This window comes from Pantoea ananatis LMG 2665 (assembly GCF_000710035.2).
Taxonomy (GTDB): domain Bacteria; phylum Pseudomonadota; class Gammaproteobacteria; order Enterobacterales; family Enterobacteriaceae; genus Pantoea; species Pantoea ananatis.
Genome location: NZ_JMJJ01000005.1, coordinates 344673 through 460015, shown reverse-complemented (window position 1 = coordinate 460015; position 115343 = coordinate 344673). Strand labels below are relative to the sequence as shown.

Genomic DNA, 115343 nt, shown 5'->3' with positions numbered 1-115343 from the left:
ACATGATGTTTCCTTCATTCAATAGGGATAAGAACGTTGTTTACAGGCGTGATTGCGTTAACAGAGCGTGCATTCTGGAAAGAATGCGATGCCGCTTGCTCATCCCGCTTCTGAGCATAAGAACCTGCTCTGTGCCGTTTAATGCCATTCCTCTGCTGCGCAATACAGCCTGATTAAAGTATGCCTGAGCTGGGCAGAAATACGTTGTCTGAATCTCGCTTCTGTGCCGTAATTATGGCAATAATTTGCCTGTAAAATAGGTTAAACAGAAAGGATACGACTGATATGCCGCTTGATAAGACAGAGGTGAAAATTTTAAGCATCTTGCAGGATAATGCCCGGATGACCAATCAGGAGCTTGCCGATAAGATCGGTATGTCTGCCTCGCCCTGCTGGCGCAAAGTCCGCAAACTGGAAGAGCAGGGCGTGATCAAGGGCTATCGGGCAGTGCTGGACCGTAAGAAAACCGGCTCGGGCGTTATGGTTTTTATTCGGGTGGTCATTGACTGCCACAGCGAAGCTGAAGCGGAAAAGTTTGAGCAGCAGGTGACCGCGCTAGAGGATGTTGTGGCCTGCTACAGCATTGGGGGCGACGCCGACTTTCTCTTACAGGTGGTAGCGAGCGATCTTGACTCGTACGCGGAGTTCGCCATGTCGGTGGTACGCAGGCTGCCGCGCATTAAAGAGATGCAAAGTATGTTTGTTTTGAAAGAGATTAAACCGCTGACATCTTTCCCCGTTAAAAATCTGGGTTGAAACGCCTGACTCATCTCTGGCCGAGGATAATATATTGGGTCACGATGGTCGTGTCGTTGACGTTCTTTTTCATCCGGCTCGCAGGCGGGACGAGCAAACCGATGCCGCAATTTCACGTAATTTTACCTGCATATTTCGCTTTTGTATTTGTAAACGGCTGGTTAACTATGGCTGCCAGTAATAAGTAATGCTACTAGGTATGGGAGAGGAGTGTGCTTACTCATCCCTGTCTGTTTGCTGCCTGAAACCACAGGAAAAGGCAGGTAAAAGTGAATTATGGCAGTGCGTTAAGTTTATCATCTCTTCGCTTTTTGTGTCTTACGGGTCTGCTTTTTTGCCAGTTACCCGCACAGGCAGACGATCCTCTATTAATCAATCCGGCTAACCTCACGCTGCAGCCTCCGGTAATCAATATGTTTAACGGTATGCCCGTGCAGTCCGGTCAGGCTGGCGACGTGCTTAACCGGAAGCAGCCGAACGAGGGATTCAACCCACGCTGACAGGGTGGCTGTGTATCGCTGGCGCTCAGGCAGCCAGTCGATTTTTTCGGTCATAATGCCGCATGATGAGCAGCGCAGACGGCGGACGGGAACATCAAGCCAGACCTTCCGGTCAGGCAGTTCACGCTATCTGACGCGTCGCAGGGAAGTGTCGTGAATATGGGGAGTACTGCGGTTACACCCGCGGCAACATGGCGCCCGGGAAGCCGCGGACTGAAGACGGATGAGCAATGTGTCGTGGGAAATTTCAGTGTATGAAGAGACACTGAATCCTTCATAACAACGGCGGCTTTGAAGGTTCAGGGTGTGTTTTGGCAAATACAAACCTAAACGTTCTGGCTGCCATTTTCTATTGGTTCACGCTAACCTGCGATGAACCGAAAAAAAGCCCGGTACAACATACCGGGCTGCGCAATGTGCTAACGAGAGCAAACAAAAAGCCCGCTCAGGTTTCCCTGAGCGGGCTTCTTTTAATCTGGCTCCTCTGACTGGACTCGAACCAGTGACATACGGATTAACAGTCCGCCGTTCTACCGACTGAACTACAGAGGAATCGTGCTACAGGGCGCATAGTAATGGAGTCGGCATGCTGAGTCAAAGCGGTTTTACCCGCTTTCGGATCGTTTGCTGAATGATTCAGCAGCCTGGTTGTTTCATCCACAGTTTACCGCATGGCAGGGCCGTTCAAATTGTCAGGAAAGGCCAGTTTAAGACGCCGAAACAGTCTTATAGAGATCATGTTTTCTGCAGGTTAGCCACTGTGTCGCAGCGCCGCAATGTGCCGCCTGTTCCGTGATAAACGGCTATGGTTAAAGAGAGCAAACCCAACCATGGAGATGCGAATGAACGAGCAACTGAAAGCGCAGATAGCCTCAAGGCTGGAGATTACGGCCGGGCAAAGGCAGCAGACGCGCACTGCGCTCAGCCAGGGCCAGCAGGCGGAAACGGACTCACGACGAGCGCAGCGCTATGCGTTTCAACAGCGGGCCCGCCAGAGCGTCATTATGGGCGCTAACGACTTGCTGCCGGTGTCATTTTTACAGCAGGGGTTACGCGCAGCCCGCGCCGTCGCGCTGGTCAGAGAAGATGGCATACCTAAGGGAAGTGGATTTCTGACCTATGGCAACCTCTTCGTCACGAATCATCACGTGCTGCCTGAAGCCGCCATTTCGGGGCGCATCACGCTGCAGTTCGGTTATCGCCAGGGCGAATCCGGCGAAATTCTTCCAGGACGTCTCTATGCGGTGGATGCTGAGAGCTTCTGGCTTTCCAGCCCAACGGAGGCGTTCGACTGTACGTTAATAGCGCTTGGCGAGGCGCTTACCGACAGCGGTGAGCAACCGCTGCCGCTGGCACTTAACGATCGTAATGATAAACATGCGCTGGGCATCAGCCTCAATCTCATCCATCATCCGGGTGGTGCGCCACAGCAAATCACGCTGCGCAACAATGCCCTGTTAGCACGTCACGAACAGTTTCTGCACTATGAGGCCGACAGTGAAGGCGGCTCGTCAGGTGCACCGGTCTTCAACGACGGCTGGCAGCTGGTGGCCCTTCATCATGGCGCCACAGAAGACAGCGGAAAATGGGTTAACGAAGGCATTCGCATGAGTGCGCTCACCGACTGGCTGAAGGGCGAGTTGCCAGCGCTGTCCCCGCATGGGCAGGCAATCCTGATGCAGGCGCTCACGGCCGATAATGCACCGCTACTGCCTGAGTCCAGTGCCGCCGCGCCAGATGAAAACTACGCTAATCGCGACGGTTTTCAGACAGACTTTCTGGCGGACAATCCTGTCGATCTGGCACAGATTATCGCGCCGCGTGCAGGGGAAGTCGCCCCTCTGCGTGACGGGCGCAACGGCGCTGATGCCAGGCTGAATTACGAGCACTTTTCTCTGCTGATGAATGCCGAACGACGGCTGGCTTTTTTTACCGCCACCAATATCGATGGGGCACGCTATATCAACATTGACCGCGGCAGTGGGCAACCTTCGCTGTTGCCCGAAGGTGACCGCTGGTATGAAGACAGCCGCATCGACAGCCGCTATGTTACTGGTCAGTCGTTTTATAGCGCGTTCAGTCGCTGGTTCGATCGCGGTCATCTCACCCGCCGCAGCGATCCCACCTGGGGCACGGCGGCCGAGGCGGTGCGCGCCAATAAAGACACGTTCCACTTCACTAATTGTTCCCCGCAGCATTTTCGCTTTAACCAGAGCGTGCAGTATTGGCAAGGGGTTGAGCGCTATATCCTGGAATACGGCGTGTTAAAAACCAAACAGCAAATTAGTGTACTGACCGGCCCGGTACTGAACGATCAACATCGGCAGTACGGGGATTTGCAGGTCCCGCTGCTGTTCTGGAAGGTCGTTCTGCGCATCGGTCCACAGGGCACGCCGCAGGCCACCGCACTGCTGGTCAGTCAGGATAAGCTGCTGGATGAGCCTCGCCGCGTATTGCCGCTTTTACAACCGGAAGCGGTGCCGCAGGTGGATGAATATCGCGTGGCGGTTCGTTCACTGGAAACCCTGACCGGGCTTGATTTCAGCGCATTTCGCGACTGGGACAGCTGGCAGCCCGATCCCAGCCTGCTGGCCGAGCCTGTGCAGGCAAAGCTGATTATGACGTGGCCGGAGCTATTGTAAACGCGAAGAAAACGTCACTGGCTGACGCCTCAAGCTGGGGCTGCATATTCCCAAGGCGTGCGGTATGGGGATCTGCGGCACCTGCAAGGTGAAATGCCTGGAAGGGGAAGTGGAGATGAACCACAACGGCGGCATCACCGATGAGGACGTGGAAGAGGGCTATATTTTGTCGTGCTGTAGCATTCCCAAAGGCAATATTGTCGTCGAGTTTTAAACCCATGCAGACGAAGGCTTGCGGGGAGCATCCTCTTTTTTCCGACGTTGAGGCGTCAGTGAACAGCGAACCTCATCGAGATTCGCTGTGTAATGCCATTGTAAAAAACAGGCGGGAGCGCGTGAAAGGGGGGCTACTCCGGGTGTGGCGATTGTTGTCATACGTGCGCAACAACGGCAGCAATGCCAGCCTAAACCCTGTGATTTTCTGTGCTGTGGATCAGGGCTTTATTCCTGTGCCGTCACCCGTTGAACCGGGATGCGCTACGAAAACAGAAAATATGCTTCACCATGAACCCACAACCCGTTTTCAGACATGAAACGCCGCTACCATACCGCGCAGCGCCTGCGCCTGTTCAGACAGCGAACGCGAGGCTGAAGACGACTCCTCGACCAGCGCCGCATTGTTCTGCGTCACGCCGTCCATCTGACTCACCGCCACGTTGACCTGTGAAATCCCCTGCATCTGCTCGGAGGACGCCAGAGAGAGGGAGTCCATGGCCTCCGCCAGCTCGCCGACCATCCCGACAATTTTGATGATGCTCTGCCCGGTCGAGGAGGCCACGGCAACGCCACTTTCCACTTGCTCAACGGCCTGTTCAATCAGGACTTTGATATCGCGGGCCGCCGTGGCGCTACGCTGCGCCAGCGTCCGCACCTCACCGGCCACCACGGCAAAACCGCGGCCTTCCTCGCCGGCGCGCGCCGCCTCCACCGCGGCGTTCAGGGCCAGGATGTTGGTCTGAAACGCGATGCTTTCAATGACCGAGGTAATGTCCCGGACTTTAGCGGCACTGACGGAAATATCCTGCATTGTGCCAGACATCCGCTGCACGTCGGCCTCACCCGAACGGGCCAGGCGGGCCGTATCGCGGGCCGATTCAGCGGTTTGCTGCGCGCCAGCGGTGTTGCTCTTCACCGTGGCGGTCAGCTGCTCCATGCTGGCAGCGGTTTCCTGCAGGGCGGCCGCCTGCTGCTCGGTTCGTGACGACAGCTCGGTGTTGCCCTGGGCGATTTCGTCGGCCGCCAGCGCCACGGAAGTGGAAGCATCCTTTATCTGCGATACCAGGCCGCGCAGCCTGGCCTGCATGCTGTCCAGTGAGGCGAGCAGGCTGCTGGTGTCGTTGCGACGCAGCAGCACGGTGGAGGTGAGGTCCCCGGAAGCGATGGTCGCGGCCAGCGCCTGAGCCTGTGCAGGTTCACCGCCCAGTTGGCGCATCAGCTTCCTGCTGATGACGAGACAAATCAGGGCGCCGGAAATGACGGTTGCAATGATGAGAACAATAAAGGTTTTGATAACGCGGCTGGCGGATGCGTTACTTTCCACGGCGGTGTTTTCAGCAAAGGCACGCTGCATGTCCGTGAGTTCGTTGAGACTGGAGATAAGGATTTGCTGAGGGGGACGAACAACGTTGGTCAGATAATCTGCGAGGCCATTCAGTTGTCTCTGCCTGCCCATGTTTGCCGCCGTCGCGAGTGTCGTGAGCGCGGCCTGTTCATTCTGCTGTACTTTCCTGAGTAGACCAATTTCCTGCTGGTTGTGGTCGCGTTCGATCATGGATGCAAGCTCAGTGCGTTTCTGGGTATAAACCCCTTTCTGAGTTTCAAAGCGCCCCCACTCATTCTCAATTGCTTTTTGATCAGAGAAGAGCGCCATGTTTCTCACCTCAACAAGCATGTTTCTCAGCGCCGTACCTGCATCATTAGACAAAGTCACTTTTTTAAGGTTGGTGTTGACGATCTCATCAATATTCTGACGCGTCTCAAGCAGATTGCTGATTGCAACCGCTGAACTGATGACGAAAAGCAGTATCAAAAAAGCAAAGCCAGCAGACAGTCGTGTCGATACCTTCATCATTCTCTCCGGTTATGGTGTTGTCGTACCCATGTTGTTTTCGGCAAAGAACGAGTGAACCTAAGTGTCCTTTTCAGAAACCGCAGAACGACGCTTTTTTAAGACGGAGGGGATATCGGTAGGGGCTGACGCCATAAAAGCCATTATTTTTATATCAACACATGACTCAAGACTTCTGTTGCCTGTAAACATACCTGACCACGCCAGCGCTATGGGCAGCGCTTCCTTGCCCAATGCTGTCGCGGACAGCGCCACGCTTCACAAACAGAAAGCCTTGGCCGTGTAGACGTTAGCCAAACCGGGCGCAGAACAGCGCGGAAGAACCTAGCTTTCAACAGGATACCTCCTGTTACTGCGCCAGCCTGCAGGTCGGAATCTGAACCGACTTTTCCAGTTCTGTGCGGTTATGCGGGATTGACCTTCTTTTTCAGCCATTTACGCATAGCGTCGCGCGGATGGCAGACGGAGTCAGTGACGGGCACCTGATGCAATGCGGGATTCTTTTTGGTCGAGGCGCTATCGGAGAGGACAGCGGCGTGAACCGTTCGGATGGACAAGCAGAGAAAGACGCTGTGAATCAGTCAGTATAAAAGGCAATTACAAGGGGGGATGCTGGGGCTTTTCACGTACGGCTGGGGAACAGATTTATGACGCTATTATCGAGCGGGAATGATGCCAATCAGACTTGCTGTTTTGCCGAATGCGCAGGTTAGCCCCACTACGCATCGGAAAAACTTCTCACGCAGACGTAATAAAACCGGATTGAAAGGCTTTAAAGCATGCCTGAAAACAAGAATTTGGCTCCTCTGACTGGACTCGAACCAGTGACATACGGATTAACAGTCCGCCGTTCTACCGACTGAACTACAGAGGAATTGTCAGAACGGGGCGAATAGTAGCGGCGCCGGTTAGGGATGTCAAAGCCCTCTTTCATGGTTTGCGTTTAAGTGCTCGTAAAAGCAGCGCATTGGTGAATATCAGACACATTCGCTTGCTTTTCAAACTGCTAACAGGATCTCACTTTAACGCCATTTCTCAGTAGATGTTAGACGCATGTCAAAGTTTTGTTATTTGACGATATCAAAACGCTTGTTTCAGTGCTTTTATGATAAAAATTTCAAAAAAGAAATATATGGAATAAACAAACTGCTTGGCGCCTGAAAGTGGGATGGACGTACCAGCGTCAGGACAATACCGTCAGCATGTTAAGTAAAATCATGCGGATAAGAAAAGCAGTGGTGATTTTAGCAAAAGCATCAACGTAGTCGTCTTACCTCAAATTTTCCATAAAAACGCCGGCGAGGCAGTGTGAATGTAAAAGATATTTTTCATTCGAAACGTAAATCGCTAGCAAGTTAACAAATAAGAAGGGTCCCTATGAACATCAAAAAAACGATTGTTGCCTCACTGTTAGCCTGCATGTTGCCCGCCGCTGCGATGGCGAAAGATATTTCCGTGGGTGTTTCTATGGCGGTGTTTGATGACAACTTTCTGACGATTGTGCGTAACGCTGTACAAAATGAGATGAAAAAAGATGGCGTCAAAGGCCAGATCGAAGATGCCAAAGGCGATGTGGCCCAGCAGCTCCAGCAGGTACAGAACTTTATTGGACAGGGCGTTGACGCCATCATTGTTAACCCCGTCGACACTGACGCCGTAAAACCCATTATCGATCAGGCGTCCAAGGCCGGTGTGGCGTTGGTATTTGTTAACCGTAAACCCCAGGCCCAGCTAGGCGACAAAATGGCGTTTGTGGGCTCTGACTCTGAACTGGCGGGCCGTCTGCAGATGGAAGCTCTGGCGAAGGCGATGAACGGCAAGGGCAACGTTGCCATTTTATTAGGTGATCTGGCTAACGAATCGACCCGCGAACGCACCAAAGGCGTGGAAGCCGTAGTGGCGAAATACCCGAATATTAAAGTGGTGCAAAAGCAGACGGCGAAATTCAGCCGCAACGATGCGGTAGATGTCGTGAGCAACTGGATGACCGCTGGCGATGATATCAATGCCATCGCGTCAAACAATGATGAAATGGCGATTGGTGCCATTCAGGCATTAGGCAAGAACGATAAACACATTCTGGTGGCAGGCGTGGATGGCACACCGGATGCGTTGCAGATGATCAAGAACGGCAAGATGGTGGCCAGCGTATTCCAGGATGCAAAAGGGCAGGGTGAAGGCGCTGTTCAGACCGCAATCAAACTGGCAAACGGTGAAAAAGTGCAGAAGATTGTTGATATCCCATTCCAGCTGATCACCAAAGACAACTACACCAAATATACCAGCATGAACCAAAAATAAACGTCTGAACCCGCAGTACGGAGGTGATGTATGACCGCTTTTGCGCTTGAAGCCGAAGGCATCAGCAAGTTCTTTCCGGGTGTGAAGGCACTGGACAATGTGTCGCTGCGCGTCCGCTCTGGAACGGTACATGCTTTGATGGGTGAAAATGGCGCGGGCAAATCCACTTTAATGAAGTGCCTGATCGGGATTTACCGTCCCGATCAGGGCACCATCAAGATTAAAGGGGAGCCAGTGCAGTTCAGGGACACCATGGATGCGTTACGTTCGGGTGTGTCAATGATCCACCAGGAGCTGAATCTGGTGCCGCACATGACCGTGGCCGAGAATATCTGGCTGGGGCGGGAGCCGATGAAATTTGGTTTTGTCGATCATGCCCGGCTAAATAAAGACACGCAGGCGCTGCTTAACCGGCTCAATATCAAACTGAAAGCCGACCGCATGGTAGGCGAACTGAGCATCGCCTCACAGCAGATGGTGGAAATCGCCAAAGCGGTGTCCTGGGATGCCGACATTGTTATTATGGATGAGCCCACCTCCGCGTTGACGGAAACCGAAGTCGCACATTTGTTTACCATCATTCGCGATCTGCGCGAACAGGGTAAAGCCATCGTTTATATCAGTCACAAAATGGATGAGATCTTTTCCATCACGGATGAGATCAGCGTGTTTCGTGACGGCAGTTGGGTGGGCAGCGACAGCACCAGTGCGTTCACGCGCCAGTCTCTGATCACTAAAATGGTCGGGCGTGAGCTGACACAGCTTTTCCCTAAATTCAACAATGCCATCGGGGAAGAGGTGCTGACCGTTCGTCATCTGAGCTGCAAAGACCGCTTCACCGACGTCAGTTTCGGTGTGCGCCGGGGAGAAATTCTCGGTGTGGCAGGCCTGGTCGGAGCCGGGCGCAGTGAAGTGATGGAAAGCCTGTTTGGCATGACGCATTTTGACAGCGGCGAAATTCTGATTGACGGCATCCCGGCGAATATTGACTCACCGTCGGTCGCCATCGAAAAGGGCATGGCATTTTTGACTGAAGATCGTAAAAAGTCAGGATTGTTTTTGGTGTTGTCGGTGCTGGAGAACATGAGCATTGTCAACATGCCGGAATACAGCGGCAAAAGCGGCTTTGTCAGCCATGTCAAAATGGCTCAGGACTGCATGGATCAAATTCGCCGTCTGAATATTAAAACCCCTACCATGGATCAAATCATCAATAACCTGAGCGGCGGCAATCAGCAGAAAGTGCTTATCGCCCGCTGGCTATTGGCTCAACCGAAAATCCTGATCCTGGATGAGCCGACGCGCGGCATTGATGTTGGGGCAAAAGCAGAAATTTATCGTTTGATTAGTGAGCTTGCCAACCGTGGCGTTGCCATCATTATGGTGTCCTCAGAGCTGCCTGAAATTCTGGGCATGAGTGACCGCATCATGGTGATGCATGGTGGGCGCATTACCGGCATCCTCGATAAAGAAGAGGCCGATCAGGAAACTATTTTGTCGTTAGCATCCGAATGAGGCGCGAAACCACGATGAGTAATATGAAAGCCACGGCCGCTCAGGCTTCTCAGCAACAACCCTCTTTCCTGGCAAGCCTGCGTCACCGGGTTCCAAAGGATACCGGCATCTTTGTGGTAATGGTGGGGATTGCCTTAATTTTTGAAATTTTTGGCTGGTATGTTCGCGATCAGTCGTTCCTGATGAACACGAACCGCCTGATTTTAATCGTATTGCAGGTCGCTATCATCGGTATCATCGCCGTCGGTGTAACCCAGGTGATCATTACGACCGGTATCGATCTCTCTTCCGGTTCGGTGATTGCGTTGACTGCGGTGGTGGCTGCCAGCCTGGCGCAAACCTCAGATACGCTGACGCCGATGTTTCCATCCCTGGTGAATATGCCTGCGGCCGTGCCGATTGCTGCCGGTATTGGCGTCGGTTTACTGTGCGGGTTGATCAATGGCGTATTGATTACCCGCACCGGCATCCCACCTTTTATTGCCACACTGGGCATGATGGTTTCTGCGCGCGGTCTGGCGCAGTATTACACCCAGGGTAACCCCATCAGTTTTCTGTCCGATGGATTCACCTCTATTGGTCAGGGTGCCATGCCGGTGGTGATTTTTCTGGTTGTGGCGCTGGTGTTTCACGTTGCGCTGAAACATACCCGTTATGGCAAATATGTTTATGCCATCGGCGGCAATATGACGTCGGCCAAAGTGTCCGGCATTAACGTCAACAAATACCTGATCATCGTTTACACCATTGCGGGTGCGCTGTCAGGCCTGGCAGGCGTAGTGCTGGCGGCACGCGTCAGCAGCGGCCAGTCAAGCATGGGCGTGGGCTACGAACTGGATGCGATTGCCGCAGCGGTGATCGGCGGCAGCAGCCTGATGGGTGGAGTGGGCCGTATTACCGGCACGCTGATTGGTGCGGTAATTCTTGGTCTGATTAAAAGCGGATTCACCTTTGTTGGGGTGGATGCCTATATCCAGGACATCATCAAAGGCATCATCATCGTCGCCGCAGTTACCATCGATATGCGACGTAATCGCGCTAAACGCTAAAATACGCTGCCGCCTTTGCGCCGTAGCGGCGTTGGCGCCAGGCGCTTATCCCAGTCACATAGTTTACTATGCTCCTGGGCCTAAGCGCCTGGCGCCGCCTTGCTACAACATAAATGCGTTTGCGTATTCGCACTTCGCTGGCTGGGGTGAACAAAAGACAGCAAAACCAAAAAGCGTTTAAACGGAATCCCGTGGGGGTTTTCTCTGGTGCCAGAGAATCGCCGCCTTGCATCAACACAAATGTGTTTGCGTGTTCGCCTTTCTGACGTTTTAAAAAAACATGAGCGTATTGAGCGTTACAGGTGGGAAGACGTTTCGAATCGATCAACCGCTCAGGCAATAAACCTGTTTCTCCTCAGCCAACAGTCTTAGACTTTTACGCAGCCACGCAGCCACGCAGCCACGCAGCCACGCAGCCACGCAGCCACGCAGCCACGCATCTCACTCTCTTTCTGCTTTTTCTCCTGCATAACCGGGCCGGACGCTGGCACGTCGATAACCTTTGCTGGCACAGGGCCGACGCTGCACGCTGGTTTGACATGTTTCGCACTATTGAGGTGCAGCTCACCCTGTGTCGCCGCCTGAATGCGGCGGTCCTCCCCGACTTACCTCTTTGGAGGTACAGAGAAATGCTGTTTATTCTGATGCTTAGCAATTATTTCCCGACATGTTTCGCGATCTGAATAAACCTGGTCTGCATATTGCAATTCATCTGTATACAGGCTGGTTGATACGGATCAGCCAGAAACCTTGACGTAGCAACGGAGGCAAGATGAATTTAAGACGGCTGAAATACTTTGTGAAAATCGTCGATATCGGTAGCCTGACGCGGGCAGCAGAAGTGCTGCATATTGCCCAGCCTGCGTTAAGCCAGCAGGTTGCTACGCTTGAAGGTGAGCTGGAGCAGCAGCTTCTGAATCGCACCAAACGCGGCGTAACACCTACGGAAGCCGGAAAATTACTCTACAGCCATGCGCGCGTTATTCTGCGACAGTGTGAGCTGGCACAGTCAGCGGTGATGAATGCCGGTGAAGTGGTGAAAGGGCAGGTTTCCATTGGACTGGCTCCCGGAACGGCCGCCTCCTCGCTGACGATGCCATTGCTGCAAACGGTACGGGAACAGTATCCGGATATCATTGTTTACCTGCATGAAAACAGCAGCAGCGCCCTGAATGAAAACATTATTAGCGGGCAGCTGGATATGGCCGTGCTGTATGACCGTGCGCCGACGGCAGGGATCAACAGTCTACCGCTGCTCAAAGAAGATCTGTATCTGGTCGGCACCACTGCCTGTCCGGGTACCAATGTGGATCTGGCTGAAGTGGCACAGATGAGCCTGTTTTTGCCACGCGATTACAGTGCCGTGCGTCAGCGCGTTGACGAGGCATTTTCACTGCGCCGCCTGAGTGCGCGTATTATTGGTGAAATAGAGTCGCTTTCCACGCTGACCGCCGCGATATCCAGCGGGATGGGCGTCACTGTATTGCCGGAATCCGCCGCCCGGGCGCTGGTGGGTTCCACCCAGGCATGGATGGCGCGTATTACCAGCCCGACGATCAGCCTGCCGTTATCGCTTAACCTTTCACATCGGTTACCTTTATCGCCCCCGGCGCAGGCCGTTAAAAATATCCTGCTGTCGCTGCTGAACAAACCGCTGACGGAAAAACGGGAACTCACCCTGGTCAGCTAGAACGCCTGTCCTGACCCACTTTCTCTGAAGCAGGGCGCGTAGATATCGCGCCGCTGCCCTTTCTGTGATTGTCCATCAGAATGCAGCTCAACGTCTCCCGCCCTGTTCTATATGCTTCAAATGCATAAATAAAACTTTTTTAGTATTTCCAGTTATCGAAAATCCTTTTTACCCTCTGTTTATCAGATTGTGTAAAGAGAGGTAAATAGTGTGAATTTCCAGCAACTTAAAATTATCCGCGAAGCGGCACGACGGGAGTTCAACCTTACAGAGGTCGCAAGCACGCTATTTACTTCGCAATCGGGCGTCAGTCGCCATATTCGCGATCTTGAAGATGAGCTTGGGGTTGAAATCTTTATCCGACGCGGCAAGCGGCTGCTTGGCATGACAGAGCCCGGGAAAGCGCTATTAACCATTGCGGAGCGCATTTTGGACGAAGCCGGTAAAGTCCGCCGTCTGGCTGACGTGTTTACCAATGAATCCAGCGGTATCCTTTCCATCGCCACCACGCATACGCAGGCGCGTTACAGTCTGCCGCCCGTCATCAAGGCGTTTCGCCAGCTTTATCCCAACGTCAGGCTTGAACTGAACCAGGGCTCACCGCAGGAAATTGTGAACATGCTGCTGGCAGGCGAGGTGGATGTCGGAATTGCCAGTGAGATGCTGGTGAATAACAGCAGCCTGGCGGCGTTTCCGTGGTTTAGCTGGCATCATGCCCTGCTGGTGCCGCACGATCACGAGCTGGTGCAGCAACAGCCGGTATCGCTCAATGCGCTCAGTCACCATCCGCTCATTACTTATCGCCAGGGGATTACCGGGCGTTCACGTGTGGACCGGGCCTTCCAGGGGGCAGGCTTAAAGCCGGACATCGTGCTCAGCGCACAGGATTCCGATGTGGTGAAAACCTATGTCAAACTTGGCCTTGGTGTCGGTATTCTGGCCGATCAGGCCTGTGAAACCGAACCGGGCGGTGAGCTGGTCAGGCTGGATGCCACGCATCTGTTTGAGGCTAATACCGTGTGGCTGGGGCTGAAGCGGGGCCAACTGCAGCGCAACTATGTCTGGCAATTTCTGGAGCTGTGCAACGCCAACTTATCGCTTGAAGAGATTAAAGAGCAGGCACTGTCCTCCTCGGGTGACGATGAGCCGGTTATCGATTTTCAGATTTAGCGACCCTGAACATCCAGCGCCCTGGCACAACGGCATAAAATTTTTTTTCTGCCGTAAATCCTCACAGCGAACGCTTTCTGGCCGGCAATAACAACATCCTGCGCTTCTCCCCTCCCGATAAAGTGGAAAGATCTGAACAAAGGGGGATGCGATGTCACGTATACAACTAAAAGATCACACGCTGTTGCGTCAGCAGGCGCTGTTTGCGGGTCAATGGCAGAACGGTTATCAGGGCGAAACGCTGCCGGTTATCGATCCGGCAACCGGTGAGACGCTGGCGACGGTTCCGGCGCTGGGGCTGAAGGAAACCGAGGCGGCGATCGATCATGCGGAGTCGGTACGCCATGACTGGGCTAAAACACCCAACGCCACACGCGCCGCACTGCTGGAAAAGTGGTATCAGTTGATTGTCGATAACGCCGACGATCTTGCCATCATCATGACGGCCGAGCAGGGCAAACCGCTGGCGGAAGCCAGAGGCGAAGTCCTTTACGGAGCCAGTTTCGTTAAGTGGTTTGCCGAAGAGGCGCGTCGCATTTACGGCGATACCATTCCCGCGCCCACGTCCGACCGCAGAATCATCGTGTTAAAACAGCCGGTCGGCGTAGCGGCAGCCATTACGCCGTGGAATTTTCCCATTGCCATGATTACCCGCAAGGTGGCGCCTGCGCTGGCGGCGGGTTGTCCGATTATCGTTAAACCTTCTGACCTGACGCCGCTGTCTGCCCTGGCGCTGGCGGTTCTGGCAGAGCGCGCCGGCTTTCCGTCCGGTGTTTTGCAGGTGGTCACCGGTATGCCGACGGAAATTGGCGCCGCACTGACCGAAAGCCGCCTGGTGCGTAAAATTTCATTCACCGGCTCAACCCGTGTGGGTCAGTTACTGATGAAACAATGTGCCGACAGCGTAAAACGGTTGAGTCTGGAACTGGGCGGCAACGCGCCGTTAATCGTTTTCGATGACGCCGATATTGAGATCGCGGTGGCTGGCGTCATGACCAGCAAATTCCGTAACGCCGGGCAAACCTGTGTCTGCGCCAACCGGATTCTGGTACAGCGCAACATCTATGAACGCTTTTCCGCCCGCTTACTGGAAGCCGTGGCCACCCTCAAGGTGGGCGACGGATTTGCGGCCGGTAGCACCCTCGGGCCCCTGATCAATACCGCCGCGGTTGAAAAGGTCAATGCACATATCGACGATGCCTTACAGAAAGGGGCGACGCTGTTAACGGGCGGCATCAGCAGCGGAGCGGGAACCTGGGTTCAGCCTACCGTTCTGGGGCAGGTGACGAGTGAGATGCGCATTGCGCAGGAAGAGACCTTTGGCCCGGTGGCACCACTGTTTGTGTTTGACGATGAGGCGCAGGCATTGGCGATGGCGAACGACACGCCTTATGGCCTGGGCGCGTATTTCTTCACGGAGAATATTCGACGCGCCTGGCGGGTAGCGGAAGCGCTGGAATTTGGCATGGTAGGATTTAATACGGGCGTAATCTCTTTAGAAGTGGCGCCCTTTGGCGGCGTTAAATTATCGGGAATCGGTCGTGAAGGTTCACGTTACGGAATTGATGAATATCTGGAACAAAAAACATTCCATCTCGGCAGTTTGTAATTTAAGACGTAATAACTGAATTCAGGCGCCAGCATAATCGTTATGCTGGCGCTTTTTTTTGTGCGTCAGATCTGGTTTTTGCGCCTTTTCTCCTTTTTAGTGCAAGTTTCATGCGCAATGCACCAAAGCAAGGCGGGTTTTTTGTGAGGTAAATCATCTGTTTAACGCTTCGGCAATTCCGCAATAAATCCGTCATTAATACGGCAGAAAAATTTTTTTGCGTCGTTTTAAACGCATTTTTATTTTTTTAACGGCTGGCATACTTTCTGCATTACCTAATTACTTATTCAGAAAAGCATTGCCGAAATTTAACCAATCCAGAGTGTGATGGGTGTAACAAATAAGGATTCTTCCATGTTGAGTTTCGACCCGGAAAGCGTGCCACTCCCGTTAGGCCATTATATCGGCGGGAAACATGTGCAAACACAAGGCGAATCTTTTGCCGTTAAACGCCCCTCAGATGGTCGTGTTTTTGCCACCCTGCATGAAGCGCAGGCGGAAGATGTTGATCGTGCCGTGATGACGGCGCATCAGGCACTAAAAACCAGCGGCTGGTCAGGTTGTTCCCCCCGTGAACGCGGTCGGGTTTTGCGCCGCTGGGCGGACTTAATCGAACAGGATCTGCTGCTGGCCCAGCTTGAAGCACTTGGCTCAACGCGTCCGATCGCCGACGTGGTACAGCATGAAATTCCCTTCACCGCCGAAGCCATTCGTTTCTATGCCGAATGTGCTGACAAATACAGCGGTGACCTGTTTCCCACGCGGGATAGCAGCCTGGGAATGCTGATTGCCGAACCCTATGGCGTGATCGGGGCGATTACGCCCTGGAATTTCCCCCTGTCGATGGCCTCGTGGAAATGCGGGCCGGCCCTGGCAGCAGGAAATGCGGTGGTGCTGAAACCCTCTGAACTCACCCCGCTTTCTACCGTGCGCATGGCAGAGCTGGCGGTTCAGGCTGGTTTACCCGCTGGCATCCTGAATATCGTGCAGGGCAGCGGGGCGGTAACGGGCAGCGCGCTCGTCAGACATCCGCGAGTGCGCAAAGTGTCTTTCACCGGTTCCACCCTGACCGGAGCGCGCATCATGAGCGATGCCGCACAGTTTGGCATGAAGCCCGTTACGCTGGAACTGGGCGGTAAAAGCCCCCAACTGGTTTTCGATGATGCAGGGGATATTGAGGTGCTGGCGCAGCGTATTCTGCGCGGCTTCACCGCAAATGGCGGCCAGGCCTGCGTTGCGGGTACGCGCTTAATCGTGCAGCGCGGCATTGCCGATGCGCTGACGGAACGGCTGGCGGCGTTATGTCGTGAGGCCAGGCCAGGCGTTACATGGCAGGACACCTCGCGTTATGCACCGCTGATTGATGCGCGCCAGGGCAATAAAGTGCGTTCGGTCATTGAAGATGCCAAAGCGCAGGGCGCTGAGGTGCTGGTAGGCGGCGAACGCTTCGCGGACACCGATGAGGGCTGGTTCTGGCAACCCACGCTGTTAAGCCAGGTGAAGCAGGATAATCCGGCGGTACAGCAGGAAATTTTTGGTCCGGTACTGACCATTCAGACCTTCGACGATGAAGAGCAGGGGCTGGCGCTGGCAGCACATGATACGTACGGCCTGTGTGCCGGTGTGCATACGCTGAGCCTGCCACGGGCCATGCGGGCGATACGGGCGATTGACGCCGGTACCGTGTGGGTCAATCGCTATGGACGCTCCGGCGATTTCATCATTCCAACCGGCGGTTTTCTGGGCTCGGGTATTGGTAAAGATTTGGGACGCCAGGCGTTCCAGGCCTGCCAGCGCCAGAAAAGCGTACTTATCGATTTTTAAGCACCACACCTGACAATAACGAGGTTAATTCCATGGCACTGTTTAAACCCAAATTCATCACTTTTGATTGTTACGGCACGCTGATCTTTTTTGATATGGCAGGTGCAGCAAAGCGCTGTTTTGCGGAGCGGGTGGACGCGAATGCCATGGATGCCTTTGTCGCTGACTTTTCGGGCTATCGTCTGGATGAGGTGCTGGGTGCCTGGAAGCCTTATTACGACGTGGTGAGCAATGCGATTCAGCGCACCTGTAAAAAATGGGGCGTGAAATGGGAGCAGGCAGACAGTGATTTTATCTACACCGACTGCGCCACCTGGGGACCGCATCCGGATGTGCCCGCCGGATTAGCCAAAGTGGCGAAAGAATTTCCGCTGGTGCTGCTGACCAACTCAATGAACGACCTGATTCCGCATCACATTCCTCGTCTTGGCGCGCCTGTGCATATGGCGATTACGGCGGAAGAGGCCGGTGCCTATAAACCTCAGATGAAAGGCTTTGAATACATGCTGGAAAAACTGGACTGCCGTCCGGACGAAATTCTGCATGTGTCATCCAGTTTCCGTTATGACCTGATGACCGCGCACGACCTGGGCATTAAGCATAAGGTCTGGGTCAATCGCGGGCATGAACCGGCCAATCCCTATTATCAATACACCGAAATTAAAGATATTGGCGGCCTGCCTGGCGTCGTCGGTCTTTGAGGACACCGTCATGAAACTGGAATCGTACTGGCAAGCCACCGCCCCGTCGTTCAGCGCCGCCGCTAAAGCCCCCTTACCGGCACAGGCCGATGTGGTCGTGATTGGGGCGGGTTTTACCGGTGTGTCCGCAGCGCTGACGCTGGCGCGTAGCGGAATTAATGTGGTGGTGCTGGACAGCGAAGAGGTGATGAGTCAGGCCTCGTCACGCAACGGCGGCCATTGCAACACCGGCGTGGCGCAAAACTTTGCCTCGCTGGTTGGCAGCCACGGACTTGACCAGGCCAGTCGCTTCTACAAGGCATTTGACGATGCGGTGACCTATGTTGAGCAGTTAATTAAGCAAGAGCAGATCGACTGCGATTTTCGTCTGTGCGGCAAGCTCAAACTGGCCAGCAAGGCATCCCACTTCTCCGGCCTGCAGGACGCCTGGACACTGATGCGCCGCACCGTGGATCCCGATATCCAGTTACTGAGCAAAGATGAGGTTCAGCGTGAAATTGGCGGTGGCGACTTCCATGGTGGACTCTTGCAACAGCATGGCGGCCAGATGCACATGGGCAAGTTTGGTGTGGGCCTGGCCGAAGCTGCGGTGCGCAGTGGCGCAAAAATCTATACCCATCATCACGTCACTCAGCTGGTACGGCTCGACGGCTATCGTCACCGGGTGGTCACCAGCCAGGGCGAAATCCTGGCCGACAAAGTGCTGATGGCAACCGGCTGCTCCAGCGAAGGCCCGTTCCCGTGGTTTCAGCGTCGTATTGTGCCGGTGGGCAGTTTTATTGTCGTCACTGAGCCACTGGATAACACGCTGCTTCATGCGCTGCTGCCCGAAAACCGCAACTACGTGACCTCGATGAACATCGGTAACTACTTCCGTACCACGGCGGATAGCCGTCTGGTGTTTGGTGGCAGGGCGCGCTTCGCCATCAGCAATCCAACGTCGGATTCACGCAGCGGCGACATCCTGCATGCGGCAATGGCGAAAATGTTCCCCCAACTGGCTAACACGAAGATCGACTACTGCTGGGGCGGCATGGTGGATATGAGTGCCGATCGTCTGCCACATGCCGGTGAACAGGACGGGGTGTTTTATTCGCTGGGTTACAGCGGGCATGGCACGCAGATGTCGGTATGGATGGGCCGGGTGATGGCCGATCTGATAAGTGAGAAATCTCGCGATAACCCCTGGCAGCGCGAGGCATGGCCTGCACTACCGGGCTATCACGGAAAACCGTGGTTTTTGCCGCTCGCCGGGCTCTACTACAAAGCAAAGGATCGCCTTTCATAAATTCACACTGTTTTTCAGGCCGCTCTGGGCGCGCAGTGAATGACGACTCGCCAGCCCGGCAGCGGAACGGCCAGCCAGCATGCGCCGTCTGAATGACGCAGGGGATGTTTCCATGTTCTCTCGAACACGTAATGAGGGTGTACAGATGAGTAAAATTGATAATAAAGAATCTGACGTAACCAATCCTGCTCTGACGCGGATGATCACGGAGGGCACGCTGTCCCGTCGCAGTTTAATGAAGCTGCTTTCCGCCGGTGCAGTGATGAGCACCGGACTGATCGGCTTTCCCGGCGTGGCGCTGGCAGAAAGCAAACCGGTTCAGGGCGGAAAAATACGTGTTGGCATGTCTAACGCGTCTGCGACTGATACGCTTGATCCGGCAAAAGGCAGCAACAGCGCCGACTACACGCGCCAGTTTATGTTTTACAGCTGTCTGACAGAGGTCGACAAGTCAATGTCGGTTAAGCCCGGTCTGGCTGAGTCGGTGGATTCGGACGACGGTATCACCTGGAGCATCAAACTGCGCAAAGGCGTCACGTTCCACGACGGTAAGCCCTTTACCGCGAAAGACGTGATTTTCTCGCTTAACCGCCATAAAGATCCCGCCGTGGCCTCAAGTGCATTCAAGCTTGCCGAACAGTTCAAGACCCTTACAGCTGTGAACGACAATGAAGTTCAGCTTGTTCTCGTGGCACCCAACTTTGACCTTCCTTACATGCTGACGACATCTCCCTTCCTGATCGTTCAGGATGGCACCAAAGATTTCAGCAAAGGGATCGGCACCGGCCCCTTCGTGTGCAAAAGCTTCACGCCCGGGGTCAATACCGTGGGCACCAAAAACCCCAACTACTTTAAACCGGGGCTACCGCATCTGGATGAAGTGGAACTGTTGGGTGTGACCGATCAGGCCGCCCGCGTCAACGCGCTGCTGTCGGGCGATATCCAGGTGGCCTCGGGCCTGAAAGCGCCGGACAGTATGCGCATCAGCCGTACGCCGGACCATGCGGTGCTTGAAACCAAAGGTGGCATGTACACCAACCTGATTATCCGCACCGATATCAAACCCGGCAGCAACCCGGATTTCGTGCTGGCGATGAAATATCTGCAGCCCAGAGAAATCATCGTGAAAACCGTGCTGCAGGGCTTTGGCGACGTGAGTAATGACACGCCGGTTCCACCCTGGCATCCGCTGTTTAACGCCGACCTTAAACCGCGTCCGCTCGATCCCGAAAAAGCCAAATTTTATATCAACAAAGCGGGCATGACCGGGCAGACCATTGAGATTGTGACCTCTCCGCCGCTGGAAGGCGCAACGGAAGGGGCACAGCTGATTCAGCAGGTAGGACGCAATGCAGGCCTGAACGTCAACGTGCGTCGCGTGCCTTATGAAGGCTACTGGGGCACCCACTGGATGAAAGATCCGGTGGGCTACGGCTCGATCAACCCGCGCCCGACGCTCGATATGCTGTTCTCACAGTTCTACCTGTCAAGCTCATCCACCAACGAGAGCGGCTGGAAAAACCCTCAGTTCGATCAGTTGGTGATTGCGGCACGTGGCGAACGTGATAAAGCCAAACGCAAGCAGATGTACGGCGATATGCAAACCCTGATCTATGACCACTGCGGAACGCTCATCCCGGCATTTATCAGTTCCATGGACGGTTACAGCAAGAAGGTTAACGGACTTGAAGCCTGGCCATCGGGCATGCTGATGGGCTATCGCTTCCATGAGTTCGCCTGGCTTTCAGCCTGATAATCGTCTGAAGAAGGAGTTCGCCGATGAACCGATACATGATGTTCCTGATTGCCCGGCGCATTGGCGCTGGCATCCTGACCTTGCTTATCGTCTCGGCGGTGGTGTTTTTTATCACCAGCCTGCTGCCGGGCGATGCGGCGCAAATGATCCTGGGGCAAAACGCCACGCCGGAAACCGTGGCGGCCCTGCGCCAGCAGTTGGGCTTAGATCAGCCCCTGCTGGTGCGCTATTTCACCTGGCTTGGCGGTATGCTGACAGGGAATTTTGGCACCTCATTTGCCAGTCATCTGCCGGTAGCACAGCTGGTGGCGCAGCGCTTGCCTGCCACCTTTGAACTGGCTGCCACCACCACGGCGATTTGTGTCCCGCTGGCGCTGATTATTGGCATCGCGGCGGCCATGAATCGTGGCTCAAAACTCGATCGTGCCCTGGTGATTGGCACCATGGCAACGGTTGCGGTACCGGAGTTTCTGGTTGCAACCGTCGCGGTCCTGATTTTTGCAGTGAAGCTGCACTGGGTTTCGGCCATGTCGCTGGGCAGCCCCAATATGGACTTCGCCAGCTACCTTAAAGCCTATGCGCTGCCGGTGATGACGTTATGCTGCGGCCTGGTGGCACAAATGGCGCGCATGACCCGCGCGGCCATTATTAACCAGCTCGACAGCCCTTATCTGGAAATGGCCTTGCTGAAAGGCGTTTCCCCGATGCGGGCGGTGCTCCGTCATGCCTTACCGAATGCCGTTGGCCCTATCGCTAACGCCATTTCCCTCAGTCTTTCTTACCTGTTTGGTGGGGTCATCATTATCGAAACCATCTTCAGCTATCCCGGCCTGGCCAGTCAGATGGTCGATGCGGTCAGCAACCGCGATCTGCCGGTAGTTCAACTCTGTGTGATGCTGTTTGCCAGCTGCTATCTGCTTCTGCTGCTGGCGGCCGATATCCTGACTATCGCCTTTAACCCGAAATGGAGGAGCTGATGAAAATATTGCTTCCCTGGCGCATTTTTCAGTCACTGTCTTTATCGGGCCAGTTAGGCCTGGTGGTGACCTTGTTCTGGCTAATTATCGCGCTCTTCGGCACCTGGTGGGCGCCCCACAATCTCGACGACATTGGTGCGGGCCCGTTAATGGGGGGATTTACGCATGAAAACCTGCTGGGTACGGATTACCTGGGGCGGGATATGCTCAGCCGCATTATGTACGGGGCGAAATTTTCCCTTGGCCTGGCGCTGGGCGCTGCGGTGCTGGCCAGCCTGATTGGCACCCTGCTGGCGCTGTTAGCGGCGGTGACCGGACGCTGGCTGGAAGAGCTGCTGGGCCGTATCAACGACGCCATGCTGGTGTTACCGGGGAAAATCCTGGCGCTGATGATCGTGGCAGTGTTCGGATCTTCATTGCCGATGCTGCTGATTACTGCGGTATTCACCTACTGGCCCGGCGCATTTCGTATCGCCTTTGCCCTGGCCAGCAACTTGCGCAATATGGATTATGTCCGCGCCTCCCGACTGCGGGGAGAAAGCCGCTGGTACATCGCCATCCACGATATTCTGCCCAATATGGTGCACCCGGTCCTGGCCGATTTTGGCCTGCGTTTTGTGTATATCGTTTTACTGCTGAGCGGGCTGAGCTTCCTTGGCCTGGGCGTTCAGCCACCTTATGCCGACTGGGGAACATTAGTGCGTGAAAATATTCAGGGGCTGTTTGATGGTTCACCGGCCGTGTTGATGCCCGCGGTGGCCATTGCCAGCCTGACCATCGCCGTTAACCTGTTTATTGACAGCTTGCAAAGCATGCGTCCGTTGACGCTGGCAAAGGAGGGGGCATGAACGTGACGCAACATACGGCAATGCCTGTGATATCTGTCGATAACCTGCGCGTAACGGCGCATAACGACAACGGGGATGAGCTGGATATCGTGTCCGATATTCGCTTCACGGTGCAAAAGGGCGAAGTGCTGGCGCTGATTGGCGAATCCGGCTCGGGTAAAACCACTATTGCGATGGCGCTCATGGGCTATGCACGCCACGGCTGTAAAATAGCCGAGGGCAATATTCATGTTGCGGGGACCAACATCATGAATCTTACCCCCGCACAGTTGCGCGTTTTTCGCGGCAACAAAGTCGCCTACATTGCCCAGAGTGCGGCTGCCTCTTTTAACCCCGGCATGAAAATTATCGATCAGGTCATTGAACCGGTCGTGATTCACGGCACCATGACGCGCAAGGCGGCGAAGGCCAAAGCGCTGGCGTTGTTTCGTGAGCTGGCGTTACCCAACCCGGATACGATTGGCGATCGCTTCCCCCATCAGGTCTCGGGCGGGCAGTTACAGCGTTTGATGACGGCGATGGCGCTGATCAGCGATCCGGACGTGGTGATTCTGGATGAACCCACGACGGCGCTGGATGTCACCACCCAGGTTGAAGTGTTGAAAGCCTTTCGTCGGGTGGTCAAACAGCGCGGCGTAACGGCAATTTATGTCAGTCATGACCTGGCCGTGGTGGCACAAATGGCCGATCGCATCCTTGTTCTGCTGCAAGGTAAAATCGCTGAGTATGGCACCACTGCGCACCTGATTGGCGCACCGCAAGCGGACTATACGCGCCTGTTGATGGATGCGGCTCAGCAGAAAGAGCGGCCCAGCCACTGGTGCCCGGCGAAAGCCGGTGAACTGCCGCTACTGGAAGTGCGCGATCTGTCTGCCGGTTACGGCCCGAAAGGCAGCGATGGTTTACCCAAAGTGCGCATTCTGGAAAACATCAATCTGACGCTCTGGAAAGGTCAGGCCATCGGCATTATTGGTGAATCCGGATCGGGCAAAACCACCCTGGCTCACGCTATCGCTGGCCTCAATCCGGCCTGCCAGGGGCAAATCTTGTTTAATGGCTACACGGTGGCCGATCAGATGCAAAAGCGCACGGATAACGAGCTGCGCCGTATTCAGTATGTTTTCCAGATGGCGGATACGGCGCTCAATCCGGCGCACAGCGTGGAGCGGATTCTGTCACGTCCCCTGACGCTGTTTCATGGTCTGAGCGGCATCGCCCGGCAGAACCGGCTGTATCAACTTCTGGATCTGGTGAAGTTGCCGCGCACGGTACTCTCGCGCCGTCCCTGGTCGTTGTCCGGTGGGCAAAAGCAGCGTGTGAATCTGGCACGTGCCCTGGCGGCAGAACCGGATGTCATTCTCTGTGATGAGGTGACCTCGGCGCTCGATACCGTAGTGGCCTCGGCGGTGCTGGATCTGATCAGTGAACTGCGCCGTGAGCTGGGATTGTCGGTAATGTTTATCAGCCACGATATGCACGCCGTGCGTGCCGTGTGTGACGAGATCGTTGTGATGCGCAATGGTGCTATCGTGACCCAGCTGGCACGCGGTAACTACGATCAACCGACCAGTGAGCTCTATTTCGAACGCCTGAAACGTGCGGTTCCTGAGCTACGTCAGGGCTGGCTGGACGAGCATGAAGAGATTCTGAAAGCCGAATAACCGGCACCGCCATTTTGGCAAGCAAAACTCATTTTGGGGCAGCTGAACCAGGGTCATTCTGCCCCAATACACGACGAGGTTGTGACGTCATGCCTGCACCGATTCGTTATGTACAGGACAGCCCGGACTTCCCGGATGCCGCTGATGTGGTGGTGATTGGTGCTGGTATCGCCGGTGCCGCTGCCACCTGGTATCTGGCAAAGCAGGGCCTGAAGGTGGTGCTGATTGAGAAGGGCCTGGTCGGGGCTGAACAATCCAGTCGCAACTGGGGCTGGTGCCGTCAGCAGAATCGCGATGAACGTGAACTGCCGCTGGTGATTGAAGCCTTACGAGGCTGGGAAGAACTCAGTGTGGAAACCGGTGAAGAGCTGGGTTTTCGCCGCAGCGGACTGGTTTACGCCACCCGCAGTGAAGCGGACATCGCCGCCTGGGATATATGGGGCCAGATGGCCAAACAGTACGGCGTACGCAGCGACATATTAAATGCGCAGCAGGCGAAAGCCCTGACGCCGGGCAGCACTACAAACTGGCTGGCGGCGTTTCGGCCCCCACCGACGGTGCAGCAGAGCCCAGACTGGCCGCGCCGGGTATAGTGATTGGCGCACAGAAAAAAGGGGCGCTGGTGTTTCAGCAATGTGCGGTGCGCGGGCTGGATATTTCAGCAGGACGCGTCAGCGGCGTAATAACCGAACGGGGAGTCGTCAAAGCCCCCCGCGTGATCTGCGCCGCGGGTGCATGGACCTCGATGTTTTGCCGTCGGCACGGCATCGATCTGCCGCTGGGGAATGTGATTGGCACCGCCTTTCGGACTCAGCCCATCGAGCAGGCCATTGCCGTTCCTTTTTATACCGAAAGCTTTGCCTGTCGGCCGCAGCTGGATGGCAGCTATACCGTTTCCGTATCGGGCCGTGGACGGCTGGAGCCCGGTGCTCAGGGCTTGCGATATCTGCGTCAGTTTTATCCCACGTTCAAAAGTCGTCGTAAAAATCTTACCCTGAATCTGGGGGTGAAGCCGTTCTTTCACGGCCCTGAGGCGATGGGGCGCTGGGATCTGGATGCCGTTTCGCCTTTCGAGCGGATGCGTATTCTGGATCCGGCTGCCGATGCCTGGGTCGTGGAAAGCGGACTGGCCGCCATGCGCCGCGAATTTCCTGCCCTGGCGAATCTCAAAGTCGCCCAGGCCTGGGGGGGAATGATTGACAGTACGCCGGATGCCATTCCGGTTATTTCAACGGTGGCAAAACTGCCTGGCCTGGTGCTGTCGGCGGGGTTCAGCGCACACGGTTTTGGTATTGGCCCCGGCGCGGGCCGCCTCGCCGCTGAACTGGCGACGGACGCGACGCCGGTGGTGGATCCCACCCCTTATCGTTACAGCCGTTTTATTGACGGCAGCGAACTTGATGCACCTGGCATGATGTAAGGAAAGCAAAATGACATTTGATATTCGTAGCATGACGACCGAAGACATTCCGCAGGTTTATGCGATGAGCCAGGCGCTAAACTGGCCGCACCGCCATGAAGACTGGGCGATCGGCATTGAGCTTGGCGAAGGCGTGGTGATTGAAGATCAGGGTGAAGTGATTGGCAGCGCGATTCTCTGGCGCTGGGGCGACAAAGCCGCCACCATCGGTCTGGTCATTGTCGCAAACTCACATCAGGGGCGCGGGCTGGGCAAGCAGCTGATGCTGGCCTTGTTAGAGAAAGTTCCCGGCTACAATGTGCGTCTGCACGCCACCGAGATGGGGAAAGGCCTGTATGAAAAGCTCGGCTTCGTTGCCTGCGGTAAGATCCTTCAGTACCAGACGCCATCCCTGACGACGCTGCCCAGGGTCGCGATCCCGGCTGGGTTGACGTTGCGCAGCGCCACCCTTGACGACCGGGATGCGCTGGTAAACATGGACCAGGCCGCCCACGGGCTTTTCCGCCCGGCGCTGGTGGCGCATCTGATTACCGACAATCAGACCGTGATATTGCAGGATGATGAGCAACGCCTTAAGGGCTTTGCCAGCCTGCGCCGTTTTGGCCGTGGCTGGGTCATTGGTCCCGTTATTGCAGAAGATTTTCCGGTTGCGCAGGCGCTGACGGCTGCGCTGATGCAGGGCATGAAGGGCGAGTATTTGCGCATGGATACGGATGCGGCTTTACCGCTGGCTCCCTGGCTGGAGAGCCTGGGCCTCACGAATGTTGATGCGCCCGTCACGATGGTGCGCGGTGAGGTCTGGGTAGCGCAAGGGATGCAGGCGTTTGGTCTGACCACGCAGGCCATGGCCTGATGCACGTTGTCTATAAATCTGAACCCCAGCGCGGCCTCTACTGGCAGCGTTGGCTGGCTGAACACGCGCCCGATATCCACTTACATCTCTGGCCGGAAACCGGTGATGCGGCTCAGGTTGATGCCCTGGTCGCCTGGTTGCCGCCGGATGACCTTATGGCCTGTTTTCCCAATCTGAAAGTCCTGTTTTCTGTGGGCGCAGGGGCTGAGCAGTTTGATCTGTCCACGCTGCCTGGCTACATCCCGCTGGTCAGAACGATTGAACCTGGCCTGACGCAGGGCATGGTGGAATACGTCACCTTTGCGGTGCTGGGGCTGCATCGCGACATGCCACGCTATTTCCAGCAGCAACGCCACCAGCAGTGGCAGGCGCATCTGGCGATGCCCGCCAGTCAGCGTCGCATCGGCATTATGGGCCTGGGCGAACTGGGCCGCGCGGCGCTGGCGCAGCTTCAGTCGATGGGATTTGACTGCGGCGGCTGGAGCCGTACGCCGCACCATATTGCGGGCGTGCCGTGCTGGCATGGTGACGATCAGCTGTCCGACTTTCTGGCGCGCAGCGATATTCTGGTGTGCCTGCTGCCGCTAACGTCCAGCACCCAGGGACGCCTGAATGCCGGGCTGTTCGGCCAGTTGCCTGCGGGAGCCGCACTGGTTCAGGTGGGACGCGGCCCTCAGCTAAATCATCAGGACCTGTTGGATGCGCTCGACAGCGGCCAGTTACGGGCTGCGGTGATCGATGTCACCGATCCCGAACCTTTGCCTGCCGGTCACGCATTTTGGACGCACCCGGCTGTGTGGTTGACGCCGCACATCGCCAGCCAGACGCAGAATGACAGCGCGATTAAGGCGCTTCTGGCTAACCTGCGTCGCTTTCAGCGCGGCGAGCCGCTGGTCGGCGTCGTTGATCGTTCACGAGGATATTGAAATGGACCCTTTAGTGGCATTGCGCCGTGATCTGCACCGTCATCCGGAGCTGGGCTTTCATGAAGCGCGGACCAGCGATATTGTCGCGCGGTTTTTAGAGGATTTCGGCATTGAGGTGCATCGCGGCATCGGTAAAACGGGCGTGGTGGGCGTACTGAAAAAAGGCAGCGGTTCACGCATGATTGGACTGCGGGCTGATATGGATGCGCTGCCCATGCAGGACAACGGCGAGGTGCCCTGGACCAGCCAGACGCCGAACTGCAGCCACGCCTGCGGTCACGATGGCCACACCATTATGCTGCTTGGCGCGGCAGCAAAGCTGACGCGCGAGGTCGAGTTTACCGGCACGGTCTGCTTTATTTTTCAGCCAGCAGAAGAGGGCCTGGCGGGCGCGAAGGCCATGATTGACGACGGTCTGTTCCAGCGCTTCCCCTGCGATGCGGTGTTTGCCCTGCATAACTGGCCTGAATTACCCTTGGGTGAAATTCAGACTCGCCCCGGTGCCATCATGGCCGCGGCAGACCGATTTGATATCACCCTTAAAGGGCCTGGCGGCCATGCCGCACAGCCTCATCTCACGCACGATACGCTGCTTGCCCTCAGTGAACTGGTGGTGCAGTTAAACACTCTGGTGCCCCGGGCGCTTGATCCCTGCGAACCGGCGTTGCTGACCGTGACGCGCATGCAGGGCGGATTTTCTCACAATATGATCCCTGCGGAAGCCAATATCACCGGCACGGTACGCACGTTCAACCCAGCGGCACAGGACATCATCGAATCACGTCTGCGGCACATGGCCGGGCACATCGCGGCGGCGCATGGATTGGACGCCGAGGTGAATTATTCGCGTTATTACCCGGCCACCATCAACAGCGAGTCTGAGGCAAGTCAGGCCCTCGCGGCCTTGCAGGCGGCAGGCATGACAGCCCGGCTGGCCCCTCAGCCTGCGCTGACCTCAGAAGATTTTGCTTTTATGTTACAGGCAAAGCCTGGTGCTTATTTGTGGATAGGATCGGCACCCAGCAAGCCGCTCCATCACGCCGCCTATGATTTTAACGATGCGCTCATACCCTACGGAATCCAGGCCTTTGTCACGCTGGCCTGTTATGCAACAGGGGCAACATTTCCCGGCTGAAATCCGTGGGATTTTGACACGAAATGCCGCGGCTGACGGAATTACGGCAGCGTCATTGACCAACAGATTGCGATACTTAAGCCAACCGAACACGACGTGGATGAGGTATAAAAATGCAGAATGTCCTGGCAGAGCAGCAAACCTATGCGGACAACAGCCAGTTGCTGGATGTCCGAGATCACAATGTGCCGCGTGGCATTATTACCGCTCATCCGCTGGTGATTGAGCGAGCCAAAGGCAGCGAAGTATGGGATGTGGAAGGCAACCGCTATCTGGATTTTGTGGGCGGTATTGGCGTCCTTAACGTAGGCCACAACCATCCGGCCGTGGTTAACGCCGTCACCCGCCAACTGGGCATGGTGTCCCATGCCTGTTTTCAGGTGGCGGCCTATCCGGGATACATTGAGCTGGCCCAGCGTCTGAATAAGCTGGTGGGCGGTGACGAGCACTATAAAAGCGTGTTTTTCACCAGCGGTGCAGAAGCGGTAGAGAACGCGGTGAAAATCGCCCGTTCTTATACGCAACGGCCGGGCATCATTGCGTTTGACGGGGCTTTCCACGGACGTACCCTGCTTGGCGTGACGCTGACGGGCATGTCTGCGCCATACAAACAGAATTTTGGTCCGTTCCCGGGGGATGTTTATCGCCTGCCGTTCCCGAATCCGTTGCACGGTGTGACTGAGGCAGACTGTCTGAAGGCACTTGATCAGCTGTTTTCTGTGCAGATTTTGCCGGAGCGCGTCGCCGCGATTATCATTGAACCCGTTCAGGGCGATGGCGGCTTCTTACCTGCAGGCCCGGCATTTATGCAGGCGCTGCGTCGTATTACTACCCAGCACGGCATTATGCTGATCTGTGATGAAATTCAGAGCGGCTTTGGCCGTACCGGTACCATGTTTGCCTTCCAGCAACTCGGCATCAAACCCGACATGATCACCACGGCGAAGAGCCTGGCCGGTGGCTTGCCGATTTCCGGCGTGGTGGGCAAAGCCGAGATCATGGACAGTCCGGCCCCGGGCGGGTTGGGCGGCACCTATGGTGGTAATGCGCTGGCCTGTGCGGCGGCACTGGCTGTACTGGATATCTTCGAGCAGGAAAACCTGCTGGCGCGCTCCTGCCAGTTGGGCGAGCAGTTAAACCAGCGTCTGCGCCAGCTTGCGGATAAATATGCCTGCATCGGCGATGTACGCGGCGTGGGCTTTATGCAGGCAGTAGAAATTCTGGATGTGGATACCCATAAACCCGACAGCGCGCTGACACAAAAGATCCTCGACAGCGCCTGTCAGGAAGGCCTGCTGCTGATCAAATGTGGTTTGCATCGCAACACCATCCGCTTCCTTGCACCGTTAGTGACCACCGATTCGCAACTCGAAGAAGCGCTGCATATCTTTGATATTGCGCTGGCGCGTGCGACCGGACGCTTAGGATAGCCGCTCTCTCTCATTGGAAAGGCATCATCCCGGCAGTGCCGCCAGCGTGCGCGCAGCCGGGGTCAACGCTGGCGCATTTTTTGCAAAGCGTGACAGGCCGGGAATTTTTTGTGTTACAAAAAAGTGGCGTACTTGTTATTTTAAAGTGGCGTATTTTAAGTATTGCTAAAAGTGCGCTTTACGCTCGTGTACGCAGATTATCGCCGGGTAGGAGCGAACATCCAGTACAGCTGTAAACAATGAGGGGTGCTATGAACGGCTTAATGAAACTCGACCGCATCGATATCAATATTCTGGTGCAACTCCAAAAAGATGGCCGTATCAGCAACGTCAATCTCGCCGATGCAGTGGGGCTGTCCCCGAGTCCCTGCCTGCAGCGGGTAAAACGGCTGGAGCAGGCCGGCTTTATTACCGGCTACGAAGCGCACGTTAATCTCACCAAAATTACCGATTCTGTCACCGTGTTTACCGAAGTCACCCTGAACGGACATCGTCGCGAAGACTTTATGAAGTTCGAAGCTGCGATGCGTGAAGTTGATGAACTGATGGAGTGCCACTTGATTACCGGCGGCTACGATTACCTGTTGCGCTTTATTACCCGCAGCATTGAGCATTATCAGGATGTGATTGAGAAGATGCTGGATGCGCAAATTGGTATCGATAAGTACTTCAGCTATATCGTGATTAAATCACCCGTCATGAAAAGCAGCGTGCCGCTGCGCTCACTGATTAGCAAGCATAACCCGATGGAGTTCGGCGTCTGACTTTTGGTTAAGCGCGCAGGAATCTGACAACCTCATTCCCTGCGCGCGCCTTGCCAGGGCTTATCAGGTTCAGAGCAGCTTAATACTGAGTCGTGTCGCGCTGCTGACAGGTCGAGCCTGATAGCCTTCGACAACGATGCGACCAAAGTGCGCCGCAAGTGAGCCTGCCTGCATCAACGGGATCAGATCGCCCGCTTCGGGACGATAGCCTTTGACAAACTTCACCAGCAGCGTCCCCCCCGCCACTAAAGGCCCGTTCACGATGAGACGGCCACCGCCCTGACCATCAATATCCAGTTCAAGACTGGCTTCGGGCAGCGCCGTGTAGCTTTTCACCTGTACCGGCGACAGGGCAGCAATGCGCACGCGGCCCTGATTGCCCACATAGAGATCACCCACGCCAAAGGCGCGGGCTGAACCGGCTTCCAGCACGCCACCCTGAACCTCCGTACCGCCGCTGTAGCGGTTCGCGCCAGTCAGCCTCAGGGTGCCTGAACCCTGTAAGGTCAGCTTTCCCTGACCGCCGATCGCATTCCGCCAGCTGTCGGACTGATTAAAACCGCCTTTAGCGGCGTCCATTGCTACTTTAACGTTGCCGGTAAACTGACCATATCCGTCGGCGGCGGCCACAATGTTCAGGCGTCCCCAGCCCTCAGCATCGTCCATGATCGGGTAGCCTGAGGCCAATGCGGTAGTTTTTAATACCACGCGCCGTTGCAGGGCGCTCAGATAGGGAAACCGGGTTTCCAGCAAAATCTCGGCCCCTTTGGGCACCACGGGGGGACGGTGGCGAGGGCCGATGGGGGCGAAACCAAAGGTCATGCGCCGCAGCGCCTGAAGGCGGTTAAGGGTGGGATCGGCGAAGCGATCGGCGATCGGCGGCGCGGCATGGGCATAGGCAAAGAAGGTGGCCGGTTGCGTCGCGGTGCGTTGCCATAATGCCTGATGCGCCTGGGTGAAGGCACGCCTGGCATCCTCATGATAAGCCGTCAGATTTGCGGTGGTCACCGCCAGTGCCAGCATGCGCCCGCCGATGACGTCCAGAGGCGAGTGCATTCCGGCCACGATCCGGTTTTCGCCCAGCTCCATACCGCGGCTGACCATCTCCTGATAGCGCTCCGGCACCAGCCACGCCATGGTAAGGGCATCTCTGACAGCTTCCGCCGTGTGGCCGCTGATAAATCCGCCGTCGGTGGCGGGCTGTGGATTCTCCGCAGGCACAAGGGCAGGAACAACCTCCACCGCCGAACGCCAGCGATACGGACGCGCATATTTATAGAAGCGCTTCACCGGTTCGGTCGAGGCGTTGTTGCCCATTTCATTGAGAAAATCCACCACCAGACCGAAGTCGCGATTGCCTTCCTGACTGCCCACGCCGGTATTGTTGCCCTTATCCACGTACAGCACGGTGGTGGCATCAGCCGGAATGCGTGTCAGGGTTGTGACCTGCTGGGCCGCACTGCGCCATGCGCCCGTCAGTGGCCCCATGCCATCTGTGACGCTGTAGCCTTTGCCACGACGGTCATCGTAATAGGCCGCCTCAGCCTGGGCTGCCGTGCGGCGTCGTGTCGTTGTCACCACATACTGAACATTCGCGGCAAGGACGTGAGAATTAAGGATTGTGCCGCATACGGGGGCTTTGTCAGGCAGTCCCGTACAGTCAGAAGGCGTAATGGCTGCAAAACCCTCACGGGCCGGCGCGGTAACTCCCGCATCGACCTTCAGCGTGCGTGGGCGCCACAGGGCAAGAAAGCCGGATACCACGCGCACGCCGGCATTGGTGTCGAGCGTCGCAAACCGGGCATCACCACGTTGGTTCGTGGCGATATTGTCGATAAAAGCGGGCACGTCTGCCGCAGGCGCGCTGTCGGTGAAGCCCGGATCCCTCGGCGGGACAGGCCGTGCGGTAGCGGACCGATCATGACCCAAAACAGGCGTCGAAACCATGCCAGAAAACAGCGCCAGATAAATGCCAAAACGAACAGCAGCAGACATGATGAAAACCTTCAGGGCGAATGATGGCCCGGTATTGTGGCCGCAAAGCGTTAATGACACATGACAATCCCGTGACGATCTGACGTGAAAATTGCTTTCCAGATGGAGTTATAAAGTTTCCCATTTGTTGTGCAGTCTGCCCCACAAGCGTGCCCTGAACCACCGTGACGCTGCCGGGGGTTCAGCGCGTCTTATCATAAGAATTCGATCTTGTATCCAAGGCCGTATCCCGACAGGCATTCACGCCCCATGACGTCGCGGTGGCGATTCCTGGCATGCTTCATGCAGTTTCTGTCCGGTAAGCCCTATCCAGTAGAACACAGGCGTGGAAAACGGATTAACACCTCGGCAAGGCGGCACATCAACGCCACGCAATGCACACATGTCGGCGGCGATACGGCACGTTTTTCGTCATAACGATGGCGAGTACAGGATGAAAAACAGTGCCCCAACGCGGCTACCCGTGGACTGACATTGACCAGGAACTGACAAATGAAAAAACAGGCTTCCCCAACGTTAGAACAGGAGTTTGAGCACGAACCCGTGCCGCTCTCACATCGCCATCCGACCCGGTCGGTTTCGGCCGTCTGGTTTGGTTTTCCTATGATCCTCACGAATGCGCTGTTTGGCGGCATCATCACCTGGCACCTTGGCTTCTGGCCTGCGCTGCTGGCGATTGTGATGGGCAATCTGGTGCTGTTTGCCTACGTCGGTGCGCTGAGCTGGTTTGCCGGTAATACCGGTATGAACTTTGCCCTGCAGGCGAAAAGAACCTTTGGCAGCAAAGGTTACATCCTCGTGTCGGGCTTCCTCTCGACCGTGGTGATTGGCTGGTACGCCTTTCAGACCGGACTGACCGGCACGGTGATTCATGAGACCTTCGGCTGGAATGCCCTGTCGGTGACGGCATTTGCCATGGTGCTGTTTACGGCCGTGACCTTCCTGGGCGTGCGCGCCTTGTCGGTGTTGGGCATGATTGCTGCGCCGATGTTTGTGATTCTGGGGTTTGTCGCGCTGTACTTCGTGGGGCAGACGCATGAATTTTCCAGCATGTTTCACTGGAAAGGCAGCCCGGCGGTGGCGGGGGCCATGAGCATGGGCACGGCGGTCACCATGGTGGTGGCGGGTTTTGCCGATTCCGGCACCATGACCGCCGATTTCACCCGCTGGTCGAAGAGTGGACGTGCTGCGGTCATTGCCGCCTTTTCGGCCTTTCCGGTCGCGAATTTGATCGCCTATCTGTTTGGCGTGATTATCGTCTCGGTTGGCGCGGCGGTCGATCCGCTGACCAACGGCGGCAACTTTCTGCCCATGCTGATGGGCCATGGTGATGTCCTGACCCTGGTGGCTTTCCTGTTTGTGTTTATCAACCTTGGCTCGGTATGTACGCACTGTCTTTATAACGGTGCAGTCGGGTTTAGCCATCTCTTTAACAGCAAGATGCGCCGCTGGACCCTGATTCTTGGCGCCATCGGCGGTCTGCTGGCACTGGCAGGCGTCTGGTCATATTTTCTCGAGTGGCTGAGTCTGCTGGGCGTGGTGGTGCCGCCGTTTGGTGCGGTCATGATTGTTGATCTGATTTTTATGGCAAAGCTGAGTGAACAGCGCCCGGCGCAACGCTTCCATGGCGCGGCTTTCGCGGCCTGGGCGCTGGGAAGCCTGTGCGCGGTCGTCGCGCATCTGGCGTTCCCCCAGTTTGGCGAAGCGGTCATCGGTCTGGTGACGGCCGCACTCAGCTACACCCTGATTATTAAATTACGTTCCCCCACGCCGCGACTGGAGAAGAACAATGCCTGAGTACAGTGTGAATTCCACCCCTTATGCCTGGCCGTTTGATGGCCATTTTAGTCCGGCCGACACGGCTCTCCTCGTCATTGATATGCAAACCGATTTTTGCGGCCCGGGGGGGTACGTTGACAGGATGGGCTACGACATTGGCCTGACGCGTGCGCCTGTCGAACCCCTTAAAGTGTTACTGGCACGTATGCGGGCGCTTCAGTTTCCCATCATTCACACCCGGGAAGGGCATCGCGCGGACCTGAGTGACTTACCGGCAAACAAGCGCTGGCGTTCGGCCAGGATGCAGGCGGAGATCGGCAGTGCAGGGCCGTGCGGCCGTATCCTGGTGCGCGGTGAGCCGGGCTGGGAGATTATCCCCGAGCTCGCCCCCTTAGCAGGAGAAGTGATCATTGATAAGCCCGGTAAAGGATCCTTTTATGCCACAGACCTTGAGCTGGTCTTACGCAGTCGCGGCATTCGGAATTTAATTATTACCGGTATCACGACGGATGTATGTGTTCATACGACGCTGAGAGAGGCCAACGATCGCGGATATGAGTGCCTGGTTTTGTCCGACTGTTGTGCCGCCACAGAGCAACGCCATCATGAAGCCGCGCTGAGCATGATCCACATGCAGGGCGGCATCTTTGGTGCCGTTGCCACCTCTGCCGCGCTGCTGGACACGCTCGGTCAGCCTTAACGGGCTGTTCTGCCAGCCTGTCGCCCTGAGCGGGACAGGCTGGCGCAAATTCATTTTTACGTCACCGTCTCGTCACCTCGCTGTCATCTGATCCCGTCACTCTGTTTCCATCCCGCAGCATCTTCGCTGTGAAATCCCTCTACTGATGTGAGGATTTAATTGTGATGGAGTTATCCAGACATCCGACCACTGTCTATCAGGCTGTTGCCGCGCAACTGGAGCAGGCTGTTCAGGAACGTTACCGCAGCGGTGACTATTTACCCTCTGAGCAGCAGCTGGCCGATCACTATGCGGTGAACCGCCACACGCTGCGTCGGGCGGTAGACGAACTGGTGAACAAGGGCCTGCTGCAGCGTCGCCATGGCGTCGGCATTTTAGTGCTGATGCGCCCCTACGACTATCCGTTACACGCTCAGGCTCGCTTCAGCCAGAACCTGATGGAGCAGGGCAGCGATCCCACCAGTGAACGTCTGCTGGCGGTGCTGCGCCCGGCCAGTGCCGACGTGGCCGCCGCGCTTGGCGTCAGTGAAGGCGATAACGTTATTCACCTGCGAACCCTGCGCCGTGTAAATGGCCTGCCGGTCTGCCTGATCAACCACTTCCTTGCCGATCTCAGCTGGTGGCCACAGCTGCAGCGCTTTAACAGCGGCTCACTTCATGACTATCTGCAGCTGCACACCGGTAAGCAGCTGGTACGCAGCCAGACGCGCATCAGCACCCGCCGGGCCCAGGCCAAAGAGTGTAAGCAACTGGAAATCGCGCTGCACTCTCCACTGTTGTGCGTGCGGACGCTGAATAAAACCACCGATGGCGCGATGGCGGAATACTCCGTCAGCCTCACGCGTGGCGACATGATCGAACTCACTCTGGAGCATTAATGAAACAGCAAACGGCCCGCCAGCACTGGCTTTCGGTGTTGGCACACAGCAGCGCAGCCGAGCTTGACGCGTACTGGCAGCCGCTCAACCTCAAGCCCGAATTTACCCTGATTCGCCCGGCCGAGATTGGCCTGACGCGTCTGCAGGCCCGCATGGGCGCCACCGGCAAACGCTTTGTGGTGGGCGATGCCACCGTGACGCGTGCGGTGGTGCGGCTGAACGACGGCACCCTGGGTTACAGCTATCTGCTCGGCCGGGATAAAGCCCATGCCGAACGCTGCGCCCTGATGGATGCCCTGTTGCAACAGGCCGACACCGCTGAACTGCTGCAGGAAAAAATGATTATCCCGCTGGCGGCCTCACGTGAAGAGCAGCGTCAGCTGCGCGCACGTGAAATCGCCAGCAGCAAAGTGGACTTCTTTACGCTGGTACGCGGAGACAATGAATGACTTTACTGGCAAGTTTTAATCACCCGGTTGCGGATGCGCAGCACGCCTTCCGCCGCATCCTGAAAGCCATGAGCGAGCCTGGCGTGATGGTTTCCCTGCCGCTGGAACAGGGCTGGGGCGCACTTTCCCCTGCCGCCACCGCCGTGCTGCTGACGCTGGTGGATCAGGAGAGCCCGCTGTGGCTGGATCCCCAGGTCGATAATCAGGAACTGCGCGATAACCTGCGTTTCCATACTGGTGCGCCCCTTACCGACAGCAATGACGCAGCCTTTGCGCTCAGCCACGCGACCGCTCAGCCCAATCCTGCCGACTTCGCCGCAGGCGACAATCTGGCACCGGAAAAAAGCACCACGTTGATTATTGAGGTGCCCGCACTGAACGGTGGGCTGGCGCTACGGTTGTCTGGCCCGGGCCTGCGTGAAGCGCGCGCCATTGCGCCCCAGTTGCCGGAAAGCGTGCTCGAATACCTGCGTGCCCGACCGCATCCGTTCCCTCAGGGCGTGGATCTCATCTTTACCTGTGGCGAAGCGATGATGGCGGTGCCACGGACAACTCATGTTGAGGTGTGCTCATGTACGTAGCGGTTAAAGGGGGCGAAAAAGCCATTGCCAATGCCCATCATCTTCAGGCCGATCTGCGTCGGGGCGACCGTGCGGTCGCGGAGTTATCCTGCGATCAGATCGCGCAGCAGCTTGGCCTGGCGGTAGATCGTGTGATGACCGAAGGCGGCATTTACGATCCCGCGCTGGCGGCGTTAGCCATTAAACAGGCCAGCGGCGATCTGGTTGAGGCCATTTTTTTACTGCGCGCCTATCGCACAACCTTGCCTCGCCTGGCGCAAAGCACGCCGCTGGACACCGGCAACATGCGGATCGAGCGGCGTATCTCCGCGGTTTATAAGGATTTGCCTGGCGGTCAGGTTTTAGGCCCAACCTATGACTACAGCCACCGGCTGCTGGACTTTACCCTGATGGCTAACGGGGAAACGCCTCTGCCGCCGCGCAGCGAGCAGGCGCTGCCCGAACACTGCCCGCACATGTTCAGCATGATGAGCGACGAAGGCTTAGCAGAGCGTGAAAGCGACGACGGCAGCGAACCCACCGACATCACCCGAGAGCCGATGGGCTTTCCCGCCTCACGTGCCGCACGACTGCAACAGCTGGTACGCGGCGATGAAGGTTTTCTGCTGTCGCTGGGCTATTCCACCCAGCGCGGCTATGGCCGCACCCATCCGTTTGCCGGAGAAATCCGGACCGGTTATGTCAGCGTCAGCGTTTGCCCGGAAGAACTGGGATTTGAGCTGGAAATTGGGGAAATGCTGCTGACCGAGTGTGAAATGGTCAACGGCTTTACCCACGATGGGGAAAGCGCACCGCACTTCACGCGCGGCTATGGACTGGTCTTTGGTCGGGCAGAGCGTAAAGCCATGTCAATGGCGCTGGTGGATCGCGCCTTACAGACGCGCGAGCACAATGAACGTATCACCAGCCCGGCGCAGGATGAGGAATTTGTTCTGTCGCATGCGGATAACGTTGAAGCCGCAGGCTTTGTTTCCCACTTAAAACTGCCGCACTACGTCGATTTCCAGGCGGAACTGGAACTGCTGAAACGTCTGCGTCAGGACTATCAGGAGCAGCAAAATGGCTGAACTCAGCGGCTATAACAACGGCTACCTTGACGAGCAAACCAAACGCACGATCCGGCGCGCCATCTTAAAAGCGGTGGCGATTCCCGGCTATCAGGTGCCCTTTGCCGGACGCGAAATGCCGATGCCTTACGGCTGGGGCACCGGCGGGATTCAAATCACCGCCAGCGTCATTGGCGACAAAGACGTTCTGAAAGTCATCGACCAGGGCGCGGACGATACGACCAACGCCGTCTCCATCCGTCGTTTCTTCCAGCGAGTGAGCGGCGCGGCCACCACGGAACGCACGGTGGATGCCACGCTGATTCAGACGCGTCACCGTATTCCGGAAACCCCGCTGGAAGAAGATCAGATCCTGATTTTTCAGGTGCCGATTCCCGAGCCGCTGCGCTTTATTGAGCCGCGCGAGACGGAAACCCGCACCATGCATGCGCTGGAAGAGTACGGCATCATGCAGGTCAAACTGTACGAAGATATCGCCCGTTTCGGCCACATCGCCACCACCTATGCCTATCCGGTGAAGGTCAACGATCGCTATGTGATGGATCCGTCGCCGATTCCCAAATTCGATAACCCGAAGATGCACATGATGCCCGCCCTGCAGCTGTTTGGTGCCGGACGCGAGAAGCGCATCTATGCCTTGCCGCCTTACACCAAAGTTGAAAGCCTCGACTTCGACGATCATCCCTTCACCGTGCAGCAGTGGGACGAACCCTGTGCGCTGTGCGGATCGCGTCACAGCTATCTGGACGAGGTAGTGATGGACGATCAGGGAACGCGCATGTTTGTGTGCTCAGATACCGATTTTTGCCACCAGCAGCAGGAACAACAACATGCACAGTGAACAACCGCTACTCGCGGTCAATAACCTCACGCACCTTTACGCACCGGGCAAAGGTTTCGAAGAGGTCAGCTTTGATCTCTACCCGGGCGAGGTGCTGGGGATTGTGGGAGAGTCCGGTTCGGGTAAAACCACGTTGCTGCGGAGCCTGTCTGCCCGGCTGGCCCCGCAGGCAGGCGCAATTCATTACCTGCAGCGCGATCTTTACCAGATGAGCGAAAGCGACCGTCGCCGCTTACTGCGCACGGAGTGGGGCGTGGTACACCAGCATCCGCTGGAAGGACTGCGTCCTCAGGTCACGGCGGGCGGCAATATCGGTGAACGTTTAATGGCCGTCGGCCATCGTCACTATGGCGAGATCCGCGCCGAGGCGAGTCACTGGCTGCAGGCGGTGGAAATCGCAGCGAACCGTATCGATGACCTGCCGACGACGTTTTCCGGCGGCATGCAGCAGCGTCTGCAAATCGCCCGCAATTTAGTGACCCAGCCGAAACTGGTGTTTATGGATGAACCCACAGGCGGGCTGGACGTCTCGGTGCAGGCGCGACTGCTGGACCTGCTGCGTACGCTGGTGCGCGAACTGAATCTGGCGGTGATCATTGTGACCCACGATCTGGACGTGGCGCGCCTGCTGGCGCATCGGCTGCTGGTCATGAAGCAGGGCCGGGTCGTGGAAAGTGGTTTAACGGACCGCGTGCTGGATGATCCGCATCATCCTTATACGCAACTGCTGGTTTCATCGGTGCTTAACTAATGGCGACAGCGACTATGAAGACGCAACTGCGCGTGGAAAATTTGTGCAAAACCTTTGTGCTGCACAATCAGAACGGGGCGGCTCTGCCGGTGCTGCAGGATGCCAGCCTGGAAGTCAGTGAGGGCGAATGCGTGGTGCTGCACGGGCATTCGGGCAGCGGAAAATCGACTCTGCTCCGTGCCCTGTATGGCAACTATCAGGCCAACAGCGGCAGTATCTGGGTGCAGCATCTGGGCGAATGGGTCGATATGGCACAGGCACCCGCCCGCCAGATTATTGCCATTCGCCGGGATACCATCGGCTGGGTCAGTCAGTTTCTGCGGGTCATCCCGCGCGTGCCGACCCTGGAGATCGTCATGCAGCCGTTACTGGAACGCGGCGTTGAGCGCAGCTTCTGCGAAGCGCGCGCCAAAGATCTGCTGACCCGGCTCAATGTCCCGCAACGCCTCTGGTCCCTGGCACCCTCGACGTTCTCCGGTGGAGAGCAGCAGCGCGTCAACATCGCCCGTGGCTTTATTGCCGATTATCCCGTGCTGCTGCTGGATGAGCCTACGGCATCGCTCGACAGCGTTAACAGCGCCGCAGTCGTGAGTTTGATTGAACAGGCGCGCGCGCGTGGCGCGGCCATTGTCGGTATTTTTCATGATGAAGCGGTGCGGGAGCGTGTGGCCGATCGCCTGCACGTGATGCAGCCCTTCAAAACAGGGGCAGAAGCATGATCATCAATAATGTAAAGCTGGTGCTGGAAAACGAAGTGGTAGAGGGATCGCTGGAGTTTCGTGAAGACCGCATTACGAACTTTAGCGAAACCGCCAGCCAGCTCGCCGGCGCGCTGGACGGAGAGGGCGCGTTTCTGTTGCCCGGCCTGGTCGAGCTGCACACGGACAACCTGGATAAGTTCTTCACCCCGCGGCCTAAGGTTGACTGGCCGGCCCATTCCGCCATGAGCAGCCACGATGCGCTGATGGTGGCCAGCGGCATCACCACCGTGCTGGATGCCATCGGTGTAGGTGATGTACGCGATGGGGGGCACCGGCTGGAAAATCTCAGCAAAATGATTGGCGCGATTCGTGACAGTAACCGCAAGGGGCTCAACCGCGCCGAGCATTTATTACATCTGCGCTGCGAACTGCCGCATCACACCACGCTGCCGCTGTTTGAGGCGCTCATCTCCTCACCAGAGCTGTCGCTGGTCTCGCTGATGGACCATTCACCCGGGCAGCGCCAGTACGCATCGCTGGAAAAGTATCGCGAGTACTATCAGGGAAAATATCAGCTCAATGACGAGCAGATGGACGAGTTTGAGCGCGATCAGCTGGCGCTGGCCAGAGAGTGGTCACAGCCCAACCGCCTGGCGATTGCCGCGCTGTGCCGGGATCATGGTATTGCGATTGCCAGCCACGATGATGCGACCGAAGCGCACGTGGAAGAGTCGCACGGCGTGGGCAGCGCGATAGCTGAATTCCCCACCACGCTGGAGGCGGCGAAGGCGTCACGTTATTGCAATATGCAGGTGTTAATGGGCGCACCGAATATTGTTCGCGGTGGCTCGCACTCCGGTAACGTAGCCGCCTGGGAGCTGGCATCACACGGAATGCTGGATATTCTGTCATCGGACTATTATCCCGGCAGCCTGTTGGATGCGGCCTTCCGCTTAGCGGCGGATGAGCGAAACACGCTGTCACTGTCCCAGTCTGTTGCGCTGGTCACCTGTAATCCGGCGCGCGCGTTGGGGCTGGAGGATCGTGGCGTGATTACGGAAGGCTGCCGTGCCGACCTGGTACTGGCGCATACCCAACATGGTCATCCCCACATCCGCCATGTCTGGAGCAAAGGCCGGCAGGTGTACTGATGGCCCGGCTTATCTGGCTCATCGGCCCGTCCGGCTCAGGAAAGGACAGCCTGCTGGACCTGCTGCGCGAGGCGCCGCCTGACGGCCTGCTGATTGCGCACCGCTATATCACCCGCCCTCACGATGTGGGGGGCGAAAACCACGTGGCCCTGACGGAAGCGGAGTTTATCCGGCGCAAGGCGCTGGGGTTATTTGCGGTCAGCTGGCAGGCCCACGGTTTTCATTACGGTATCGGGAGTGAAATCGATGGCTGGCTGGCGTGCGGGCAGAACGTGCTGGTAAACGGCTCCCGTCAGCATCTGGAACAGGTTCGTGCGCGTTACGGCGCACGGCTGTTGCCGCTGTGCATTGAGGTTTCGCCATTGGTGCTGGCCGCGCGTTTACGACAGCGGGGACGTGAGAGTGAAGAGGAGATCGTTCAACGACTGGCGCGCGCGGCGCAACATCAGCCAGAGGGCTGCCTGCGGCTGAACAATGATGGTGCGCTGGTGGATACGGTACAACAGTTACGACAGTTGCTAGCGGAATTCCCATGAAACTGACCTTGCTTGGTACCGGCGGTGTGACAGGCGCGCCGGTGTTCGGTTGTGACTGTCATGCCTGTTTGCGCGCCCGCGACGCTTCCCGCTATCGCCGCGCGCCTACCAGCGCGTTAATTGAGGCCGGACGCGAACGTATTTTACTGGATGCCGGTTTGCCATTGCTGGCCGAGCGCTTTCAGCCTGGCGAAATTAACCGAATTTTGCTGACTCATTATCATATGGACCATGTGCAGGGGCTGTTCACTCTGCGCTGGGGTGAGGGCGAATCTATTCCTGTGTGGGGACCGCCGGACGACAAGGGCTGCGATGACCTGTTTAAGCATCCCGGACTGCTGGATTTCCGCCCCGCTTTAACGCCTTACGTGGCACATCAGTTCGGTGAATTACAGGTGACACCACTGCCGCTTCAACATTCACGACTGACTCACGGCTATCTGTTTGACTGGCATGGATCGCGTCTGGCCTGGCTGTGCGATACCTGCGGTCTGCCGCCGGACACCGCCGATTTCCTGCGTGGACAACGGCTGGATCACCTGCTGGTAGACTGTAACGATCCCCCCGGGCAGGGCGGACGCAATCATAACGATTTGACCGCCGCGCTAAACATCATTGATGAACTGAAACCGCACCAGGCCTGGCTGATTCATCTGAGCCATCACATGGATAACTGGCTGGCAGAGCACGCCTTACCCGATGGGGTTCGGGCAGCCTGTGACGGCTTGTCGCTGTCTCTGGGTGCCGATTTGCCTGTCACAGTTTAATCATCTAACCGTAATACAGCCTTCATCCCCCGTGTTCTTAATATAGCGGTCTCTCGTCAGGTTCCGGCGGCGTGAGCCACAAACGCAAGATAATGACTCACGCCAGACAGTACCGACCAGATGGGTTAATGGGGCGCGGGTACAGAACGTAAACTGCAATAACGGAGAACATCATGGCACAGGCACTGCTTAAAACGGTGGTCGATAACGTCTCGTCATTGACCCAGTCAGGCGGGCAAAAAGTGTTATCTGTTCAGGGACTGAGCAAAGCTTACGGTAACAACAAAGTCCTCGATAATGTCAGTTTCGATTTGCATGCGGGTGAACTGGTGGCGGTAATCGGCCGCTCTGGCGCAGGCAAATCGACGCTGCTGCACATGCTGAATGGCACAATCTCCGCCTCACAGGGCGCCATCGTCAGCCTGCACCACGGCGAAGCCGATCGCGATGTGGTGAATCTCAGCAGCCGCCAGATGCGTGAATGGCGCACCCAGTGCGGCATGATCTTTCAGGATTTCTGCCTGGTGCCTCGCCTTGATGTGCTGACCAACGTGCTGTTGGGGCGTCTCAGCCAGACCTCTACGCTGAAATCGTTTTTCAAAGTGTTCTCTGACACCGATCGCGCCCGCGCCATTCAACTGCTTGAGTGGATGAACATGCTACCGCAGGCGTTACAGCGCGCCGAAAACCTCTCCGGCGGTCAGATGCAGCGCGTGGCGATTTGTCGGGCGCTGATGCAGAACCCCAAAATTCTGTTAGCGGATGAACCCGTTGCCTCGCTCGATCCTAAAAATACCACCCGTATTATGGATGTATTGCGTCAGGTCAGCGATCAGGGCATCAGCGTGATGGTGAATCTGCACTCGATTGAATTAGTAAAAAGTTACTGCACGCGCGTGATAGGTATTCAGCGCGGTGTGGTGCTGTTCGACGGTCATCCTTCCGCACTTACCGACGGCTTGCTGCATCAGCTGTACGGCGACGAATTTAACCAGATCCACTAACTATCACAGCAAGAGAACAAGGCTAATGAAAATGAAAGCTTTCGCGTTATTGACTACAGCATTGCTTACCTTTGGCGTTAACGCAGCGGACGCACCAAAAGAGCTGAATCTGGGTATTTTAGGCGGTCAGAACGCGACTCAGCAGATTGGTGATAACCAGTGTGTGAAAACGTTCTTTGATAAAGAACTGAACGTGGATACCAAAATCCGCAACTCTTCAGACTATTCCGGCGTGATTCAGGGGCTGCTGGGCGGTAAAGTGGATCTGGTATTGAGTATGTCTCCCTCCTCGTATGCGTCCGTGTATATTCAGGATCCCAAGGCCGTCGATTTAGTGGGCATTGTGGTGGATGACAAAGATCAGTCTCGCGGTTATCACTCCGTGGTGATTGTGAAAGCCGACAGCCCTTATAAGAAGCTGGAAGATCTGAAAGGCAAATCTTTTGGTATGGCGGATCCCGATTCCACATCCGGTTTCCTCGTGCCAAACCAGGCGTTTAAGAAAATGTTTGGCGGCAACATCGACAATAAATACAACAACTTCTTTTCAAGCGTGACCTTTTCAGGTGGTCATGAGCAGGACATCCTGGGCGTGCTGAATAATCAGTTCGACGGCGCGGTGACCTGGACCTCTATGGTCGGTGATTACAACACGGGCTACACCTCGGGTGCCTTTGGCCGCCTGATCCGCATGGACCATCCGGACCTGATGAAACAGATTCGGATTATCTGGCAGTCGCCGTTAATTCCTAACGGTCCTATCCTGGTGAGCAATAAACTGCCAGCGGATTTCAAAGCGAAAGTCATCGCCGCGATCAAAAAACTGGATAAAGACGATCACGCCTGTTTCACCAAAGCCGTAGGGGGCCAGCAGCACATTGGCAAGACCTCGGTAGCGGACTTCCAGAACATCATCGATATGAAACGCGAGCTGATGAAAGGCGCGCGCGGCTAACGGCAGGGCAGTTTGCTTGCAGCCATCGTGCCGCCCTGAATAAGGGGGCGGCACGACCTCACCGGCGGGCTAGTCTGCGCGTCAACCTTGCCTGGATGGCTTTGTAACACATCAATCTGAGACACCTCACGTGACCGACTTCGAACGCTATTATCAACGTATCCGCCGCCAACAGAAGCGTGACTCGCTTATCTGGTCTTTGGTGCTGGTCGTGATTTATCTGGCGGCGGCCAATATGGCAGAGTTCAATCTGGTGACCATCTGGCAGTCGTTGCCGCACTTTTTTGATTATATCCGTGAAATCATGCCCGTTTTGCATCTGCCGCTCCTGTTTGCCGATGGCAAAACGGAAGGGTCGCTGGCCTACTGGGGCTATCGTCTGAATATTCAGCTACCGCTGATCTGGGAAACCCTGCAGCTGGCGCTGGCCTCCACGCTGGTTGCCGTGGTGATTGCCGGTATCCTGGCGTTTTTTGCGGCCGATAATACGCAAACGCCCGCCAGCCTGCGCATGGGCATTCGCGCCTTTGTCGCATTTTTACGCACCATGCCTGAACTGGCCTGGGCGGTAATGTTTGTGATGGCGTTTGGCATCGGGGCGATTCCCGGCTTTCTGGCGCTGGCCCTGCATACTATCGGTAGCCTGACCAAACTGTTTTATGAAGCCATCGAATCGGCGTCGGATAAGCCGGTACGCGGGCTGGCGGCCTGCGGAGCCAGCAAGCTGCAACGGATGCGCTTTGCGTTCTGGCCCCAGGTCAAACCCACCTTTTTGTCTTACAGCTTTATGCGCCTGGAGGTTAACTTCCGCTCATCGACCATTCTGGGGCTGGTCGGGGCAGGCGGGATCGGCCAGGAGTTAATGACCAACATTAAGCTGGATCGCTTCGATCAGGTCAGCATGACGCTGCTGTTGATTCTGATTGTGGTGTCGTTACTGGATACGGTTTCTGGCCGCCTGCGCCGCCGTGTCGTGGAGGAATAAATATGGTTACTCTCGCGCCGGATATCACGGCGATGAAGCAGCAGCATCATGAACTCTTCGCTGCGCAGCACCGCTATCTGCGCCGTCTGGCCATGCTGGCGCTGGCGCTGGTGCTTTATTACGTCTTTTTCTTTATGGTCTACGGTATCGAGTGGGGCCGCCTGCTGGTTGGCTGCCAGCAGCTGGGACGCTATTTTTTGCGTATGTTTGTCTGGCAAGACTTTGCCAACTGGCCCTTTGGCTACTATTTCTCTCAGGTCGGGATTACGCTGGCGATCGTGTTTGCCGGCACGATAACCGCCACGCTGCTGGCGCTGCCGCTGTCCTTTCTGGCGGCGCGTAATGTGATGCACGATAAAGTTGCCAGACCGATTGCTTTCCTGATGCGCCGCCTGTTCGACATGCTGCGCGGCATTGATATGGCGATCTGGGGCCTGATCTTTGTGCGTGCCGTCGGCATGGGGCCGTTAGCCGGGGTGCTGGCGATTATCCTGCAGGACGTTGGCCTGTTAGGTAAGCTCTATTCGGAAGGACATGAAGCGGTGGAGCGTTCCCCGAGTCGTGGGCTGGGTGCACTGGGGGCGAACAGCCTGCAGAAACACCGTTTCGGCATCTTCACCCAGTCGTTTCCGCAGTTTCTGGCGCTCAGCCTTTACCAAATCGAGTCGAATACTCGCTCAGCAGCGGTGCTCGGCTTTGTTGGCGCAGGCGGTGTCGGCCTGGTTTATGCTGAGAATATGCGTCTGTGGAACTGGGATGTGGTGATGTTCCTGACGTTGATTCTGGTGGTCGTGGTGATGATCATGGATGCCATCTCAAGCCGCCTGCGTAAGCGTTATATCATTGGGAAACCGGTGCCGTTGTGGCAGCCTGGCGGGCACGATTAAGCCTTGCACTCCGCTGCCAGGCGCGCTGCAGCGCCTCCACCAACTGTGCCGCCTGCCAGGGTTTCGCCAGCCGCTCACACAGCGGCAGCGTAACGGGCTGGTGGCGCAGGTCCTGGCCGCTGATCAGCAAGGTTGCCAGCTGTGGCCACTTTTGCTGCGCCTGACGAATGACCTCTGCGCCGTTTATCTCACCGGGCAACATCAAATCGCTGATTAACAGATCGATATCGGGTGTCTGGTGCAACAGCGCCAGCGCCTCTTCGCCGGTCGCGCACTCCAGCGTCAGATAGCCGAGTTGATGCAGGTGCTCGCACAGGGTTTGCCGCACCGCCGGTTCATCATCCAGTACCAGAATCAGACGATCGTCTGCAGCCGCGGGGTGAGACGGGGCAGGGACGGGGGGCCGGGCGGCTGCGGCATCGGGCGCGCGCGGCAGCAACAGCCGCACCGTTGTGCCCTGACCGGGGGCCGTTTCCAGCTCCACCTGTCCACCCGACTGGCGGACAAAGCCGTACACCATCGACAGTCCCAGCCCGCTCCCGGTTCCGGTGGTCTTAGTGGTGAAGAAGGGTTCGAACACCTGAGCACGCACCTCGTCGGACATGCCGCAGCCGTGATCGATCACTTCGATGGTCACCCGGTCACGTTTTTCCCCTTGCTCGCTTCGCCGCTGATTCCAGATGCGCAGGCGGATTTCGCCGCTTTGGCCACCCATCGCATCCCTGGCATTGACCACCAGATTCATCACCGCATTCTCCAGCTGGCTGGCATCTATCCAGGCCGGCCAGCCGGGGCGCTGGGCATCGATGATCAGATGCTGACCGGGCAGCAGCGAATGCTGAAGCAGCCCCTGTAGATTCTCGATCAATGTCACCACGGAAACCGCGTGGGGATTCAGGGTTTGTTTGCGTGAAAAGGCCAGCAGCCGTTGGGTCAGAAGCGCCGCTCTGTCCGCCGCCTGGCGGGCTCGTTCAATCCGGCTGGCGACGGGGCCGGGTGCCAGTTGCCCCTCGGTCAACGCCAGGCTGCCGATGATAACGGCCAGCAGGTTATTAAAATCATGGGCGATGCCGCCGGTCAACTGGCCCACCGCTTTCATTTTCTGACTGTGCACCAGCGCCTCTTCCAGCACCTTACGCGAAGTGCGCTCCAGCACCGTATTGACCATTCCGCGCCGTGGTACCGGGCTGAAACGCAGTTCCAGCGTGCGGCCGTCTGCCAGCCTCACTTCCTGGGGTTCCGCTAAATCGTGCAACTGCACATTAAGCGGCGCCAGCAAGTGCTGATAGTGCAAACCGCGATGCAGATCGCGGGGAGCGATGCCCAGCAGCGCCGGATACTGCGCATTCCATACCACGAGTTCTCCGCTGTTATCAAACAGGGCAAAACCGTCACGCATGGCCAGGAAGGTTGACTCCAGTTGGGTGCTTTTTTCTTTTAGCAGGCGAGAAGTCTGGGCCAAAGAGGCGGTATTTCGCGCAAAAACGTTAAACGCGCGCGCCAGTTCACCCAGTTCGTCCCGACGCTGTAATCCCGGCACGCTGACGTTCTGCTCTCCCTGTGCCAGCCGGGTCATCGCACCGGCAATGGCGGTAAGACTGGAGCCCAGATTGCGGTAAATGTAGTACCCGGTATAGAGGGTTATGGCCAGCGCCAGCAGGGCAGACAGCATGATAAAGCTGCTAACCGAGTCGAGTTGATGATGGGTGGTGATGTTACGCCTTTCCGTTTGCTGCGCGACCTGCTGGACGTAAGCGGTAATGTCATCATTCAGCGCCGCCACCAGCGCCTTGATACGGTAAGTCGCATAGGCAATCGCCAGGTCACTCTCCTCCAGCTCTGCGGCCAACGGGACCAGGCCGCGCTGTGTTTCCAGCAACTGCTGTACATTGTCGCCCAGTGCACCTGGCGCGACCACGCTGCGCCATTGCATCATCACCTGTTGCAGGTGCTCGATGACCGCCGTCGATGACGGCGTGCGAATCGCGATATCCAGTAGCCTGCCGGTTTGCTGGCGCAGCGTTAAATCGGGTGCGTTGATGCCGTCGCGCTGTGTCAGATCATTAATGCGTTCAAGCAGCAGTTGTGACTGCCACAAGCCGCTTAGCACCCTGTTGCGCTGTAAATGGCGTTCATGGCCTTGACGCAACAGCATACTCACCGACTGCTCAAGCATCAGGCTACGCGCACGCAGGCGCGCCACGCGTTCAGGCTCACGCGCGGCAAGTGGCGTGCTCGCCAGTATAGAGAGTGAGTGCTGTAGGGCCTGTTGGTTCTGCTGTAAACGTCGTGATTCGCTCTGATACTCAAGCGCACCGACCACCTGGGACAACCGCACTGCCGTGATGGCCACATTGGAGGTATCGCGCGCCAGGGCAAGGCTGCCGTTCATATCAGCCAGCGTTTGCGCCTGGGCCTGGGCCTGAATGGTGCCCGCATGGCGAAAACTGGTCACCGCCACCACGCTCACCATTAAGGTGACGCACACCACCAATAAATGAGACAGCAACAGGCGACCGCGCGCCCCGACCTGCCACGGTGAACTGCGTTGCATAAAGACTCTCCGCTCGTGCGACGATGAGCCGAGTATAGGAGTGAGGGCGAGGCGAAATATGACAAATATGAATGGCCTCTGACATTTTCCATTTATCTGACACTGCTTAACTCGCTGCTATCCATAACCAGCAGGAGCGGGTAGATGACAGCAAAGCCGATACTCGAAATGCGCGAGATCACCCGACGCTTTGGTAATTTTTACGCCTTGAAAGGGGTGGATCTCACGGTGTATCCCGGTGAGGTCCATGCCCTGATGGGCGAAAATGGCGCGGGTAAAAGCACCCTGATGAAGATCCTGGCGGGGGCCTATGCGGCCAGCAGCGGCGAGGTGCTAATTGATGGCAAACCCTGGCAGCTGAAAGGCCCTAAAGAGGCGTTAGCCGCCGGAATCACGCTGATCTATCAGGAAATCAATCTGGCGCCCAATCTTACCGTGGCGGAAAACATCTTTCTGGGCAGTGAAATTACCCGTGCAGGCATGGTGAAACGTCATCAGATGGCGGATGAGGCGCAGCAGGTGATCAACCGGTTGGGCGCGCAGTTTAGCGCCACCGACAAAGTCAGCAGGCTGAGTATTGCTGAGCAGCAGCAGGTGGAAATTGCGCGCGCCTTACACCGTAACAGCCGGATTCTGGTGATGGATGAGCCGACTGCCGCACTCTCGAACCGTGAAACCGAACAACTGTTTGCCCTGATCAAGCGCCTGCGTAGCGAAGGCATGGCCATTATTTACATCAGTCATCGTATGGCGGAAGTGTATGAGCTGTCAGATCGCGTCAGCGTGCTGCGTGACGGGCAGTATGTCGGCAGCCTGACGCGCGACAATCTGAATGCCAGCGAGCTGGTGCGCATGATGGTGGGGCGGCCGCTCAGCGACTTGTTCAATAAAGATCGCACGATAGCGCGCGGGGCCGTCCGGCTGGCTGTCAATCATCTGTCCGACGGCGACAAAGTGCATCCCAGCAGCCTTGAGGTTCGGGCGGGCGAAATCGTCGGCCTGGCCGGCCTGGTGGGCGCGGGACGGAGCGAGCTGGCGCAGCTGATTTTTGGCGTGCACCGGCTTCAACAGGGCGACGTCTGGATCGATGGTCAGAAGGTGGATATTCACTCGCCACGTGAGGCGATTGCGCACGGCATTGGTTTTCTTACCGAGAACCGTAAAGAGCAGGGGCTGTTTCTGGAGATGGCCGCGCAGGAAAACATCGTCATGGCCACGCTGGAGCGTGATGCCCGCTACGGCATGCTTAATCGCGGTAAATCGCGGAAAATTGCCAGCGAAGCGATCTCCTCGCTCAATATTCGCGTGCCCCACGCGCTGGTGCGTGCGGGGGGCCTGTCGGGCGGCAACCAGCAAAAGCTGCTGATTTCCCGCTGGATCGCCATCGGCCCCCGTATTTTGATTCTGGATGAGCCAACGCGCGGCGTTGACGTCGGCGCGAAAAGCGAAATTTATCGCATGATGCAGGAAATGGCGCGTCAGGGCGTAGCCATTCTCATGATCTCCAGCGAATTACCGGAGGTTGTTGGCATGAGCGATCGGGTTTATGTGATGCATGAGGGGGCCATCGCCGGAGAGCTGGCGGGCGATACGATCACTCAGGAAAACATCATGACGCTGGCAACCGGTGCGCACAGCGCATCACCGCTTGAAGTATGAGGATAAAACAATGACACAAACGGCACGTGTTAATCCACCGACGGCCAAACGCGCTCTGATGGGCGACATCATGCAGACCGTGGGCATTTTACCGATTTTGATTTTAATCGTGGCGGTCTTTGGTTTTGTCACGCCTAACTTCTTTACCGAAGCCAATTTGCTCAACATTACGCGTCAGGCCTCCATCAATATCGTGCTGGCCGCAGGCATGACCTTTGTCATCCTGACGGGCGGTATCGATTTGTCCGTGGGCTCGATGCTGGGCACCACGGCGGTGGTGGCGCTGCTGACGTCGCTGGACCCGATGCTGGCGTCGCTTACTATTCCGATGGCGCTGGGCGCCGGGCTGGTGATGGGATTGTTTAACGGCATTCTCGTGGCCTGGGCCGGACTGCCTCCGTTTATCGTCACGCTCGGCACCTATACCGCACTGCGCGGGGCGGCCTATCTGCTGGCCAACGGCACCACGGTGATCAATTCCGATATTAACTTTGAGTGGATAGGCAATGGCTACCTGGGGCCGGTGCCCTGGCTGATCGTCATCGCGTTCGCCGTCATCGCGATTTGCTGGTTCATTCTGCGTCGCACCACGCTGGGCGTTCATATCTATGCGGTGGGCGGCAATATTCAGGCCGCGCGACTGACCGGCATCAAAGTGGGCCTGGTGCTGATATTTGTGTACGGCATGAGCGGATTGCTGTCGGGGTTGGGCGGGCTGATGAGTGCTTCACGCCTCTACAGCGCCAACGGCAATCTGGGCGTGGGTTATGAGCTGGATGCCATTGCCGCGGTGATTCTGGGCGGCACCAGTTTCGTCGGCGGCATCGGCACCATCACCGGCACGCTGATTGGGGCGTTGATTATCGCCACGCTGAATAACGGCATGACATTAATGGGCGTCTCCTACTTCTGGCAGTTGGTTATTAAAGGTGCGGTCATCATCATCGCCGTCCTGATCGATAAATATCGTACTCGTCATCATGTGGGCTGACAGCCCCCATGCGCAGAGCAAACAAAGCGCCATTCAGCAGTTGGCAGATAAATCACAGCAGGAGAAGATCTATGCGTTTTAATCCGATTGTAACCGGGCTGCTGGCGGCAACGCTGCTCAGTGCCGGTGTGGCTCAGGCAAAAGAACTGAAATCGATTGGCGTAACGGTAGGCGACCTCGCTAACCCATTCTTTGTGCAGATCACCAAAGGTGCAGAGATGAAGGCGCGTCAGCTGGCCGGGGATAACGTAAAAGTCACGCTGGTGTCGAGTGGCTACGATCTCGGGCAGCAGGTGGGACAGATTGATAACTTCATTGCGGCAAAAGTGGACATGATTATCCTGAATGCCGCCGACTCAAAAGGGATTGCCCCTGCGGTCAAGCGCGCGCGTGATGCGGGTATCGTTGTGGTTGCGGTCGACGTCGCCGCAGATGGCGCTAACGCCACCATCACCTCTGATAACACCCAGGCGGGTGAAATGGCCTGTAAATACATCGCCGATCGCCTGAAAGACAAAGGCAATGTGGTGATTATTAACGGCCCGCCGGTCTCTGCCGTACAAAACCGCGTGGAAGGCTGCATGACCGAACTGAAACGCCATCCGGATATTAAGCTGCTTTCCTCTAATCAGAACGCCAAAGGCAGCCGTGAAGGCGGGCTGGAAGTGATGACCGGCCTGCTGTCAGCCAATCCAAAAATCGACGCGGTTTTTGCGATTAACGATCCGACCGCGATCGGTGCCGATTTGGCGGCAAAACAGGCCCAGCGTAACGAGTTCTTTATCGTCGGCGTGGATGGTTCGCCGGATGGTGAGGAAGCGCTGAAACGTAAGAACTCGCTGTTCGCCGCTACGCCAGCCCAGGATCCGCAGGTGATGGCAGCCAAAGCCGTCGAGATTGGTTACGACATCCTTCAGGGCAAACCGGCACCGGATAAACCCGTGCTGATCCCGGTTAAATTAATCGATCGCAATAACGTCAGCAGCTACAAGGGCTGGACAGTGAAATAAAACCGGCGCGCGGCATCGTCGGGTGCCGCTTTAACGGGAGAGCTGACGATGCAACGCTCCGAAGTGAATGTGTTTTTGCAAAACACGCGGGACTTTTTTACACGCCAGGATATCCATCTGCCGCCCTGGGCTGATTACGACCTCAGTCAGTGGCGTCAGCAGCAGGGCGACATTGAGGAAATTATCGCGTTACGGCTGGGCTGGGACCTCACCAGCTTTGGCGCCGATGATTTTCTGCAAACCGGCCTGACGCTCTTTACGCTGCGCAACGGCTCGCCGGGCGGCAAGCCCTGGCACAAACCTTATGCTGAAAAAGTCATGCACGTGCGTGAAGGGCAGGTCACGCCGATGCATTATCATCCCCGCAAAATGGAAGACATCATCAACCGCGGGGGCGGCAATCTGATCGTCGAACTGTATAACCGTGAAGGCAACGAGAAGGCGAACTCGCCGGTGACGGTATCGCTGGATGGCATCACACAAACCCATGCGGCCGGTTCGCAACTCAGGCTGTCTCCGGGCGAAAGCGTGACGTTAATCGCCGGCGTCTGGCACAGCTTCTGGGGCGAAAACGGCTTTGGCGATGTGCTGGTTGGCGAAGTCTCGATGCCTAACGATGATGACAACGATAACGTATTTTTGACGCCGCTGGCGCGCTTTAACGCCCTTGATGAGGATCAGGAACCGCACCGGCTGCTCTGTAACGACTATTCCCACTGGCTCAATCTGAGGAGTGAATAATGGCTTTGATCTCTCTGGCACAGGGGCTGGCCCATGCGCAGAAGCAGGGGTACGCGCTGGGCGCCTTTAACGTTCTGGACACGCATTTTCTGCGCGCGCTGTTTGCGGCCGCAGAGCAGCAACGCTCGCCTTTTATCATCAATATTGCGGAAGTGCATTTTAAATACGTCACGCTCGACCAGCTGGTTGAGGCGATAAAGTTTGAAGCGGTGAAGCACGCGATTCCGGTGGTGCTCAACCTGGATCACGGTTTGCACTTTGAGGCGGTGATGCAGGCGATTCGTCTGGGATTCACCTCGGTAATGTTCGATGGCTCAACGCTGAGTTATGAAGAGAATATTCGCCAGACGCGTGAAGTGGTCAAAGCGGCACATGCCGTCGGCGTGTCGGTTGAGGCAGAACTGGGCGCGGTGGGCGGAGACGAAGGGGGCGCGTTATTTGGCGAAGCCGACAGCGAAAAATTTACCGATCCACGGCTGGCTGCTGAGTTTGTGCGTGAAACCGGCATTGATACGCTGGCGGTGGCTATCGGTAACGCCCACGGGAAATACAAAGGGGAGCCTAAACTCGACTTTGACCGGCTGGCGGCTATTCGCGAGCAAACCGGCGTACCACTGGTGCTGCACGGTGGCTCAGGCATCAGCGACGCGGATTTCCGGCGGGCGATCTCACTCGGCATCCATAAAATCAACTTCTATACCGGCATGTCGCAGGCGGCACTCGACGCGGTGGAACGCAGTCTGGCCTCACGCAACACCCGCTATGACGAGTTTGCCGAACTGCTGATGGCGGTGGAGAACGCAATTTGTGAAACCGTGATGCAGCAGATGAAGATTTTCGGCAGCGTAGGGCAGGCGTAAATGGAGGCGCGGCGCGGCATTCTGGCCGCTGGCGTGATGCTGGTGGATTACGTTCATCGTATTAGCCACTGGCCGGAACAGGGCTGGCTGGCAGAGGTTCAGCATAGCGAAAAGGCGGCAGGCGGCGCACCGCTGAATGTTTTACTTACTCTTTCGCGCATGCAGTGTCAGCTTCCGCTGGTGGCGATTGGCCTGCTAGGCAATGACGCCGACGGTGATTACCTGCTGGCTATCATGCAGGCGTCGCAGATCGATCATCGCTGGGTTCAACGTACCTGCGATAAACCCACAGCGATGACGCAGGTGATGACCGCACCGGACGGGCAACGAACGTTTTTCTTTTCCCCTGGCGCAAATGCCCTGCTGGACAGAACGCATTTCGCCGCTGTAGACGATGCGCAGCGCATCTTTCATCTGGGCTATTTACTGTTGCTTGAAACGCTGGACGGCGCGGACAGCGAATTCGGCACGCGCAGCGCCCGTTTGCTGGCCCAGATGCAGCAGCGTGGCTATTTTACCTCGCTCGACCTGGCGTCCCGGGCCGGGGATTACCGACCACAGGTATTGCCTGCGTTGCGCTGGTTAGATTACCTGGTTATTAACGAACTGGAAGCCCAGGCGTTGTCTGGCGTCGTTTTGCGGGATGATAACGGTATTCAGCCACCCGCAGCCTTTTCCCTGGCTGCGCAGTGGCTGGCCGGGCAGGGGGTGCGTCAGCGCGTGGTGATACACGCGCCCGAAGGCGCATGGGGGCAGGAAGTCGGCGGCGAGGGCATCTGGCAGCCTGCGTGGCAGCTGGCACCCAACGAGATTGTGGGCAGCGTTGGCGCAGGTGATGCATTTTGTGCGGGTGTACTCTATGCCAGCCATGAAGGGGATGACATGCTGTCAACGCTGCAACTTGCGCACACCTGCGCCCGGTTTAATTTGCGCGCGGCCAATGCAATCGACGGTATTCGCCCGTTGACCGACATGCGGCAGTGGATGGCTCAGGCCGTTTGCGTCGAGAGCCGCAAACCTTCAGGTTTGACCACGTCCGCCGAGAAAACATAACCCAGCCCACGAATCGTGCGGATCAGGCCGGGCTGATGGGGGTTTGCTTCGATTTTGCGCCGCAACCGCATAATCAGCACATCGATGGTGCGGTCAAACACGTCCATCGTTTCGCTGTGGGTGAGTTCCAGCAACTGGTCACGCGTCAGGACCTTACGCGCGTGCCGCACCATCGCGCGCAGCAAGGTATATTCACCCTGCGTTAACGGCACGGTTTCTCGCTGCGGATTAAGCAACTGGCAGCGCGTTTCATCAAGCAGCCAGCCATTAAAGCGCCATCCCTCATGGTCAGTTTCCGGCAACACCACGCGCCCGCTGCGCCGGAGAGCCGCCCGCGCCCGCGCAACCACAACGCGTGGATTAAAGGGCTTGGCGATATAATCATCCGCCCCCATCTCCAGGCCTACCACCATTTCCGCTTCCGAACCCATACCGGTCAACATAATCACGAGAATATCAGGCCGCAGTCGCTGCAGCTGCTGCAAAACCAGTAAACCGTTGGTGTCGGGCAACATCATATCGAGCATAACCAGGGAAATATCCGGATGTTCGCACACCATCGTCAGGGCATCTTTCCCTTGATGGCAGCGATAAACCAACAACGCATGTTCACTGAGTGCGTCCTGCAACAAATCGCAGACGGCATGGTCGTCATCCACCACCAAAATTGCTGGCTTCATCGTGTGACCTCAATGTTACTGAAGGGTTAAATGCGAGTTTACACATTCCAGCATGGCCTGCTGATTGATGCAGCTGAAACGTGACCAGCGTCGCCTGACAAATTGCTGAAGCGTGCGGAAACGCATAATTTTGCCGGGCAGGGAGGTAAAAGGAAAACGATTGCGCATTTAGGGGGCAATGCACCATAATCGCGCCCTGATCTGGTTCAGAATTATCTTAAGGCTCGCTGACGCGTATCCAGGTAATCGATTGCGTATCGGGCTGGCACAGCAATTGCTTTAGCCTTTGCAATTGCTCATGTGACAAAGGAAAGCGAAAACCGTATTTCGGGTGGTCGGGCTGGCATGCGACAGCACTGGCGGCCCCTCAGTATCACAACAAACAGCATGACCATAACCTTGGCAAGAGAACGCGCACCTGAGTGACGTCTCTATCATCGAGAGATAATGATGTTAGAAAAACTATTTAAATTAAAAGCGCACAACACAACTGTACGCACTGAAGTCATCGCCGGTATCACCACCTTCCTGGCGATGGCCTACATTCTGTTTGTTAACCCCAGTATTTTGGGTGCAACCGGCATGGATAAAGGGGCTGTTTTTGTCGCGACCTGTCTGGCAGCCGCAATTGGTTCGGTGTTAATGGGACTGATTGCCAACTACCCGATTGCGCTGGCACCGGGCATGGGGCTGAATGCTTTTTTCACCTATACCGTTGTCTTGCACATGGGCTACAGCTGGCAGATTGCGCTGGGCGCGGTATTCCTGTCCGCAGTGATTTTTTTCGCCTTATCGATATTTAAGATTCGCGAGTGGATTATCAAGAGCATTCCGCTGCCGCTGCGCGCCGGTATTGCCGCAGGGATCGGTCTCTTCCTGGCGATTATCGCGTTGGAAGGCGCGGGTATCGTTGTGGATAATCCGGCTACCCTGGTGGGGATTGGCGATCTGACGAAGCCGGGCCCCTTACTGGCGATGTTAGGGTTTATCATCATCGTGGTACTGGAAGCGCGTCGCGTCACGGGCGCGGTCTTAATAGGCATTCTGATCATCACCTTTATCTCGATGGGAATTGGTCTGACGAAATTTGGCGGTGTATTTTCTGCACCGCCTTCAATCGCACCAACGTTCATGCAGTTGGATATTGCGGGTGCATTTAACGTCGGCTTAATTAGCGTGATTTTCGCGTTCTTGTTCGTGGATGTGTTTGATAACACCGGCACGCTATTGGGTGTAACCAAACGCGCCGGGCTGGCTGACGAGCAGGGCAATGTGCCCAAAATGGGACGCGCGCTGGTTGCGGACAGTGCGGCTGCGCTGTTTGGTTCGCTGCTGGGCACCTCTACGACCACCAGTTATGTCGAGTCTGCCGCCGGAGTGAGCGCAGGCGGCCGTACCGGCCTGACGGCGATTGTGGTTGCGGTGCTTTTCCTGCTTGCGCTGTTCTTTTCTCCTCTGGCGTCAAGCGTGCCGGTTTATGCCACCGCGCCAGCATTGCTGTTTGTTGCGGTTTTGATGACGTCCGGGCTGGCCGAAATTGACTGGAAAGACATCACCACTGCTGCCCCGGTAACCGTGACCGCGCTGACGATGCCGCTGACCTACTCCATTGCTAACGGTATTGCCTTTGGCTTTATTACCTGGACCGTGGTGAAGTTGCTCAGCGGACGCACCAAAGAGATTAATGCGGCACTGATTGTTCTGTCTGTATTATTTGTGATTAAACTCGGCTGGCTGAGCGCCTGATTAATCCAACCGTTACAGCATATTGAATATGCTGTAACGGTTTTAACATTAGAACTCAAAAAGCGTTTGCGGTTGTTTTCTCTGTTATTTTCCATCATTGTGCGCATCCTTCCAGAATATCGATCTACGCCCTTTTCTTCGCGCGGCCGTGCTTTTATTCTTTGACTCAACATTGTGAATAAAGGAAAAGAACAATTCCCATTTTATTTTTCCTTTTTATTCAATCAGGTAATGTTTATTGCGCAAGACTTTGCTTCAATAATGCTGAAGCAGGTTGCGACTTACGTTAATGGATTAAGTTAATCCGCCTGTCAGGAAAAGCTCATGGGCAATCTGTATGGAAAACGGAATCGCGGTAATCCGCATTTGACCCTCAGTCATCGCTGGACAGGAGGCAAAAAAATGGAAAATTTTGAGATGCGCTTTGAGCGGCTTGAAGAAGACAACCATCAAATAAAAATCGACCTGGCGCTTTTTAGCGGGCAGGCTATGGCGTTTGCGACCAAAGCCGATCTTGAGCTTCTGCGTGCGGAACAGGCGGTGTTTCATGTTGAAAGGGTTCAGCGATTTACGCTGCTTGAAGAGAAAGTCCAACAGTTTAGCATCCGGTTTGACGATGTTGATGGCAGGCTGGTCAGCATCGAAGGCAAACTTTCAGCAATCGATGGCATCTTATTCAATTTTGCTAATAAATTTAATGCTATCGAGGTAAGTTTTAACATTATCAATGCGAAGTTTGATGATGTTTACAAAGAATTCGCTGCTAATGAGGTGAGATTTAACGGCATTGACGCTCGGCTCGACGCAATGGATATACGGTTTGATGGCATCGATAAGAGACTCGACGGCATCGACAAGAGACTGGACGGCATTGATATGAGACTGAATGGTATTGATATCAGGCTTGATGGTATCGATCGGCGACTGGATGCGATGGACCGGAGAATGGATGCCATGGACCAGCGATTCGACAGGATTGATGAACGATTCGATAAACTGGATTTACGCTTTGAAAGCCTTAATAACCGCCTTATCTGGACGCTCATGGTACCGGCTATTCTTGCGGTGTTTGCCTGGTTCATCAATACCGCCGTTCTGAACGCGGCCTGATTCGGAATATCGTCTTAATTAACGAGACGGTATTAACGGGAAGGATTTTCGCATTAATACCGTCTTTTTCATTCATTATTGTTTAACGGAAAGGCGGTTCGTTAAACGTACGTAACTTACGTGAATGCAACTTATCACCTTCGGCGCGCAATAATTCAACCGCGCGAATACCAATCTGTAAATGCTCTGAAATCGCGCCGTCGTAAAAGCGGTTTGCCTGGCCCGGCAGTTTGATTTCACCGTGCAGCGGCTTGTCCGAAACACACAGCAATGTGCCATAAGGCACCCTGAAACGGTATCCCTGAGCAGCAATCGTTGCACTTTCCATATCGACAGCCACGGCCCGGCTCAGATTAAAACGCAGGGCAGAGGCTGAATAGCGCAGCTCCCAGTTACGATCGTCTGTTGTCACAACGGTTCCGGTGCGTAGCCGTTCTTTTACCTCCTCGCCTGGCATACCGCTCACGGACTTGGTTGCGTCATACAAAGCCCGCTGAACTTCGGCAATGCTTGGAATCGGAATGTCGGGCGGCAGAACGCTGTCCAGCACGTGGTCGTCGCGCAGGTATGCATGAGCCAGCACGTAGTCACCAATGCGCTGACTCTCGCGCAGGCCGCCACAGTGCCCTATCATCAGCCAGGCGTGAGGACGAATGACCGCCAGATGATCGCAGATTGTTTTAGCATTGGACGGGCCCACGCCGATATTGATCAATGTAATTCCCCGGCGATTGGGTGAGGTCAGGTGCCAGGCTGGCATCTGATGCTTTTTCCAGGCCAGATCAGACAGCATGGCTTCATTGTCTTCTGTACTCGCCGTCAGAACGACATCGCCCGCACACACAAGGCTGTCGAAAGGGGTTGAAGGATCGCGAACCTGTTCAATGGCCCAGCGTACGAATTCGTCTACGTAGCGCGTGTAGTTGGTAAACAGGACAAAGGGTTGAAAATGCTCAACCGCCGTGCCGGTATAGTGGCGCAGGCGGGCAAGCGAAAAATCTGTGCGCAACGCGTCAAAGTGAGACAGAGGAAAGGTCGCATCGGCATGAAATAAACCATCTGCCGTTTCATCACCAATCTGCGACAGTTCAGTCGTTGGAAAGTGACGCGCAATCCCCGCACTCATGGTGCGATCCAGCGACAGATCGGACCCGTCTATGACGTAAGGATAGGGAATTTCCTGACGCGAAGGACCGACGTCGATCGTCACCTCATACTCTTTTTCCAGCATGGCCAGCTGTTCAGAGATGTAATGGCGCAGCAGAGCAGGGCGCGTCACCGTGGTGCTGTAACTGCCAGTATGGGTAAAGCGGCCCCAGGCTCGGGTGCGATTCTGCTGAGGCCCGTCGCCCTGCCACGTAATGCGTAGTTCAGGATAAACAAACAGACCTTGCGCGCGGGCAACGGGATCGGGTAGCGAGCCTTCTTCCGTATAGGCCTTAATTGATGCGCGCAGAGCGTTGACGGCTTCATCATACATCTGCTCAAGCGTATCAAGAGCCTGCTGGCGTGTCAGATTTTTCCGTTGGGCTGGCATAACCTCTCCTTTAACGTTCTTACGACAATTTCCCCAAGCTTAGCGGGTTTAACGCAGGATTTGGTGAAGAATCTATGATCAAGCGCATTTTGCTGCCGCCAGTTATGGGCGAGGCTTAGCGCTGGTGCGTGGGTTTGCATCAAAATGCAGATAAACCTGACGCCTGCCTCCGCTTTTTGGTAAAGAAGAGGGCCGTTTCCGGGCATGATCGTGCGATGACATCGGCAACGCGATGATTCAACGAGGTGAGGAAAAAGGTAAAAAAAGTGTGTAACGATGATTTAACAGGAATGCAAAACGTTTTGCATATTTGCCCGCAGGCTACCATCATTAGAGTTCTTTCCCCGACTTCTTCATATTTGGTACTCCTTTGCAAAATCCCGGCGTAGCAGTGGTGCAGGCGATTAAGCGCACGGCGTGGTATCCCAAACGTCGTTCTTACCGCACGCTGTACTGGCGTGAAATTTCGCCTCTTGCAGTCCCGATCTTTTTTGAAAATGCCTGCGTGCTGTTAATGGGCGTGCTCAGTACCTTCCTGGTCAGCTGGCTGGGTAAAGAGGCGATGGCAGGCGTTGGCCTGGCTGACAGTTTTAATATGGTCATCATCTCCTTTTTTGCCGCCATCGATCTGGGCACCACGGTGGTGGTCGCTTTCAGTCTGGCAAGGCGTAATGGTAAACGGGCGCGTGCCGCTACGCGGCAGTCGCTGGCGATGATGACCATTTTGGCGCTAATTCTGGTCATTGCGATTGAGTTCTGGGGCCATCTGATTATTGACGCCATTGCCGGCGCTGCCGAACCGAAAGTAAAAGCGCTGGCGCTGAGCTATCTCCAGGTTTCGGCATGGAGCTATCCGGCAGCGGCCATCACGCTAATCGGCAGTGGCGCGCTGCGTGGGGCAGGGAATACCAAGATCCCGATGCTGATTAATGGCGGGATGAACATCCTCAATATCATGATCAGCAGCGTACTTATTTACGGCTGCTTTTCATGGGATGGATTAGGGTTTGTCGGGGCTGGCCTGGGGTTAACCATTACCCGTTATATCGGCGCTTTCGCCATTATTTATGTGTTAATGATTGGATTTAACGCCTCGCTTAAAATCACGCTGTCCAGCTATTTTCGTCGCTGGAACAGCAGCATACTTTATGAGGTACTGAGCATTGGCGTGCCTGCCAGTATCGAATCTGTGCTGTTTAACGGCGGTAAATTGCTGACCCAGGTATTTGTGGCTGGCATGGGCACCAATGAGATCGCGGGTAACTTTATTGCGTTTTCTGTTGCCTCGCTGATTAACCTGCCGGGTAACGCGCTTGGATCGGCTTCAACCATCATCACCGGAAAGCGGCTGGGTAAATACCAGGTATTTCAGGCTGAACGACAGGCGAAGCATGTTTTTTGGCTGGCAACCATTTGCCTGTCGTGCGTTGCGGCCCTGACCGTTCCGCTGGCGGGCTTGTTGGCACGTTTCTATACCAGCGATCCTGAAGTGATAAATGTCACGAAACACCTCATCTGGCTCAATGCCTTGTTTATGCCGATTTGGGCAGCGTCGTGGGTTTTACCGGCTGGGCTGAAAGGCGCGCGTGACGCACGTTACACGATGTACGTCTCTATGTTTAGTATGTGGTGTGCAAGGGTCGTGGCTGGCTATTTGCTGGGCATTGAACTGGGAATGGGCGTCATCGGCGTCTGGCTTGGCATGTTCCTCGACTGGACAGTGAGAGGGCTGTTTTTCTGGGGAAGGTTCACCAGCGGTAAATGGCTGAATAATTACCGTAAAATGATCGCGAAAGCCGGGCCATCCTAATTCCTTTTCCTGATTTGTTATCTCTGTCGCCGCTTTAACCCGGGTGGCGACGATAAATACTGCCATTCAATGCCTGAGTGATTTCAGCCCATACCGCTGTTCACATCGGGCCATTGGCACGTCCTGCGCTTGTGCAATCCACCGCGGCTTAGTCTCTGGCTGTATTAAAATCACTCACATTGCCTTTTATTGATCCAGCTTGCGGCTAAAACCAACACTGCTCCCCGATATATTACTTAAGATAATTCTTAATTTAGCAATACTTAAAATATTTAACTTTTTGTATTTATTGGTTTTTTAATAAATGACACGCTTCGTGTTTTCTAAAAATTTGACTTAATTACGATCTCAGACTTAAGAAAATCAGCTTCAGGGCGCTTCGCTGGCCGTTTTATCCCTTTTTACCATGATTAAATATTCATACTACTAATGTTTAATTATCTAAACGAAGCGGCTGACAGGGCTAAATCGCGGTTTTTTATCGCCTCGATAGCATTTGGTTAACAAGTGCCTGAAGTTTGAGATAATACTATACATTAATATTTTTACTATTTAAGCTCGCTCGGGGCTGTGTTGAATTTTTTAAGGCATTATGTAAAGCTGTGTAAGATGTTAAGAAATGGAAAAGAACTTTACACAGGCGAGCAGGATGTTGAGGCTCGTGCGGTAGCTATGGTGTTGCAGTTTAATTTGTAAGCCATTGATTTATTGCTATTTGTGTGAGATCGACTGGAATTTAAGCAGGATGTTGCCATTCTCCCCACACTTATAACGATTAATCAGCCTTATTAAACTTAACGATTCAGCTTTATGAATCGTTTTTGCGCAACGCTTAACCAGGCTGCCTTAATGACGTTTGCGTTTAGGAATTTGTCAGTTTGCTGAATGTTTAACCGCGAATTCAGCCGTCTTGTTCCGGTCATCAGGTTTCATGGGCAGTTTCACACCTGCTCACTCTCATCGAATAGAAAATTTTAAACTCACTACCTCATCTCATTCAGGCAAATTGTGTTGTTAATCAGTGTATTGGCTCCAGATGGCAGCCAGCATCGCTCGTTCTGCAACAGGGTTTGCTTAACACCGGCCAATGGCCACTTGTTTGGGTATTAATGGAACTAAATATGAAGAAAATGGTGAACTTTCGAATTGCATTAAGCCTGATGTTTGTCTTTGCTGTTGCAGGCTGTAAAACACCGCCAAAAATGACTGATGACACAATGGTGAGCAGCACCGTTGATGGCACAACCCTGATCCATCGTCATGCCGTTGCTGCGCCGGCGCAGTTCTCCGCATTAAATGAATCCTATCGCGCCTTATATCCTGCATCGGTGATGACGCGTCCGGACTTCGGCGGCAAAGTCGTCGAAACCCTGAAAACAGGTGAAACCTACACCGTTGTGGGTCAGGTTGAAAATAACTGGCTGGCATTAGGTGAAGAAGCGCAGGCTGAAGCGCCACCAGCAGCCAGCGATGCCAAAGCCACTGACAGCAAAGCGGCACCGGCTCAGGCCACAACCAGCGCGATAAAAGTTGTTGGTTATGTGCCTTTCCGCGCCGTGGTGAAAAGCGATTTGTACGATCAGACCGTTAAAGCCGATCAGCCGAAACGTCGTGCGCGTGCCGCCGCCAAGAAAAAAACCTGTGTTTCTGTAGATGGAAACAGCCAGGCGTGCCAGAACAAGAATAACGGTACCTGGATCATTAACTAAGTCAGGGGCAGGGAGGGACAGAAATGGCACAAACTTACTTTCGCGTTGGCCTGGCAAAATGGATCTGGCCCTTCCTGCTGCTTCTGCTAACGGCATGCAGTAGCAGTAAGCCTGATATTGCGCGATACAACCTGCACTTCCAGGCACATCCTTCCATCAATTCGGGCGCACCTCTCAAAGTCCGGGTGATGTTGCTGACGTCTGATGCAGAATTTATGTCCGCCGACTTCTTCACTCTGCAGAATCAACCCGCTACCGCACTGGGAAATACGCTGCTCAACAATCAGCAGTTTTTCCTGATGTCAGGTCAGCTCAGTAAAACGCTGAGTGCCAAAAGCCTCCCCGACGCGCGCTTTATCGGCATCATGGCGGAATATCAAAAGCTGGATGGCAAGGTGTGGCGACTTGCGCTGCCTTTCCCAGACAGTGACAGCAGCTCGTTCTGGCAGTTCTGGAAAAGCAATGATGGTGAGTTAAACGCCAACATTATCGTTGACGATGCCGGCATGCGTCCCGTTAAGCAATAAAACCGTCTTCAAAGGATGATTATGAACAGAGCCGAAAAGGTTGTTTGGGCGGAAGGGATGTTTTTACGTCCTCACCATTTCCAGCAGGCAGAAAACTTTCTGCAAAGCTCGCTGCGTGAATGGGGCCAGTCGCAACGCCCTTATGTTTGGGGATTTTTCGATCTCGAATTTGATGAAGCGCTGTTGCGGCAGGGTAAACTGGCACTGAGCGCCGCCAGTGGATGCCTGCCGGATGGAACGTTTTTTGCCTTCAGTCAGCCACAACACGGCCCTGCGCCGCTGGACGTTCCCAGCAATACCGACCGCGCCAAAGTGGTTTTGGCCATTCCCGCTCGCCGCAATGGTCGCGAGGCGGTGACGTTTCAGGACGCGCCTGATTCGCTGGCTCGCTATCTGGCCTGGGAAGCGGAAGTTGAAGATGACAATGCGCAGGCTGTCGGAACGGCCACCGTTCAGTTTGGCAAGCTACGCCTCCGCTTGATGCTGGAGCAGGATCTCACGGCGGAATGGACGGCGATGGGCGTTGCTCAGATCGTTGAAAAGCGCAGCGACAACCATATCCGTTTAGACAATGATTATATCCCTCCCACGTTAACCCTTGCTGGCAGTCGTCCGCTTCAGAGCATGATGACCGACCTGCACGGCATGATTCAACAACGTAGCCAGCAGCTGAGCCAGCGCGCACCCGGAACGGGCCGCTTTAACAGCGCGGATATGGTTGATTTTATGCTGCTGGCGTTGCTTAACCGCCAGTTGGGCCTTCATGCGCATCTGCAGCATCTGCCGTTATTACATCCCGAAACCCTCTACAGCCACTGGCTGCAGCTGGCTGCTGAGCTGGCAACGTGGACAGAGGCGCGTACGCCGGATGCTTTCCCTCTCTATGACCACGACGACCTGCAGGGCTGCTTCTCGCGCCTGACGCTATTGCTTCGTCAGGGCCTGTCGCAGGTGATGGAAGAGAGCGCCATTCAGTTGCCGCTGACGCAACGCTCACACGGCCTGAATGTGGCGACCGTGCCGGATAACAGCATGGTGCGTGAATTCGGTTTTGTGCTGGCCGTAAAAGCAAACGTCCCGGCCGACGCGCTGAAAACGCATTTCCCGGCGCAGATGAAAGTCGCCCCCGTCACCAAAATTCGCGATCTCGTCCAACTGCAGCTACCAGGCCTTGCCCTGAAAGCCATGCCGGGGGCGCCACCGCAGATCCCATGGCACGCAGGATACAGCTATTTTGAGCTGGATAAGAACAGCGAGCTATGGCAGGAGATGGAGCGATCGGGTGCCTTCGCGCTGCACCTTGCCGGTGAGTTTCCGGGCCTGAACATGGAGTTCTGGGCCATTCGCAGTCAGTCAGAATAATTCAAACTGAGCAGGCATGATGCAGGAACAAAATAAACCGAACAGTGATGCTTTTCAGCAGGATCTTAGCCACCAGAATAGTTTGGTGGCTGCAGCGAATCCGCTGATTAACGCGATTCCACAGATTCGTCACTCCGTCTCCCATGACGATCCCGCACGTTTACGTCAACAGCTGATTGACCAGATCCGCCGTTTCGAGCTGGCCTGCCAGCAGTCCGGACTGAGCTATGAGGTGATCGTTGGCGCGCGCTATTGTCTGTGTACGGCGCTTGATGAAGCCGCAGCACTGACGCCCTGGGGAAGCCGTGGCGTGTGGACCAGTAATGGCTTACTGGTAACCTTCCACAACGAAACCTGGGGCGGGGAGAAATTCTTCCAACTGCTGGCGAAACTGTCGCAAAACCCGCGTCAGCACATCCTGTTACTGGAGCTGATCTATTTCTGCTTACTGCTTGGTTTTGAAGGGCGCTATCGGGTTCTGGATAATGGACGCTCGCAACTGGATACGATTAAACAGCGTCTGTTGCAGATGATCAGGAGCGTCAGGGGCAGCTTTGCCGCCGCCTTGTCGCCGCATCCGACCGATCAGCCGGTTCTGCGTAAACTCTGGCGCCCCATGATTCCGCTGTGGGCCTGTGCGGCTCTGGCGGGCCTGGCTGCCTGCCTGTTCTATATCGTGCTGAACTGGCGTCTGGGGGATTACACCTCGCCCGTGCTGGCCAAAATCTACCAAACGACGCTGCCAGAAGTGCAGATTCGTAATCCGGCACCGCCGCCGCCGCCGTCACTGAACCTGAAGTCATTCCTGAAACCTGAAATCGACGAAGGCCTGGTGGCCGTGCGCGATGAGGCAGATCAAAGTGTGGTGACGCTGAAAGGCGATGGCTTGTTCGCATCCGGTTCGACAGAGGTTCGCGGACGTTATGATGCCGTTATCCAGCGTGTAGCTGAAGCCATGAATAACGTCAGCGGGAAAATCCTGGTGGTGGGCTACAGCGATAACGTACCGATTCGCAGTGCCCGATTTGCCTCCAACTATGAGCTGTCTCTGGCCCGTGCCCAGTCTGTTCAGACGCTGTTACAAAAACAGCTGGCAAAACCATCACGCGTTAAAGCGGAAGGGCGGGGTGAAACGCATCCGTTGGTGCCGAATACCAGTGCAGAAAATCGCGCGCGTAATCGTCGTGTTGAAATTACGCTGCAGGTTGCACCTGATACGACGCAAGCTGAAGTTAACGGCCTGGCGAGAGGGAACTAATCCATGCTGAATGTACTATTTGCGGTACTGACCAGCCGTCTGGCCTGGGGCTTTGTCGGTATCACCGCACTTTCGTTTATTATCTGGGTCATTGGCCCGGTGTTCTCGATTGTGGACTCCCGTCCGTTGGAGTCAGAACAGAACCGCGTAATCAGTATTGCGCTGCTCTATGTTGTCTGGGGCCTGAGCCAGGCGATTCCGCGTGTCTATAACTACTGGCTCAACCGTAAGCTGATGTCCAGCCTGGAAACCAGCAAATCGGATACGCCGGAAGAAGACCGCAAGCGACTGACCAGTGAAGATCAGGTGCTGGCCAGCCGCTTCTCTGAAGCGACTGAGATGCTGAAAAAAGCACACTTCCAGCGGCAGAGCAGCAAAGGTGCGCCTTTCTGGGCGCAGCGCTTCAGTCATCAATATCTCTATCAACTGCCTTGGTACATGATCATCGGCGCGCCAGGTGCCGGTAAAACCACCGCTCTGGTGAATTCTGGCTTGCAGTTCCCACTGGCGGACAAGTTCGGTAAGGCTGCGCTACGTGGGATCGGCGGGACGCGTAACTGTGACTGGTGGTTTACTAACGAAGCCGTGCTGCTGGATACGGCGGGGCGCTATACCACGCAGGAGAGCCAGCAGGAGCGCGATGCCGGCGAATGGCATCAGTTTCTCGAACTCCTGCGTAAATACCGTGGCCGTCAGCCGGTTAACGGCGTCATCGTCACCTTGAGCGTGGCAGACCTGTTATCACAGTCGCCCGAGGCCATGCGCAATCAGGCCGTGGCGCTGCGCCAGCGTCTGATGGAGTTACACGATCGGCTCGGTATTCGCTTTCCGGTGTATGTCCTGGTCACCAAAACCGACCTGTTAAAGGGGTTCCGCAGCTATTTTGCCAGCCTGGATAAGGCACAGCGCGAGCAGATTTGGGGTTTTACCTTTCCGTGGGCCAAAGCATCAACGGCTGAATTTGAACTCAGCAGCCAGTTTCAGCAGGAATATTCGCTGCTGCAGCAGCGCCTGGATGCCGGACTGGCCGATGTACTGCTGGCGGAAAGTGATGCCCAGGCACGTGCCGAAAGCTACCTGTTTCCACAGGAGTTTGCGGCATTGCGCCCTCAGTTGGCTGAGGCGCTGGATATTCTGTTTGCGCGTTCCGATTTCGAAACGCAGTTCGCCCCGCGCGGCATCTACTTTGCCAGCGGTACGCAGGAAGGCTTACCCTTTGACCGCGTAATGGGTGAACTCACGCGCGCCCTGCATCTGCCAGGCCAGCAGCAGAGTGAGTCGGGCAGTTGGGACAAAGTGGATAAAGACGCGCCGATCCCTCAAAACAAAGGGCAGAGCTTTTTCCTTAAGGGCGTGCTGGAAAATGTCATCTTCCAGGAGTCCGGTCTGGCCGGCAGTAACCGCTGGTGGGAGCTACGTAACCGCGTGGGCCTGTGGTCGGGTTATCTGGCGTTACTGGTTATCGTACTCATTGCCGGTGCACTGTGGCTGGTGAGCTATAACAAAAACAAAACCTACCTGCAGGAGATGGCGGCGAAAAGCCCCCAGGTCGAGCAGCTCGGTGACAAGTTACAAAAAGAGGTGAACGGCAACCTCTTTGCACTGGTGCCTTACCTCAATACGCTGCTGCACCTGCCTGAAAGCGCCTCCTTTTCTCTGGAGCATCCGCCGCTCACGCGCCGGATGGGGCTGTATCGCGGAACGGAAGTCAGTGATGCGACCCAGGCCTTGTACGAAAGGGCGCTGAAACAGCTGCTGATGCCGCAGGTTGCGCAGAATATCACCCGCTGGTTACGCAATGATACGGGAAGTGACGCTGACTACAGCTATGAGGCGCTTAAGGCTTATCAGATGCTGTACCAGCCAAAACACTATGACGGTAAGTTTCTTCAGGCGTGGATGATGTTAAACATCTCACGTGAATTGCCGCAGGACGTGACTCAGGCTGAGGTGAAACAGCTGGCGTGGCACCTGCAACAGCTACTGGAAACGCAGATTCAGTCCTCGCCCTATGCGAAGGATGATGCGCTGGTAAAGCGCGAGCAGGCGCTGATTAGTCAGATGCCGCTGTCACAGCGCGTTTACGGACGCCTGAAACGCCTGCTGGAACGCGATGGCTCAATGTCACCGGTTACCTTGTCCGCGCTGGGTGGACCGCAAAGTGAACTGGTGTTTTCCCGTAAAAGCGGTAAGTCTGTCAATGAAGGTGTTTCCGGGCTCTTTACGCCAGACGGCTACTGGAACCATGTGGATAAACAGATCGCGCCGGTCACGGATGCGCTCTACAAAGACGATATCTGGGTGCTGGGTGCAGAGACGGCCCATGAAGACGGCAAACAAACCGACCTTGCGGTGCGCCAGCTCTATATTCAGGATTACATCCGCCAGTGGGAGCAGTTTCTCAGCGATATTCAACTCAACAGCAGCGCCGATTTGACCCAACGTATTAATACGGCGCGCCTGCTGTCAGGGAATCATTCGCCGCTGCGGCAGTTAGTGATTAACCTGAGCAAACAGCTCACGCTCACCCGGGCGCAGCCTGAAGACAAGAATGCCAAAGATACGGCCGCGTCATCGGATAACAGCGCCACACGAACGCTGCAGGCACTGTTTACCTCGCCGCGCGCAAACGGCGAGCAGGCGGTGGTGCAGCAAACGCCCGAGCAGGCGGTGACCGCGCACTTTGCACCTGTCATCGAGCTGGCACAGCCGTTACAGCAGGGCAGTAAGGTCCTGGCCGTTGATGATTTTCTTAAGCAGATCGACGATCTCTATCGCTATCTCACTGCCGTGCAGGATGCCGCGAATAGCGGTATGCCACCGCCGGCGAGTGATGCCATTAGCCGTTTGCAGGCCAGCGCCGGACGTTTGCCCGGTTCACTGCAAAATATGGTGTCAGGCATGGCAGTGGGCGCCAGCAGCGATGCACAGCGTCGCGACATGGATAACGTTCGCAAGCGCATCACCATGGAAGTCGGCAGCTTCTGCCGTCAGGCGATAGCAGGCCGTTACCCGCTGGTCCGGAATGCACGCAGCGAAGTCACGCCTGATGACCTGGCGCGCATGTTTGCGCCGGGAACCGGACTGATGGACAGCTTCTTCCGCGATAATCTGGCCAGCAAAGTGGATACCACGCGCGCGGCATGGCGCTTCACGCCCGGCATTGATGGCAAAACCTTGCCAGGTGGCGAAGCCTTGCTGCGTCCTTTCCAGCAGGCGCAGTCGATTCGCGACGCCTTCTTTGCCAATGGGGCCACTACGCCATCCTTCCGCGTCACGTTACGGACGGTGAAGATGGATAACGATATCCTGAATATGACGCTGGATGTCGATGGACAGATTTTGCGCTACAGTCATGGACCACAGGCAGTGCAGTTAGTGAGTTGGCCCGGACCAGGTGGAACCAGTCAGGTGCGCATGCAACTGGGGCTAACGAACGGCACGACCTCAACCCTGACCACCAGCGGCCCATGGGCGCTTAATCGCTTCTTTGATCGCGCACGGGTGACGTCGGTAGGTGGACTGACTCGCGAAGCCAGCTTTAGTGTGGACGGCCATAATGTGACGCTGTCATTCACGCCAGGCAGCATTCGTAATCCTTTCCAGCTACCCGCATTTAGCTGTCCCTGAAACAGGACCTGACTATGACCCATTACGCAGCACCTGGCTGGTACGGCAAACTGCCTAGTTCGGGTGATTTTGTTAAACGACGCTTTCCCGATACCTTGCAGCGCCAGTGGTCTAACTGGTTTCAGGTGGGATTGCACCACTGGAAGACCAGTGCTGAAGGCGAAAATGCGCCTTCTCGGGCTTTTCTTAAAGCCCCGGTGTGGAATTTTGTGGTACCACCGATGTTGGGTACGCAGCTGATTCAAATGGGCTGTCTGACGGCCGCACGCGATAGCGTGGGTCGCCATTATCCCCTCTGTGCCCTCCGCTATTTTACCCCAGCGGAGTGGATGCCTTTGTTGCTGACGCGTTCAGGCGACTGGTATCACCAGATGGGAAATACCTTATTGCGGGCGGTTCAGGATGGCGGTACGCCCGAACAGTTTGATCAGGCGTTGTTGAGCATTCCACTGCCGCAGCCTCAGCAGGATGAGGCGTCATCAGATATTCTGGCGGTGATCGGCAACGGTGAACAGGATTCAACACTGAGCTGGCATCTGCCGTCTCAAAGCTTTGATCCGCAGTTCCAGACCAGTTTCTGGTGGACGAATCAGAGCGACGGTTTTCCGCTTTATACCCATGTCCACAGTGGAAACTTAACCGCGCAGTTATTTTCCCTGTTGTTTGATCCGGCAGGCGGTGCAAAGCCGGGACGAAACGGACTTTATCCCCCGATGTTTGAATCCTGAGGCGAAGCGGATGAGTATTGATATTGACACGTTGCTGATACCGGTAAGCCATGATAATCCGTGCGGTGAAAACCTGGAGTACGACGCGGACTTTCAGGCGATGGAGCAGGCCAGCGTGGGAAAAGCCGAACAGCAGTTCGGTAACACCATTATTCCGGCTGAGCCAGCGGACTGGAACAAAGTTGAAAAGCTTGCACTGGAACTGATGAGCCGCAGCAAAGACCTGCGTGTCATGCTGACCCTGACACATGCCTGGACGCGCCTGAAAGGGTTACCGGGCTATGCACAGGGCCTGCAACTGATTGAACAGGCGATGTTGCAGTTCTGGGAACCGCTCTGGCCTCGCCTTGAAGAAGACGGCGAGCACGATCCGTTTTACCGCATCAACGCGCTGGCTGTGCTGGGCGACCAGTCGGCACTCACGGCCGCCGTTCGTCAGTCATGGCTCATGCGCTATGCGTCCGACGGTATTACGCTGCGTGATGCTTCGGCGCTGTGTGACGGCAGTAAAACAGAGGTGCCAGATTATCCGGGTGGACTGCCGCGTCTGAATGACGAACTGGCACGAGGGGAACAACTGGGCATCGCAGCGATTCAAAACATTGCCGAGCGTTTGCAAAATATTCGCCGCATCGTGATTGAAAAGCTGGATGAAACGGCCTTGCCGGATATGAGCCAGCTGCAACGCAGCATGGCAATGCTGAATGAGCGCTGTCAGGCCACGGATATGGAATCGTTACACTCCCTGGCGGCGGCGATGCAATCCGCACCCGCAACTGAGCAGCAGCCCAGCGTCGCTGCACCACGTGCGGCTACCGACTGGCGCAGTGCCCAACTGAATTCGCGGGCAGAAGCCCAACTTATGCTGGAAAAAGTCAAACAGTACTTTAGTCAGCATGAGCCGAGCCACCCGGCACCGCTGATGATTGACCGGGTACAGCGCCTTATCGAACTCGATTTTATGGACATCATTCGCGATCTCGCGCCCGATGGTGTGCATCAGTTAGAAAACATTTTTGGACGCCGCGACTAAGCTAACAGTCAAGCCTTTACGCAGCGAGACCTGCGCGCCTCCTGCGAGCCTATACCCGCGCATTATTTATGGAGAGAACCATGCCAACAATGAAGTCCAGTGGGCAGAAATTTATCGCCCGCAATCGCGCGCCACGCGTTCAGATTGAATATGACGTGGAAGTCTATGGCGCAGAACGTAAAATTCAGCTGCCATTCATCATGGGTGTTTTGGCCGATTTAGCCGGTAAACCGCTGGAGCCGCAGGCCAGCGTTGACGACCGTAAATTCATGGAAATCGACATCGACAATTTCGATGAGCGTATGAAAGCCATGAAGCCACGTGCGGCATTCCAGGTAGACAATACGTTGAACGGTGACGGCAAACTGAACATCGATCTGACCTTCGAAAGCATGGACGATTTTTCTCCTGATGCCATTGCCCGCAAAGTCGATCCACTAAACAGCCTGCTTGAAGCACGTACCCAGCTCTCCAACCTGCTGACCTATATGGACGGCAAAAACGGCGCCGAAGAGCTGATCGGCAAGATTTTACAGGATCCGACACTGCTGCAGGCACTGTCACACGTGCCTAAGCAAACGGATACCCCTGAAGGTAAGGAGGAGCAGTAATGAACCAGACTTCTCAACAACCACAATCGCAGGGCGGTGCCAGCTTTAGTCAGGATGAATTCAGCGCGTTACTGAACAAAGAATTTCGTCCTAAAAGCGACCAGGCACGCGAAGCTGTAGAAAGCGCGGTAAAAACCCTGGCGCAGCAGGCGCTGGAAAACACCGTGACCATGTCCAGCGATGCCTACCGCACCATTCAGGCGCTGATCGCTGAGATTGACGAAAAGCTGTCTCAGCAGGTTAACCAGATTATTCATCACGAAGAGTTTCAGAAGCTGGAAAGCGCCTGGCGTGGTCTGAGCTATCTGGTGAATAACACCGAAACTGATGAGATGCTCAAGATTCGCTTTATGAGCATCTCCAAGCAGGAGCTGAGCCGCATCCTGAAACGCTATAAAGGTGTGGGCTGGGATCAGAGCCCGCTGTTCAAGAAAATCTACGAGCAGGAATATGGCCAGTTTGGTGGTGAACCTTTTGGCTGCCTGGTGGGCGACTACTATTTCGATCACAGCCCGCAGGACGTCGAGCTGCTGGGCGAAATGGCGCGTATCGGTGCTGCAGCACACTGTCCGTTTATCACCGGGACAGCCCCAAGCGTAATGCAGATGGAATCCTGGCAGGAACTGGCGAATCCACGCGATCTGACCAAAATCTTCCAGAATACCGAATATGCTGCCTGGCGCAGCCTGCGCGAGTCTGAGGACGCCCGCTATCTGGGCCTGGTGATGCCGCGCTTCCTTTCTCGTCTGCCTTACGGTATTCGCACCAACCCCGTGGACAGCTTTGATTTTGAAGAGCAGACCGACGGTTCCGACCACAGCAACTACAGCTGGACCAACGCGGCTTATGCCATGGCGGCCAACATCAACCGTTCGTTCAAAGAATACGGCTGGTGTACATCCATTCGCGGCGTGGAGTCGGGTGGGGCGGTTGAAGATCTGCCTTGCCACACGTTCCCAAGCGATGACGGCGGCGTAGACATGAAATGCCCAACGGAAATCGCCATCAGCGATCGCCGCGAAGCCGAGCTCGCGAAGAATGGCTTTATGCCGTTAGTTCACCGCAAAAACTCTGACTTTGCCGCCTTTATCGGCGCCCAGTCGCTGCAAAAACCTGCGGAGTACCACGATGCTGACGCCACCGCCAATGCGCGTCTGGCAGCGCGACTGCCTTATCTGTTCGCCTGCTGCCGTTTCGCTCACTACCTGAAGTGTATTGTGCGCGACAAGATCGGTTCGTTCCGCGAGCGCGACGAAATGGAACGCTGGCTGAATGACTGGGTCATGAACTATGTTGATGGTGACCCGGCTAACTCTTCTCAGGAAACCAAATCACGCAAGCCACTGGCTGCGGCTGAGGTGAATGTGGAAGAGCAGGAAGACAACCCAGGTTATTACGCCGCGAAATTCTTCCTGCGTCCGCATTACCAGCTGGAAGGGTTAACCGTTTCGCTGCGTCTGGTATCGAAACTGCCTTCGCTGAAGTCGAACGAAAACTAATCGTTGAAACGCTAAGCACGCTCTTCGGAGCGTGCTTCTTGCGAGCAACTGCACTAAAGCATGAAAACATGCCGTATGTAAAAAAATGGCTGATGTATGTCGTCCCTCATACTTTGATTATGCTGATGAAGCGGAATAAACCTTTTCCTAAAGTGATGCCTTTGGCGAATGGCTGGAAGCTTTCATCATACATTTATCAGTATAATGATCGACCTGTGTTTAAAATATAAAAATGTCGGCTTTGGCGAGCTGAAAATTATTTGGGCTTCTTTAATCGTTTTTTTTGACTTTGTTCCAGCAGAGTAATTTTCTTGAAACAAAGTGCGCAACATAATCGGGTTGCCCCATAATTGTCATGGCTTTTTGCACAATGACATTAATTTGAAATACGAATACAGCAAAAAAATCTCCTGCTATAGCGGTTAATTGTGGTGGGATACTTCGGAGAGCCTGTAGCAACCTCCCGAGTCGAGGCAAAAGTAAAATATGGACTGTTTTATTCAGCCCCATGCTTTTCTCTTTGCCATATAGATGCTTTTTCGAAAGCGACAACTTTTTCCATAACGAAGAGTAAATATTATGGCTATTGATATGTATTTGAAGGTAGACGGTATTACTGGTGAATCTAAAGATTCAAACCATACCGGCTGGATTGATATTACCTCTTTCTCCTGGGGAGCTAATCAGCCGGGTAATATGAGCGTGGGCGGCGGCGGCGGTGCTGGTAAAGTAAACTTCAACGACCTGCATATTAATGCCAAAATCGACAAGGCTGTCACTGCGCTGTTGAAAAACTGTGCCAGTGGTAAGCACGTCACTAAGGTTGAAGTTTCAGTTTGCAAGGCTGGCGGTACGCAAATCGAGTACACCCGCATCACCCTGGAAGATGTGCTGGTTACCAACGTACAGTTCGTGGGCTCTGAGCACGACGATACCCTGGGCGTGACCTATGCATTCCAGGCTGCGAAAGTGAAACAGCAGTACTGGGAGCAGAGTTCTTCCGGTGGCAAAGGCGCAGAAAGCAGCGCTGGCTGGAATATCAAAGAGAACAAAGAAGCGTAATATATTTCAAAGCGGCCTTAGGGCCGCTTCATTCAATAGATTTCTAATAAGCCGATTCAACTATTATCATTGATATCAACCTATATCAAAGCTAACGCGTTCGTGGGGTTTATATGGCAGGAAAAAGCAATGTCGAGCCTGGCTTTTGCGTAGTTCAACGTCCCGGTAGCTTGACTGAGCAAGCAATGTTCTTATTTGGTAATCGTAATCTTTCAGCAAAAAATTATTTTTTGCAATTGAACGCAGACATCGTGTGGGCAAAGCCTGGCCAGATGCTTATAGTTGCAGATCCCAACGGGAAAAATAATCCAGCAGTAATTAATTCTCTCAATGCTGCAAAAAAGCATACTAATAATAGCCTGGCTACCATGTCTGTAGAGGATGCAAATTTTTTTCACCGCCATTATGATTCAATTGCTGCAATAACGAATTTTATGGATAAGGGCGTAGGATTAATCGGTGATGCCGGTGAAAAATATTTTTCAGAGATAGGTAATAAGTTGAAAGCTATTGAAAATGCCTATCGGAATCAGTACCTAACAGCAGGGACACTTATTGGCGAGCAATTTTTCATCGAACGACGTCGCCTTTTCAATGAATTAGAAGTTCTACTTAATCGCTTTTCTCGATTAGCATTGCGATTACAGCCTTATGAACAATTAAAACATGCATTAAATCTTTCAAGTTCATCAATAGTGCATGACTGGCAAACGGCAGGTGTAGGTGCTATTCGAGGATACTCAACCTACGTTGATGCAGCTGCTAAGGCCGCAAAATTCATGAAGTATGGAGGCTGGGTTGCTATCGGTTTTAGTGCATTGAACACAACTAATGATGTATATAAAGGATGCACAATTGACCGCGAGAATGAGTGTACTAAAGTTGCTGTAAAAGAATATTCGAAGTTTGCAGGAAGTACACTGGCTGGTTTTTATGGTGGGGCTTTGTCAGCTTCACTTGCTACAGGCGCATGCGTTGCGCTGGGAGTCGCAACCGGTGGAGTTGGAGCCTTGGCTTGTGGCATAGTTGGTGGTGCCGCAGGTGGATATGGTTTTGGTGAGGCCGGTGGAAAAGCTGTAGACTTAATCATGGATAAGATTTTATGACATTATATGACATCACCATGTATACGATTGTTTTTTTATTCTTCCTTATTGGTTTTTTACATGTTTTCGCATCTCTTTTTTTTAAAAAAAATAGTGCTAAATACACAAAAATAATCCGTGAATTTAATAGCGCAGGTCTTCAGCTCGATACTAGTACCAAATTTGCGAGCAACTTGGGTTTTTATGCAAATTATCAAAAGCTCTCATATTTACATCGCCTTCAAAAAGGTGTGAAAATGAAATTCAGACAAAATGAAGATGTAAGAGAAAACGCTTATGTTTTTATCCAGTCGCAACCAGAGGAATTGACAAGATGGATAGCTTCTTTGGTTTTTCTTTATAGAGTTATATTTATACTCACTGCGGTTTTTGGTTTTCTTTTGTTTTCCTTTGTTTATGCACTTAATTAGTATGGTCAATGAATAAAATGAAAATAATAACTTTTGGGCTGGCAATTATGCTCTCTAGTTTTTTAAGTTTTGCTGGCTTAACAATTTCACCCTTTAGGTCACTTCCGGATGAGAGTCTTCTCATTGAGCAAATTGAAACTCCTGACCTGAAACGTGCTGAAATTAACCATAGTCAAACATTCCATCTTTATAATGGCAATAAAGAAGTGGGAGCCTTGATTCAGGGAAGAGCGTGGATTAATACGACGCAACCTGTTTGTTTCATCGCCTGGTCTAGAAATGGCAAAGTTATAGACCAGTTTATTGAAACGATAGGTCATGGGGATTGGGAGACAGTAGGCTGCCATGAGATTTATGCGGTAGGTGTCATTTCTCAGCAGAATGAAGATCATGTTAAAATTGCAACTATTTACCAAATCGAATTGCCTGCTAATCACAACGACGGTTATGGTATTGATTATTATGTGCTCGATTTTAATCTCTCAACAGGAAAGATCATTTTCGACAAAGGTTTAACCGAGAAATTTCAAAACTCTGGAATAAAGTCAATCGCTGAAATGAGAGTGATGCTGAAAAAATAAAATATTTCTCCAGGCTTTGTTTTTTGATTTTGAACAGAGCAAACAGACAGGTATAAAAATGAAAACATTATTTTTGAGTGTCATAACTTTATTTTTTTATACCAATGCATCAGCTTCAGAAAAAGTTGCCTGTATTGATAATAATGTTGTACAAGAAACCTACGAATGTATTAATAATGAAGTGAACGTCGTTGAGTTGTCTTTAAATAAAGAATATCAGGCGGCAAAAAAAAGAATTAATGATGTTTACAGTGGTTCCGTTAAAGACAGAGATGAGTATTTGCGAGTTTTTACTGAATCACAGCGCTCTTGGCTTAAATACCGTGATGGCGATTGTGAGTTAGCTTCAATGGCAGCGGAAAAAAATTCGGACGCAAGTATGGCATACAGAAGAATCTGTGTAGCAGATCTGGATAGAGAAAGAATCACTAAAATTAAAAAAGTCCCTTACGGCTAATTATTGAATTAAAAGTAAGCTTCATTGCGTTATTTCACTTCCAGGCGAGCATTATGCTGAGAATCAGTTTTTTATTCGTTTTTATCGCTTCGCTGGTTATGCCGTTACTGTGTTCTGCTGAACAGGGACGTGTTTTAAAACTTGATGGTAATTGGAAAGTTGAACATGTTTATGTTAACGAAGATTCCACTTCTACAAACCTGATGGCGCTAATTTCTGATGACCCGACGCTGAGAGAACGTATTTTTGAATTCACTCCGGATATAATAAAAACGTCAATACCAACAGCTAGTCACTGTGACTTGCCAGATTATGATTCCATGGACGTGACATCAATAAACTCTTTGATGAGCAGGACGACAGAAGGGCAGCTCTCCGATCCGGCTAAAAGCTATGCTCTTCCCATCAAAGGAACGTTAGAAATTCGTCCTTATCGCATTCATTGTCAGAATGGAAAAATCACCCTGTCGGGTGAAAATAGCGAACACTGGCTTGTAAAACTTGATGAAGAGTCAATATTCCTGAACTGGGATAACCAGTCTTATCTTTTACTAAAAAAACTCGCTAACAATGCCAAATTGCAACCTTCGTTCGCCTGCGCAAGAGCTACAAACGACAGTGAAAAATCCATCTGTCATGATTCGGATCTGTCCTCCTGGGATGTAAGCGTGGCCGAGGCATACAATGTGGCGTTAAAGCAAATTGTGAATACAGGGGTTGATGTCAAATCACGTTCAGTCGAGCTCCGTCAAACACAGAAACGCTGGCTTGACGAAAGAAATGCGTGTTCTGTTAATCCAGCATGTCTTAAGAAAAAAATGCAAGATCGTGTTGATGAACTCGTTGAGTTGGCAAAGCAATGAAATGATCAGTGCCTGTTTAAGTGAGTCTTTTAAGATAAGCGAGCGCGCTTTCTTTACCTTAATACGCTTGTTGATGAGATGAGATCTGTAACTTTCGGAGTCGAGTGAGTAATGAAAATTTACGCAGCGTTTTTCGTGGCTTCAATCGCTGTTTTTTCAGCTTCCTGCTTCGCAGAAACACCGTGTTCTAAAACAAGTAATGATGTCGAGCTATATCAATGTTCTGTTAAATACAAAAGCCAGGCTGAAAAAGAGTTAAATCACGAATAGGGTCTTGCAAGAGAGCGCATTGTAAAAATGTACGGCTCTCAAAAAAACTGGGTGAGCAGTATGCCGGGATTGTGGTTGATACGCAGCGTAATTGGCTTAAATTCAGGGATGGTCAATGTCATCTTGAAGCTTTTGCTGCAGAAGAAGGCAGTAATCCATATGCTGTCACAACGAATCTCTGCATTTATCGAATGGATACTGAGCGTACGGCCGTACTTAAACTGCTGCCATACTGATTTTTTAACAGGCTGATATGACGTTATAGTGGTGCAATGATATTTTCACCATTCAAGTGGTCATTACGTCAATGGATACATAAAATATTATGCGCTATGTACTAATGTTTTTATCGCTGTTAACCCCTTTTCACGTATTGGCTGCGCTTTCCCTTGCTCCTATAGCGGATGCGCCCTATCAGAAAAGTATTTATAAATTATCGTCTGATAAAGGCATTCAGGGCGGTTCTCCAGTTCCACACCAAAGTTTTCATCTGGTTAATGAAGGCAAAGTTCTGGGCAGTTTTATTGCCGGGCAGGGTTTCGACTCACAAGATAAGGACGTGTGTTTTGTCGCCTGGTCAAACAACGCTCATCAGGCAGAGCGTGTTTTACCAACAATTGGATTCGGTGACTGGGAAGCGGAAACATGTCATGCGACTCGCTCTGTCGGCATGCTCGATGAAAAAGATAATAAAGTCATCATCGCGGTGATATATGACGTTGCGTCTCCCAATACGACAGCACAGGAAGCCATCATCGTTTCTGTCGACCTGACCAATCACTCGATCACTATCAATGAGCCGCTGACGAGGAAAATTGGAGCTTCAGGAGCAAAATCGATCAAGGAACTGCGAACCCTTTACAGGACAATGCCCTGAGTTGCGCCTTGCCCTGATAGGCGAGTTCCTCACCGTAGTCTGACATCAGTTAAACAATGCGCTTTTACATCTGTAAAACAGGTCAATATAAAAAATGAAGATATCTTTTTTGGGATGTGCGACTTTTATCATGTTTGGTTTTTCTTCCGCCGTTTACGCCCTTGATGACTGCGCTAAAAAGACCAGTGATGCCGATGTGTTTAGCTGTGCCGAGAATAACCGGGCACATGCAGAAGACGATTTAAATCAGGCCTACGGGGCGACGAAAAAACGTATCGAACATGTTTTTCAAAGTGAACCTCAAGCTAAAAAGAACTACCAGAACCTGTTTATTCAATCCCAGCGTCACTGGTTAGCCTACCGTGACGAGCAGTGCCAGTTATATGCGCATCCCGCAGATAAAGGCAGCAATGCGCACACCGTATTTAATAACGAGTGCGTCGCCAGGCTTGATGAGTTACGCACGAAAGAATTATCAGAAATGCCCTACGATTAACTTTCACGGATGGCTATCTGCAACATTAGGGTTGCGTTTATCTTCCGTACCATTGACTACGCTTCTATATCCCGCCTTTCTCCCCGAGAGACGCGCGATATAGATGTCGAACAGCTAACCGCAGGAATCCGTGATGCGCTTTACGATAATAACCGCTAAACCCGGCCATGAACCGCCGCAAATCAGTTTCGATTTTCTTCCTCCAGGCGGCACTATCGGTCGAGGCGTGGATAATAATCTGATATTGCCCGACGACGATCGCACTATTTCTCGCCTGCAGGCTATCGTGCATATTACTGCAGAGGGCGAATGTCGCCTGACCAACCGCGGTAACGTTACGCGCGTGCTGCTGAATGACATCCCGCTTGAGCGTGGACGTCAGGTGGAGTTGCAGGACGGAGATATTCTCGGCATCGACGACTATCGCCTGCTGGTTAACGATCTTAATGGCGAGCAGCAATCGCAGCAGCCTCCGTTGACCGCTGCAGCCGCACCTAAGCCGCAGCCCGTACCCAATGCGGTCCCTGTACAGGCGCCGGCTGCCAGCACGGCTGCCATTCCCAGCGAGATCTGGGACAGCCTTGCCAAAGAGTTTTCAATTTCTGATGACTTATCGAAACGTAAAAGTGCTGCGCCAGAAATGCCGGAGGCAAATCCGTTAACCTCTACAGCGGCAAACCGTAATCCCGAAGATCCGCTGGCTCAGTTAATGAGCGATAAACCGCTGGATATCGGTCAGCAACCTAAGACAAGCAGCCTGTTTGATGAAGAGGATGCGCTGTTTGCTCAGGAAAGCATTTTTGATGACCGCACGCCCAGCACCTTGTCGGCAAAACAAAATGCGCAAGGGCAGCCCAAAATAGAGGAAACCTCCACGGACGTGGACCCGTTAAATCTGTTTGGCAGCCAGGCCACGCCGGACCCGCGTCATCATGACGATCCGCTGGGGTTAATGATGAGCGGTGCAGTGCCGCTGGCTCAGCCAGATATGCCGGTTTCGCAACCTATGGCTGCGCCATCGCAGCCGAAAGAAAACCATCAGTCTGCACCCTTGCAGCAGAAAGAGCTCCATCAAGCGGCGCCATTACAGCCGCAAGAAAATCACCAGCCGATGCCAGATATCCTGGATACTGCACCGGTTGAGTTGGCTGATTTAAGCAGTTCACCGCTGTTTGATCACACTGAAACACAGGCCACTCACGATCCCGCTTTCGATCCTCAACCGCAGCCTGCCCAGCCTGAAGGAGCGCAAAGCCCGATTGATTACGGCGGCATTACCTTGCCAACACCGCAGGCGGTGCAACGCACGCCTTCGCCCACGCCAAAAGGGCGGCTGCGCATCGATCCGGTTGCCTCGCACAATAACAGCGGTGGGACCGAGCAGAGTGGCAATGCCAGTAGCGGTGATGCCTTAAAGGGCGAGTTACTGGATGCACTGCTGGAAGGTATGGGCCTGCAGGATCTGCAACCGACACCGCAGTTCGATCGCGAGCAGATGCGGCAGTTCGGCCAGATGCTCAGCATGTTCTCGCAGGGAACGGTGGCACTGCTATCTTCCCGGTCGATTTTAAAACGCGGTGTAAAAGCCGACATGACCGTGATCCTGGATGATGCTAACAACCCTTTTAAGCTGCTGCCGTCAGGTAAAACCGTATTGATGCAGATGTTTGGCAGCCGTATGCCAGGTTTTATGCCGCCACGCCAGGCCGTGCGTGACGCACTGATTGACCTCCAGGCGCACCAGTTAGGGATGATTGCCGGTATTCGCGCCATTATTGCTTCCATGCTGCAGTCCTTTAACCCCGATCAGCTCGAAGAAGAAGCGCGTCAAAACGGTTCCGTATCGCGCATTGGACTACCCGGCAGCCGTAAAGCCGCGCTGTGGGAGCATTTTATCCAGCGCTATGGCGAAACTGCCGGTGAAATTGAAGATGACTTCCATACCTTGTTTGGCGAAGCCTTCTTGCACGCGTACGACATGGAAGTAAATCAGTATAAAGACTCACAAACCCACACGGATGACGCATGAATATCTCTACTGCTTCCACGTCGAATCAGGGCGACCGCGCCAGCAATCAGGATCAAACCGGTGAGAGCATCGGCGAGCGTTCGGCTTGCTTTGTGGTGTGTGATGGTGTGGCAGGGTTTCCCGGCGGTGACGTGGCAGCAAAAATTGCACGCAGTAGCCTGATGGAAGCCTTTGATGGCAATGCGCATCTCGATGCGCAAACCATTCGCGATTACGTGAATTATGCCAATGGCGCCATTCGGCAACAGCAAAAGGCAAACAGTCAGCACAGCCGGATGGGCACCACGCTGGTGAGTTTGTTTATCGACAGAGACTATGAACTGGCCTACTGGGCGCATGCAGGCGACAGTCGGCTTTACCTGTTTCGTCGGGGCTATCTCTACCACGTGACCACAGACCACAGCCTGATTCAGCAAATGAAAGATGCCGGGCACCAGACAGAAGGCATTAACAGTAACCTGCTCTATTTTGCATTAGGCATGGGCGATGAACAGCGGGATGCCAGTTACAGCGATGTGGTGCCTATTGAGGATGGGGATGCCTTTTTGCTGTGTACGGATGGTTTCTGGCATGGCGTGACGCTGGAACAAATGCAGCAATCATTGCATATGGTGAATACGCCAGAAGAGTGGCTGACCCTGATGCAACAAATTATCAAAAACAGCCAACCGCAGGGGGGTCAACAGGACAACTTCAGCGCCATGGCTGTGTGGGTAGGTTCACCAGAAGACACCACCTTATTGCACTCGCTGTCTGATGCGGCGCAGTTTTTCCCTCTTCGAGATTGAGAACGCCAACATGAAATATGGATTAGTGGGCCTGACTGCATTGCTGTTGAGTACACATGCCTTTGCAGAGAACTATCGCATTGTGCAGTCGCCAACTCAGAAACTGGATGTCTGGATTGATGATGTAAAAGATAACCAGCTGTCGAGCTGGTGTAAGAGCACCGTAAACCTGCGCATTGTGACGCATGGCGATAAAGATGCGTCGGTGCTGAGTGATTTCCTACCGCGCGTTGCGGGCTTGATGGCCTCACAATGTAAGCCGTTACAGCAGCTGCGCTGGCAATTAACCGATACCGAGGGCGGCGCACTGGCCAATGGTACGGCCGCGAAAGCGCAGCAGTGGAAATCGGTGGTGACTCCGCCTGCCGCTGCACAGCCCGTTCAACCGGCTCAGCCCGCCCAACAGGCGCCGGTGCAGCAGGCGCCCGTCAGCCCGCCCGCCGCGCCTGTCGTGCTGAATTCGCCAGCGGCGGATACCACACCGTGGCTTCAGTTTAGCTTGCTGGACGGTTGTCATTTCCGCACCTGGTGGCATCAGCCCTCGCAGGCCAGCGCCCTGTTTGTGCCGGCTAAACAGGGCGTCACCTGTGGCAAAGATGGTTGGTTAAGCGGGCACAGCACGCTGACCCAGACGGGCAAAGACGCGACCAAATCCGTTTCCGTGAGTTTTCTGCAGGGGTTCCCGGTTGCGGGCCTGAACGATAAACAGCAGGTTGATGAACTGACCATTACCACGGTTAACAGCGAACGCATGGTGCTGAGTGATGAAAAGTCACCCGACAGCTGGCTGGTGTTGCCATTTAGCCAGCAGTTTAACGGCTGGCAGGCGATAAACCAGGTGGTGGTTGAGATGCCCGCCAGTGAAGCGGCAGACGAAAATGCGCTGCGTGCGCGCCTGCAGGAAGTGCGTAAGATCTGGTCACCCTGGTTAAGCAGCCCTGCATCCATTAAGGTGCAGTTGGTGGAAAAACTGCATCCGGAACTCAAAGATCCGGCCGCAGCCGTGTATCGCACCATCAACTAAGGCATAAGGAGTTTGAATGGACTCATTACAACAGCGACTGGCCAATGCTACCCTGGCGGAAAACCTGTCCAGCATCACTGCACAAATCCAGGCGAATCCGGCTGATGCGGATTTACGGGCGGCATTTGTGCAACTCCTGTGCCTTGACGGTAACTGGAGCAGGGCGCAGACACAGCTGAAATCCTGGCTGGCCATGCTGCCTCAGGCGCAGCCCACCGTGACCTTGCTGCAACAGGCTATTGAGGGCGAACAGAAACGTGCAGCGGTTTTGCGCGGTGAAGCCGAGCCGCAACTGCCAGGAAGCGCCTGGCCGTGGTGCCAGGTCTTACTGGCCGCGCTGAAAGCGGACATAGCGGGCGATAAGGCCGTCGGTGCGGCACTGCGTGCTCAGGCGCTGGAAAGCGCAGAGGCGAGCGCCGGTACGGCCACAACCCAGGAGGGGGAAAGCCCGTTCGCCTGGATAATGGACGGTGACAGCCGCTTCGGACCGGTCTGTGAAGCCATCGCCAATGGACACTATTACTGGATCCCGTTTGCTGCCATCAGCGAAATAGAGTTTCAGGCTCCGGCAAGCGTCACGGATCTGGTCTGGCGCCATACTCGCCTGCAGCTGGTGGACGGAAGTGAGCAAATTTGTCAGATTCCGGTGCGCTACCCGCTTCAGGACAAGGCTGATGAACGCTTCCTGCGGGCAAGCGTAACGGAGTGGCAGGAATCAGGCAGCGATGACGGTCAGTTTATCGGTCACGGGCAAAAGATGTGGCTCAGCGATGAAGCAGATTATCCCTTACTGACGCTGCAGCAGCTTATTTTCAACGAAACTGAGTTACCTCATGAGTCGTAATGACAATTCGTCCGGTGACGGCTATTCGCAGCTGCATGGCGGCTATCGTGCGCGCAAAAATCGCGACACGCTGACGGCGCGTGACAAACTGCAGTCGTCCCTGCTGGACAGGCTGACAGACGACGCGCCAGATAAAACCACCGAGTCAGGCAACAGTTCGATTATTACCCACAGTACGCTGCGACGTAATGTTCTGCGCGATCTCCAGTGGTTATTCAACACCATCAATAACGAGGCGCAGCACGATCTGAGCGACCTGACGGAGGTCCAGCGTTCCGTGCTGAATTTTGGCGTGGCCCCCCTGGCCGGACAGAATATCTCGGACATCGAGTGGCAGGATATGCAACGGAAAATGACCGATGCCATTCTGCACTTTGAGCCACGCATTTTACCCCAGGGCTTACAGGTTCGCTGCGTAAGCGACCTGACCTCTCTGAGTCTGCACAACGTACTATCGATTGAGATTAAAGGCCGGTTATGGTGTGTGCCGTACCCGCTGGAGTTTCTGTTCCGCACTCAGGTTGATTTAGAGAGCGGCCATTTTGAACTACAGGATGCAGGTTAATCATGGACAGCAAGCTGCTTGATTACTACAACCGTGAACTGGCCTATCTGCGCGAGATGGGCGCGGAGTTTGCTGCCCAGTATCCTAAGGTCGCCGGGCGGCTTGGTATGCGCGGCATTGACGTCGCCGATCCTTATGTCGAAAGACTTATGGAGGGTTTCGCGTTTCTGACCTCACGCGTACAGTTAAAGATGGATGCCGAGTTTCCACGCTTTTCTCAGCGGATGCTGGAAATGGTGGCACCGGGCTACCTTTCACCTACGCCGTCGATGGCCATCGCCCAGCTCACGCCAGACAGCCGCAAAGGCGATATCAGCAACGGTTTCCTGGTGCCGCGCGGCACAATGATGGAAAGCCAGAACCTGAAAAAAACGGGCGTCACCTGCAGCTATACCACCGCGCACGATGTGATGTTACAGCCCCTGCGCATCAGCGATGTGTCATTAGGTGGCGTGCCGGCGGATATCCCGTTAGGCGAGTTGAAAGCGGGCGGTTCGACGGCGGCGTCCAGCGCCCTCCGTATCCGCATCACCTGCGAAGGCATTTCATCGTTAAGCCAGCTCAGTCTCGATGACGTGATGTTTTTCCTGAGCGGACCCGATATTCAGGCCCTGAAACTGATGGAGCTGCTGATGCAGCATCGCGTCGGAATCATCCTGCAGTCCGTGGAAGCAAAACCGCAACGTCAGATTCTGCCGGATGACGCGCTTCAGCAGGAAGGCTTTTCGACTGAGCAGGCCCTGCTGCCCGACGATCTGCGTAATTTTGACGGCTACCGCCTGCTGCAGGAGTATTTTGCATTCCCGGCACGCTTCCAGTTTATCAGCCTGCGTCAGCTGTCGCCTTTCCTGCAGCGCTGCGATAACGCCCTGTCGTTTGACATCGTCATCTTGCTGGATAAGGCCGATGCGGCGCTGGAAAGCGTTGTCGACATCGCCCATCTGGCCCTGCACTGCACGCCGGTCATTAACCTGTTCCCGAAAACCGCCGAGCGGCTTAAGGTCAGCGACAGTCAGCACGAGTATCACCTGGTGGTCGATAATATTCGTCCGCTGGACTATGAGATCCATTCGGTGAAGCGCTTGTTTGCCTCTGTCGAAGGACAGCGCGAAGAGCAGATCTTCCGGCCGTTCTGGAGCACCTTCAGCCATGACGGCGGGGATTATGGCGCGTATTTCTCCCTGCGTCGTGAACAGCGCACGCTCTCTGAGCACGCGTTGCGCTATGGCACCCGAACAGGCTATATCGGTTCTGAAGTGTTTCTCTCCCTGGTGGATCAAAATCATACGCCGTGGAACAGCGATATCCGCTACTTGTCTGCGGAAGTGATGTGCACCAGCCGTGACCTGCCTTTAATGCTGCTACAGCAAGAGCAGGCCAACTTTGTAATGCCGGATTCCATTCCTGTCGGGCAACTTAAATTGTGCAAAGGCCCGACGCCACCGCGTCCGGCGCTGGCTGAAGGGCTTTCAGCATGGCGACTCATCAGTCATCTTCAGATGAACTATCTGAGCCTGATGGACAGCAGCGATGGCGAAGGGGCTGCGGCACTGCGCCAGATGCTGAGCCTGTATGCCAGCCTGGCCGAAACGCCGCTAACGCGTCAGATTGACGGAATTCGGCACTGCAACCTCAAAGCCGTTCACCGCCGGGTGCCAGAGCCGGGCCCCGTGGTGTTTGCGCGCGGGGTCAGCATTGCGCTTGAGGTAGATGAGCAGGCGTTTTCCGGTGCCAGCCCCTGGCTGTTCGGCAGCGTGCTGGAGCGGGTCTTTTCTCGCCTTGTGGCGCTTAACAGCTTTACCGAATTCACCCTGAGCAGCCAGCAGCGCGGCGAAGTGGGCTACTGGCCGCCGCGCATGGGCAAAAAGGCGCTGCTATGAGTGAGACGGCGCACGTTATTCCCCTACAGCGGGCGGTGCGTCTGCCTGACGGTTTCTGGCAGGCCGTGATGGCCGCACCCTGGCGCTATGATCTGTTTCAGCTGTTACGCAAGCTCGACGCCCAGAGTGGGCAGCGTTATGCCTTAGGTAAAGCGCCACTGCCCAAATTTGAGGCCGTGCGTATCGGGCAAAAGCCATCTCTGGCCTTTGCACCATCGACCGTGTCACAGGTTAAAGCGCGTGAGCATGACGAACGCTACGACGTCTCCATTTACAGCTTTGGGCTGTTTGGTCCTAACGGTCCTCTCCCTACGCACCTGACGGAATATGTGCGCGGACGTATCGATCACCATCAGGATCACAGCCTGAGCGCTTTCGCCGATCTGTTTCATCATCGTGCCACGCTGTTGTTCTATCGTGCCTGGGCTAATTCACAGCCAACCAGCTCTCTGGATCGCCGCGACGATCGGCGCTTCCAGGATTACCTGGCCTGCGTGGCCGGTATTGGGTTACCGGCCCAGCAGAAAGCCAGTTCGCTGAGCCTGCATGCGCGCCTCATGCTGTCAGGGCATCTCAGCCGCCACGGTCACGATGCCGAAGGGCTGGTACGCATTTTGCGTCACTACTTTGCGGTTCCGGTTAAGCTGCAACAGAACGTGCCGCAGTGGTTATCCCTGGACAGCCGCGATCAGGCCCGTCTGTCGGCCGGTCGCCATATGCCGCGCCTGGGTGAATCGGCCTTTCTCGGCGTAGCCGTTCGTGATGTACAGCATCGTTTTCGTCTGCGCATCGGTCCACTGAGCGCCGAGCAGTACGAACGTTTTTTACCCAACGCGCAAGGCGCTTGCGAAGTGCGTGACTGGGTGCGCCACTATCTGGGTATTGAGATGCAGTGGGATCTCAGCCTGATTCTGGCAGCCGATGCCGTTAAGGGCGTTACCCTTGGCGGTCAGGCGCGGCTGGGCTACACCAGTTGGCTTGGACAGCAACCGCAGCCTGTCGATCGTGAAGATTTTGCCTTTGAGGTTGAAGCTACGCCGTCATAGCCCAACCGCTTTCCCCGATAGTTAGCCCGCTTCTTTCAATAAAGAGAACCGATATGTCAGAGATCAGCCGTGCCGTGCTATTCGGCAAACTGGATACGCTGTTATTTACCTCGCTTGAGAGTGCGACCGCCTTTTGTAAACTGCGTGGCAACCCCTACGTTGAACTGGTGCACTGGTTGCATCAGCTCATGCAGCAGCAGGATGGCGATCTTCAGCAGGTGATTAAGCATTTTTCACTGGATGAAAACGCGCTGACGCGGGATATCGTCGCTGCACTGGACCGCCTGCCGCGCGGTGCGGGTGCGGTGTCCGATCTCGCAGAACACATCGACAGCGCCGTTGAGCGCGCCTGGGTTTATGCATCACTCAAATACGGTGCGACCCGCATTCGCGGTGGTCACCTGCTGATAGGTATGCTGAAGACCTTTACGCTCGCCAGCGTCCTGAAAGGCATTTCACCTCAGTTTTCACGCGTGAACGCCGATGCTTTACTGGAGCAGTTCGATACCTTACTGGCGCACAGTAAAGAAGTTCAGCAGGCGCTGGTTCAGCCCGCAGGCGATGCTGCCGCCCCTCCGGCGGCGGGCGACAGCACGTTAGCGCAGTATGCGCAGGATCTGACCGCGCGAGCGCGCGACGGCAAGATCGACCCGGTTGCGGGCCGTGATGAAGAGATCCGCCAGATGGTGGATATCCTGATGCGCCGTCGCCAGAACAATCCGTTACTCACCGGTGAAGCTGGCGTGGGTAAAACGGCAGTGGTAGAAGGGCTGGCGCTACGCATTGCCGCCGGTGATGTGCCGGCACCGCTGCGTGATGTGCAACTGTGGCTGCTGGATATTGGCATGTTGCAGGCAGGCGCCGGCATGAAAGGCGAATTCGAAGCGCGTTTACAGGCCCTGATTAACGAAGTGCAATCCAGCCCTACGCCGATTGTGTTATTCATTGATGAAATTCATACCCTGGTCGGTGCAGGCGGTCAGCAGGGCACAGGCGATGCCGCCAACCTGTTAAAGCCGGCCCTGGCGCGCGGACAGTTGCGCACGATTGGCGCAACGACCTGGGCGGAATACAAGAAATACATCGAAAAAGATCCTGCATTGACCCGCCGCTTCCAGACCGTTCAGGTGCAGGAGCCGGATGAAGCAAAAGCGATTCTGATGCTGCGCAGCACCGTGAGCGCGCTGGAAAAACACCATCAGGTGCTGTTACTGGATGAAGCCGTCAGCGCCGCCGTTAAGCTCTCTCACCGTTACATTCCTGCCCGCCAGCTGCCGGATAAAGCCGTAGCCTTACTGGATACCGCCTGTGCACGCGTTGCCGTCAGCCAGGGCGCACAGCCTGCCGCGCTGGAAGACTGCCTGCACCGTCTGGCCGCGCTGGAAATCGAAGCGGAGATCGCCGAACGTGAAGTCAAAGTGGGGCTGGGTGATGAAACCCGCCAGGCCACGATTGCCGCCCAGCGCGCTGCCCTGGAAGCAGAGCGCGATGCGCTGGACGCCCGCTGGCAGCAGGAGCGTGAGCTGGTCGAACAGCTGATTGCCCTGCGCGCGCGTTGCGTGACCGAAGGCGAAACTTCCCTGCGCGAGCAGCTCGATGAAACCCGACAGAAGTTGCATGCGGTTCAGGGTGAAGCCCCGTTACTGTTTGCTGCCGTTGACGCCAGCGTCGTTGCCGCAGTGGTATCCGACTGGACCGGCATTCCGCTGGGCCGGATGGTGAAAAACGAAATTGACGCCGTGCTTAACCTCGCGGACACGTTGAATCAGCGCGTAATTGGGCAGCGTCATGGGCTGGATCTGATTGCCAAACGCGTTCGCACCTCACGCGCCCGACTGGACAATCCCAATAAACCGGTCGGTGTGTTTATGCTCTGTGGCCCGTCAGGCGTCGGGAAAACCGAAACCGCGCTGGCGCTGGCCGAATCGCTTTATGGTGGAGAGCAAAACATCATCACCATCAACATGAGCGAGTTCCAGGAAGCGCACACCGTTTCAACGCTGAAAGGTGCCCCTCCAGGCTATGTAGGTTACGGTGAAGGCGGTGTGCTGACGGAGGCCGTGCGTCGTCGTCCTTACAGCGTCGTGCTGCTGGATGAGATTGAAAAAGCGCATCCTGATGTGCATGAGCTGTTTTTCCAGGTATTCGACAAAGGCTGGATGGAAGATGGAGAAGGGCGCCACATTGATTTCCGCAATACCATTATCATCCTCACCTCTAACGTCGGTACGCAACTGATCAGTGCGCTCTGTGCCGATCCGGAACTCATGCCGGATCCCGACGCGCTCAGCACCGCTTTACGTAAACCCTTACTGGAGGTGTTCCCGCCTGCACTGCTGGGCCGTCTGCTGGTGGTGCCTTACTATCCCCTCAGTGACGAGATGCTGGCAGAGATTGTTAAGCTGCAACTGGGGCGCATTGTACGCCGCCTGGAAGAGAACCACGGTATTGAAGCCATTATTGACGATTCGGTCGTCAGCCAGATCGTGCAGCGTTGTACGGAAGTGGAGTCTGGAGGTCGCATGGTCGATGCCATCCTGACAAATACCCTGTTGCCGCAGATGAGCCAGATACTGCTCAGCGCCCATGCTCGTGATGAACGTTATCGTCGTGTGCAGGTCAGCTGTGATCAGGGCGAGTTTGTTTGCCAGTTTGCTGTCTAAAGCCGTTTGTTATCAGAGAGCTTTCGAATATGTCGGAAAATGATAATCACCAGAATGTACCCAATGCCCTCCCGATTGGTTACCGGTTTAATGAGTTTGAAATCAAAGATGTCATCGGCGGTGGCGGTTTCGGCATTGTCTATCGTGCCTGGGATCACCAACTGGAGCGCGATATCGCGATTAAAGAGTTTATGCCCGCGTCGCTGGCCGTGCGCAGCGACGACCTGAACCTGGTATTGCGAAGTGAGCGATTCAGTAAAACTTTCCATGCGGGCCTGAACAGCTTTATTCAGGAAGCCCGTCTGCTGGCACGTTTTAATCATCCGAACCTGCTTCACGTTCTGCGCTTTTGGGTGCAAAACGATACGGCCTATATGGGCACGGTGTTTTACAGCGGCACCACGTTGTCTAACATGCGTGAACGCCATCCCCATTTGATTGATGAGAACTGGATCCGTCGCCTGCTGCCACCGCTGCTGGGTGCCATCAAGACCATTCATGATGCGGGCTATCTGCACCGCGACATCTCGCTGGATAATATTCAAATCCAGAGCAATGGCGATCCGGTATTACTGGATTTCGGCTCCGCGCGCAAAACCATCGGTAACCTTTCTGATGAAAGTGAAACCATGCTGCGTCCGGGCTATGCGCCGATTGAACAGTACAGCGATAACGATGAAAGCGAACAGGGCGCGTGGACGGACATTTACGCGCTGGGTGCCGTGCTGCACACGTTAATCACCGGCGCACCGCCGCCGGTCAGCGTGGTGCGCAGTATTGAAGATAATTATCAACCGCTCGTGCAACGCGCACCTGCGGGTTACAGCGCAACGCTGCTGGCAGCGGTCGATAGCGCCTTGTCCCTTAAGCCGGAAGATCGCCCGCAGAGCATTGATGCGTTTGCCGCCTCGATGGTACTGCCTGAAAAAGCACCTGAACCGCTGCCTGAAGTGAAGCACAGTGGGCCGGGTACGATGCTGGTACCAATTCAGGAAGAGGATAAGGCGGCTGCCGCTGCAGCAACACCGCTGAAAAAGCTGATGCGTAACCGCTTTGTACTGCCTGGTTTGGTCGCTGCGGGCGTGCTGGTGGGTGTTTGTGTCGGTTTGCTGATGGCGGGCGGCGACAAAGAAGGTGATGCACCTGCCAATGTCGCACAGACCGAAACGGCCCCAGCCACTCAGGCACCGGCTGAACAACCTGCTGCAACGCCTGTGCAAACCCAGACTGCCCAGGCCGAGCCGGAAAAACCTCAGGAGCCGGTTGCACCACCGCCTGAACCTGTGGCGCAGGTTTATATTAAGCTCCAGCCCGGCGAGCGTGTTCAGGTGAATGGCAAGCCTCAGGCAGTGGTTCCGGCAGCCAATGGTTTTGCGGCGCTGCAGCTGGCACCCGGCAACTACACGTTTTCTGTGACAGGCCAGCGTGGCGAACGTGAACAAACGTTGACCATTAATCAGGAAGGCGTCTGGTTACTTGATCCCCATATTTAACAGGTATGTCTATGTTCTCACGTATTACTGTACAACTTCCCGCACAAGGACTGCTGTTCCGACGTCTGAGCGGCAGCGAAGCGCTGTCCCAGTCGTTCGTGCTGCAAGCGGAGCTGCTCTCCACCGACGCGCGCATTGATCGTAAGTCGTTGCTGGGCAAGCCGGTCACTTTCACGCTGCCGACGGACGGTCTGCTGAGCGCGGTGAACCCGCGCTACATCAACGGCAAAATTACGCAGATAGGCGTGCGCAGTGAGGAGCTGGGCGGCGTGCGTTACGCGGTGTACGGGCTGACGGTGGAGTCGGATCTGTGGCCGATGAAGCGCGACCGCAACCTGCGCATCTTCCAGAGCCAGACGGTGCCGCAGATTGTGCAGACGCTGCTGAAGGAGTACGGAGTGAACGTGGAAACGCGCCTGGCGGGAAGCTACCGGGTGTGGGAATACTGCGTGCAGTATCAGGAGAGCAGCTTCGACTTTATCAGCCGGCTGATGGAGCTGGAGGGGATGTACTACTTCTTCCGGCACGAGGCGGACAAGCACACGCTGGTGCTGTGCGACGCCCCGGACCAGCACCAGCCGTTCCCGGGTTACGAGACGATAGCCTACCACGTGACGCCGTCGGGCGGCAGCGTGACGGAAGAGGGCGTGAGCCAGTGGGCGCTGTCGGAAAGCGTGACGCCGGGGATGTACAGCACGGACGACTACGACTTCCGCAAGCCGAACGCGTGGATGCTGCAGGCGCGGCAGAACCCGGTGTCGCCGACCCCGGGGTCGGTGGACGTGTACGACTGGCCGGGTCGCTTCGTGGAGCACGGTCACGGCGAATACTACGCGCGTATCCGCCAGGAGGTGTGGCAGGTCGAGCACCACATGGTGAGCGGGAGCGGCACGGCGACGGGCATCGCGCCGGGGTACACCTTTTCGCTGCTGAACGCGCCGCACTTCAGCGACAACGGCAAATACCTGGTGACGTCGGCGCACTACGACTTTGAAGAGAACAGCTACGCGAGCGGCGACGCGGGCGCCACGCGGCACAACATCGACTTCACGGTGCTGCCGGCGGCGGTTACTTACCGTGCGAAGCCGGAGACGCCGTGGCCGAGGACGCACGGCCCGCAGACGGCGAAGGTGGTGGGGCCGAAAGGCGAGAGCATCTGGACGGACAAATACGGCCGGGTGAAGGTGAAGTTCCACTGGGACCGTCTGGCGAAGGGCGACGACACGAGTTCGTGCTGGGTGCGCGTATCGAGCGCCTGGGCGGGCCAGGGCTTCGGCGGGGTGCAGATCCCGCGCGTGGGCGATGAAGTCGTCGTCGATTTTATCAACGGCGATCCAGACCGGCCAATTATTACTGGCCGTGTCTACAACGAAGCCAGCATGCCACCCTGGGATCTCCCCGGCGATGCTACACGAATGGGCTTTATGACACGGAGTAAAGACGGACATCAGGCCAATGCCAGCTATCTGTTCTTTGAAGATAAGCCGGGCGGTGAACTGCTGAATATGCATGCTGAGAAAGACATGAATATTTCGGTGGAGAATGATAAGAACGTTAATATTGATGGCAATCGTAATACTATTATAGGTAAAGAACAGAAACATGAAGTTAAAGGTGATGCATCTTTCCACTACAAGCAAAAAAGGACAACAGTGGTAGACGGATCTGAGACTAAGAACTTCAACGATGGCGAGTTTTCCAAGGTAACTAATGGTCGTAGCATGGATATTGTCAGTGGTGGGGAGAAAATAAAAATAAAAGGTGATCAAGATATTAGAATCGCTGGTGATAAAAATTACAATCAAATCGGCAATCAAAATTCCACAGTTGAAGGTAATGTCAAGGAAGATGTTCATGGTAGTTGGGAGAAGAATGTTTTAGGAGGTAAGATTAATATTTTTAGCCCCAATGAAATCAGTATAAAAAGTAATACAAAGGTAAGCATTGAAGCCCCTTCAAGTTGGGTGAAAACTGCAGTTCATTCCTTTTCTATCACTGCATTCAATGAAAGTGTCACAGGGAATAATGCTTCTATTACCGGGAATAGTGTGACGGGTACTGGTATGAGTACTGCATTCACAACAGTAAGTAATAGCCTGACCGCATTGAGTAATACAAGTACACTAGTTAGTTACTCTACTAAAACTATTGATAATAAGCGTTCTCTAACGAAAATTGAGAACTCTCTCCAAAATTTAGTAATTAGTGCAATTCATTTATTTATATGAAGGTGAAAATGGGATTTCTAACTGAGGCGCCATTCATAATTGGCATTGTCGTTACAATCTGTGCTGTTGTTTTTTCTCTATCTATGTTAAAACCCAATAAAGCTCAATTAACCGGGATTAAAGACTGGACTACTCGTGATAGTTGGGCAGGGGAAGTAATAGTTGTTCCAGTAGAAAGTTGGTATCAAAATGATTCAAAATATGGGAATGATTATTTTTATGATTTTTGTTTTTATGCAAAAATCAACGGTGTTGAAAAGAAATATTGCGCGAAAGGTGTTGTGAGGCCTGATGATATACATAAAATAAAAAAAGGAATTAACGTGGCTGTAAAATATAGCAAAGATACACCACCTAAAATGGCCGTACTGAGCATAAGTATTTAGAGAGAAATATGTTATCCCCTTTCTATTAAGTGATTACCTCGGGAGCGCTACACTGGAAATCTAAAGCACTTACCTTATTTCTTTAATTAAGAGATTGATAATGGATTTTTTAACCAGTAAGTGGTTTTATATTTCTCTCACAATATCCGTTGTGGTCTTTTTCGCTATTGCCAAAAATTTCAGCAATAACTTTCTTCCGCTTATAAAAGATGTTTTTTCAAAGTGCTGTTTTAAAAAATGGTATTGCAGTCAATGCTGATATTGTTTCAGCCCAGCAGACTACCATGTGGGGGGGTAATAAACCGATTTATAAAATGACTTCCAGGTTTAAAACACAACAGAATCAAGAAGTAGAAGCCAGTATTCTGAAAGATCTTAGTTTTGAGGAAATTGAACGTTTTAAACCACGGAATGGAGCAATAATTAAGTACGACCCTAAAGATCCTCAGCGTATTACTTTGTATGACAACCCCCTCATTCTGGAACGATAATGTTTTTTTATTGGCTCACCTTTGTTTATCGGTGTCATTCTATCTTAAATAGCTGCGATAACAGCTTTTCCATGTTTAAAGGCTTAACAAGAATGGGGAACTATCAATAAATCGTGAGCCCGGTGCCGCTATTGGTCTGCTTTACATGTTTATAAAAAGAGATTTTTGAGAATGATTCCTGATAATTTGTCTTTGTTAGCCATTGGTGTGACTGTGTTGCTTATTGTTGTCTCACTAAAGGGAATTAAAGGGCAAAAAGAAGATTCTTTAGAAGTTAAATACTGGTTGTCCAGAAATTCATGGCAAGGAGAGTTAGAGAAAGGAACATTACAGTCATGGAGACAGACATCTATAGTTAATAACTATGATCATTATTATTTGCTTGCTTTTGAAGCTGATATCGGTGGGTCTCAAGGAATTTACAAGGCTGCTACTGTATTAAACGCATCAGAGGTAAGTCAATTGAGAAAAGGTCTCAGTTTGACTTTTAAGTACCAAGGAGTGCCACCTAAAAAAATTGCAGTTATTGATATTTATTTTGAAGGTTGATTTTTAGAGTGAAAATTGAATTTTTTGCATTTAATAAATATTGTTGAGAGCGCATATATACAGAAAGAACTTTTTCTCTTCATGTTATTTAATAAAGTTAATTTATGTCAATATTAAGTGTTCTAAATGTCGTTTTAACTGTTTTAATTATTTGTGCATCTTATTATTTTGCGAATAAAATAGTACGAGGCTCTCATCAGCTTGAAAAAGCTGTCATCGAGAATGGCAGTGACGTGCAGATAACTATATTGTCAATGAAGCAAAATGGTCTTTTTCTCAATAATAATCCAGTAGTGGAAATGAGCTTGAGAGTAACGGACTCACATGGGAAAAGTTGGTTAGTCGAAAAACACGAAGAAACAGTATTGCTAATTGCGCTTGATAAATATCAGGTTGGCGATGTGTATGACGGTAAGTTCGATATAAAAACCAGTAGCATTTTATTTGTTAAAGATGAGAGCGGGAAACCAATAAGGGCTAAATAATAATATTAGGCTCTGGTTTTATTGATGCCTTTGTATCTTTACCTGGTCATGTATAAAAGCAGATTATGACTGCTTTTATATGATTTTGCGCTGATGTCTTTAATTTTTAAATGTTATAATCATATTGATTTTTGTTTTTAGTGAATTATACCTTTTGATTAACGTAACGCTCATAATGGCTGAACTAATCAGGTTGTATATATGACTTTTTAACTGAGGCCCCTTTTTTGATTGGCGTTATCATTACGCTTTGTGCGATTGCGATATCATTCTCTGTGTTGAAGCCTGATAAATCACAATTGAAAGGGATTAAAGAGTGGGTTACTCGTGACGATTGGTCAGGTGACGTGATCATCGTATCTGCGTTAAATTGGTGTCAAAATGATACCAAGTACGGCGATGATTATTTTTATACTTTTTATTTTAATGCTACCATTTATGGTGTTAAGAAAAGATATTCTGCTATGTGTGCCGTTAAATCCAGTCAAATACATAAAATAAAAAAAGGAATTAAGCTTTCTGTGAAGTACAGTTGTGGTGATCCACCTAAAATGGCTGTGGTTAATCTCGAATAAGATTCATTGCCCTATAATTTTGACAGCCTTCAAGAATAACCTTCATGCGGTGAATGACTATGTTTGGGTATGAAAATATGCTTCAGAGGTTGTATGAGTGCATCAGAGAAGGGATGGATAATTTTTGCTGCAGCCGTTTCAGTCGTTGTTCTGTTTCGTATGGTAAACGTTTTCACCAGAAGTTTTTTGCCGCTTATTAAAAATGGTTTCGTGCAAGCTAATATTATCAAAACAGGTATTGCCGCTGATGCTGATATTATTTCCATACAACAGACTACAGTTTGGAGTGGTGGTCAACCTGTTTATACAATTTGTGTTAAATTTAGAACCTTAGAAAACAAACAGATTGAGGCCAGTATAATGCGGAACTTAACGTTTGAAGAGATTGAACGGTTTAAACCTGGAAATGGTACGACCATAAAATATGATGCTAAAAATCCCAAGCGAATTGCGCTCTAGGATAAACCTCTCATATTGGAAAGGTAACTTTCATCAGGTTTTAAGAATTTTTTGTAATTCAAAAGTCGCGTTTTTCTCCTAACTTTATAGCATGCTGTGGGATTGGCGTAAATTATGCAAAGACGCATAATGTTAGTGCGAGTTTGCCTTAGGTATAGGAAGTCGTGTTATTTGAGTGGAAAACTAACCGCTATAAAAATTCGGTAATGAATTTAGCCTCATTGTAATGAAAAACAGCCAGGCATCATCAAACTGAATACCGTCGGTTTAACAGAGTAACAAAAATATCTTGATTAGTTTTTGACTGACATCTCGTCCTGTTCTTTGACTGAAATCTTGGCTGGGATAGCCGGGTCTTAGTTCTACACGCTTTATATAAAGGAACCCCAGGCATGAAAATTATTAAACCTCTCCGCCTGAGCGTACTTAATCGTCCTTTTCGCTGGCAGGGTAAAAACCATCTTGGCGTCACCGTGCTGGCATTAGCCGATATGAGTGACAATCCTAAACTCCGCCCGGAAATGGAACTGTGGCAACTCGCCGCCAGCGAATTACACACCAGCGGCGGCGTCCTCGATTTAGCCATGCCAAAAGTGTGCGCCGAATTTCTGGCGACCGGCCATGCCTACACGCATCATCAAAGCGATAAAACCGCGTGTGCAGCAAAGATTGAAGTCGATACGCTAAGCAAGTCGCTGGCGGTATTTGGCGATCGCTACTGGGTTGGCAATAACATCACAGCGCCGCAGCCCTTTGAAGAAATGCGACTGGACTGGAGCCGGGCTTTTGGCGGCGAAGGGCACGATGAAAATCCCTATGGCATTGGCATTCATCCCGAAATACATCAGGGCCATGAGTTCGTCCGCCTACCTAACATCGAAGCGATGAGCGGACGTCTTACGCAGCCTAAACAAAAGCCTGAACCTGCTGGATTTGGTCCGCTGGATATTAGCTGGCCACGACGTTTTAGTCGTATGGGAAAAAAATACGATTCCAGTTGGTTACAAAATGATTTTCCCGGTTTTGCGCGCGATATCGACTGGAAAGTCTTTAATGCTGCCAGTCCTGATCAATGGTGGGCAGATCGCGATACCTTACCTGAACAAGCCGCCTGGCGAATCTGGAATATGCATCCGCAAAAGCCGGTGCAGGAGGGTAAACTCCCTCCCTGGCAGGCACGCTGCTTTATTAATCGTCAGCGCGAAGATGAAACACTGTTTGAGGAAATTTCACTGCGGGCAACCACGGTGTGGTTCTTTCCTCATCTGGAGCAAATGGTTCTGTTATGGCAAGGGAACACGCGCATCAATGAAGATGACGCAGCTGATGTCTTGCAGTTGATGCCCGCGCTGGAAAAACGGGGTTCGCCGCGCTCGGTCAACCATTACCGCAAGGTGCTCACGCAACGCCTGGACAAGGAAAGCGGGGCGCTCTTTTCATTCCGCGAAAAGGATCTTATTCCAGATGACACGATCGGCCCCTGGATTGATAACCAGGTTGAGCAAACACCCAGTCCGATGCGGGATAATATGCAAACGCGGGCAAAACTTCTTCGTGAGCAGCACCGTGCGCGTATTGAGGCATCCGGTGGAGATATAGGTGACTTACTCAACGAACCCGATGAGCCCGAACTGCCGAAGCTGGAAGACCTGCCGGAGTTTATCGAAAAAATGGAGCGCCAGGCCGAGGAGATGAAGGCACAGGCAGAGCAACGTAAACGCGATATTGAGGCTCGTTATCCGCAAAATGAAGGTGACGAACATCAGCCGCGTGGTCCGGAAACGCTTTTTCGTATGCAGGAAATGCTCCAGCGCAACAAAGCGAGCTTAAGTGAGAAAAAGCTTGCACAGATGCGTGATGCTCTTCATCAAATGTACCTCATGTCCGTCAACAGTCAGCCACCCGCCCTGCGCCTGAAGGGCGACCTGGCACAGATCATTCGTCAACGTGCGGAAAGGACGCTTGCTCAGGGTGGAAACTTTAGCGGCATGGATCTGACCGGCGCGGACTTTTCGGGTATGGATCTTCGCGGTGCCGACTTTAGTAAGACGCTGCTGGAATGTGCCGATTTAAGTCACTGCCAACTGGACGGGGCCAATTTCAACAGCGCAATGTTGGCGCGAACCGAATTGCACCATAGTTCGCTACGCAACTGTAATTTTGAACGTGCCAGCTTTGCTTTAGCCCAGTGTTGCCAAAGTGATTTCTCGGGATCGTACTTTAAAGATACACAGTTGCAAGAAACGCTTTTCGATAACTGTACCTTTAATGAAGCGACCTTCTGTGAATTATTGTTCCGGGAAACCTGGTTTACCCAATGCCGTTTTCAGCGCGCCATCCTTCAGGCTTGCGTGTTTATGGAACTCGATTTGCCGGGTCTTGATTTTACAGAGGCGAAACTCAGTAAAACGACATTTATAAAATCCACACTGGAACAGGCTGTTTTTAACCGTGCTGAATTAGAGAGCTGCTCATGGGTGGAAACGCAGGCTGACCATGCAACTTTCAGCGGCTCAATATGGTTGACCTGTGCGGTGGCTTCCGGCAGTTCCCTTAATGATGCAGATTTCACGCACGCCACGCTGCGGCAAAGTAATCTGCGCCAGACACCGCTTAACGCCGCAGTGTTTACCCAGGCAAAACTGGAGAACAGTGATTTGAGTGAGGCAAGCTGTAAAGGGGCTAATTTTCAGCAAGCGAACCTGGCAGGCAGCCTGTTTGTGCGCACGGATTTTCGCGATGCAGACTTCACTGATGCCAATCTGATGGGCGCGATATTGCAAAAAAGCCAGTTAGGTGGGGCATGTTTCCGGGGCACGACGCTTTTTCGCGCCGATCTGTCTCAGGCTTTTACCAGCGAAACCACGGAACTTGATGGCGCTTTTACAAAGCGTATCAAAACGTTGCCGAAGCGTGATGGAGAAATTGTATGACAGCGCTCACTCCAGCGGAGCTGCATCGGCGAATCAAACAAGGTGAGGTCGTCAGCGAGTTAAACCTGAATGGCCTCAATCTGCAGGGATATGATCTTTCTGGTGGAATTTTTCAGGACGTGTCCTTAACAGGGGCGAATCTGCAGGGTGCCAATTTAAAAGAAACGATTTTTACTGAATGTCAGCTTGACCAGGCTGATTTGCGCAAGGCAATAATTGAGCAGAGTGTCTTTAACCAGAGTGAAATGTCGGGGTTAATGGCAGATGAGACAAGCCTGAGCGAAACCGTATTTAACCAGTGTACGCTTACCAATAGCAGTTTTGCGCGTAGCAACTTGATGAGCACGCAGTTTATGCAATGCCCGCTCGCGCAAGCTCAGTTTAAACAGGCTCAGTTTGATCGCTGCGTCTTTTTTGAATCAGTGCTGGATGGAACAGACTTTGAGGGCTGCAAAAGTCTGCTGACGACCTTTTACAGCATTGACCTACGCCAGACAGTCCTGAGTGCGGGTGAGTTTGAACGCACGGTGTTTTTTAAATGCGACCAACGCGAAAAGAATTATGCACAGCAACGGTTTATTGGTTGCCAGTTCATGGACTGCGCGCTGGATAAAGTGCTGTTTAATGGTGCTCAACTTTCGCAATGCAATTTTAAAGGCGCTTCGCTTAAAGCCGCTCAGCTTAATCAGGTAAACGCCAGCCAGGCGCTGTTCATGGAAGCCGATCTCACTGGAGCACAATGCAAAGGAAGCCTGTTTGATCAGGCCATTTTCGTTGATGCCATGCTTGAGCGCACTGATTTTACAGGCAGCCGTTTTTTCCAGAGCATCCTGCACCAGGTAAAGGCCTCTCAGGCGCTCTTCATTCGCTGCGACCTGACATACAGCGACTTTACCGCAGCCGATATCAGCATGGCAGACCTACGCGGTGCAACCTTTTCCCGAACGCGCATGCACCGGGCGCGCCAGGAGAACGCGCAGTTCTCTGGTCGTCAGGGCATTCTTGAATTTGATGAAGAATTACTGGCAGCTGAAGCCTGGAGCGCGCAGCGCCAGAGCCGCAGTTGAGGAGATCAAGCAATGAATAATGTCAATCATACGCTGGCAAAAGCCATTTTACCGCCAGTGCAGGCCGCGGGTGTTGTCACGCACTGCTTCGTCGATGGTAGCCTGACAGTTGAATGTGAAGGGCGAGGCTGGCATTGTCGCCGGGCAGCAAGTTGCGTCATTGTGCCACAAATGGGTGACACAGTATTAGTCACCAGCGTCGAAAACCAGATTTGGCTACTGGCCGTGCTGGAGCGTAGCGATCCGCAAAAGGCCGAACTCAGCGTACCGGGCGATTTACATATCAATAGCGCCGGTGAGCTGAGCTTAAGCAGTGCCGCGCTGCGCGTCAGCGCTGAGCAAGGGGATTGCCATATCAACGAGATGAATTACAGTGGTGACAAACTGTCTGCCTGGGTCAGTCTTTCACGTATCGTGGGCAAACGTGCAGAATCCGTATGGCAAACCATCACGCAGATTAGCCATAACCTGCTGCGTACCACGCATAACACAGAGCAGGTCCGTGCCGGGCAACTGGATATGAAAGCCGAGGATTACGCGCGTTTGCACGCTCACAATACGGTAATCACCTCGAAAGCGATAACCAAAGTGGATTCTGAACAGATTCATATGGGTTAAGGAGAAACGATGTTTGCAAACTGTCAGCTTTTTGGTGTGGATCTGGCTTTCCCGGATGTGTGCCTGACGCCGACGCCCGCACCGGTGCCGATTCCTTATCCCGATATTGCGCTGGGGCCGACGGCAATCCCAAATGCGCTAAATATCCTTTTCATGGGAATGCCTGCGCATAATATGGCAACCGTAACGCCACTCACCAACGGCGATAACCCTGGCGTCGCAACCGGTGTGGCATCGGGAACGGTCATGGGACCTTCGCGTCACCTTACCGGTTCATTCACGGTGTTATTGAAAGGCACGCCGGCAACGCGGCTTACGAGCATGAGTCTGCAAAATTCAACGAATGCGATCGGCATGCGTATTGTTCCCAGCCAGTTCAAAGTATTGATGCTTGCGCCTTAACGCGTTAACCCTTTTTACCAACCCCTTTTCTGACAGGGATGAATTTTATGTTTTCACGTATTACAGTCCAGTTACCCGCACAAGGACTGCTGTTCCGACGTCTGAGCGGCAGCGAAGCGCTGTCCCAGTCGTTCGTGCTGCAAGCGGAGCTGCTCTCCACCGACGCGCGCATTGATCGTAAGTCGTTGCTGGGCAAGCCGGTCACGTTCACGCTGCCGACGGACGGTCTGCTGAGCGCGGTGAATCCGCGCTACATCAACGGCAAAATTACGCAGATAGGCGTGCGCAGCGAGGAGCTGGGCGGCGTGCGCTACGCCGTTTACGGGCTGACGGTGGAGTCGGATCTGTGGCCGATGAAGCGCGACCGCAACCTGCGCATCTTCCAGAGCCAGACGGTGCCGCAGATTGTGCAGACGCTGCTGAAAGAGTACGGAGTGAACGTGGAAACGCGCCTGGCGGGAAGCTACCGGGTGTGGGAATACTGCGTGCAGTATCAGGAGAGCAGCTTCGACTTTATCAGCCGGCTGATGGAGCTGGAGGGGATGTACTACTTCTTCCGTCACGAGGCGGACAAGCACACGCTGGTGCTGTGCGACGCGCCGGACCAGCACCAGGCGTTCCCGGGCTACGAAACGATAGCCTACCACGTGACGCCGTCGGGCGGCAGCGTGACGGAAGAGGGCGTGAGCCAGTGGGCGCTGTCGGAAAGCGTGACGCCGGGGATGTACAGCACGGACGACTACGACTTCCGCAAGCCGAACGCGTGGATGCTGCAGGCGCGGCAGAACCCGGTGTCGCCGACCCCGGGCTCGGTGGACGTGTACGACTGGCCGGGTCGCTTCGTGGAGCACGGTCACGGCGAGTACTACGCGCGTATCCGCCAGGAGGTGTGGCAGGTCGAGCACCACATGGTGAGCGGCAGCGGCACGGCGACGGGCATCGCGCCGGGCTACACTTTTTCGCTGCTGAACGCGCCGCACTTCAGCGACAACGGCAAATACCTGGTGACGTCGGCGCACTACGACTTTGAAGAGAACAGCTACGCGAGCGGCGACGTGGGCGCCACGCGGCACAACATCGACTTCACGGTGCTGCCGGCGGCGGTGACGTACCGTGCGAAGCCGGAGACGCCATGGCCGAAGACACACGGCCCGCAGACGGCGAAGGTGGTGGGGCCGAAAGGCGAGAGCATCTGGACGGACAAATACGGCCGGGTGAAGGTGAAGTTCCACTGGGACCGTCTGGCGAAGGGTGACGACACCAGTTCGTGCTGGGTGCGCGTATCGAGTGCCTGGGCGGGTCAGGGCTTCGGCGGGGTGCAGATCCCGCGCGTCAACGATGAGGTCGTCGTGGACTTCATCAACGGCGATCCAGACCGTCCGTTGATCATTGGCCGCGTTTATAACGAAGCCAGTATGCCGCCATGGGCACTACCGGCTGCCGCCACACAAATGGGCTTTCTGAGTCGCTCGAAAGACGGCACTGCGGATACCGCGAACGCATTACGCTTTGAGGATAAGGCGGGCGAGGAGCATTTGTGGATCCAGGCGCAGAAGAACATGGATACGCATGTTAAAAATGATTCCAGCCATTCCGTTGCCAACAACCACAGCCACTATGCAGGCGGTAACGAACTCTATCGGGTTGAAACCAACCGCGTGCATGGTGTTAAAGGTGGCGAAGAGCGTTTAACGGGACAAGGAAAAATCGACAACGTTGTCGAAACCTACGTTCTTGGGTCAGGAACTAAGTTACGCCTTGAATGCGGCGAAAGTGCTATCGAACTCAATGCTAATGGTCATATCAATATTGTCGGTAAGGGCTTCAATCTTTTTGTTAACGGTGATGGACACATCACTACATCAGGCGGAAAACTCAATTTAAATACATCCGGTGCGCAGCCGGGTACGGGGGCACCTGGTGCTGGCCACAAAGGCAACATCAATCAGGCCGTTGTGAATCTTTTCCCCCCAAAGCAAAAGGGGCAGGCGGCCCCGGCAGCACCTAAAGCTGCGGCAGCACCTGCAAAAGCAACCGCTGCACCGTTAGCAAATTCTGGGGACAAGAAGAGTAAATATAACTACACGGTTGATGAGATGGTTAAAAAACAAAAGGGGCTGAAAGCAAAGCCAGTTAAATGGGATAACGCGACGAAAGGTTTTGTACCCGCAACAGAGGAAGATATTAAGAAATATGTCGATCCTGCTAACCATATGGAAGGTAAAGACAAATATCAATTTGTTGATCTTTCTTCCTCATCTGGGATTAGTAAAGATGAGATGAGCAACTTTCTTAAAGATAAGGGCACGCTTGCTGGTCAGGAACAGACTTACCTGGATGCGGCAAAAAAATACAATGTCAATGAGGCTTACCTCGCAGCGCATTCCGCGCTGGAGACGGGAAATGGCACCAGTGAGTTGGCCAAAGGCGTGATGGTCAATGGAACTAAAGTTTATAATATGTATGGCATTGGAGCGCTGGATGGAAATGCTGTACAAACCGGTGCTAACTATGCCTACAAACAAGGGTGGACAACTCCGGCGAAGGCCATTGATGGCGGCGCAAAATGGATATCTGATAAGTTTGTTGGCTCTGGCCAGAATACTTTGTATAAAATGCGCTGGAATCCGGCCTCACCGGGAACGCACCAGTATGCCACAGATGTCAACTGGGCAACGGCTCAGACAACCAGCATGAAAAAAATGTTCGACAGCTTTCCAAATGCGAATCTTTCTTATGACGTGCCTGAGTATAATTAAAGGATTGATAAATATGATTTTTTCTCTCAAGAAAGCAGCGTTTTTATTTGTTCTGCTATTCCCTGCCACTCAGGTTAATATGGCTGTTGCGGCAGCGACCCTCGCAGCTCCTGCTAAAATCAGTGCAAGTGATTTTAGTGTCAAAATTAACAATCACCTTTTTTCATTAGGTGAAAAATGGAGCGATCAGGTCAAGAAGCAGGCAGGCGAGCAGCTTAGCGAAAATTTTGTAGGCGATGTGCCAGCTGGAGACATGAGCTATAAGTACTATCAGCATCAATTTGACGGTTTTGAAATCTACACTGCGAATCTGTTCTGGCAACAGGAAAAGCGCGACATTGACAGCTACCTTATTGCGCAGATAAGCATTAACACTCCCGCAATTGAAACAGCCAGGGGCATCAAGATTGGCGACACCCAGGCTACGCTGATCAGCAAGTATGGCCAAGGTACAACGGCTGACAGTGATAATCAGCATTGGTTATATTATGATGCTGATAATAAGCGCATCTCTTTTCAGCTTGAACATGAAAAAATCAGTCATGTTATGATGACACTTAACACTGATAACTAAATAAAAGCCTTTATAATTCTTTACGCAGAATTAAATCAGGCAGCTAAGATGATTATTGGTAGCGGGCTGTTAAGCCCGCTACCAAGTTTCTATTCTTTATAAATTTCTTAGTATAAGGCATGTCACCAAAAAAAGAGTTGCTTTCAATTGCTATCAAAGCGCCCTTGGAGAACAACATGCTGCGTAGTCTGGTAAGTTACTATTCAAAAGAATTTTTCAGCCTTAAAGGAAAGTGTCGATGAATATTTAACCGTAAAGTAAATAGAGATGAAGTTATTTATTAATTTGATAATCTTGATGATGTTTACATGTGATGCAGTATGCATTGTAATAGGTTCAGTTGTACAAATACATTCGTCTCATAAGAATAAATTAGATAGCGTTTCAACATTCTTTAACCACCAGATGATTTTCTCAAGCTTAAGATTTTTTAGGTAATGGTTATATTATCTTTAGCGACATTTATATATTATCTCTTACTTGTTCGTTTCTTGATTAAAAGCCTGGAGATGTTGTGGTAATAGTGAAAGTGTCACCACAAAAAAACAGTGCGCAATGGCTTTATATAGACTGCACCAAAATAATTGGTCAGTACAACATTAGAGCAATAGTGTTGCTGTTAAGTGTTTTGGTAAGTGGAGTGGCTGATGCCAGAATACAAGCAAGAGATGTATGGCATTTTATCCCGCAGATGAATCCTGTAGTAAAAAAACTCACTGTAGATGATGTTAATCGTGCGCCGCTAGCGTTCAAATTAATAAATCAGAACGAATACATCAATTTTTATCAGGTTCGCGAAAAAGTAAAGCTTGAAGATGCATCGACCATAACCGATATTGAATTGCGTCTCAGTAAATCGTCGGGAGGTATGGCACCTTTTCTGCGCTTCTCACTTAATGGAAGGTGCTTCACGCTCAGTGATGTCAAGAAGCATTACCATGATGCTAAGTTATCAAATTACCCGCGTGGGGATTCTGAAAATGAGACAACCAGCTATACGAGTTTTTCTGATATGGATAAAAATGAGATCACATTTTCATTTAATCAGAAAAAACCTATTTGCCTGACTAACGTTACTATTACTACCATTCAATAATTAACATAATTATAAGAGAGAAGGTAATTGTCAAAGATAAGCCGTATTGACAACTAAAACCTCCATTGAAGGGTTCTTGTGGAGTGATTAAATAATTAACCAAATGGCAATTATTTTTTGTCTTAAAGTAATTTAATAATCAATTTACTTTTTTAATATGCTTTAATCAATTTCTTGTCCATTATATACATCTTTCTTCATTTCAGCTTTGGTTGAGCCTGGCCGAACAGTTCATTAGTGTAAATTAATTCTATTGTTTAGTGCGTGTTGTTAAAGCTTAGGGTAGGTATGATTAAGATATTAATAATGGTTTTTTTGGTGCTGCCGTGTAAGGTTTTGGCAAATGATTTTTGTGCGGACCTTGATAAACTTGCAAATGCTAAAGGCATAAGTTTTGATAATACTGATAATGTTTTCAAAGTAGGTGGGCAAGGCCGGTTACAGTTTTACTCTGCTCCAGATAAGAAATGTTTGGAAAAAGGGGTTTTCGTCATTCCGGGTAATAGCCTTTATGCCTACGTTGAATACCATGGTTATTACAGTGTCATGTATCTTTCTGATGACGGTGACCAAATTACTGGTTGGGTTGAAAAAGAAAGATTAATTGATATGCATAAAGGCATTGCTCCAGACTACAATCAGGATGCTCAGAAAAAAAAGAGTAATTAGCTGTAATTTAATAAACAAGGGTGCTTAAAGTTTAGTACCTTTGTTTTCTTGTTTGATTTGCTGTAATGATGCTTTTTGATTAATATGAATTTTTATACTTATAAGGATTTAAGCTTTTCATTGATTAATGAAGGTGTTAGGTTTTATGTGACTGGCACGAACGTGTAGTAATCTGTTTAAAATTAAATAATGATTTTTTTTGCTGCTTCAAGCTCTAATAATTCTCAACTTATACGGTGTGTCTTGATAATGACTCGTTTTTCTTTAATTCTTATTTTTTCTTTATCTTTTTTTCTAATAAGTTGCACCAGCAAGGCTGATGAAAAAAATCATGTCGTACTTAATGATGAAGGGCGGAGTTTCTTGGTCTGCTTAAGTAAAAGTAGCGCAACGAATGAGAAATTAAGTAATTGCTACCGCAACGAAATCAAGCGTCAGGATGCGCGGCTGAACCAAAACTATCAACATTTTTTGGCAACGCGCCGTGAAGATGCGAGGCAGCGTTATGTGGAGGCGCAGCGTCAATGGATTAAATTTCGTGATACTAACTGCAACGCGCAAATTGCTAACGCAGTAAATGAGGATGCTGAATTGATTGCAGGCGATCGCTGTTATTTAAAAATGACAATTAATCGTGCAGATGAGTTAGCTTCTTCAACACCTTTAACGGGCAGTTGGTATGGAGAGAGCGAAAAGAACGGTACGCTTAATGTGACGTTGGTACAGCATGGCGATGATGTTACCGGCACCTACTGTTATATGAATGGTACTGAGCAGATAGATTGTCCTGATGATAATCCCCATACATTGCACGGACGCGTAAGCGGTAACACTGTTTTGCTTTCATTCCCTTCCTCGTCAGGTGAACCCGACCGCAGGAAAGCCAGAGTCACCCTAAAAGGGGCAAATCTTTCGTGGCAACTTGTTGAAGATCCTGATGGTAGCCTAATGCCAACACCAGTTTCATTTGATACTCTCCTGCCTTTACCCTGATTAAAAAACACCATGTTCATAAATCGTCTTTTCGGCAGCGTTTTTTTTGTGCCTGTCGTTATGTTTGTATCATGTATGGCCAGGGCTGAATCCAGCACGGGCATCTCAGTTGCAGCTCTTAATGAGGGAGATTTTTCCGTTCTGCTCAACGACTACGCTTTCACCCCCGGCGACGCATGGAACAACCAAAACTTCATACGCGCAGGCAAAGCCCTGAGTTCCGTTGTGGCCGGAGAAGTCGTCATCAATGAGCAGCGGTACAACTATTACCAACATACCTATGACGGCTTTGAGTTATTCAGCGCGACGGCGGTAGGAAACGCCAGCCATGCAATTCTGGCAGAGATCCTATTGGACGGTGCCAGCGTGCCGACGGCTCGTAACATCATCGTCGGCGATAGCGTGGAACAGGTTGAGAAAGCCTATGGGCCCGGAAAAGAAGATAACAGTGATAATCAGCACTGGCTTATCTATAAGATGGGTGAGAAGCAGTTGATGTTCGAAATTGACCAGCAAAAAGTCAGTCACATCATGTTGAATACCACCATGAGTGCAGAGCAACATGAAATCAGCGCTGATCAGGCTATCGCCTTAGCGACGAACGCGATTCATACTTATCACCTCACCGCGCTTGATGATCAATGTCTGAGATACGACCTGGATGACACCAGTGAGAAGGCGTTCTACATCATTACGGTTCGTGAAGACAACCATGACGTCAGTTGCGGCGGGGACCCGGATATTTCTCCCCGTCTTTTTGATATCAAAGTTGCTCGTGACAACACACAGTTACTCACAAATGCCGATAACGCGGATGGCGATTATCGTAGCCTGGTTCCACCCGCCACAAACAATCAATAAAACGGACATCCTATGAATTATCAGTTTAATGAAGGCGCTTTTGCGCTGTTTCCTGCTGCCTGGCAGGACACGACTATGAATATTTTGCGGGATGACGCCAGCGGACTGGCATTAGTGGTGAGCCGAGGCGTGATTCCTGAAGACAGCGATGCGGAAAAAGAGTTTCAGCGCCAGTGGGACACGTTGCGCAGCCAGATGGGCCATATTCAGCAGACGGAGTTTGTTCGGGTTACGGCTGGTGCGGATAACGCTTTGCGTGCGGTAGAAGTTGAAACCGCATTCGATCGTAACGGACAAGCCGTGTGGCAGCGACAGTTGGCGACCCGGGTTCCGGATAGCAACATCTTGATGATTTTTACCCTCTCCGCGATGCGCGCTTTCAATGAAGAAGACGGACAGCGTTGGAGTGCATTCAAACAAAGCCTGAGTCTTAACAACCCACAGAAAGCATAAGCTATGGATAACCGTGCGGCCCGCGTGGGCGATGAGATCATTCACTCCAGTATTTTCGCTGATATCACCAGTATTGTCGCTGAGGGCGCAGCCTACGCGGTGATCGGTGCGGCGGTCGGTGCGGCGGCTACAGCAGCAGCACCATTGCTGGGGGCAGGAATGGCTGCGGCAGGCGTCGCAGCCATTGGTTCCAGCTGTCTGCTCAGCGGCATTATTGGCGGTGTATTAGCGAATGCTGCGGGCATTTCGGATGACATCACTAAAGCGGCCGATGGGCTGGGAGACATGATATTCCCGCCTTCTCCAGCCGGTGTGATCGCCAGCGGATCAGAGAATGTTCACGTGAATGGTCTTTTAGCTGCACGCGCGGCCGGGATGCTTACGCCCGGAGATACGCCGCCACCGGAACCGCAATCGCCCAAGAGTTTCGCAGACTATGGCGGCATGCTGCTCTCTGCGGTGGGTCAGTTTGGCAGTGCAATGTGGCAACCCACGGTAGCTTCCGCCGACGCTGGCACCTCTCCGCTTGAACAGGACAAAGTGGCCTGTGAAAAGCACAGCGCACCGCAATATCTGGCGCAGGGATCGAAAAGCGTCTTTATCAATGGCCAGCCTGCGGTGCGCGCAAAGGATAAAACCACCTGTGATGCCACCGTGAGTGACGATGTTTCCCCCAATGTCATCATTGGTGGTGAAACCGTCACTGTAAGAGAGATTAAAAGTGGCAAGGTGCCAGGTCTGGCCGTGATGATGATCGGCCTTTCCCTGATTCGTGGTCGCCCCAGCCAGATTCTGAAAAACATGCCCTGTGCGCTGGCGAGCGCCGTGGGCGGGATGATGGCGGATATGGCCATCAACGCCGCCTTCTCATCGCTGTTTCCGGTTCATGCCTCCACCGGCGTCAAAGTGCTTAACGATGATGCCGAGCGCGATTTCTCCCTTCCTGGTCGCTTCCCGCTCAGTTTCCAGCGTAGCTATAACAGCCTGACCCAGCGCAGCGGATTATTTGGTCTGGGCTGGGCGACGGTGTTTGACAGCTATATAAAGCTGGATGGCAATCAGGCGACCTGGTTTGATGACAACGGGCGCGAACTGAGCTTTGCGGTTCCCGGTGAAAAAGAGGTGCTCTATAGCATCAGCGAAGGGCTGATGGTAAGGCGCAATGAACTGGGTGATATCGCCATTGCCGACGACGACGGTGCGGTATGGCGTCTGTACAGACGTACGGCCGCTGATCCGCAAGTGCTGCGGCTGGCTTCACTGAGCGACGAATACGGCAATGCGCTGGAGATGGGCTGGGACGAACAGGCTCGCCTGGTGCGCATTCATGACGCGCCGCTGGCCATTGACGTTACCCTGCATTACGACGACAAACAGCATGCACAGCGCCCGACCTCGGCCAGTCACTTTGATGGTGAGCAGCACTGGCCATTAACGCTCTGGACTTACAATGAACAGGGCCAGCTTGCCAGCGTCACCGATGCCGCAGGCGTTGTCTCGCGGCGCTTCCGTTACAACGATGACGGGTTAATGATCTGGCATCAACTGCCGGGCGGGCTGGAAAGCGAATATCGCTGGCAGAAGCTGGATCACTGGCGCGTCGTTGAAAACCGCACCAATACCGGTGACGGCTGTCACATGCATTATGATCTTGATGCTGGCATCACGCGCGTATCGACCTATGACGGTCAGCAGCGCGAACATCACTGGAATGCTGCAGGGCTTATCACCTGCTTTATTGATGAGCGGGGCGAGACCTGGCGCTATGAGTGGGATGAAAACGAACTCCTGACGCGCCGTATCGATCCGCTGGGTAATGCGGTGAGCTTCACCTATGACGATCTCGGCAACCGTGTAGAAGAGAAAGATGCGGACGGCGGTGTACAGGCGGTGCAATGGCTGTCACACCGTTCTCTGCCCACGGTCGTTGCCGGGGCTGACGGTGCCACCACGAAATACTATTACGATCCCCATCATGGCCTTGAGCGCGTGGTTGATGCGCTCGGGCAGAGTACCTTCTATAAGCGGGATGAGTTTGGGCTGGTTGTCGAAGAGATTGACGCGGCAGGCAACAGCTACCGTCGTGAATTCAATGATGCCGGCCAGGTTATCCGCGAAACAGACTGTTCAGGACTGACGACGCGCTACCGCTATCATCCCCTTGGCTGGCTCAGCTGTGTGACTGCGCCGGATGGTGAAGAAACCCGGTATCACTATGATGCAGCGGGCCGTCCTGTTCTGCTGGAGCGGGCAGAGGGCTGGGAAGAGCGATTGCGCTGGAGCGACAACGGCCTGCCACTGGCCCACGAGTCAGCGGATGGTAAACGTAGTGAATTCCGCTACGACAACGTCGGACGCTTAATCGCCAACCGTAATGCCCAGGGCGAGACGGTTCAGCGCAGCTGGGACAGCCGTGGTCGGTTGACAGCGCTGCAAAACGAGAACGGCGAGCAGTATCAGTTCGAGTGGGGCGCAGATTCCCTGTTGCTGGCCCAGGTTGGGCTGGATGGCGTTGCCACGCGATATGACTATGATGCGGCGGGCCGTACGGTATCACGCACCTTTGCCGCCGGACATCCTCAGTCCATTACCCATCGCTATCACTGGAGCCGGGCGGGACAACTGCTGGCGCGGACCACGCCGGAAGGCCAGACGCGCTATCACTACAGCGGTGGTGGGCAGTTAAGTAAAGTGTCGCAGCATCTGCCGCTGTCTGACACCGAGTGGAGCCAGCAGGCCGAGCAGGAGATTGCGTTTACCTATGATGCGCTGGGCCGCATCCTAGGTGAGCAGGGTGAACAGGGCGCGCTGGCCTGGGATTACGACGCGCTGGGTAACTGCACGGCCTTAACCCTGCCGGATGGTCGCAACCTGAAGCAGCTTTACTACGGCAGCGGCCATTTACTGAGCATCGCGCTGGACAACCTGCCGGTCACCGAATTTACCCGTGACACATTGCATCGGGAACTCAGCCGCACGCAGGGCGGCCTGACCACGCGCAGTGAGTATGACCGGTTGGGCAGGCTGCGCCGCCGTGACGTTTTCAAAGGTGAAGCACAGCGTCCTGCGCCGCGCGTCTGGTCCCGCCGGCGGGACTTCGATTACGGCAACAACCTGATCCGTGAAGAGCGCGACGATAACCCGTTCAGCCAGACATTATGGCACTACGATAACGCCGGTCGGCTGCTGTCTCAGGAAGGCGCGCAGCCGGGTAATGAGCAGTGGCGCTGGGATGGCGCAGGCAACCCGCTGGATCGCCATGCCGCTTCCCACATCATGCATAACCGCGTCACTGAACTGAATGGTATCCGCTGGCAGTACGACATTCATGGACGCACCACCGAAAAGGATGACGGCCAGACCCGCTGGCGCTACCGTTACGATGGTGAGCACCGCCTGACGGATGTCATCAGCGAACCGCGGGACCGCAATAAGCCACGTACTAAGGTGAGCTTCCGCTACGATCCGCTGGGGCGACGCATCAGTAAAACCCGCCATCAACTGTTACAGGGGAAACCATCTGGCAACGCCGTCACAACGCGCTTTGTCTGGGAGGGCTATCGTCTGCTGCAGGAGATCCACGACGATACTCCGCTTACCTATGTCTACAGCGACAGCCAGAGCTATGAGCCGCTGGCCCGTATTGATGGCGTGGAAAGCCCGGAGATATTCTGGTTCCACTGCGCCGCGAATGGTACGCCAGAGCTGCTGACCGACGTTGAAGGGCAGAAAGCCTGGGAAGGTGTGAACAGCCCATGGGGCAAACTGCTGCGCGAGTCTAACCAGCGAATTCCGGTGGTGGAGCAGAATCTGCGTATGCAGGGCCAGTACCTGGATCGTGAAACCGGGCTGCACTATAATTTGTTCCGTTATTATGATCCGGACAGCGGCCGGTTTACGCAGCATGACCCGATAAGGGCTGGCGGGCGGGATCAACCTTTACCAGTATGCGCCGAATGCGCTGGGCTGGGTGGATCCGTGGGGGTTGAGTAGGTGTAAAAACGAATGGAATGAGTTTCAGAAAAAATCGAACAATAATCAATTTACTTCAAGGAAACAAGCATCCAAAGCATATGCTTTATGGAAAAAACAAGACTGGGCAGCGTTAGAACAATTTATGGGTGAAGGTGCTTGGCCACCTAATCGCGGTTTCGTAAAAGCAACAAGAACAACTCTTCAACCCGGCACTTTAGTTGATCGATATGGTGGTTGGATCGATGAAAAAGGATTCCATGATACTGGTACTTTTATTTCTCCAGTAGGTTCATCATTT

At 53.8% G+C, this 115343-nt stretch carries 99 protein-coding genes, 2 tRNA genes and 3 pseudogenes (2 of these 104 cut by a window edge); 93 read left to right on the top strand and 11 right to left on the bottom strand.

Annotated features, from left to right (window positions below; translation table 11 throughout):
- A protein-coding gene (locus EL29_RS10095) for a LysE family translocator (protein ID WP_014594030.1) crosses the window boundary here: on the bottom strand, positions 1 to 4 show its start. Its footprint begins 623 nt before the window's first position; the window shows 4 of its 627 coding nt (coding positions 1-4); the start codon lies at positions 2 to 4; its stop codon lies off the left edge, out of view.
- Positions 5 to 285: 281 nt separating this feature from the next.
- On the opposite strand from EL29_RS10095, the gene EL29_RS10090 reads away from it, so the two are divergent.
- Positions 286 to 756: an Lrp/AsnC family transcriptional regulator gene (locus tag EL29_RS10090; protein WP_028715302.1), complete on the top strand. Its 471-nt coding sequence runs from the start codon at positions 286 to 288 to the stop codon at positions 754 to 756.
- Between the two features lie 368 nt (positions 757 to 1124).
- On the opposite strand, the gene EL29_RS10085 is transcribed toward EL29_RS10090, so the two are convergent.
- On the bottom strand, positions 1125 to 1310 hold the full coding sequence (locus EL29_RS10085) for a helix-turn-helix domain-containing protein (protein ID WP_013026304.1): 186 nt from the start codon (positions 1308 to 1310) through the stop codon (positions 1125 to 1127).
- A gap of 422 nt (positions 1311 to 1732) precedes the next feature.
- Positions 1733 to 1808: transfer RNA gene (locus tag EL29_RS10080), tRNA-Asn, on the bottom strand.
- Between the two features lie 290 nt (positions 1809 to 2098).
- Here EL29_RS10080 and EL29_RS10075 point away from each other — a divergent pair.
- A complete protein-coding gene (locus EL29_RS10075; RefSeq protein ID WP_028715301.1) occupies positions 2099 to 3898 on the top strand; it encodes a DNA/RNA non-specific endonuclease in 1800 nt (599 codons plus the stop codon).
- Positions 3899 to 3929: 31 nt separating this feature from the next.
- Positions 3930 to 4112 (top strand): annotated as a pseudogene (locus tag EL29_RS10070) (2Fe-2S iron-sulfur cluster-binding protein); the annotation flags it as partial.
- Positions 4113 to 4421: 309 nt separating this feature from the next.
- On the opposite strand, the gene EL29_RS10065 reads toward EL29_RS10070, so the two are convergent.
- Both EL29_RS10065 and EL29_RS10060 read right to left on the bottom strand, forming a co-directional pair.
- Positions 4422 to 5966: a methyl-accepting chemotaxis protein gene (locus EL29_RS10065; protein ID WP_028715299.1), complete on the bottom strand. Its 1545-nt coding sequence runs from the start codon at positions 5964 to 5966 to the stop codon at positions 4422 to 4424.
- A 798-nt stretch (positions 5967 to 6764) separates the two neighbouring features.
- Positions 6765 to 6840 (bottom strand) — tRNA-Asn (locus tag EL29_RS10060).
- 503 nt (positions 6841 to 7343) lie between these two features.
- Between EL29_RS10060 and EL29_RS10055 the strand changes: the two genes are divergently transcribed.
- The 3 genes from EL29_RS10055 to EL29_RS10045 are packed head-to-tail and all read left to right on the top strand — an operon-like array spanning position 7344 to position 10831.
- Entirely contained in the window at positions 7344 to 8267 is a 924-nt protein-coding gene (locus EL29_RS10055) for a sugar ABC transporter substrate-binding protein (RefSeq protein WP_013026300.1), read from the top strand.
- A 30-nt stretch (positions 8268 to 8297) separates the two neighbouring features.
- Complete coding sequence (locus tag EL29_RS10050) at positions 8298 to 9782, top strand: sugar ABC transporter ATP-binding protein (protein WP_013026299.1); 1485 nt, start codon at positions 8298 to 8300, stop codon at positions 9780 to 9782.
- A gap of 23 nt (positions 9783 to 9805) precedes the next feature.
- Positions 9806 to 10831, top strand: coding sequence for an ABC transporter permease (locus EL29_RS10045; protein ID WP_028715298.1), 1026 nt, complete (start codon positions 9806 to 9808; stop codon positions 10829 to 10831).
- Positions 10832 to 11199: 368 nt separating this feature from the next.
- Here the strand turns inward: EL29_RS10045 and EL29_RS23310 are convergent, their stop codons facing one another.
- The gene (locus EL29_RS23310) at positions 11200 to 11322 is read right to left on the bottom strand and encodes a hypothetical protein (RefSeq protein ID WP_275100920.1); all 123 of its coding nucleotides are present in this window, start codon (positions 11320 to 11322) and stop codon (positions 11200 to 11202) included.
- A gap of 281 nt (positions 11323 to 11603) precedes the next feature.
- Between EL29_RS23310 and nac the strand changes: the two genes are divergently transcribed.
- The 16 genes and pseudogenes from nac to EL29_RS09965 all read left to right on the top strand — a co-directional run bounded on the left by nac (position 11604) and on the right by EL29_RS09965 (position 30883).
- Positions 11604 to 12521 carry a nitrogen assimilation transcriptional regulator NAC gene (gene nac / locus EL29_RS10040; protein WP_013026297.1) on the top strand — a complete coding sequence of 306 codons (918 nt, stop codon included), beginning with the start codon at positions 11604 to 11606 and terminating at the stop codon, positions 12519 to 12521.
- Between the two features lie 210 nt (positions 12522 to 12731).
- A complete protein-coding gene (cbl, locus tag EL29_RS10035; RefSeq protein WP_019106488.1) occupies positions 12732 to 13691 on the top strand; it encodes an HTH-type transcriptional regulator Cbl in 960 nt (319 codons plus the stop codon).
- Positions 13692 to 13842: 151 nt separating this feature from the next.
- A complete protein-coding gene (locus EL29_RS10030; protein ID WP_019106487.1) occupies positions 13843 to 15300 on the top strand; it encodes an NAD-dependent succinate-semialdehyde dehydrogenase in 1458 nt (485 codons plus the stop codon).
- A gap of 354 nt (positions 15301 to 15654) precedes the next feature.
- Positions 15655 to 17124, top strand: coding sequence for an aldehyde dehydrogenase family protein (locus EL29_RS10025; protein ID WP_028715296.1), 1470 nt, complete (start codon positions 15655 to 15657; stop codon positions 17122 to 17124).
- 32 nt (positions 17125 to 17156) lie between these two features.
- Positions 17157 to 17825, top strand: coding sequence for a haloacid dehalogenase type II (locus EL29_RS10020; protein WP_013026293.1), 669 nt, complete (start codon positions 17157 to 17159; stop codon positions 17823 to 17825).
- Between the two features lie 10 nt (positions 17826 to 17835).
- The gene (locus EL29_RS10015; RefSeq protein ID WP_028715295.1) at positions 17836 to 19113 is read left to right on the top strand and encodes an NAD(P)/FAD-dependent oxidoreductase; all 1278 of its coding nucleotides are present in this window, start codon (positions 17836 to 17838) and stop codon (positions 19111 to 19113) included.
- A gap of 145 nt (positions 19114 to 19258) precedes the next feature.
- Positions 19259 to 20866 (top strand): ABC transporter substrate-binding protein, encoded by a 1608-nt coding sequence (locus tag EL29_RS10010; RefSeq protein ID WP_022623356.1) that lies wholly within the window; start codon positions 19259 to 19261, stop codon positions 20864 to 20866.
- A 26-nt stretch (positions 20867 to 20892) separates the two neighbouring features.
- Positions 20893 to 21846, top strand: a complete 954-nt coding sequence (locus EL29_RS10005) for an ABC transporter permease (protein WP_014594019.1) — start codon at positions 20893 to 20895, stop codon at positions 21844 to 21846.
- A complete protein-coding gene (locus tag EL29_RS10000; protein WP_014605501.1) occupies positions 21846 to 22694 on the top strand; it encodes an ABC transporter permease in 849 nt (282 codons plus the stop codon). The genes EL29_RS10005 and EL29_RS10000 overlap by 1 nt, the downstream gene beginning before the upstream one ends.
- Positions 22691 to 24355, top strand: a complete 1665-nt coding sequence (locus EL29_RS09995; RefSeq protein ID WP_013026288.1) for an ABC transporter ATP-binding protein — start codon at positions 22691 to 22693, stop codon at positions 24353 to 24355. Before EL29_RS10000 ends, EL29_RS09995 begins: the two co-directional genes overlap by 4 nt.
- 89 nt (positions 24356 to 24444) lie before the next feature.
- A pseudogene (locus tag EL29_RS09990) lies at positions 24445 to 25775 on the top strand (NAD(P)/FAD-dependent oxidoreductase).
- A gap of 10 nt (positions 25776 to 25785) precedes the next feature.
- Positions 25786 to 26628, top strand: a complete 843-nt coding sequence (locus EL29_RS09985) for a GNAT family N-acetyltransferase (RefSeq protein ID WP_015699997.1) — start codon at positions 25786 to 25788, stop codon at positions 26626 to 26628.
- Complete coding sequence (locus tag EL29_RS09980) at positions 26628 to 27554, top strand: 2-hydroxyacid dehydrogenase (protein WP_028715293.1); 927 nt, start codon at positions 26628 to 26630, stop codon at positions 27552 to 27554. Before EL29_RS09985 ends, EL29_RS09980 begins: the two co-directional genes overlap by 1 nt.
- Position 27555: 1 nt before the next feature.
- Positions 27556 to 28689 carry a M20 aminoacylase family protein gene (locus EL29_RS09975; protein ID WP_028715292.1) on the top strand — a complete coding sequence of 378 codons (1134 nt, stop codon included), beginning with the start codon at positions 27556 to 27558 and terminating at the stop codon, positions 28687 to 28689.
- Between the two features lie 113 nt (positions 28690 to 28802).
- The gene (gene gabT / locus EL29_RS09970; protein ID WP_013026283.1) at positions 28803 to 30119 is read left to right on the top strand and encodes a 4-aminobutyrate--2-oxoglutarate transaminase; all 1317 of its coding nucleotides are present in this window, start codon (positions 28803 to 28805) and stop codon (positions 30117 to 30119) included.
- A gap of 251 nt (positions 30120 to 30370) precedes the next feature.
- Entirely contained in the window at positions 30371 to 30883 is a 513-nt protein-coding gene (locus EL29_RS09965; protein ID WP_019106483.1) for an Lrp/AsnC family transcriptional regulator, read from the top strand.
- 69 nt (positions 30884 to 30952) lie between these two features.
- Here EL29_RS09965 and EL29_RS23305 read toward each other — a convergent pair whose 3' ends face one another.
- A complete protein-coding gene (locus EL29_RS23305) occupies positions 30953 to 32878 on the bottom strand; it encodes a phosphatase PAP2 family protein (RefSeq protein ID WP_028715291.1) in 1926 nt (641 codons plus the stop codon).
- A 492-nt stretch (positions 32879 to 33370) separates the two neighbouring features.
- Between EL29_RS23305 and EL29_RS09955 the strand changes: the two genes are divergently transcribed.
- The 16 genes from EL29_RS09955 (at position 33371) to phnE (EL29_RS09880) (ending at position 46910) form a co-directional block, all read left to right on the top strand.
- The gene (locus tag EL29_RS09955; RefSeq protein WP_014594013.1) at positions 33371 to 34675 is read left to right on the top strand and encodes a purine-cytosine permease family protein; all 1305 of its coding nucleotides are present in this window, start codon (positions 33371 to 33373) and stop codon (positions 34673 to 34675) included.
- A complete protein-coding gene (biuH, locus tag EL29_RS09950; RefSeq protein WP_014594012.1) occupies positions 34668 to 35357 on the top strand; it encodes a biuret amidohydrolase in 690 nt (229 codons plus the stop codon). The genes EL29_RS09955 and biuH overlap by 8 nt, the downstream gene beginning before the upstream one ends.
- Positions 35358 to 35521: 164 nt before the next feature.
- Positions 35522 to 36235: a phosphonate metabolism transcriptional regulator PhnF gene (gene phnF, locus EL29_RS09945; protein WP_028715290.1), complete on the top strand. Its 714-nt coding sequence runs from the start codon at positions 35522 to 35524 to the stop codon at positions 36233 to 36235.
- The gene (gene phnG, locus EL29_RS09940) at positions 36235 to 36684 is read left to right on the top strand and encodes a phosphonate C-P lyase system protein PhnG (protein ID WP_013026277.1); all 450 of its coding nucleotides are present in this window, start codon (positions 36235 to 36237) and stop codon (positions 36682 to 36684) included. Before phnF ends, phnG begins: the two co-directional genes overlap by 1 nt.
- On the top strand, positions 36681 to 37265 hold the full coding sequence (phnH, locus tag EL29_RS09935) for a phosphonate C-P lyase system protein PhnH (RefSeq protein ID WP_013026276.1): 585 nt from the start codon (positions 36681 to 36683) through the stop codon (positions 37263 to 37265). Before phnG ends, phnH begins: the two co-directional genes overlap by 4 nt.
- Complete coding sequence (locus EL29_RS09930; protein WP_014605509.1) at positions 37256 to 38332, top strand: carbon-phosphorus lyase complex subunit; 1077 nt, start codon at positions 37256 to 37258, stop codon at positions 38330 to 38332. Before phnH ends, EL29_RS09930 begins: the two co-directional genes overlap by 10 nt.
- Entirely contained in the window at positions 38325 to 39173 is an 849-nt protein-coding gene (locus EL29_RS09925; protein WP_013026274.1) for an alpha-D-ribose 1-methylphosphonate 5-phosphate C-P-lyase PhnJ, read from the top strand. The genes EL29_RS09930 and EL29_RS09925 overlap by 8 nt, the downstream gene beginning before the upstream one ends.
- The gene (gene phnK, locus EL29_RS09920; protein ID WP_028715289.1) at positions 39163 to 39924 is read left to right on the top strand and encodes a phosphonate C-P lyase system protein PhnK; all 762 of its coding nucleotides are present in this window, start codon (positions 39163 to 39165) and stop codon (positions 39922 to 39924) included. Before EL29_RS09925 ends, phnK begins: the two co-directional genes overlap by 11 nt.
- Entirely contained in the window at positions 39924 to 40643 is a 720-nt protein-coding gene (phnL, locus tag EL29_RS09915) for a phosphonate C-P lyase system protein PhnL (RefSeq protein WP_013026272.1), read from the top strand. The genes phnK and phnL overlap by 1 nt, the downstream gene beginning before the upstream one ends.
- Positions 40640 to 41776: an alpha-D-ribose 1-methylphosphonate 5-triphosphate diphosphatase gene (gene phnM / locus EL29_RS09910; protein ID WP_022623346.1), complete on the top strand. Its 1137-nt coding sequence runs from the start codon at positions 40640 to 40642 to the stop codon at positions 41774 to 41776. The genes phnL and phnM overlap by 4 nt, the downstream gene beginning before the upstream one ends.
- Positions 41776 to 42312, top strand: coding sequence for a ribose 1,5-bisphosphokinase (gene phnN, locus EL29_RS09905; RefSeq protein ID WP_014594005.1), 537 nt, complete (start codon positions 41776 to 41778; stop codon positions 42310 to 42312). The genes phnM and phnN overlap by 1 nt, the downstream gene beginning before the upstream one ends.
- The gene (gene phnP, locus EL29_RS09900) at positions 42309 to 43079 is read left to right on the top strand and encodes a phosphonate metabolism protein PhnP (RefSeq protein ID WP_014594004.1); all 771 of its coding nucleotides are present in this window, start codon (positions 42309 to 42311) and stop codon (positions 43077 to 43079) included. The genes phnN and phnP overlap by 4 nt, the downstream gene beginning before the upstream one ends.
- A gap of 173 nt (positions 43080 to 43252) precedes the next feature.
- Positions 43253 to 44083 carry a phosphonate ABC transporter ATP-binding protein gene (gene phnC / locus EL29_RS09895; protein WP_013026268.1) on the top strand — a complete coding sequence of 277 codons (831 nt, stop codon included), beginning with the start codon at positions 43253 to 43255 and terminating at the stop codon, positions 44081 to 44083.
- A gap of 31 nt (positions 44084 to 44114) precedes the next feature.
- Positions 44115 to 45038 (top strand): phosphonate ABC transporter substrate-binding protein, encoded by a 924-nt coding sequence (phnD, locus tag EL29_RS09890; RefSeq protein WP_033766002.1) that lies wholly within the window; start codon positions 44115 to 44117, stop codon positions 45036 to 45038.
- Between the two features lie 130 nt (positions 45039 to 45168).
- Positions 45169 to 46023: a phosphonate ABC transporter, permease protein PhnE gene (gene phnE / locus EL29_RS09885; protein ID WP_013026266.1), complete on the top strand. Its 855-nt coding sequence runs from the start codon at positions 45169 to 45171 to the stop codon at positions 46021 to 46023.
- A 2-nt stretch (positions 46024 to 46025) separates the two neighbouring features.
- On the top strand, positions 46026 to 46910 hold the full coding sequence (gene phnE, locus EL29_RS09880; RefSeq protein WP_013026265.1) for a phosphonate ABC transporter, permease protein PhnE: 885 nt from the start codon (positions 46026 to 46028) through the stop codon (positions 46908 to 46910).
- Here phnE (EL29_RS09880) and EL29_RS09875 read toward each other — a convergent pair.
- Complete coding sequence (locus EL29_RS09875; protein ID WP_028715288.1) at positions 46864 to 49464, bottom strand: ATP-binding protein; 2601 nt, start codon at positions 49462 to 49464, stop codon at positions 46864 to 46866. The genes phnE (EL29_RS09880) and EL29_RS09875 overlap by 47 nt on opposite strands.
- Positions 49465 to 49608: 144 nt before the next feature.
- On the opposite strand from EL29_RS09875, the gene EL29_RS09870 reads away from it, so the two are divergent.
- From EL29_RS09870 to EL29_RS09845, 6 genes are all read left to right on the top strand, one after another.
- Positions 49609 to 51123 (top strand): sugar ABC transporter ATP-binding protein, encoded by a 1515-nt coding sequence (locus tag EL29_RS09870; RefSeq protein ID WP_015700008.1) that lies wholly within the window; start codon positions 49609 to 49611, stop codon positions 51121 to 51123.
- 10 nt (positions 51124 to 51133) lie between these two features.
- Positions 51134 to 52114, top strand: coding sequence for an ABC transporter permease subunit (locus EL29_RS09865; RefSeq protein WP_028715287.1), 981 nt, complete (start codon positions 51134 to 51136; stop codon positions 52112 to 52114).
- A 71-nt stretch (positions 52115 to 52185) separates the two neighbouring features.
- Positions 52186 to 53124 carry an ABC transporter substrate-binding protein gene (locus EL29_RS09860; protein WP_013026261.1) on the top strand — a complete coding sequence of 313 codons (939 nt, stop codon included), beginning with the start codon at positions 52186 to 52188 and terminating at the stop codon, positions 53122 to 53124.
- A gap of 48 nt (positions 53125 to 53172) precedes the next feature.
- A complete protein-coding gene (locus EL29_RS09855; protein ID WP_028715286.1) occupies positions 53173 to 53865 on the top strand; it encodes a D-lyxose/D-mannose isomerase in 693 nt (230 codons plus the stop codon).
- On the top strand, positions 53865 to 54725 hold the full coding sequence (locus EL29_RS09850; protein ID WP_014605515.1) for a ketose 1,6-bisphosphate aldolase: 861 nt from the start codon (positions 53865 to 53867) through the stop codon (positions 54723 to 54725). The genes EL29_RS09855 and EL29_RS09850 overlap by 1 nt, the downstream gene beginning before the upstream one ends.
- Positions 54726 to 55778, top strand: a complete 1053-nt coding sequence (locus EL29_RS09845) for a carbohydrate kinase family protein (protein WP_022623342.1) — start codon at positions 54726 to 54728, stop codon at positions 55776 to 55778.
- Here the strand turns inward: EL29_RS09845 and EL29_RS09840 are convergent.
- On the bottom strand, positions 55715 to 56458 hold the full coding sequence (locus tag EL29_RS09840; RefSeq protein ID WP_014593994.1) for a response regulator: 744 nt from the start codon (positions 56456 to 56458) through the stop codon (positions 55715 to 55717). The genes EL29_RS09845 and EL29_RS09840 overlap by 64 nt on opposite strands.
- A 447-nt stretch (positions 56459 to 56905) precedes the next feature.
- On the opposite strand from EL29_RS09840, the gene EL29_RS09835 reads away from it, so the two are divergent.
- Together EL29_RS09835 and EL29_RS09830 are read left to right on the top strand one after the other, a co-directional pair.
- Positions 56906 to 58204, top strand: coding sequence for an NCS2 family permease (locus EL29_RS09835; protein ID WP_014593993.1), 1299 nt, complete (start codon positions 56906 to 56908; stop codon positions 58202 to 58204).
- A 402-nt stretch (positions 58205 to 58606) separates the two neighbouring features.
- Entirely contained in the window at positions 58607 to 59314 is a 708-nt protein-coding gene (locus EL29_RS09830; RefSeq protein ID WP_029571432.1) for a hypothetical protein, read from the top strand.
- A gap of 82 nt (positions 59315 to 59396) precedes the next feature.
- On the opposite strand, the gene EL29_RS09825 is transcribed toward EL29_RS09830, so the two are convergent.
- Entirely contained in the window at positions 59397 to 60851 is a 1455-nt protein-coding gene (locus EL29_RS09825; RefSeq protein WP_014593991.1) for an AMP nucleosidase, read from the bottom strand.
- A gap of 394 nt (positions 60852 to 61245) precedes the next feature.
- Here EL29_RS09825 and EL29_RS09820 point away from each other — a divergent pair, with 394 nt between their 5' ends.
- The 10 genes from EL29_RS09820 (at position 61246) to tssC (ending at position 75018) form a co-directional block, all read left to right on the top strand.
- Positions 61246 to 62661 carry an EmmdR/YeeO family multidrug/toxin efflux MATE transporter gene (locus EL29_RS09820; protein WP_024470994.1) on the top strand — a complete coding sequence of 472 codons (1416 nt, stop codon included), beginning with the start codon at positions 61246 to 61248 and terminating at the stop codon, positions 62659 to 62661.
- A gap of 1109 nt (positions 62662 to 63770) precedes the next feature.
- On the top strand, positions 63771 to 64370 hold the full coding sequence (locus EL29_RS09815) for a hypothetical protein (protein WP_014593989.1): 600 nt from the start codon (positions 63771 to 63773) through the stop codon (positions 64368 to 64370).
- Between the two features lie 23 nt (positions 64371 to 64393).
- Positions 64394 to 64897, top strand: a complete 504-nt coding sequence (gene tssJ, locus EL29_RS09810; protein WP_013026251.1) for a type VI secretion system lipoprotein TssJ — start codon at positions 64394 to 64396, stop codon at positions 64895 to 64897.
- A gap of 21 nt (positions 64898 to 64918) precedes the next feature.
- Positions 64919 to 66259 (top strand): type VI secretion system baseplate subunit TssK, encoded by a 1341-nt coding sequence (tssK, locus tag EL29_RS09805; protein ID WP_014605520.1) that lies wholly within the window; start codon positions 64919 to 64921, stop codon positions 66257 to 66259.
- A gap of 16 nt (positions 66260 to 66275) precedes the next feature.
- Positions 66276 to 67517 (top strand): DotU family type VI secretion system protein, encoded by a 1242-nt coding sequence (locus EL29_RS09800; RefSeq protein ID WP_013026249.1) that lies wholly within the window; start codon positions 66276 to 66278, stop codon positions 67515 to 67517.
- Positions 67518 to 67520: 3 nt separating this feature from the next.
- On the top strand, positions 67521 to 71147 hold the full coding sequence (gene tssM / locus EL29_RS09795) for a type VI secretion system membrane subunit TssM (protein WP_028715283.1): 3627 nt from the start codon (positions 67521 to 67523) through the stop codon (positions 71145 to 71147).
- Positions 71148 to 71161: 14 nt separating this feature from the next.
- Positions 71162 to 71875 carry a type VI secretion system-associated protein TagF gene (gene tagF, locus EL29_RS09790; protein ID WP_013026247.1) on the top strand — a complete coding sequence of 238 codons (714 nt, stop codon included), beginning with the start codon at positions 71162 to 71164 and terminating at the stop codon, positions 71873 to 71875.
- A gap of 10 nt (positions 71876 to 71885) precedes the next feature.
- Positions 71886 to 72908: a type VI secretion system protein TssA gene (tssA, locus tag EL29_RS09785; RefSeq protein ID WP_033765999.1), complete on the top strand. Its 1023-nt coding sequence runs from the start codon at positions 71886 to 71888 to the stop codon at positions 72906 to 72908.
- Between the two features lie 80 nt (positions 72909 to 72988).
- The gene (tssB, locus tag EL29_RS09780; protein WP_028715281.1) at positions 72989 to 73519 is read left to right on the top strand and encodes a type VI secretion system contractile sheath small subunit; all 531 of its coding nucleotides are present in this window, start codon (positions 72989 to 72991) and stop codon (positions 73517 to 73519) included.
- Complete coding sequence (gene tssC / locus EL29_RS09775; protein ID WP_028715280.1) at positions 73519 to 75018, top strand: type VI secretion system contractile sheath large subunit; 1500 nt, start codon at positions 73519 to 73521, stop codon at positions 75016 to 75018. The genes tssB and tssC overlap by 1 nt, the downstream gene beginning before the upstream one ends.
- A 270-nt stretch (positions 75019 to 75288) precedes the next feature.
- Here tssC and EL29_RS09770 read toward each other — a convergent pair whose 3' ends face one another.
- Positions 75289 to 75528, bottom strand: a complete 240-nt coding sequence (locus EL29_RS09770) for a hypothetical protein (RefSeq protein WP_155270043.1) — start codon at positions 75526 to 75528, stop codon at positions 75289 to 75291.
- A 69-nt stretch (positions 75529 to 75597) separates the two neighbouring features.
- On the opposite strand from EL29_RS09770, the gene tssD reads away from it, so the two are divergent.
- The 37 genes and pseudogenes from tssD to EL29_RS09585 all read left to right on the top strand — a co-directional run.
- Positions 75598 to 76080, top strand: a complete 483-nt coding sequence (tssD, locus tag EL29_RS09765; RefSeq protein WP_013026243.1) for an Hcp family type VI secretion system effector — start codon at positions 75598 to 75600, stop codon at positions 76078 to 76080.
- A gap of 113 nt (positions 76081 to 76193) precedes the next feature.
- Entirely contained in the window at positions 76194 to 77186 is a 993-nt protein-coding gene (locus EL29_RS09760) for a hypothetical protein (RefSeq protein WP_028715279.1), read from the top strand.
- Complete coding sequence (locus EL29_RS09755; protein ID WP_028715278.1) at positions 77183 to 77596, top strand: hypothetical protein; 414 nt, start codon at positions 77183 to 77185, stop codon at positions 77594 to 77596. The genes EL29_RS09760 and EL29_RS09755 overlap by 4 nt, the downstream gene beginning before the upstream one ends.
- A gap of 17 nt (positions 77597 to 77613) precedes the next feature.
- Positions 77614 to 78177, top strand: a complete 564-nt coding sequence (locus tag EL29_RS09750; protein ID WP_028715277.1) for a hypothetical protein — start codon at positions 77614 to 77616, stop codon at positions 78175 to 78177.
- 58 nt (positions 78178 to 78235) lie between these two features.
- Positions 78236 to 78634: a lysozyme inhibitor LprI family protein gene (locus EL29_RS09745; protein WP_028715276.1), complete on the top strand. Its 399-nt coding sequence runs from the start codon at positions 78236 to 78238 to the stop codon at positions 78632 to 78634.
- Positions 78635 to 78687: 53 nt separating this feature from the next.
- Positions 78688 to 79497, top strand: a complete 810-nt coding sequence (locus EL29_RS09740; protein WP_028715275.1) for a lysozyme inhibitor LprI family protein — start codon at positions 78688 to 78690, stop codon at positions 79495 to 79497.
- A gap of 341 nt (positions 79498 to 79838) precedes the next feature.
- A complete protein-coding gene (locus tag EL29_RS23085; RefSeq protein WP_235193311.1) occupies positions 79839 to 80003 on the top strand; it encodes a lysozyme inhibitor LprI family protein in 165 nt (54 codons plus the stop codon).
- A gap of 89 nt (positions 80004 to 80092) precedes the next feature.
- Positions 80093 to 80644 carry a hypothetical protein gene (locus tag EL29_RS09730; RefSeq protein ID WP_015700018.1) on the top strand — a complete coding sequence of 184 codons (552 nt, stop codon included), beginning with the start codon at positions 80093 to 80095 and terminating at the stop codon, positions 80642 to 80644.
- A gap of 94 nt (positions 80645 to 80738) precedes the next feature.
- Positions 80739 to 81140 carry a lysozyme inhibitor LprI family protein gene (locus EL29_RS09725; RefSeq protein ID WP_015700019.1) on the top strand — a complete coding sequence of 134 codons (402 nt, stop codon included), beginning with the start codon at positions 80739 to 80741 and terminating at the stop codon, positions 81138 to 81140.
- 133 nt (positions 81141 to 81273) lie between these two features.
- Positions 81274 to 83169, top strand: a complete 1896-nt coding sequence (tagH, locus tag EL29_RS09720) for a type VI secretion system-associated FHA domain protein TagH (protein WP_015700020.1) — start codon at positions 81274 to 81276, stop codon at positions 83167 to 83169.
- Complete coding sequence (locus tag EL29_RS09715) at positions 83166 to 83957, top strand: PP2C family protein-serine/threonine phosphatase (protein WP_013026239.1); 792 nt, start codon at positions 83166 to 83168, stop codon at positions 83955 to 83957. The genes tagH and EL29_RS09715 overlap by 4 nt, the downstream gene beginning before the upstream one ends.
- Positions 83958 to 83967: 10 nt before the next feature.
- Entirely contained in the window at positions 83968 to 84981 is a 1014-nt protein-coding gene (locus EL29_RS09710; RefSeq protein WP_033766021.1) for a hypothetical protein, read from the top strand.
- A 16-nt stretch (positions 84982 to 84997) separates the two neighbouring features.
- The gene (locus EL29_RS09705) at positions 84998 to 85825 is read left to right on the top strand and encodes a type VI secretion system accessory protein TagJ (protein ID WP_013026237.1); all 828 of its coding nucleotides are present in this window, start codon (positions 84998 to 85000) and stop codon (positions 85823 to 85825) included.
- The gene (gene tssE / locus EL29_RS09700) at positions 85815 to 86390 is read left to right on the top strand and encodes a type VI secretion system baseplate subunit TssE (protein ID WP_013026236.1); all 576 of its coding nucleotides are present in this window, start codon (positions 85815 to 85817) and stop codon (positions 86388 to 86390) included. Before EL29_RS09705 ends, tssE begins: the two co-directional genes overlap by 11 nt.
- Before the next feature lie 2 nt (positions 86391 to 86392).
- Positions 86393 to 88270 (top strand): type VI secretion system baseplate subunit TssF, encoded by a 1878-nt coding sequence (tssF, locus tag EL29_RS09695; RefSeq protein WP_028715273.1) that lies wholly within the window; start codon positions 86393 to 86395, stop codon positions 88268 to 88270.
- Positions 88267 to 89316 carry a type VI secretion system baseplate subunit TssG gene (gene tssG, locus EL29_RS09690; protein WP_028715272.1) on the top strand — a complete coding sequence of 350 codons (1050 nt, stop codon included), beginning with the start codon at positions 88267 to 88269 and terminating at the stop codon, positions 89314 to 89316. The genes tssF and tssG overlap by 4 nt, the downstream gene beginning before the upstream one ends.
- 53 nt (positions 89317 to 89369) lie before the next feature.
- On the top strand, positions 89370 to 91979 hold the full coding sequence (gene tssH, locus EL29_RS09685; protein WP_028715271.1) for a type VI secretion system ATPase TssH: 2610 nt from the start codon (positions 89370 to 89372) through the stop codon (positions 91977 to 91979).
- 29 nt (positions 91980 to 92008) lie between these two features.
- A complete protein-coding gene (locus tag EL29_RS09680) occupies positions 92009 to 93472 on the top strand; it encodes a serine/threonine protein kinase (protein ID WP_028715270.1) in 1464 nt (487 codons plus the stop codon).
- An 11-nt stretch (positions 93473 to 93483) separates the two neighbouring features.
- The gene (gene tssI, locus EL29_RS09675; protein ID WP_029571431.1) at positions 93484 to 95700 is read left to right on the top strand and encodes a type VI secretion system Vgr family protein; all 2217 of its coding nucleotides are present in this window, start codon (positions 93484 to 93486) and stop codon (positions 95698 to 95700) included.
- Between the two features lie 8 nt (positions 95701 to 95708).
- Entirely contained in the window at positions 95709 to 96086 is a 378-nt protein-coding gene (locus EL29_RS09670) for a hypothetical protein (protein WP_028715268.1), read from the top strand.
- 209 nt (positions 96087 to 96295) lie between these two features.
- Positions 96296 to 96577 (top strand): DUF3592 domain-containing protein, encoded by a 282-nt coding sequence (locus EL29_RS09665; protein ID WP_327203931.1) that lies wholly within the window; start codon positions 96296 to 96298, stop codon positions 96575 to 96577.
- A gap of 171 nt (positions 96578 to 96748) precedes the next feature.
- Positions 96749 to 97126, top strand: coding sequence for a hypothetical protein (locus EL29_RS09660; protein ID WP_028715267.1), 378 nt, complete (start codon positions 96749 to 96751; stop codon positions 97124 to 97126).
- A gap of 104 nt (positions 97127 to 97230) precedes the next feature.
- Positions 97231 to 97611, top strand: a complete 381-nt coding sequence (locus EL29_RS09655; protein WP_028715266.1) for a hypothetical protein — start codon at positions 97231 to 97233, stop codon at positions 97609 to 97611.
- Between the two features lie 227 nt (positions 97612 to 97838).
- Positions 97839 to 98186, top strand: a complete 348-nt coding sequence (locus EL29_RS09650; protein ID WP_235193310.1) for a hypothetical protein — start codon at positions 97839 to 97841, stop codon at positions 98184 to 98186.
- A 93-nt stretch (positions 98187 to 98279) separates the two neighbouring features.
- Positions 98280 to 98645 (top strand): DUF3592 domain-containing protein, encoded by a 366-nt coding sequence (locus tag EL29_RS09645; RefSeq protein WP_050442529.1) that lies wholly within the window; start codon positions 98280 to 98282, stop codon positions 98643 to 98645.
- A gap of 392 nt (positions 98646 to 99037) precedes the next feature.
- Positions 99038 to 101578: a DUF2169 family type VI secretion system accessory protein gene (locus tag EL29_RS09640; RefSeq protein WP_028715263.1), complete on the top strand. Its 2541-nt coding sequence runs from the start codon at positions 99038 to 99040 to the stop codon at positions 101576 to 101578.
- A complete protein-coding gene (locus EL29_RS09635) occupies positions 101575 to 102645 on the top strand; it encodes a pentapeptide repeat-containing protein (RefSeq protein WP_028715262.1) in 1071 nt (356 codons plus the stop codon). Before EL29_RS09640 ends, EL29_RS09635 begins: the two co-directional genes overlap by 4 nt.
- Positions 102646 to 102657: 12 nt before the next feature.
- On the top strand, positions 102658 to 103263 hold the full coding sequence (locus EL29_RS09630) for a DUF3540 domain-containing protein (protein ID WP_028715261.1): 606 nt from the start codon (positions 102658 to 102660) through the stop codon (positions 103261 to 103263).
- A gap of 9 nt (positions 103264 to 103272) precedes the next feature.
- Positions 103273 to 103665, top strand: coding sequence for a DUF4150 domain-containing protein (locus tag EL29_RS09625; protein ID WP_014605535.1), 393 nt, complete (start codon positions 103273 to 103275; stop codon positions 103663 to 103665).
- 47 nt (positions 103666 to 103712) lie between these two features.
- On the top strand, positions 103713 to 106424 hold the full coding sequence (gene tssI / locus EL29_RS09620; RefSeq protein WP_029571429.1) for a type VI secretion system tip protein TssI/VgrG: 2712 nt from the start codon (positions 103713 to 103715) through the stop codon (positions 106422 to 106424).
- Positions 106425 to 106437: 13 nt separating this feature from the next.
- Positions 106438 to 106998: a hypothetical protein gene (locus EL29_RS09615; protein ID WP_015700028.1), complete on the top strand. Its 561-nt coding sequence runs from the start codon at positions 106438 to 106440 to the stop codon at positions 106996 to 106998.
- A 514-nt stretch (positions 106999 to 107512) separates the two neighbouring features.
- The gene (locus EL29_RS09610; protein WP_227022854.1) at positions 107513 to 108094 is read left to right on the top strand and encodes a hypothetical protein; all 582 of its coding nucleotides are present in this window, start codon (positions 107513 to 107515) and stop codon (positions 108092 to 108094) included.
- 288 nt (positions 108095 to 108382) lie between these two features.
- The gene (locus EL29_RS09605; protein ID WP_028715258.1) at positions 108383 to 108763 is read left to right on the top strand and encodes a hypothetical protein; all 381 of its coding nucleotides are present in this window, start codon (positions 108383 to 108385) and stop codon (positions 108761 to 108763) included.
- Positions 108764 to 109012: 249 nt separating this feature from the next.
- Positions 109013 to 109756, top strand: a complete 744-nt coding sequence (locus EL29_RS09600) for a lysozyme inhibitor LprI family protein (protein WP_028715257.1) — start codon at positions 109013 to 109015, stop codon at positions 109754 to 109756.
- A 75-nt stretch (positions 109757 to 109831) separates the two neighbouring features.
- Positions 109832 to 110617: a hypothetical protein gene (locus EL29_RS09595; protein ID WP_235193309.1), complete on the top strand. Its 786-nt coding sequence runs from the start codon at positions 109832 to 109834 to the stop codon at positions 110615 to 110617.
- A gap of 12 nt (positions 110618 to 110629) precedes the next feature.
- The gene (locus EL29_RS09590) at positions 110630 to 111070 is read left to right on the top strand and encodes a DcrB-related protein (RefSeq protein ID WP_028715255.1); all 441 of its coding nucleotides are present in this window, start codon (positions 110630 to 110632) and stop codon (positions 111068 to 111070) included.
- 3 nt (positions 111071 to 111073) lie between these two features.
- A pseudogene (locus EL29_RS09585) lies at positions 111074 to 115343 on the top strand (glycohydrolase toxin TNT-related protein); it runs 186 nt beyond the window's last position.

Coding starts and splice junctions, on each gene's coding strand:
- EL29_RS10090 (WP_028715302.1), top strand. CDS start 286: ATGCCGCTTGATAAGACAGAGGTGAAAATTTTAAGCATCTTGCAGGAT.
- EL29_RS10085 (WP_013026304.1), bottom strand. CDS start 1,310: ATGACCGAAAAAATCGACTGGCTGCCTGAGCGCCAGCGATACACAGCC.
- EL29_RS10075 (WP_028715301.1), top strand. CDS start 2,099: ATGAACGAGCAACTGAAAGCGCAGATAGCCTCAAGGCTGGAGATTACG.
- EL29_RS10065 (WP_028715299.1), bottom strand. CDS start 5,966: ATGAAGGTATCGACACGACTGTCTGCTGGCTTTGCTTTTTTGATACTG.
- EL29_RS10055 (WP_013026300.1), top strand. CDS start 7,344: ATGAACATCAAAAAAACGATTGTTGCCTCACTGTTAGCCTGCATGTTG.
- EL29_RS10050 (WP_013026299.1), top strand. CDS start 8,298: ATGACCGCTTTTGCGCTTGAAGCCGAAGGCATCAGCAAGTTCTTTCCG.
- EL29_RS10045 (WP_028715298.1), top strand. CDS start 9,806: ATGAAAGCCACGGCCGCTCAGGCTTCTCAGCAACAACCCTCTTTCCTG.
- nac (WP_013026297.1), top strand. CDS start 11,604: ATGAATTTAAGACGGCTGAAATACTTTGTGAAAATCGTCGATATCGGT.
- EL29_RS10030 (WP_019106487.1), top strand. CDS start 13,843: ATGTCACGTATACAACTAAAAGATCACACGCTGTTGCGTCAGCAGGCG.
- EL29_RS10025 (WP_028715296.1), top strand. CDS start 15,655: ATGTTGAGTTTCGACCCGGAAAGCGTGCCACTCCCGTTAGGCCATTAT.
- EL29_RS10020 (WP_013026293.1), top strand. CDS start 17,157: ATGGCACTGTTTAAACCCAAATTCATCACTTTTGATTGTTACGGCACG.
- EL29_RS10015 (WP_028715295.1), top strand. CDS start 17,836: ATGAAACTGGAATCGTACTGGCAAGCCACCGCCCCGTCGTTCAGCGCC.
- EL29_RS10010 (WP_022623356.1), top strand. CDS start 19,259: ATGAGTAAAATTGATAATAAAGAATCTGACGTAACCAATCCTGCTCTG.
- EL29_RS10005 (WP_014594019.1), top strand. CDS start 20,893: ATGAACCGATACATGATGTTCCTGATTGCCCGGCGCATTGGCGCTGGC.
- EL29_RS10000 (WP_014605501.1), top strand. CDS start 21,846: ATGAAAATATTGCTTCCCTGGCGCATTTTTCAGTCACTGTCTTTATCG.
- EL29_RS09995 (WP_013026288.1), top strand. CDS start 22,691: ATGAACGTGACGCAACATACGGCAATGCCTGTGATATCTGTCGATAAC.
- EL29_RS09985 (WP_015699997.1), top strand. CDS start 25,786: ATGACATTTGATATTCGTAGCATGACGACCGAAGACATTCCGCAGGTT.
- EL29_RS09980 (WP_028715293.1), top strand. CDS start 26,628: ATGCACGTTGTCTATAAATCTGAACCCCAGCGCGGCCTCTACTGGCAG.
- EL29_RS09975 (WP_028715292.1), top strand. CDS start 27,556: ATGGACCCTTTAGTGGCATTGCGCCGTGATCTGCACCGTCATCCGGAG.
- gabT (WP_013026283.1), top strand. CDS start 28,803: ATGCAGAATGTCCTGGCAGAGCAGCAAACCTATGCGGACAACAGCCAG.
- EL29_RS09965 (WP_019106483.1), top strand. CDS start 30,371: ATGAACGGCTTAATGAAACTCGACCGCATCGATATCAATATTCTGGTG.
- EL29_RS23305 (WP_028715291.1), bottom strand. CDS start 32,878: ATGTCTGCTGCTGTTCGTTTTGGCATTTATCTGGCGCTGTTTTCTGGC.
- EL29_RS09955 (WP_014594013.1), top strand. CDS start 33,371: ATGAAAAAACAGGCTTCCCCAACGTTAGAACAGGAGTTTGAGCACGAA.
- biuH (WP_014594012.1), top strand. CDS start 34,668: ATGCCTGAGTACAGTGTGAATTCCACCCCTTATGCCTGGCCGTTTGAT.
- phnF (WP_028715290.1), top strand. CDS start 35,522: ATGGAGTTATCCAGACATCCGACCACTGTCTATCAGGCTGTTGCCGCG.
- phnG (WP_013026277.1), top strand. CDS start 36,235: ATGAAACAGCAAACGGCCCGCCAGCACTGGCTTTCGGTGTTGGCACAC.
- phnH (WP_013026276.1), top strand. CDS start 36,681: ATGACTTTACTGGCAAGTTTTAATCACCCGGTTGCGGATGCGCAGCAC.
- EL29_RS09930 (WP_014605509.1), top strand. CDS start 37,256: ATGTACGTAGCGGTTAAAGGGGGCGAAAAAGCCATTGCCAATGCCCAT.
- EL29_RS09925 (WP_013026274.1), top strand. CDS start 38,325: ATGGCTGAACTCAGCGGCTATAACAACGGCTACCTTGACGAGCAAACC.
- phnK (WP_028715289.1), top strand. CDS start 39,163: ATGCACAGTGAACAACCGCTACTCGCGGTCAATAACCTCACGCACCTT.
- phnL (WP_013026272.1), top strand. CDS start 39,924: ATGGCGACAGCGACTATGAAGACGCAACTGCGCGTGGAAAATTTGTGC.
- phnM (WP_022623346.1), top strand. CDS start 40,640: ATGATCATCAATAATGTAAAGCTGGTGCTGGAAAACGAAGTGGTAGAG.
- phnN (WP_014594005.1), top strand. CDS start 41,776: ATGGCCCGGCTTATCTGGCTCATCGGCCCGTCCGGCTCAGGAAAGGAC.
- phnP (WP_014594004.1), top strand. CDS start 42,309: ATGAAACTGACCTTGCTTGGTACCGGCGGTGTGACAGGCGCGCCGGTG.
- phnC (WP_013026268.1), top strand. CDS start 43,253: ATGGCACAGGCACTGCTTAAAACGGTGGTCGATAACGTCTCGTCATTG.
- phnD (WP_033766002.1), top strand. CDS start 44,115: ATGAAAGCTTTCGCGTTATTGACTACAGCATTGCTTACCTTTGGCGTT.
- phnE (WP_013026265.1), top strand. CDS start 46,026: ATGGTTACTCTCGCGCCGGATATCACGGCGATGAAGCAGCAGCATCAT.
- EL29_RS09875 (WP_028715288.1), bottom strand. CDS start 49,464: ATGCAACGCAGTTCACCGTGGCAGGTCGGGGCGCGCGGTCGCCTGTTG.
- EL29_RS09870 (WP_015700008.1), top strand. CDS start 49,609: ATGACAGCAAAGCCGATACTCGAAATGCGCGAGATCACCCGACGCTTT.
- EL29_RS09865 (WP_028715287.1), top strand. CDS start 51,134: ATGACACAAACGGCACGTGTTAATCCACCGACGGCCAAACGCGCTCTG.
- EL29_RS09860 (WP_013026261.1), top strand. CDS start 52,186: ATGCGTTTTAATCCGATTGTAACCGGGCTGCTGGCGGCAACGCTGCTC.
- EL29_RS09855 (WP_028715286.1), top strand. CDS start 53,173: ATGCAACGCTCCGAAGTGAATGTGTTTTTGCAAAACACGCGGGACTTT.
- EL29_RS09850 (WP_014605515.1), top strand. CDS start 53,865: ATGGCTTTGATCTCTCTGGCACAGGGGCTGGCCCATGCGCAGAAGCAG.
- EL29_RS09845 (WP_022623342.1), top strand. CDS start 54,726: ATGGAGGCGCGGCGCGGCATTCTGGCCGCTGGCGTGATGCTGGTGGAT.
- EL29_RS09840 (WP_014593994.1), bottom strand. CDS start 56,458: ATGAAGCCAGCAATTTTGGTGGTGGATGACGACCATGCCGTCTGCGAT.
- EL29_RS09835 (WP_014593993.1), top strand. CDS start 56,906: ATGATGTTAGAAAAACTATTTAAATTAAAAGCGCACAACACAACTGTA.
- EL29_RS09830 (WP_029571432.1), top strand. CDS start 58,607: ATGGAAAATTTTGAGATGCGCTTTGAGCGGCTTGAAGAAGACAACCAT.
- EL29_RS09825 (WP_014593991.1), bottom strand. CDS start 60,851: ATGCCAGCCCAACGGAAAAATCTGACACGCCAGCAGGCTCTTGATACG.
- EL29_RS09815 (WP_014593989.1), top strand. CDS start 63,771: ATGGAACTAAATATGAAGAAAATGGTGAACTTTCGAATTGCATTAAGC.
- tssJ (WP_013026251.1), top strand. CDS start 64,394: ATGGCACAAACTTACTTTCGCGTTGGCCTGGCAAAATGGATCTGGCCC.
- tssK (WP_014605520.1), top strand. CDS start 64,919: ATGAACAGAGCCGAAAAGGTTGTTTGGGCGGAAGGGATGTTTTTACGT.
- EL29_RS09800 (WP_013026249.1), top strand. CDS start 66,276: ATGATGCAGGAACAAAATAAACCGAACAGTGATGCTTTTCAGCAGGAT.
- tssM (WP_028715283.1), top strand. CDS start 67,521: ATGCTGAATGTACTATTTGCGGTACTGACCAGCCGTCTGGCCTGGGGC.
- tagF (WP_013026247.1), top strand. CDS start 71,162: ATGACCCATTACGCAGCACCTGGCTGGTACGGCAAACTGCCTAGTTCG.
- tssA (WP_033765999.1), top strand. CDS start 71,886: ATGAGTATTGATATTGACACGTTGCTGATACCGGTAAGCCATGATAAT.
- tssB (WP_028715281.1), top strand. CDS start 72,989: ATGCCAACAATGAAGTCCAGTGGGCAGAAATTTATCGCCCGCAATCGC.
- tssC (WP_028715280.1), top strand. CDS start 73,519: ATGAACCAGACTTCTCAACAACCACAATCGCAGGGCGGTGCCAGCTTT.
- EL29_RS09770 (WP_155270043.1), bottom strand. CDS start 75,528: ATGGGGCTGAATAAAACAGTCCATATTTTACTTTTGCCTCGACTCGGG.
- tssD (WP_013026243.1), top strand. CDS start 75,598: ATGGCTATTGATATGTATTTGAAGGTAGACGGTATTACTGGTGAATCT.
- EL29_RS09760 (WP_028715279.1), top strand. CDS start 76,194: ATGGCAGGAAAAAGCAATGTCGAGCCTGGCTTTTGCGTAGTTCAACGT.
- EL29_RS09755 (WP_028715278.1), top strand. CDS start 77,183: ATGACATTATATGACATCACCATGTATACGATTGTTTTTTTATTCTTC.
- EL29_RS09750 (WP_028715277.1), top strand. CDS start 77,614: ATGAAAATAATAACTTTTGGGCTGGCAATTATGCTCTCTAGTTTTTTA.
- EL29_RS09745 (WP_028715276.1), top strand. CDS start 78,236: ATGAAAACATTATTTTTGAGTGTCATAACTTTATTTTTTTATACCAAT.
- EL29_RS09740 (WP_028715275.1), top strand. CDS start 78,688: ATGCTGAGAATCAGTTTTTTATTCGTTTTTATCGCTTCGCTGGTTATG.
- EL29_RS09730 (WP_015700018.1), top strand. CDS start 80,093: ATGCGCTATGTACTAATGTTTTTATCGCTGTTAACCCCTTTTCACGTA.
- EL29_RS09725 (WP_015700019.1), top strand. CDS start 80,739: ATGAAGATATCTTTTTTGGGATGTGCGACTTTTATCATGTTTGGTTTT.
- tagH (WP_015700020.1), top strand. CDS start 81,274: ATGCGCTTTACGATAATAACCGCTAAACCCGGCCATGAACCGCCGCAA.
- EL29_RS09715 (WP_013026239.1), top strand. CDS start 83,166: ATGAATATCTCTACTGCTTCCACGTCGAATCAGGGCGACCGCGCCAGC.
- EL29_RS09710 (WP_033766021.1), top strand. CDS start 83,968: ATGAAATATGGATTAGTGGGCCTGACTGCATTGCTGTTGAGTACACAT.
- EL29_RS09705 (WP_013026237.1), top strand. CDS start 84,998: ATGGACTCATTACAACAGCGACTGGCCAATGCTACCCTGGCGGAAAAC.
- tssE (WP_013026236.1), top strand. CDS start 85,815: ATGAGTCGTAATGACAATTCGTCCGGTGACGGCTATTCGCAGCTGCAT.
- tssF (WP_028715273.1), top strand. CDS start 86,393: ATGGACAGCAAGCTGCTTGATTACTACAACCGTGAACTGGCCTATCTG.
- tssG (WP_028715272.1), top strand. CDS start 88,267: ATGAGTGAGACGGCGCACGTTATTCCCCTACAGCGGGCGGTGCGTCTG.
- tssH (WP_028715271.1), top strand. CDS start 89,370: ATGTCAGAGATCAGCCGTGCCGTGCTATTCGGCAAACTGGATACGCTG.
- EL29_RS09680 (WP_028715270.1), top strand. CDS start 92,009: ATGTCGGAAAATGATAATCACCAGAATGTACCCAATGCCCTCCCGATT.
- tssI (WP_029571431.1), top strand. CDS start 93,484: ATGTTCTCACGTATTACTGTACAACTTCCCGCACAAGGACTGCTGTTC.
- EL29_RS09670 (WP_028715268.1), top strand. CDS start 95,709: ATGGGATTTCTAACTGAGGCGCCATTCATAATTGGCATTGTCGTTACA.
- EL29_RS09665 (WP_327203931.1), top strand. CDS start 96,296: ATGTTTTTTCAAAGTGCTGTTTTAAAAAATGGTATTGCAGTCAATGCT.
- EL29_RS09660 (WP_028715267.1), top strand. CDS start 96,749: ATGATTCCTGATAATTTGTCTTTGTTAGCCATTGGTGTGACTGTGTTG.
- EL29_RS09655 (WP_028715266.1), top strand. CDS start 97,231: ATGTCAATATTAAGTGTTCTAAATGTCGTTTTAACTGTTTTAATTATT.
- EL29_RS09645 (WP_050442529.1), top strand. CDS start 98,280: ATGAGTGCATCAGAGAAGGGATGGATAATTTTTGCTGCAGCCGTTTCA.
- EL29_RS09640 (WP_028715263.1), top strand. CDS start 99,038: ATGAAAATTATTAAACCTCTCCGCCTGAGCGTACTTAATCGTCCTTTT.
- EL29_RS09635 (WP_028715262.1), top strand. CDS start 101,575: ATGACAGCGCTCACTCCAGCGGAGCTGCATCGGCGAATCAAACAAGGT.
- EL29_RS09630 (WP_028715261.1), top strand. CDS start 102,658: ATGAATAATGTCAATCATACGCTGGCAAAAGCCATTTTACCGCCAGTG.
- EL29_RS09625 (WP_014605535.1), top strand. CDS start 103,273: ATGTTTGCAAACTGTCAGCTTTTTGGTGTGGATCTGGCTTTCCCGGAT.
- tssI (WP_029571429.1), top strand. CDS start 103,713: ATGTTTTCACGTATTACAGTCCAGTTACCCGCACAAGGACTGCTGTTC.
- EL29_RS09615 (WP_015700028.1), top strand. CDS start 106,438: ATGATTTTTTCTCTCAAGAAAGCAGCGTTTTTATTTGTTCTGCTATTC.
- EL29_RS09605 (WP_028715258.1), top strand. CDS start 108,383: ATGATTAAGATATTAATAATGGTTTTTTTGGTGCTGCCGTGTAAGGTT.
- EL29_RS09600 (WP_028715257.1), top strand. CDS start 109,013: ATGACTCGTTTTTCTTTAATTCTTATTTTTTCTTTATCTTTTTTTCTA.
- EL29_RS09595 (WP_235193309.1), top strand. CDS start 109,832: ATGGCCAGGGCTGAATCCAGCACGGGCATCTCAGTTGCAGCTCTTAAT.
- EL29_RS09590 (WP_028715255.1), top strand. CDS start 110,630: ATGAATTATCAGTTTAATGAAGGCGCTTTTGCGCTGTTTCCTGCTGCC.